Here is an 84,991-nt window from a genome sequence, read left to right as displayed (position 1 = left end):
CACGGCGCCCTCCCGACCCCCGTCGCCGCCGTCATGGCCGCCCTCGACGCCGCCGTCCACGCCTGGGACATCGCGATCGCCACCGGCCGGCCGTCCCCGCTCACCGATATCCTGGCCACCCATCTCCTCACTGCCGCAACCGATCTGATCGAACCGCTGCGCCAGTGGGGCGCCTACGCGGCGGTGCTGGATGCCGAGCCCGGCGACGCCCCCGCCGACACCCTCCTGCGCTACCTCGGCCGCAACCCGCGCGGCTGAGTCTGCTGGTTATCCTCCGCGAGAACGGGTTTCGTGCCGACACGCGATAGCCGGCACGCCCCGTTCGGGCACTCTGTAAGGAATGCGGAAGGCGGATTCAGAAGGCGAGGGCAGACCAGGGCTGGTCGTAACGGCGTCACACCGTCCGGCAGCCGCGCGTGACCGACTTCGAGCCCATAGGCGCGAACGACGTCGATCGAACTCACGTCGCGTTGAAGCGTCACTTCCCAGTACATCGATCCGGGCGCAGGCTCACGTCTTCCCGCGCACAGCGCTCGAATTCGTTCGTCAGCCGGCGGGTGAAGCGCTGATGCTCACGTGGGCCGCGGGGCAACCACACGATCCGCCCTTCCCAGAGCTCGATCTGATCCGCCACGTCACCCGGAAGCCGTTCCAGTTCCTCCCACGTCATGTATTCGGGGAGGTCGGGGCAGTCGATACCGCGCAGGACCATGGCGCAATGGTAACTCGCAGACAGTAGGGACTACCCGTGGTCGGCTGGCATGCTCGGCCGGTTCTGCTAGTCGTTCCCCTGCCGGTCCAGCACGCGAGTCAGCAGCCGGATCAGGCGGTCGCGCTCTGCCGTTGTCAGTCCGCCGAATATCTCGTCCTGGACGCTAGTCAATGCGGCGTCCAGTTCGTGCAGTCGTCGTTCGCCGGCTGTGGTGAGGGTGATCAGGTTGCGGCGGCGGTCGTTCGGATCCGGGTTTCGCGCAACGTATTTCTGCGCCTCGAGCTCGGTCAGCATGGCGTGCATATCGCTGCGGTCGATGCGGCACCGCTGGCCGATCGCCACCTGGCTGGCGGCCCCGAACTCGTCGAGCGCGGCCAGAATCGCGAAGTGGTAGCCGCGGGCGCCGACCGCCGACATGGCTTCTCCGATATGCCGCTGGGCGAGTGCTGCGGTCTTGCTGACCAGCCAGCTCGGTTTGCCGCGCAGGCGTGCGGGCGTGTCGTCCATACGTGAAGTCTAGTGGATTCGTTGGACAGGCCAACGAATGTGGCGTAGCGTCGCCTGGGTAAACCGTTGGTTGCCCCAACGATTATCGGAGGTGGAGAAGATGTTGCTCACGCTGGATGAGGCGCACGCCATCAGTGCTCGGATACGTTCTCGCGCTGCGGAATTGGATGCAAGGGTGACCGTGGCCGTCGTGGACGAGGGAGGGCACGTGCGAGTGCTGGATCGGATGGACGGTGCGCCACCGCTCTCGGCCCGGATCGCCCCCGCGAAGGCGGCCGGCGTCGCCCTGTTCCATCGCGACGGCGGTGAACTGCAGCAGCTTCAGAAGGCCTGGCCCGCCCTCTTCGATCGCGTCGATCAGCTGGCGCCCACACCGATCGTGGCGGGCGCGGGCTCGCGGCTGATTCGTCGCGACGGCGTCGTACTCGGCGCGGTCGCGGTCAGTGGCGGGCGGCCCGAACAGGACGACGAGTGCGCCGAGTTCGGGCTGGGTGTACCGACTCGACCGGCGCCCGGCCCGGTATAGCCGAGAGCGGTCTTTCGGTCGCATGGTCCGATCTCCATGCTTCCCCGGCTACGAGAGCATGGCCATGTGCCCGATCAGGCTGCGTGCGAACGGTTTTCGTGCCACCGCTGCACGGCGACCTGTACGGCCTCTTCGTCCTGTGTCGCGTGCGCCCCCGAGGCCCCGGCGGCCCCGAGAATCACACCGTTCTCGGTGACGAGCACCCCACCCGCGAAGGGGATGTAGTCGCCGTCGTAGAGATGCTGAATGCTGTCGACGATCTCGCCCGGCAACGGGAGTTGTCCCGAGGGATGCAGCGTCAGGAGTGCGGTGCGCGCCTTGGCCACCGCGAGGCGACTCGTCATCGGCATCCCACCGTCTGCCCGCCGCAGCGCAATCACCGCGCCGCTCACATCGGTCACCGCCACCGCCAGCGGCGGAAATCGGTGTTCGGAGGCGACCGTCAGGGCCGCGGTCACCAGCCAATCGGCATCGGCCAAGCCCAATCCGGGAAGTCGAGGGATCTGCGCCATGGGTCGACCTTAGCCGGGTGTCGTCACGGAGTGCGGGCGGCGGTGTGAGACGCCTAATCCTTTGCGGCAGTGTATGTTTGTGCGCCGCGTCGCAGGGCCGTCCCGCGTTGCCGCCACCTCCTGAGCGGCCGCCCGCGAGGCGCTCGGGTCCGCGGGTTGTGGCACTCCATGCACTGGTCGCGACCTGGGCAGATTCGGTCGCCGAAGGTGCGCCGCGTAGACTCTTGCACTCGTGAGTCTCACCCTCGGTATCGTCGGCCTGCCCAACGTCGGAAAGTCGACGCTGTTCAACGCGCTGACCCGCAACGACGTGCTCGCGGCGAACTACCCCTTCGCCACCATCGAGCCGAACGTCGGCGTGGTGCCGCTGCCCGACCCGAGGCTGGACAAGCTCGCCGAGATCTTCGGCTCCGAGCGCATCGTCCCCGCGACGGTCTCCTTCGTCGACATCGCCGGCATCGTCAAGGGCGCCTCCGAGGGTGCGGGCCTGGGCAACAAGTTCCTCGCCAACATCCGCGAAGCCGACGCCATCTGCCAGGTGGTCCGCGTCTTCGCCGACGACGACGTGGTCCACGTCGACGGCAAGGTCGACCCCCTCAGCGATATCGAGGTCATCGAAACCGAGCTCATCCTCGCCGACCTGCAGACCCTGGAGAAGGCGGTCGTCCGCCTGGACAAGGAAGCCAAGGTCAAGAAGGACCGCAAGCCGGTAGCCGACGCCGCCAAGCAGGCCCAGGAATTCCTCAACGAGGGCAAGACCCTCTACGCCGTCCGCGACAAACTCGACGCCGACCTCCTGCGCGAACTGTCGCTGCTCACCACCAAGCCGTTCCTCTACGTCTTCAACGCCGACGAGTCCGTCCTGACCGACGACGCCCGCGTCGCCGAACTGAAAGCCGCTGTCGCCCCGGCCGATGCGGTCTTCCTCGACGCCAAGGTGGAAGCCGAACTCCTGGAGCTGGACGCCGAATCCGCGCTGGAGCTCCTCGAATCCATCGGCCAAACCGAACCGGGCCTCCACGCCCTGGCCCGAGCCGGCTTCCACACCCTCGGCCTCCAGACCTACCTCACCGCCGGCCCCAAAGAAGCCCGCGCGTGGACCATCCACCAGGGCGACACCGCCCCCAAGGCGGCAGGCGTCATCCACACCGACTTCGAACGCGGCTTCATCAAGGCCGAAATCGTGGCGTACGACGATCTCGTCGAGGCCGGTTCCATGGCCGCCGCCAAATCCGCGGGCAAGGTGCGGATGGAAGGTAAGGACTACGTCATGCACGACGGGGATGTCGTCGAGTTCCGCTTCAACGTATAGCGGATCAGCGTCTGGGAAGAAGTAGGGGCGGCGCCTGTATCGCTCCTGGTAGAGACTTTGCTGAGGCCCCCTTCCGGTATTCGGGTGGGGGTGCAGTCGTTTCGCCGGCGCCGTGCGATGGCCGGTTCGGTGCGCGGGTCTCGTGAGCACGAAACCGGACACCGCTCGCGGGGTTACGCGGACACGATGGGCCGGCTCTACCGCTTGGGGCGGTCGGCTCCGGCGGACGGTCCCGGACAAGGAAGTGGAACACGTACTGCAGAGGGTTTCAGGATTGCGCTCAGGGCGCGGCGATGGCTTTTGCGCGGTGGTCGCGGATTTCGTCGTGATGGTCGGCGGCCCAGCCGATCAGTGAGGTGACGATCTCGTGGAGCCCGCGGCCGAGTGAGGTGAGGGCGTATTCCACTCGCGGCGGGACCTCGGCGTAGGCGGTGCGGGCGATCAGGCCGTCCTGCTGGAGCTGGCGCAGGGTGAGGGTGAGCATGCGCTGGGATATACCGGGGACTTGGTGTTGCAGGTCTTTGTAGCGCAGGGGACCGGCGTCGAGTACGGCGATGACGAGCAGGCTCCATTTGTCGCCGACGCGGTCGAGGACCTGGCGGATGAAGTCCATGTGTTCGGCGGGGATGTTCGCGCACGGGCCTGCTGTCGCTGCCGCTCCCGTGCTGTCGGTGACGTCCATGACGCACATTCCTCTCCGTCACGCACACCGGTGTGCCTTTTGTAGCGCCTCCGATACTGGTCCATTATGGCGTTACGAACAAAAGGTAGGAATTGGAGGTGCGTCATGAAGGTCGAGATCTGGTCCGAGGTGACCTGCCCGTGGTGCGGGCTGGGCAACTACCGCCTGGAGCGGGCCGTCGAGAGGTTCGAGCACCGCGACGAGGTGGAGGTGGTCCACCATTCGTTTCCGCTGAGCAGCAGCTTCCCCGAGGGGCGCACCTTCTCCGTCCGCGAGGCCCTGCTGCGTCAGCACGGTGTGAGCGGCAGCCAGGCCGAGGCCTCGACCCGGCGGATAGAGGCGTTGGCCGCCGGTGAGGGCCTGAGCCCGTACCAGGTTCTGGACAACGTGGCGGGCAACACCGACCTGACGCACGAGTTCCTCGCGCATGCCTCCGCGCAGGGCCGGAACCGCGAGGCCTGGGCGGCGATCTTCCGGACTTACTTCGGCAAGGCCGAACCGGTTTTCTCCCTGGGCGATCTCCTGGGGCTTTCCGACGAACTCGGGCTCGACCGCGAGCAGACTCGTCAGGCCCTCACCGATCACCGCTACCGCCGGCGGGTCGGCGATGACGCGGCCCGCGCCCGGCGCCTCGGTGCGCGCGGCGCTCCGTTCATCGTCATCGAAGGCCGTTACGGCGTCCCCGGCGCCCAGGATGGTGACAGCCTGCTCGAGGTGCTCCGCAAGGCTTGGGACGAGACCCATCCTCTCGCCCTCACCCCCGACGCCGGCGATGCCCCGGCCTGCGGCCCGGATGGCTGTGCGCTGCCCGAGCGCGGCTGACGCGGCCCCATGCCGTCCCCGCGCGGCACCCGAGCCTCTGTACCGCCCGACCACCCACCCGCAATCCGAACAATTCAGAGGAGACCATCCATGTCCAAGGTGATCGCCATCTTCGGCGCCGGCAAGGGCCTGGGCGCGTCGGTCGCGCGCCGCTTCGCCCGCGAGGGCTTCAGCGTGGCGCTTGTCGCCCGCGGCAAAGAGCGCCTCGACGCGCTCGTCGGGCAACTGAAGGCCGAGGGCATCGACGCGGCCGGTTTCACCGCCGACCTGTCCGAGCCCGAGCAGGTCCCCGCTACGGTCCAGGCCATCCGCGACCACTTCGGGCGCATCGATGTGATCGAGTACGGGCCGATCAGCGGCGAGCAAGCATTCAGCCCAGCGGCCCGAGTCGACGCGGCCACGCTGCGCAAGGACAGCCCACTGCTGCTGCTCACCCCGGTCGAGGTTCTCCGCGCCGTGCTGGCGGAGTGGACCGAACGCGGCGACGGCGCGTTCCTCATGACCACCGGCTACACCGCGGTCGAGCCGCGTCCGTACCTGAGCGGTGTGGGTCCGCTGATGGCAGCCGCCCGTAACTGGCTGTACTCGCTCAACGGTGAACTTTCCGCGATCGGCGCCTACGCCGGAACTCTCTCCATCGCTGCCTTCATCGCCGGCAGCGACATGGGCGAGATCGCCGCCGCGGCCATGCCCGACACGGCCGGGCCGCTCGTGGACCCCGATGACCTCGCCGACCACTACTGGGAGATGTACACCAAGCGCGACCGCATCGAGCAGATCCACCCCGAACCCCCGGTCCGATGACGCCCCGCTCGTTCAGCTCACCCGCGGTAGACAAGCCCCCGCACACCACGTTCGGCAGGACAGTGCGGGGAGCGGCTCTGCCCGGAGACACCGCGCACATCCGGTCCCGATGGCGCGGTGCAGATTCTTTCGACCGCGGCGATGAGTTTTCCGGACCGCCCCCGTCGGTACTGGTGAACGCGCCACCAACCCGGTGCGACCGACCCAGAAGGAACATGAAATGACCGCCGTCACCGCCACCGAGACCACCGCCGCCGTCCGCCCCGGCAAGATCCGCAACCGCGTCCTGTGGTCCCTGCAGATCGTGCTCGGTCTGTTCTTCATCATCGCCTCCGGCGGCCCGAAGCTTGTCATCCCGCAGACCCTGATGGAAAACAACGCCACCGCCTTCTCGATCCCGTTGGCGCTGCTGGTCTTCATCGGTCTCGCCGAGGTCGCGGGCGGGATCGGACTCATGGTGCCCCGCCTGACCGCGGCCGCCGCGATCGGCCTGGCGATCGTCACCTTCCTCGCCGCCGGCTTCAATGCCTTCCTGGCCGGCACCCCGGAGTTGGCTCCCTTCCCGCTGGCGCTCACGGCGATCTTCGCCTGGATCGCCTACGAACGCCGGGCCTCGATCACCGCCTTGGGCGCGCTGATCAAGCGATGACCCGCGCATAACGCCCGGCTACCGGCGGCACCCAGCCGCCGGTAGCCGCGTTGCGCGTTACGGGGGACGGTTCGCTCGGGTTGGTCGGGCTGTCTCATCGGAGTCGCGGGGCGGACGTCCCCGGATCGGGTCGCCCACCCGTGACCCTCCGAATCATGTAATGACAGTTTTGGTTTCGCGGCCGGCTAGTGACTTGCCGCGACAACGGGCGGCCAATCCTGCGGTTCGATATTGCTGGGCTTTCGACTGTGGTCTTGGCTCCAGTCGAATACAGGTGTCGGAGGTCCCCACTGCCTCGGTTCATCGAACGAGATGGTGTCGCTACCGAAGTCGGCCTCGTCGAACCGGGTGTCGCCGGCGAAAGTCACACGGTCGAACCGCGCCTTACCGGTGAAGGTCGCGCTGCCGAACCATGTATTGCCGGCGAAGGACGCACCGTCGAATCGGGCGTTGCCGGCGAAGGTGGCGCCGCCGAATCCTGTGTCGCCGGCGAAGGTGGTGCCGACGAATCCTGTTTTGCCGGCGAAGGTTGCGTCACCGAACTCGGCGTTGCCGGAGAAGCTCGCCTCGCCGAACTCCGCGTCGCCGGAAAAGGTCACGCTGTCGAATCCTGTTTTGCCGGCGAAGGTGGCGCCGCCGAATCCTGCGTCACCGGCGAAGGACGCGTCGCCGAACCGGGCATTGCCGGACAGGGTCGCGCCGTCGAACCGGGCGTCGCGGGCGAAGGTTGCATCGCCGAACCGCGCGTTGCCGGAAAATGTTGCGTCGTCGAAATGGCCGTTGCCGGAGAAGGTTACGCCGTCGAACCGGGCGTTGCCGGAGAAGGTCGTCCCACCGAAGTGGGCGTCGCAGGCGAAGGTGGCGCCGCCGAACCGGGCGTCGGCGGAGAAGCTCGCACCGGCGAACGAGGCGTTCTCGGCGAAGGTTGCCTTGTCGAACCGGGAGCTTCCGGACAGAGTCGCGCCCTCGAAATGGGCGCTGCCGGAGAATGTTGCGCCGTCGAAATGAACGTTGCCAGAGAAGGTTACGTCGTCGAACCATGCGTTGCCGGAGAACGTTGCGCCGTCGAACTCGGCATTGCCGGCGAAGGTCGCGCTACCGAGCCAGGCGTCGCCCGAAAAGGTCGCGCCGCCGAACCGAGCAGCACCCGAGAACTGTGCACGGCTGAAATCGACGTTCTCGAGATAGGCCGTGCGGAAGTCGAAATCGGCTGTTGACCAGCTGTATGCGGCCGTGGGCCGAAGGTGGTCGGTAATGACACGGACGATGGTTGCCCGGACTTCTCGGTCATTGTGTCGATATTCGTGGTGGTGTTCCCGGTCGTCGGCGTGGGTGTTGTCCGCCGTCGCGCGGTGCTGCTTGACGACCAGTTTGCTCTGGTGGTTGGCACCGAGTTCCGGGCTGTAGGGCAAGCGGAGGTATCCGCACAGCACGTCGATACATTGCTGGCGGCGCGGGCCGTCGGATCCATCGGCGACACCGGCCATCGCGTAGACCCCGGCGATTCGGACCGCGACGTCTGTCGCGCCGAGTTGGGCGGCTGCGGCGCCGAAGCGTTCGACGAACCGGCTCTGTTCCAGATCGCGTTGACGCCGGTAGGCGATGACCAGGGCGACCACGCCGCCGACACCGGCGACGACGGTCAATGCGACACGAGTGATATCGATTTCGGCGGCTTGCTTGGTCGCATCGACGGGGGTGATCCAGCGTAGGAATCCGTAGGCTGCGAAGGCGACAGCCAGTCCGGCGAGCAGCGCCGCGGTGACCGCGGGGAACAGCTGTATTCGTCCCGCCCGGCGGCTGAATGCCGCGCGCGATTCCTTGGTCAACGCTGCGCGCACCGCGGCCGGTCTCGTATGTGCCTGTGCGCGAAGCGCGCTCACCCTCCTGGTCACTGCACGATTCTGCTCGATACCGAAGGTAAGCGCCATCGACCGTAGGCAATCTGCCGGACCTGCTGCGCGTCAGTCCGGCAGCCAGTGCAGCTCGTGGGCAAGGGTTTTGGCGAGGGTACGGATGCGCCGGTGTAGTGGTGACTGCACGCGCGGGAGGACCAGGTGGATGGTCAAGGTGGGGGCGCCCCGCAGCGGTCGCCACGTGAGACCGGCCGGTTGTGTCGTGACCGCTACTTCACCGGCCGGGGCGAGGGTGAGCCCGTCGTGGAGGTCGCGCTGAGAGATATCGAAAGAGACTGCGGGTGTGTGGAATCGGGGGCTGGTGTCGCGGAACAGTGCGGACAGCTGATCGTGGATCACCGGGTTGGCCGCACGGTCGGGGAGTCGCAGCGGATATGCGGCCGCATCGGCGATCTCGATCTCCGGGTATTCGGCCAGCGGATGGTGCTGTGCCAGTTGGACCCCGACGCGCTCACGCCGCAGCGGGAACCGGCGCACGCCACGACCCGGCTGTTCACCACGGGTGATCCCCGCATCGATGCGGCCGTCGGCGACCGCGGGGGAGATCTCCGGTGTCGACATCGGTACCGCGCCGACCTCGAGTCCCGGGCTGCTGCGAATGAGCTTGTCCACCAAGGCCGGTGCCGTCTCGGCCCCCGTGCTGACGCTGTATCCGATGCGCAGCGTGCCCAGTTCACCGGCCCCTGCTTTCCGGGCGGTGTCCCACGCCCGGTCCAGCGCCGCCAGCGCAGGCGGCGCGGACTCCGCCAAAGCCGCACCGGCCGTGGTCAATACGACACTACGCGTGGTGCGAACCAGCAGGCTCGTACCGAGCTCCGCCTCCAATCGGCGCATCCGGGCACTGAGTGCGGGCTGCGCGATACCGATCCGTGCGGCCGCGCGGGTGAAGTTCAGTTCCTGCGCCAGCACCAGAAAGTACCGCAGGCTCACCGTATCCGGCGCCACATGCCCTCCCTGCCGATTGATAACGATTTGTTCTGAGTCTATCGCGTACCGGTCTTTCCCTCGACCACACATCAAGCCCTAACCTGCGCATATGACGTTTCAATCGACCGTGGTAGATGCAGGAGGCAGTCATGCATAAGTTGGTAGTCCTGTATCCCGAGCCCGCCGACCCTGACCACTTCCGCGACTACTACGTGACCAATCACCTTCCGCTGGTCACGAAGTGGCCCGGCCTTCTCGGGTGGCGCTACAGCTTCGACGTGGCGGCGACCAACGGAGAAGCGTCGTATTTCGCGGTCTTCGAAGCCGACTTCGCTGACGCCGCCGCCCTGGCCGCGATGCGGGCGTCACAGTACGGCCGGCGGGCGGCCGCCGATGTCGTCAATTACGCCACCGGCGGTGTGGTCGTCATCGACTATCCGGTGCATGAGGGCACCATCTGAGGGACGACCGCCGAGTGCGGCGCCGGCGCGCGGATGCCGTTGCGTGCCAAAGAGTTCGGTATCGTCAGCTCTCCTTGTACTCCAGGAGCGCGACGATCTCCCGGACCGCGTCGGCGACCGCGGGGGAGTCCTTACGCAGGATCTTGCCGTGGTCACTGGTGACTCTCGCGCTGACCTTCAGGTTCGGGTTCCGGTCCAGGTACGGGTCGAGGGTGCGGCGCATCTGCTCCAGCTCACCGCCCTTGTCGTAGACGGTCTCGGCCGAGGCGGCCACGTACCGGACCGGGCGGCTCATGCTGTCGAGGATGGGGCCGAGGGCGGCATGCAGCTCATGGGCCTCGATCTGGATCTCGGCATGCTGGTCGGCGCTCATACGCGCGGCCAGGCCCATCGGGGCGACCAGCGGTAGCAGTGTGGCTGTAGCCGAGCGCAACTGATTGCAAAATGAGAGCAGTATCGGTACCTTCAACTGGTTGCGCATTGCAATCGGAAAGGGTGTCGATGTCACAGGTGGTTCGTGTGCAGAACTTCAACCTCTCCAGCGACGGCTACGGGGCCGGGGAAGGGCAGAGTCTGGAACGGCCTTTCGGGCAGGCCGATCCGAGCGCGCTGTTCGCGTGGTGTGGCCCCACGGCGCACTGGCCCACCCGTACCGAGGCGGGTGGAACCTACGGCCTCGACGATTACTTCACTCGTGACTATCGCAACAACATCGGCGCGGAGATCATGGGGCGCAACAAATTCGGTCCGCAGCGCGGGCCGTGGGAGAACTACGAGTGGCAGGGGTGGTGGGGTGATGAACCGCCGTTTCGTACGCCGGTATTCGTTCTCACCCACTATCCGCGGCCCTCTATCGTGCTGGGGGACACCACGTTTCATTTCGTCGATGCGTCCCCGAAAGAGGCTCTGGAGAAGGCATTCGAAGCTGCCGACGGCTCGGATGTGCGTATCGGCGGTGGCGTCTCCACCATCCGCGATTTCCTCGACGCGGATCTCATCGATCAGATGCACATCGCCGTCGCGCCGGTCGAACTCGGCGGCGGCGAAAAATTGTGGACCAGCCCGGACGAACTGACGGACCGCTTTCACTTGGAACGGGTGCCGAGCCCGAGTGGCGTGACGCACCATCTGTTCTGGCGTCGCTGACGGCAGTGATCGAACGCCGGCACCGCGGACAGAGCAACTAGAAGTCCATGCCCCCGAGCCCGCGGGGCGAGGACTCGGGTTCGCCCTGCCCGGGCCCGCCGGTCGGGTCGCTCGTGGTCGAGTGGTGTTCGGCGGCGAGATCGGTGTTCGGTTCGCGGCGGGGATGGTGGACCATCGCCCAGGCCGAATGTGCCGCGGCCGATATTCGATGCCCCAGTTGGGTCGCAATTCCTGACATCGGACTACTCCTCATCGGACGACTGTTCTTGCCTCGCGCATACCCGGTGCCGGCCGGAGCATTCCCCACCTGCGCTTCCGCGAGGACCCGGCCGGGCCGAAGGCCATCTCTATCGCGGGACATCAAAGGACGTTCTGCCCTTGGTCCGGCCGAGCGAAGCGGCGACGCTGGACAGCGACAACCGGGATCCTGCCGAGGATCGCACCGCTTCGAGAGGGCATGAATATGAAACCGTTGTCGGAATCACTGATGGATCTCGCGGTCCGAGTGAAGGAGTTCGAAGACTCCTCCGCCGGGGCTCGGGACAAGAGCCGTGCCGCATTGCAGGCTCGGCGGGAAAAGCTGACCGCGACTCTCGAACATGAGGGGCACGAGTTCGAGAAGACCGCGGCTGAACTTCGGGATGCCGCGCAGCACTGGTGGTCGGAGACCCAGGAAGCGCTCGAACGTCAGATCTCTGTGATGCGCGCCGACTTCGACAAATGGCAGGCGAGCATCCGGGCGCAGCATGCGGGACGGCCCCCCGAGCTCGCGGAACCGGCGAACAAGGGCTGATCGATCCTCGGCGGTGACCCACATCACCATTCGTTCCTGTCAGGAATTCGCGCCCTGTCTCGTTCAGGGAGCACGTGAACCAGACAGGAGCGAACCATGAAGCACCGCATCGTCGTTCTCGGGGCCGGATATGCCGGAGCCTTCTCCGCCGGATACCTGGCCCGCCAACTGCACCCGGACGACTTCGAGATCACGGTCGTCAATGCCGAACCCGATTTCGTCGAGCGGTTGCGGCTGCATCAGCTCGCCGCCGGGCAGGAGCTGCGCCACCGGCCTCTGGCCGAGGTGTTCGCGGGTACGGGCGTCCGATTGCGAGTAGCACGGGTCACCGCGGTCGACGTCGAGGACCGGACAGTGACGGTTGCCGACGGTGACGGCATCGACCGACTCGGATACGACACCCTCGTCTACGCGCTCGGCAGCACCGCCGCCGATCAGGGGGTTCCCGGCGTCCACGAGCATGCCTTCCATGTGGCCGCGCGACCGTCCGCGCTGCGCCTGCGCACCCGCCTCGACGAGTTGGGCGGAGACGGGAAGGTGCTGGTCGTCGGCGGAAACCTGACCGCGATCGAGGCCGCCACCGAATTCGCCGAATCTCGCCCGGGACTTCGCGTCGGTCTCGTCACCAGCGGTGAGCTGGGCGGCTGGCTGGGCGCGAAAGCTCGCCGGCACCTGCTGCGCGCCTTCGAGCGATTCGATATCTCGGTGCACGAACACACCACGATCGGGTCCGTCCAGGAGGACGCCGCGGTCGCCACCGACGGCACAGTTTTCGCCTCCGACGCGACCGTGTGGGCCGCGGGCTTCGCCGTGCACCCGATTGCCGCCGCGAGCGGCCTCGAGGTGATCGCCAACGGTCAGATCACCGTCGACCGTCAGATGCGGTCGGTCTCGCATCCGGATGTCTATGTCGCCGGTGACAGTGTCTTCGTCATCGGCGAGAACGGCCGGCCGTTGCCGATGTCCTGCGCGTCGGCCGGATTCACCGCTATGCAGGCGACCGCGGCGATCATCGGGGACCGGACCGGGCGCAAGATATCGACGACCTCGCTGTCGTATGTCGGCAACCACATCAGCCTCGGCCGCAAGGACGGGATCTTCCAGTTGGTCGACGGCGATGCGCACGCGAAGTCGTGGGCCCTGTGCGGACGGACGGCCGCACGCGTCAAGTCGACGATTCTCGACACCGCCGCCTGGACCCTGAGCCATCCGACCTTCGGAAAGCCGAGTCACAAGTACCGCGCGGCCGCTGCCGTCGAGCCTTCTCCGCGCGTGGTCGCCGCATAGGGTCGTGCTCATGGATACCGCCACCGTGGCGCGTTTCGAGGCCAGCCGGCGTCGGCTGGCCTCGCTCGCCTACCGTCTACTCGGCTCGGCCGCCGACGCCGAGGACACGGTGCAGGAGGCGTTCCTGCGGTGGCAGGCCGCCGACCGGGAGTTCGTCGAGGTGCCCGAGGCGTGGCTGACCAAGGTCGTCACCAACCTGGCGCTCGACCGCCTCCGGTCGGCAACGGTGCGGCGCGAACGCGCGGTCGGCGCCTGGATGCCCGAACCGCTGCTCGACGGCGATCCGATGCTGGGCCCGGCCGAGACCGTCGAGCAGCGCGAATCGGTGACCTTGGCGGTACTCACGCTCATGGAGCGCCTGTCGCCGATCGAACGCGCCGTTTACGTACTGCGCGAAGCGTTTTCGTACAGCCACGCCGAGACGGCCGACATCCTCGACATCACCGAATCGGCGAGTCAGCAATATCTCCATCGGGCACGGCGCCGAATCGCCACCGCCGGCGCGACGACCGAGACCGACCGCGCATCCGCGCGCCGGATCGTCGAGGCGTTCGTCGCCGCCGCCTCCTCGGGCCGGACCGAACGGCTGGTGGCGTTGCTGACCGCCGACGCCACCGGCGTCTCCGACGGCGCCGGCCTGGGATGGGCCGCGAAACTCATCCGGTACACGACGCCGGAGCGGATCGCCGGCGCGGTGCGGGCCGGCTTCAAACCCTCTCCGGCCAAGCGCAAACTCGCCGGTGGCTCGCCGGCCATCCATGCCGCCGTGGTCAACGGCTGCCCGGCCATGCTCGCCACGCTCGACGATCGCGTCGTGGGTGTGCTGATCCTGGAGGTCCGCGACGACAAGATCGCGGGCGTGCGCGGCATCGCCGCCCGGCACCGGCTCGGCCGCCTCACCGAGGAGTGGCAGCGGCAGGACCACGATGCCCCGCTGATCGAATCGTGGTAGCCATGCCTATACCTGCTCGTCCAGAACGGCCAGGACCGCCGAGGTGTCGTGATAGTAGGGCCGGAATTCGGTGATCAGCCCGTCTCGGAAGCTGATCCATTGCAGCAGTGAGGTTTTCAGTTCACGACCGGTGTGGCGCGCCCGCAACCGGCCGCGGCTGTGGACGACCACCCGGTCGCCGTCGCTGAGGAACTGCTGATCGTCGAACCACAAACCGTCCCAGCTGTCGCCCATCGCGGCGATGAACTTCCGGAAGCCGTCGTGTCCGTGCCATTCACCGCCGTAGGGCAGGCTCGCTGCTTGATACATGACCACATCGGACGCCAGGTGCCGAGCCATCTCCCCGAACTCGGCGCCTTCCGTGAGGTAGGCCGCTTCGGCCGCATAGAACGCTCGTAACGTGGTCATCACATCCGCTGACATGCCCCCGATCTTGGTAGTCGACATGACGGTCTGCTGGCGAGAATTCGTCGTCACGCTCGGTCGTCAATCGTCGTAATGACCGCCCACACCGATGATGACGATCTCGGTCTCGGTCACGTAGTAGATCAACCGATGTTCCCGGGTTATTCGTCTCGACCAGTTTCCGGCGAGCTGATGTTTGAGTGGCCCGGGTTTCCCGATACCTCGGAAAGGGTCGGCGAGGACTGCGGTGATCAGTTTGTTCGCCGCCCGCAAAACCGTTCGATCGCGAGTAAGCCACGACGAGTACGTCTCCCAGCCGTAGGACGTGAAGACCAGCTTGCGGTCAGGCATCCGGGTCCAGCAGCTCTCGCGCTTCGATCTCGCCTCGTTGCGCTTCACGCGCGGACTCCAGCAAGCGAACCCCGCCATGGGTCGCGAGAACGTAGAGCGTCTCCTGGATCGAATTCCAATCGGATTCCGCGACCAGAACCGCGTTTTCGCCGCTCTTTGTCACCACGGTGACCGTGTCGTGGTCGTCGTTGACCTGCTGTACCAGCGAAAACAGCTGTTGGCGCACGGTGGAGATCGGTAATGCGGTCATAGTGGCCCCTTCATCGAACTTGTACAAGATATCGTACAAGAGATTCGCTGGCGTACCGCTACGTACGCCACCCAGAGGGTCTTCGGCGTCGCCGGCCCGGCCGGTGCTGGCGAGGAGATCGAGGCTGCGAGTCTCGAATGCTCACACGACGATGACTCGTCGCCCGCGAGTGTGCCCGGCCTGGCTGTCGATGTGCGCCGCAGCGGCGTCGGCGAGGGGGTACGACTTCTCGACCGGGATATGCAGTTTTCCCCGCGCGATGAGGTCGGCGGCCGCACCGAGCGCGTCCGGCATACTTCCCGCTACGCCGGAGAATCGGACGCCGAACTCCGGTGCGCCGAGGTCGGCGATGGTGATCACTCGCTGCGGATCTCCGGTCAGTTCGACGAGTTCGCGGATGATTCCCGAACCGGCCAGGTCGAGGGCCGCATCGATGCGGCCGAGTCGGCGTACTCGATCGACCCAGCCCTCGCCGTAGGTGGTGGCGATGGCGCCGAGGCTGCGCAGGTAGTCCTGATTCGCCGCCCCGGCCGTGCCGATCACCGTGATGCCGCGCTCGCGGGCGATCTGGAGCACGGCCGACCCGACTCCGCCGGACGCGCCGCTGACCAGCAGGGTGTGTCCGGGCCGCGCGCCCACCTGGTCGATGATGCGCAATGCCGTCTCCACCACGGACGGATAGCCGGCCGCTTCCTCGAACGCGAGCCCGTCGGGCATGCGGGCCCACGCCGACAGCACTGCGAACTCGGCACAGGTGCTCGAACCTTCGCCGAATACGGCGTCACCGATCGCGAAACCCGTTACGCCCTCGCCGATTTCGTCCACCACGCCGGCCGCGTCCTGTCCGACTCCGGCGGGCAACTCGAGCGGATGGGCCTGCTGGAACTGCCCTTCGCGAATCCGCCAGTCGACGGGGTTCACGCCCGCCGCGCGCACGGCGATGCGGATCTGCCCGGGGCCCGCGTGCGGCTCCTCGGCGTCTACGAGTTGCAGGACTTCCGGGCCGCCGAACTCGGCGAAACTCACCTTCTTCATGCGAACGACAATAACACTAACGGTTAGTGTTTTGTAGTTGTTAGTTTTTCATACTTGATAGCATCCAGAGGTGACTGCGCCGACCGGACGTCGTGAGCGGAAGAAGGCCGCGACCCGCCAGAAGATCGCCGATACCGCGCTGCGGCTCTTCCTCGAGCGCGGCTACGACGCGGTCGGTATCCGGGATGTGGCCGCCGAAGCCGACGTGGCGGTGACCACGCTGTTCTCCCACTTCGCCTCGAAGGAAGCGCTGGTTTTCGAGCGGGACGTCGACTTCGAACAGCGCCTCACCCGGGCGGTCACCGACCGGGCCGCGGGGGAGCCGCTCATGCCCGTGCTGCGGCGCGAGATTCTCGCGCTGGTCCGGCATTGCACGGCGGAAGGCGCCGATCCGATCTGGCGCATGATCGACGACTCGCCCGCTCTGCGGCAGTACGAGGAGTCGATGCGGCTGCGGCACGCCGAGTCGCTGGCGACGGCCATCGCGGCGGACCCCGATCTGTCTCGCACTCCGACGGCCTGCCGGACGATCGCGAGATTCGTGATCGACGCCTACTCACTGGCCCGCGAGTCGGCCGATCCGGATGCCGCGGTGGACGAGATCTTCGCGATGATCGATGGTGCGTGGGCGGTCGCGCCGAAAATCGATTCCGCTGCGGGATAAGCGATTTACCGCCTGCACCGGAATCGATCCCGGTCGGTCAGCCGGCGACCGAGCGGAAGAATGCGCGAATATCGGTGACGAGTTCCGCAGGCGCCTGGAGGGAAGCGAAGTGGCCGCCCACGGGGTACTCGTTCCAGCGCACGATCGTGTTGGCCGACTCCGCCAAGCCGCGAACGGCCCGGTCGCCTCGGAAGTTCGCGACCGCGGTGGGTACGCCCGACGGCGCGGGTTTGCTGCCCCACGACGCCCCGGACTCCCGGTAGATCCGGGCCGCGGAGCCGGCGGTGCCGGTGAGCCAATAGGTAGTGACGTCGGTCAGGATGATGTCGCGATCGACCGGCGCTTGGTCGGTGGCCGTCGGATCCCAGTCGACGAACCATTCGAGATTCCAGGCGAGTTGGCCGACCGGTGAGTCGTTGAGGGCGTAGGCGATGGTCTGCGGCCGCAACGCCATCTGGGTCGCATAGCCGTTGTGGCCGTACCACCACAGCTGGTTCGCGACGGCCTTCGCGCGGTCCGCTTCCGACAGTTCGTCGAGTTCCCGGCCGGACCCGGTCGCGGTCGCGGCATCGGCCAGCGCGTTGACGTGCACACCGATCACCTTGTCCGGTGCGACCCGGCCCAGAGCGGGGGAGATGAGACTGCCGTAGTCGCCCCCTTGGGCGCCGTAGCGTTCGTAGCCGAGCCGTTCCATCAGCGTTGCCCAGGTGCGCGCGATTCGCGGTACGTCCCAACCGGTTTCGTGAGTCGGGCCGGAGAATCCGAAGCCCGGTACCGACGGTGCCACCACGTGGAACGCGTCGGCCGGATCACCGCCGTGAGCGCGCGGATCGGTCAGCGGTCCGAGGATGTCGAGGAAGTCGGCGGGCGTGCTGGGCCAGCCGTGGGTGAGGATCAGTGGCGTCGCGTCGGGTTCGGGAGAGCGAGCATGCATGAAATGCACTGTCTGCCCGTCGATTTCGGTGAGAAACTGCGGGACCTTGTTCAATCTCGACTCGTGTTCGCGCCAGTCGTAGCCGGTGCGCCAGTACTCGGCCAGCTCGATCAGGTAGTCGCGATCGACCCCGTACGACCAGCCGACGCCCGGCAGGGCATCGGTCCATCGGGTGCGTGCGAGCCGAAAGTGCAGTTCGTCCAGGTCTTCCTGTGGAATGTCGATGCGGAACGGGGTGATCGGCGTATCGGTCATGAGAGGAGCATCCACCGCGTATAGGACGGAAACGGTCCTACTCGTGCGGGATGATCGATCCATGCCCGAAACCACGCCGGCGCGGCTGTTGCGATTGCTGTCGCTGTTGCAGACACATCGCGACTGGACCGGAACGGAGCTGGCCGAGCGACTCGACGTCACCACTCGCACCGTCCGGCGCGATGTGGAACGCCTGCGCGAATTGGGATATCCCGTGCACGGCGTGATGGGACCGGAGGGCGGCTACCGTCTCGGCGCCGGTGCGTCACTCCCGCCGCTGCTGCTGGACGACGACGAAGCGGTGGCCGTCACGATCGGACTGCAGACCAACACCACCGGCAATGTCGCCGGCATCGAGGAAACGTCGCTGCGCGCGCTGACCAAGGTGGAGCAGGTACTTCCGGCCCGGCTGCGCCACCGCGTCGACGCGCTGCGCGGCGCCGTGGTCGCCATGCCGCCCCGCTACGATCCGGGTCCCGCTGTCGACGCCGATCAGCTCACCGCCATCTCCGCCGCCATTCGCGCCGCCGAAACGCTGCGCTTCGACTATCGCAGTCATGCGGGCGAGGACACCCGGCGCACCGTGGAGCCGCATCGCATCGCGCATTGGAGTCATCGGTGGTATCTCGTCGGCTGGGACAGCGACCGGGCCGACTGGCGCACCTTCCGCGTCGACCGCATGTCGCTGCGGACCCCCAACGGGCCGCGCTTCACACACCGTCCGTCCCCCGACGGCGACGTCGTCGCCTATCTGCGTCGCACGATGGGTTTCGCGATGTGGCCGTACCGCTCGGTCATGCGCGTCCACGTCCCCGCCGAACAACTGGCCGGGCGCATCGAGGGTCTGGTCACCCCGATCGACGAGCACACCTGCCGACTCGAAATGGGTTCGGACTCCTACGCTTTGGTGGCACTGGTGGTCGGCATGCTCGATGTGGAATTCGAGGTCGAATCGCCGCCGGAACTGGTGGAACATCTGCGGGCCCTCGCGGGCCGGTTCACCCGGGCTGCAGGTGGACAGTGATCGCCGGTCGTGGCGATGAGTTTCCGGCCGTCGGCGCGTCGTTATTCGCGTACCCGCCTGCTGCGGTGGGCCTGCGATCGGAGGAGAGACTGTGGCGATCAAGCGGATGGACAACGTGCTCATCGTGGTCGAGGACATCGACGCGGTGATCGCGTTCTTCGTCGAACTCGGTATGGAGCTGGAGAACAAGGGGCCGGTCGAGGGGCGGTGGGTGGAACGCATCATCGGAGTCGACGATGTGCGGCAGGAGGTCGCGATGCTGCGAACTCCCGACGGTCACGGCCGGGTGGAACTCGCGATGTTCCATGAGCCGCAACCGATCCGGTCCGAGCCGCAGCACGCGCCCGCCAACACACTCGGCATTCGCCGCATCATGTTCGCCGTCGACGATATCGACGACGTCATCTCCCGCCTGCGTGCGCACGGCGCCGAACTCGTCGGCACGGTGGAGCAGTACGAACAGATCTTCCGGCTCTGCTACGTCCGTGGTCCCGAGGGGATCATCGTCGGCTTGGCCGAGGAAATCGGCTGACCAGGGAAAACTGGCGTATCAGCGGTCGTGTCAGGCCGGCATCAGGGGCGTATCAGCCGTCCGCCGCACAGTTGTCCCCATGAACAGCACAGCAATCGCCGCCTCCGGGTTGCGGAAGGCATACGGGGACAAGACGATCCTCGACGGGATCGATCTGAGCATCGAGGCCGGGACCATCTTCTCGCTGCTCGGTCCGAACGGGGCCGGGAAGACGACGACCGTGAACGTGTTGACCACGTTGGCGAAGGCCGACGGCGGGACGGCTCGAATCGCGGGGCACGATCTCGCCACCGAGGGCAAGGCCGTGCGCGCGGCGATCGGGGTGACCGGGCAGTTCGCGGCGGTGGACGATCTGCTGACGGGTGAGGAGAACCTGCGCCTGATGGCGGGGCTGCATCGCCTGCGCGGGGCCGCGGGCAAGCGGGTGGTGGCCGACCTGCTGGAGCGGTTCGATCTGGTGGAATCCGCGAGTAAGCGCGCGGCGACCTACTCCGGCGGGATGCGCAGGAAGCTGGATCTGGCGATGACGCTGGTCACCAAACCGCAGATCGTTTTTCTGGACGAGCCGACCACCGGACTGGACCCGCGCAGCCGGCGCACCATGTGGGACATCGTGCGGGAGTTGACATCCGAGGGCGTGACGATCTTCCTCACTACCCAGTACCTCGAGGAAGCCGATCAGCTGGCCGACCGGATCGCGGTACTCGACCAGGGGCGCATCGTCGCCGAAGGCACACCCGACGACCTCAAGCGCCTGGTGCCCGGCAGCCACATCCAGCTTCGTTTCACCCAACCCGAGGAACTGGATGCCGCCGCGCGCAGCCTGCCCGGCGCCACCCGTGACGACAGCGCGCTGACCCTGCGCGTCCCCGGCAACGGCGGCACGAAGTCTCTGCGCCACCTGCTGGATCGGCTCGCCGAGTCCTCGGTCGAGGCCGAGGAGGTCACCGTCCACACCCCCGATCTCGACGACGTCTTCCTTTCCCTGACCGGTCACGCGACCACGGAGGTTTCCCCGCGATGAGTACGATCACCATGCCCGCACCCCTGTCCGATGCGTCGATGATGTTGGGCCGCAACTTCACCCACATCGCCCGCAGCCCCGTCACCATCTTCAACGCGGCACTGATGCCGGTCGTGATGATGCTGATCTTCGTCTACGTCTTCGGCAACGCCTTCGATGTCGGCGGCCACTACATCGATTACGCCACACCGGGTTTGATCCTGCTGGCCATCAGCTACGGCCTGTCCGGCACCGCGGTGTCGGTGAGCTCCGATATGGCGAAGGGCATCATCAACCGGTTCAAGGTCATGGACGTCTCCCGCAGCGCCATCCTGATCGGTCACGTGGCGGCGACCATGCTGACCAACCTGGTCGCCATCGCGGCCGTCATCGGTGTGGCCTTCGCCCTGGGGTTCCGTCCGCCGGCGAGTGCGACGGACTGGCTCGCCGCCATCGGCATCATGGTCGCGACCTCGTTCGCGGCATCCTGGCTCACCGTCGCACTCGGAATGGCCGCGAAGACACCGGAATCCGCCGGTATGAGCGTGGTGCCGCTGATCATGCTGCCCTTCGTCAGCAGTGCGATCGTGCCGGCCGACAAGATGGGCCAGGGTATCCGGCAGTTCGCGCAGTACCAGCCGTTCACGCCGATCATCGAATCGCTGCGCGGATTTCTCGAAGGCCACCCGTCCGGCGGTTATACGGCCGCCGCGCTGGCCTGGTGCGCCGGATTCGCCGTGGTCGGATTCCTCTGGTCGCGTGCCACGTTCACCAAGCGAGCGTAGTCGCCACCAATTCCTCCCACTTTTCCTCCGCCCCTTCCTTCGTCGCCTCGGTGAACCGCTGGTCACCGAGGCGACGTCGTGCTGTCTGCTCGATCCGCTCCACATCCGGCTGGGACCGGTCGACCAGGCCGCGGATCGCGGCACTGGCCGCCAGCAACCGGACGGCCTGTTCGTCTTGTTCGGCCCGCGACGCCAGATCCGCGATCCCCACCAGTATCAGGGCGGTGAGAGGTGCGTAGCCGGCGCCGGTCGCGGCGCGGAACGCCGCGGCGTGCAGTGCCCGAGCAGCATCCAGATCCATTGTGAGGCAACCCATCTGGTGGTTACGCAATGCGTCGACGTAGCTCTGGCCGGCGTCGCCGCCCTGCACGGAAGACGCGATCTCGATCTGCCGGCGGGCCTGTTCCGTATCGCCCTGCCACCGCGCCAGCTCCGCCTTCGTGAACGCGAATTCGGCCAGTGCGTTCGGCCAGGCGGACCGGTCCGCGTAGCGCTGCGCCTCGGACATGGCCTCGGCGCTCGCCTCCGCATCGCCCTGCAGCCAATACAGTTGAGCCTGGCGCGCCCGGATCAGGAAAACGTCCTCGATGGCGCCGACCTCGGTGACCACCGCGATCGCCTCGTCCAGATAAGCACAGGCCGTGGCGAATTCGCCGCGCATGGCGATCCTGTTGGCCAGCTCGGTCAGCGCGAACGACATACCCCAGCGCTCGCCGAGCGCCCGGAATTCCGCCAGTGCCGCCTCGAGATGGTCGTCGGCCTCCCGGCCGGGGAAGCCGAGGGCGATGCGCGCCTTGCCCACCTGCAGCCGGGCCAGCGCCCGCACCCAGGGATCGTCGTGGGTGAGCAGCGGTTCGAATGCGGTCAGGAATTCGTCTCCGCCGCGCAACATGCGTTGCAGAGCGCCGATGAATGCCAGTAGCGGATAGTCGGATTCGCTGTTTCGGCCAAGCTGGTAGGCCTTGTGGACCCATTCCGCCACCTGGTGCTCGTCGTTCGGCCCGGAACTCATGAAATGCACGAGCAAGCCGTAGACCCTGGCCCGGAATTCGTCGCCACCCGAATTGTCTGCGGTGCGGGCACTCTCGCTGCCGCCTCCGTGCCCGCCGATTCGTGCTGGGTTGTCGGCGGCACTCGCGAGGGCACTGCGTGGTGATGCTTCGCTGCCGCCTCCGTGCCCGCCGATTCGTGCCGCGGCGGTGATCAGTTCCATACCTTCGGCTTTGTGCCCGCCGAGCCACCAGTACCAGCCGGCGGCCGCCGCGAGCCGCAACGCTCCCGCCGCGTCGTCGTCGGCGAGCGCGCCGCGCAGCGCGACCGCGATGTTGTCGTGTTCGGCCTCGAGTTTCGCGAGCCACTCCAACTGCTCGGCGCGGCGCAGATGCGGCTCGGCGGTCTCGGCGAGGGTCGTGAAGTACGAGAGGTGTTGCCGGCGTACATGTTCTGATTCACCCGCCTCGACCAGGCGATCGTAGGCGTACCGCCTGATCGTCTCGAGCATCCGGTAGCGCGGTTCGGTGTCCGGCGAGGTGAGCAGCAGCGACTTCTCGGTCAGCGCCGTCAGCAGTTCGAGCACCTCCCACTGCTCGACGTCACCCGCCGCGTCGGATGCGCCCGCGCAGATCCGCTCGGCCGCCTCGAGGCTCGCTCCGCCGGCGAAGACCGCCAGCCTGCGCAACACCGTCCGTTCCGCATCGGTGAGCAGTTCCCAGCTCCAATCCACCACCGCGCGCAGCGTCCGATGCTGCGCGATGGCGGTGCGGCTGCCGCCGGTGAGCAGCCGGAACCGATCGTCGAGGCGGTCGGCGAGCTGATCGAGGGACATGGTGCGTAACCGTGCCGCGGCCAGTTCGATGGCCAGCGGTATGCCGTCGAGCGCACGACATATTCGCGCGATGGTCGACAGAGTGACGGGATCGGTCGTCTCCAGATCGGCACGGACCGCGCCGGCCCGGTCGCGCAACAATTGCACGGCGGGGGAGGATTCGATCTCGGCCGGGCTCGCGTCCGCGGCAGGCAACGCCAACGGCGCCACCTGCCACAGCGCCTCGCCCGTGATGCCGAGTGGTTCCCGGCTCGTGGCAAGGATTCGCAGGCCCCGGCATTCGCCGAGCACCCGGTGGGCGAAGGTCGCCGCGGAGTCGATCACGTGCTCGCAGTTGTCCAGGATCAGCAGCGTTTCGCGGTCGCGGATCGCCGCGACGAGTCGGTCCACCGGTTCCGCGTCCGGTGTGCCGCCGAGCAGCGCGTCCCGCAGCCCGAAGGCGGCGAGGGCCGATTGCGCGACGTCACCGTCGGCGCCGACGGCTGCCAGTTCCACCAGCCACGCCCCGTCTGGTAGATCGTCGAGCAGGGTGCGTGCGGTTTCCAGCGCCAGCCTGGTCTTCCCGGAGCCGCCCGGCCCGGTCAAGGTGGTGAGCCGATGGTTCGCGAGGAGTTCGCGCACCGCGGCGATATCGGTGTATTTGCCCACGTACCTGGTCAATTCGGCCCGCAGGTTGGTCTTGCGTTCGTTGTCTCGCGGTCCCGCTTCGCCGCGCAGCAGGGCCACGTGCAGGTCGGATAGTTCCGGCGAGGGATCCACGCCCAGGGTGTCGGCGAGTGCTTCGCGGGCCCGCTGGTAGACGAGCAGTGCCTCGGCGCCGCGGCCCGCGGCGGCCAGGGCCCGCATCAAGGCGGCGACCAGTCGTTCCCGGACCGGATGCCGGGCGACCAGCTCGGTGAGTTCGGCGACCAGATCCGCTCCGCGGCCGAGGCGGATCTCCGCTTCGTACAGATCCTCCAGCGCGGCCAGATGCAACCCTTCGAAGCGGGTGACCACCGCCGCGACCGCCTCGCTGTCGCGCACATCGATGTCCTGCATCGGCGCCCCGCGCCACAACCCCAGCGCCTCACGGAGCAGATGCGTCTGCCGGACGACGTCGCCGCCACGAGCCTGGTCGAGGAGCCGTTCGAACCGCAACGCGTCGACCGCGCCCGGATCCACCGCCAGCCGGTAGCCGCCCGCATGCCCGTCGAGCGAACCGTCCGGCAGCACCCGCCGCAGCCGGGAAACCAACGCCTGCAACGCATTCGCCGCGTCCGCGGGCGGTTGCTCACCCCAGATCCAGTCGACCAGAGTCGTTCTGGGGACCGCGCGGCCCGGTTCGAGTGCGAGGGCGATCAACAGCGCCCGCAACCGCGCGCCCGGTACCTCGATCACTTCACCGTCATCTGCTCGGATGTCGAGCGTTCCAAGCATCCCGATTCGCACCCGCAACATTCTGCCGTGGCGGACCGACCGGTGTGAGATCACCCGTCCCACCAGCGGAAACAGCATGTCAGGGGAGATGTCAGCCCGGCGTCAGCCCGATATCAGCGCCCGTGGCGACAGTAGTTCTCGTGAACAGCACAGCGATCCGCACCGCGGACCGGTTCACCGGCCGGATCCCCCGATCCCGCCGCCCGATTCCCAGCAGAACCCAGGAGAACGCAATGCCTGCTTTCCAGACCCCGGAACCGATCGCCGTCGCCGTCGAGGTGCTGTCCGGCAACGTCACCGTCACCGCCTCCGATCGCACCGACACGGTCGTCGCGGTCCGCCCCGCCGATGCGGCCAAGAAGGCCGATGTGCGCGCCGCCGGGCAGACGCGGGTCGACTTCGCCGACGGCACCCTGACCGTCACGACGCCGAAGGACTGGCGGACCTACAGCCCCTTCGGCGGCAATCCGTCGATCGAGGTGACCATCGAGGTGCCGACCGGCTCCCGTTTCCAGGGCACCGCCGGTGTGGGCCGAATCCTCGGCGCCGGCGAACTCGGCGAATGCGTGCTGGAGGTGTCGGCCGGCGACATCGTCGTCGAACGCCCGCTCGGTTCGGTGACCGCGAAGACCGCCCAGGGCAATATCCGGATCGCGGAGGCCACGCGCGGTGTGCTCCGGCTGGAGACCTCGACGGGCGAGCTCGAGGTCGGCATCCGCCCGGGCAGCGCGGCGCGGCTGGAAACCACGGTCGCGAGCGGCGCCGTGCACAACCAGCTGGGACCGGTCGACGGTGCGCAGGACGACGAGCACACCGTGCGGGTGTACGCGCGCAACGCGTTCGGCAACGTCATCATCCGGCACGCGTCCGCCGCCTGAGGCCCCCTTCGTCTTTTTCGAGAGGAAAACGCCATGACCCGAACGGTTTCCGTCCCGCACGGCCTGCCCATGGAGCGCAATGCGGGGCCCTTCGATCCACCCCGCGAGATCACCCGGCTGCGCGATGCCCACCCTGTCAGTCCGATGATCTTTCCCGACGGCCACCAGGGCTGGCTGGTCACCGGCTACGACGAGGTGCGCAGTCTTCTGGCCGACTCCCGGTTCAGCTCGCGTCAGGACATCGGCGTTCTGCACGTGCCCTACGAGATTCCGGGCATGCCCGTGGCCACCGAGCCGTCGCCGCAGATCCCCGGCGTCTTCATCGCGATGGACGCGCCGGATCACACCCGGTTGCGGCGCAAACTCGTCGGCGCCTTCACCGTCCGACGGATGAAGCAGCTCGAGGACCACATCGTGGAAATCGTCGAGCGGCAACTGGAGGCGATGGCGCGGCTGACCCCGCCGATCGACCTGGTCGCGGAGTTCGCACTGCCGGTGCCCTCGCTGGTGATCTGCGAACTGCTCGGCGTTCCCTACGAGGATCGCGAGACCTTCCAGGTCAACTCGGCGAAGTTCCTCGTCAAGGACCAGGCGCTCGAGGAGAAGATGGCGGCCTACGGCGCGTTGACGACGTATCTGGCCGAACTTGTCGTCCGCAAGCGCGCCGAACCGGGTGAGGACATCCTCTCCGATCTGGCCCGCCACGACGATCTCACCATCGAGGAACTGACCGGCATCGCCTTCCTGCTCCTGCTGGCGGGACACGAGACCACCGCGAACATGCTGGGGCTCGGCACCTTCGCGCTGCTCGAGCATCCGGAACAGGCGGCCGAACTGCGTGCCGATCCGGCTCTGGTTCCCGAGGCGGTCGAGGAACTCATGCGCTACCTCTCGGTCGCCGACATCTTCTACCGCTACGCCACCGAGGACATCGAGCTCGGCGGCGAAACCATCGGCAAGGGTTCGACCGTCGTCGTCTCGCTGCTGGCCGCCAACCGCGACCCGCGCCGCTTCGACGATCCCGACACCCTCGACGTGCACCGCACGGCCCGTGGTCACCTGTCCTTCGGTCACGGCATGCACCTGTGCCTCGGTCAGCAACTGGCGCGGATCGAGATGCGCGCCGGATTCGCCGGACTGCTACGCCGCTTCCCGACCCTGGCCCTGGCCGTTCCGGCCGAGGCGGTGAGGTTGCGGACCGATATGAATATCTACGGGGTGCATGCACTTCCGGTCACGTGGACGGATGTCGCGGAGTAGTCGGGGGAGCGGTTCAGGCGGCCGGGGTGATGTGCTCGGCCGACCCGCCGATCACCGCGGCGCCGGGGCCGGCGAGGGTGCGGATGAACGACAGCTGCGCGGCCCGGCCTTCGGCTACGACGCGCTCGAACTGTCCGGGAATCAGCCGGGCCCGCGCCGACCGCGCGAGGTTGACCGGTATGCGCAGCACGGGATACCAGGGCAGGGTGCGACTGGGCAGTCCGAGTCGTTTCATCGCGGACGGGCCCAGATACATCATCGCGATCGACAGATGCTGGGATCGGGCGATCCGCCGCCGCAGCCCCTGTAGATGGTCGTAGTGCCAGCCGAGCGGTTCGTCGCGCATCGGGATCGCGAGCTGGCGGGAGGTGTCGTCGGGGTTCGTGATGGCGGTCATCGTGTGGTAGAGAATGCGGACGCTGTCGCGAAAGTCCGTGGGCAGGAAGCGTTCCTCGACACCCATCACCCAGCCGACGTAGCGGGCGAGATGGGCCATGGCATCCGCGTCGCGGGGGGTGATCACGACTCCCATGCCGATGGCTCCGATCATCGGAGCGATCAGCGCGCCGACCAGTGTGGCGGCCATATCGGTCTGATTGATCGGCAGCCCCCACTCCTCGGCTCGCCAGTCCGGCATCGCGGCCACGTGCCGGCGCACCAGCGAATGGATCAACCGGACGTGCACGGTCGAGCGAAAACCGCTGCCCCGCAGTGCCATTCCACCCGGCGCGGTGACGTCCATCGCCCACTGCGTGGTCTCGGCGAATCGTTTGGCCGGGCCCTTCTCCAGGGCGCCGGTGCGCAGCAGGGTCTTGTTGAAACCGGAGGCCAGGTATCCGCCGAGGAACGACATGTCGCGGGCGACGTAGATCCCGTCGCGACCGCCGAGGCAGGAGACACGCTCGGCATGGCGGATCTTTCGCCGATCGACCCACTCGGGCACCGCTTCGACGTATTCGAAGAATTCGCGCAGCGGCCCGGGGGCTTCCGGTACCGCGGCGATGCCGTCGCGCAGGGCGCGTTCGAACTGCGGCCGGGTGGTGGCCATCCCCTCGCGATACATCCACTCGACGAGCTCGTCCATCGGCCGGTCGCCGACGGTCAGCGCCTCGCCCAGCTCGCGAAATTCTTCCGGACCCGGGGTGCCGAGTCCGAGCATCCGGGCGAGGGTGCCGAGGCCGGGGCCCGGAACGGGGCGCGGTGAGTTCGGGTGCCGGAGCGGAACGGTAGGCGTCACGAGGTCCTCCTCATCGAAGATCTGGCAAGATCCTCTACCAGAAATTCTATTTTGGCAAGGTCCCCTGCCAAAAGTGAGGCTCAGTCCCGCCGCGAGTCGTAGTCGTTGTACGCCTTCCGATTCCGACGGATGATGCTGCTGCTTACTGTTCGTAACCTTGGAGGCTGCGGTGGAAATCGCGTACTGGATCGTCGGGGCGCTGCTGGCGGTGTTCTACCTCTACTCGGGCGGAATCAAGATTCTGCGGTCGAAGGATCAACTACGGCCGATGATGGGGTGGATCGATACCGTGCCACTGGGGCTGGTGCGGGGCATCGGTGTGAGCGAGGTGCTCGGCGCGGCCGGGCTGATCCTGCCGCCGCTGACCGGCATCGCCGTGGTTCTCGCGCTTCTGGCCGCCGTCGGATTGGCGCTGGTGCAGATCGGTGCGCTCGTGCTGCATCTGCGCCGCGGCGAGGTGAAGCTGATCGGCCTGAATGTCGTCCTGCTGGTGCTGGCCCTCGTCGCCGCGTGGTTGTCCACCGTGTGGTTGTGAGCGATACGCCGTCCGCGTCACCGCGACGCTGATGTCGCGCAACGGTGACCGACACTGCCTGGGGATCGCTGGCAATTCGAGCTGAGCGCCTCGAATATGGCTTATAGTCCCAGCTGGATTGCCGGAAATGGTCGAAGTTCCGAACCTGTGGCCACATGGCAGCGAGTCCTTGGCAAATATTCGCTCGGGCGGGCGGAAGGAACGGCGGATGGGCACCGTGATCGGCAGGACCCTGCCATTGGCCGCCGCGATCGCGGTGAGTCCGCTGCCGCTGATCGTCGCGGTGCTGATGCTGGTGTCGGGGCAGGCGCGAGCGAAGAGCAGCGGATACCTGCTCGGGCGGATCTGCGGATTCGCGGTGCTCGTCGCCGCGGTGGCGCTGCTGATCGGCGCGTCCACCGCCGAGCATCTGCATCCCCATCACGCCTCGACGGCGACCTCGATCATCCGGCTCTGCGGCGGGATCGGGCTGCTCGGTGTCGCGGTGTGGTTCGGGTACCAGCGCACCCGCGGCGTGGAGAAGCCGCGGAAACTGTGGGATCGAGTCGACCGCGTGACTCCCATGGGCGCCTTCGGGCTCGGCGTGGCGTTCGTGATCATCGATATCAGCACGCTCGTGCCCGCCGTCATGGGCGGCCTCGATATCGCGGAGGCGCGGTTTTCGGCGCCCAGAGCGCTCGGCGCCGGTGCGATCTTCCTCGTGATCGCGCTGGCCTCGTGCATCGCGCCGGTCGCCGCCTACCTGGTCGCGGGCGATCGGCTGGACCAACCCCTCGCCGCCACCAAGACCTGGTTGGTCGCCAATGATCGAACCGTGATGATGGTGCTGCTGTTCCTCGTGGGAACGATGCTGATCGGCCGGGCGATCGAAGCCCTGACGTCCGGATAGCTTGCGGTTCAGTCCCGTCCCGTATCCCACGCGGCCGTGCCGAGCAGCCCGGGATAGCTGGCGAGCAGTGCGAGAAGGCTCGTCACCAGCCGCGGATCCCAGTGGCCCTCGACGCGCAGCACGTCGTCGGAAAAGTCCAGCGGCACCGTGCCGTTCGCGTTGTCGCGCCAGCGGATCCGGCGGGGCATGCGGGCGAGGTCGCCGTCGCCGCCGCCGAGGAAGATCGACGCGACGATGAGTACGCCGAGGGCAAGCTGGACCGGGAAGAACAACCACCACACGACCCACCAACCGGACTGGCCTTTGTGGCCGACGACCGGTTCGCGTCCCACCGGGGTGACCGTCCAACGCGTGCGGAACCGCCCGTCACGGCATCCCGGCTCCCGGACCACGGTGCCGACGGGTTCGCCCGCGGCGCCCAGGATGTCGAAGTATGCGGATCCGCGGCGTTCGGCGCTCTTGGTGACGACGCGAGCGAACACGCGGCGCCGATCGGGGTCCGCCCAGAGGACGAAGGCCCGGCCACCCTGTTTGCGCAGGGCCTGATATTCCGCGAATCCGTCCGCGGGCATATCGCGCTCCACGTAGACGGGAGCGATTGCGGGCCCGGCGTTTCCGTATCCCTCCGGCTGCCCGGATGTGCCGGAGATCCGCCAGACAGATCCGCGCCTGTTCGTCCGGACATCGGCGGCCTTCCCTATCGACAGCCTCATCACAATCCCTCCCCGCCGACACGGCCCTTCGATCCGACAAGCGGTGAAGACCCTACCGTTTCCGCGCGCCACACCGCCGCGCCGCAATTGCTTTCACGGAGCGGTCGCTGACGACCGCCGGTGATGTAGATCACGGCCGCGGGTTGTTATGCGACGGGTTCGGCGGGCGTCTTGTGTGCGTCCACGCAACGAGGGTTCGGCGACTGCGGCGGCTCATCTCGCCGCCGCCGGTCCGTCTCCTCTGTCCGAAGGAAAGACCATGCGTATCACCATCTTCGGGGCCAACGGTCCCACCGGTCGCCAGCTCACCGCCCAGGCTCTGGCCGCCGGGCATCAGGTCGCGGCGGTGACGCGGCAGCCGGGCGGATTCCCGCTGCGCCATGATCGGCTCGAGGTGATCGGCGCCGATGTTTTCGATCCGGGGGCGGTCGACGCCGCGGTGAAGGGCCGGGACGCGGTGCTGTCCGCGCTCGGTGTGCCGCCGAGCAAGCAACCGATCACCACCTATTCCGACGGTGTGTCGAACATCGTGACGGCGATGCGGCGCCACGGCGTGGGCCGGGTCGTGGTGGTGAGTTCGGCCGGGGTCGATCCGCGCCCATACAGCGAGGGTGGCTTCCTCTTCAACCGGTTGCTGGTGCCGTATGTGACGCGGGTGGCGGGCAAAACGCTGTACGACGATATGCGGCGGATGGAATCGCTCCTGCGTGACAGTGATCGGGACTGGACCGTGGTACGCCCGAGTGGCCTCTACGACCGGCCCGACGTCACCGATTACACGATGGTCGAGGGACACGCCGACGGGATATTCACCGCCCGTAGCGATCTGGCCGCGAGCATGCTGGCCGCCGTCACCGAGGGGCGCTTCGTCCGCGCCGCGGCCGGGGTGATCACCACCGATTCCGGCAATCCCACCCTGCTGCGGTGGATCCGGCAGCAGGCGAGTGCCGGCCACTGAACGCACCGGGGCCAGGCATTTCGAACCGGTGGCGAAGTTCATGCACGTGCTGCCGGTCGGCTGGGTCGAGGCGTCCGATCCGCCGTGAACTCCGCTAGGCCCCGCCGAAACCGCGGTAGGGGCTCAGCGGGATCACTGTGAATTCGGAGACTCCGGCTGCGGCCATGGGCAGTTGCGCGACGATGGCGTTCGCCTGTTCGGCATCGGCCGCCTCGATGGTGAAGCAGGCGCCGGCGATATCGCCGCGCAGCCAGATCTGGCGGACGACGCCGTCGAGGTAGAGCTTGCGAACGTGGTCGGTTTCGGCCGGGAGTACCTCCTCGAAGTCCGCATCGGTGAACGTCTCGGTGCGGCGGCGGGAGAGAACCATGAATTGCATTGCGACTCCGGATCTTGTCGAGTTGAGGCGACCATTCTCCCGCGTCGATGTTCGGCGGAGCCCCCACCTGAGGTGAGAGAATGCGACGCCTTTTCGCTCACCGTTGACCGTGGGTGGTGACCTGCCTACAGTGATCGGAACCGGCTCGGTGCGGCTCGGCCTTCGGATGGAGGTCGCCGCGGGTCGAAACCTGCTGTCGTGCACGGAGGTTCGGATGAACGACGCTCGTCGGTTCGTGGTGATCGGTGGTGGTCTGGCCGGGCTCGCCTCGGCCGTCTGGCTGGCCGAGGCCGGGAAGCGGGTCACACTGCTGGAACGCCGGGCCCGGCTCGGTGGTCGCACCCAGGCGATGACGGTCGCCGAGGTCGGCGATACTCCCGACAACGGCCAGCATGTGATCGCCAGCGGATACCACCACCTCTTCCGCTACCTCGCGAGCGTCGGCACCGAGAAGTACGTGGAATTCCCCACCGGAGGCACGCTGCGCTGGCCGGGCGGACGCGCAACGGCGTTGCACACCAGAGGTATCCGGGCGTTCGGCACACTGCTGGGCGCCCATCCGGATGCCGGGCTGGTGGAGCGACTGGCCGCCGCGCGGGCGACGATGCGGCTGGGTCTGCAATGTCTGTTCCAGCCCGCGGATCTGGCCGACATCACCACCGAGCAGTGGTTCGAGCGCATCGGTATGCCCGCGAAAGCCCGTGAGGCGCTGTGGGATTGGCTCGCGCTGGGCATCGCCGCCGAACCGGTGCAGCGCGAATGCGCGAAGGTCTTCGCCGATGTGCTGGCCACCGGCATCCGGCTGGGCGTGCGGGATCGGCGCGCGGTCACCATCGGCTATCCGAGCGTCGACCTCGATACGCTCTACATCACCGGTGCGGAGGAGGTGTTCGGCCGCCACGGAGTGGAGGTCCGCTATCGCGCGGTGGCGGACCGAATCCGGATCGAGGACGGGGCGGTGACCGGTGTCGATCTGGTGGACGGCAGCACGGTCCCGGCCGATGCCGTGATCTGCGCCGTACCCAATTCCCGGATCCACGGCCTGCTCGACGATCTGCCCGAACACGCCGAGATCTACGCCGCCGCAGACAAATTGGGCGCCACCCCGATCGTCAGCACCAATCTGTATCTGGACCGCCCGCTCGGCACGCGCAGTGCGATGGAGGCGATCATCGGCGGGACCGGGGTGATCGACGAGGTGTTCGACCGGCAGCGCATGCACGGCCGCGAACCGGACGGCACCTGGCTGTACTGCCTGACCACCAGCGGCGCCTACGAGCAGATCCACAAGAGCAGCGACGACATCCTCGACGAGCAGATGGCGCTGCTGCGCCGTTATTACCCCGATGCGGCCGATGCGCGGGTGGTGCACGGTCATGTGGTCAAGATGCCGAAGGCGACCTTCTCCCAGGCCCTGGGCACCGACGGGCTGCGGCCGGATCAGCGCACCTCGGTGCCGACCCTGATGCTGGCGGGGGACTGGACCCGCACCGACTGGTCGGCCACGATGGAAAGCGCTGTTCAGAGCGCCTCGAAGGCGGTGGCGGCGCTGCTGCGACTGCCGCCGCTCTAGCGAGTTCGCGGCCCGCGAAGCGGCTCCAGGAACGCCCTGGCGACCTCGAGGTGGTCGGGGGTCAAACCGGTGTGGCGGTCGACCGGGACGAGCAGGGTGGGTGCGACGGTGTCGGTGCGGCATTCGGCCCAGCCCTGGTCGGCGGGCTGGAACTCGTCGTCGAACCAGCACAGCGGCCGGCGTCCGGCCCAGCGGTCGATGGTCGGAAGCTTTCCGTGGTGGTTCTCGCGATGCCGAATTCCGTTGTCCTCGAAGATGATCACCTCCAGCGGCGGCAATCCGAGGACGGGACCGAGGACCGTATTCGCCTCGTACTCCCACGCGGTCGCCCACACGAGTTCGGCATCGGTGATCTCGGCCAGTTCCAGCAGTCGCGAGCCGACCGCGGCATCGAGCAGCACCCGCTGGTCGATGGGCGGAATCGCGGGAATGATGCTGTGCTGCAACACATAAGGCAGATAGCCGTGCGGGGGCGGGTGCGTGGGCCGGGGGTAGGGATTGAGGGGGCCGTCGACGTCGAGCAGGATCGCCGCGCGTGATGTTTCGGTCATGACGCCCCCCGTTCGCTCTTATCAGGCTACGACGGCACATCCGGAGGAGTCCGGCACTCCGGCAACGGTTTCGTGTCGACCCGATAACCGGGGCGAACGCACCGAAAACAGACCCGAGAACCGCCCTGCCGGGCCGTCTACGACGCGCCGAGCGACACGCGAGCGATGCCGGTAAATTTACGGCGCACCTGCATTGACGACGGCACACGTTCGGTTATCGTTCATCTCACTGTCCGATGCTGCTGCCGGCGCGCCAGGACTGGTCGTCGATCCGGAGCGTTGTAGGCCGGTGTGACGATCGTTGGGCGTTACCGGAGTCCGTCCCGAAAGATCGAGGGAACGTGCCTGCACCCGTCATCCTGACCGGCCGCCACGTGCGGCTGGAACCTTTGGCACCGCACCATGTTCCGGGGCTCGCCGAGGCGGGCGCCGCGGATCGCGATGCGTTCGCGTTCACCCCTGTACCGCACGGCCGAGCCGAGGCCGCGGACTATGTCGCCCAGGCCGCGGCGGCGCACGCGGTCGGTTCGGCACTGGCCTTCGCGGTCGTCGCCACGGCCGACAATCGGGTACTGGGCTCGACGCGCTTCTGCCGCTTCGACTACTGGCAGGGCCCGATGGTGTGGCCGATCGTGCACGGTATGCCGACCGGAGATCCGCTGCTCGCGGTGCCCGACGCCGCCGAGATCGGCAATACCTGGCTCTGCTCACAGGCGCGCGGCGCCGGTATCAATCTGGAGTCGAAACTGTTGCTGCTCGAGCACGCCTTCGACGTGTGGCGGGTCCGCCGGATCGCGCTGCGCGTCGATGTGCGAAACGTTCGCTCGCGCACGGCGATCGAGCGCTTGGGCGCGACCAGCGACGGCGTCCGCCGGGCACATTCGCGCGGCTTGGACGGTACCGTGCGCAGCACCGCGTTCTATTCCATCCTGGACGAGGAATGGCCGGCGGTGCGCCGCCGCATCGACACGGAGCTCGGCGGGCTCCCGCGGTTGCTGAACGCCTGATCGCACCCCACCCCCGAAGCAACCGGATAGCGGATTCCGGATGTCGCGTCGTGTCCCCGGCTCCTATAATTCATGGCACAACGGTCGGACGTCGAGGAGATCGGTCCGAGTCGGGTAACTCGGCGGCCGGCGCAGCTTCGGACCTCGTACCAGCGCGTTCGCAGGAGGGTCGATCGCCCTCCCCTCCAGGAGACCGCATGTCCGACCCGATCACCACGCCCCCGTCCACGCCCGCCGCGCCGCGTTCGCCCGATCGATCACACACGCGGATATGCCTGACCGATGCCACCCATACCGGACCGATGGTGAGTCTGTTCCTGGTGCCCGAGCCGCGGGTCCGGGGCGCGTCCATGCTGCATCTGCTCGAACAGGTGCCGGTTCGTGATGCGCCGGCGCCGGATCCCGAGCTGACCGCCGCACTGGAAGCACCGACCCTGCCGGGCGCGGCAATTCGGTTGCTGCCCTGCTTCTCTCGACATGCCGACGCGTCGGAGCTGCGTCACATCTTCCATGATCACTACATCGCCGACGGGCCGATGGGCCTCGACGTCTGTGATCCGGAGGAGATGGCGCGGCTGGCCGTGCTGCCCGAACGTGCGATCGGCCCGCGCCGCATCGACGACTTCGCCGACTACTCGGTGCGGCAGGCGATGCTGGCCGTCTTCCGCTATTTCGGTGTGGACCAACGAATTCCGCTGATGTATCACGGTTATGCCGACCCGGGCGGTCGCTGGCTCGCGGTGCGGACGGCGCTCGCCTGATCCTCAGCCGGCGGTCACGAACCCCTGCCGGATCAGCCAATCGCGCGCGACGGTCGCCGGCTCGGCGCCGTCGACGTCGACCTTCCGGTTCAACTCGGTGATCGTCTCGTTGGTGAGCAGTGCGGAGATCGGCGCCATGACCTGCGCCACCTGTGGATGCGCGTCGGCGAAGGATTTCCGCATCACCAGTGCCGCATTGTATTTGGGGAAGAAGTTCAGATCGTCGGTGAGTTGCACCAGATTCAGCGCCTTGGTGCGGCCGTCGGTCGCGGTGACATCGCCGAATTGACAGGTGCCGTTCGCGGTGGCCGAATACACCAGCGAATCCTGCATGATCTGCTTGTGCACCTTGCCGAGGTCGATGCCGTATTTGCGAGCCAGGCCCGGAAATCCGTCCTGGCGGACGCTGAATTCGGTACCGAGGCAGGTCGGACCCGTACTCGGGTCGGTATTCACCAGACGGGCATAGTCGGAAATCGTCGTGGTTCCGGTGCGCGCGGCGGCGGCCGCATTGGTGACCATCGTGTAGGTGTTGTTCATCGGCGCCGGATCGGCCCAGACCATGCCGTGTTGTGCGAGATCCGCATCGCGCACCGCCTCGAATTGCCGCGTGGAGTCGGGAATCGGTGTCTCGTTACCCAGATAGTTGATCCATCCGGTTCCGGTGTAGTCGTACGCGATATCGACCTGTCCGTGCAATTGCGCATCGCGCAGGCTGTTCGATCCGGTGATATTGGTGAGATCACGGACCTGAGCTCCGGCGGCGGTGAGCGCGAATTCGATGAGGTAACCCAGGATGTTCTGTTCGGTGAAATCCTTGGAGCCCACGGTGATCTGCACGCCGTCGAGCGCGGGAATCGGCTCGATACTGCCCGGCCCGACCGGCAGCGGGACGGCACCGCCGGCTTCGAGACCGCAGGCGGCGACCACCACGGCGACCAGCAGCGTCGCCGCCGCGGTGACCGCGCGTCGCGTCGCGCCGCCCGGCCGCCGCGTCATCGCAGCCCCCGCGGTCCGAGAAATTGTTCGGCCAGCGCACCCAGCCAGTCGACGAGCAGGGCGAGTGCCACCGCGAGAATCGCTCCCACCCAGAGGGTTACGTTGTCGCGCAGTTTGTAGCCGGTGTCGATCAGAATCCCCAGGCCACCGGCGCTGACCAGGAACGACAGCGTGGCCGTGCCGACCGCCAGCACCAGGGAGGTGCGCAGGCCGGCCAGGATATAGGGCACCGCGAGCGGGAATTCGATGCGGCGCAGCACGGTCATCGCCGACATGCCCTGCCCTCGGCCGGCATCGACGAGAGCAGGATCGACCTGCTGATATCCCAGAATCGTATTGCGCAGCACGGGGAGTAGCGCATAGAACGCGATCGGCGCGACCCCCACCCAGAATCCGGTCTTCTCGGTCCACAGATAGGTGAGCACGATCAGGCCGATCGCCGGTGCCGCCGCACCGATATTGGCGACGCCGACGAACAGCGGAGTGAGACGCCGGTAGCGCGGCCGAGTCAGCAAGGTGCCCAACGGAACCGAGACCGCGACGACGATCAGCACCACGGTCGCGGTGATCGCCACGTGTTGACGGACCACGGTGCCGATGGTGGTGGGATTGATACTGGCCTGCTGCGTCGCGGTGAGGGTGCGGTCGAAGGCCCACACCAGCACGCCGGCCGCCAGGGCCACGGCCAGCACCGGCTGGATGAACAACCGGATCCGGTCGGCGCGCCGCTCGTGTCGGCCGGCGGGGCTCATGGCCGGTCACCCGAACCGGCTGTGGCCGAACGATATTCGGCGCGGGTGCGGGACAGGTGTGCGACCAGGGTGTCGATCGCGACCAGCCCGGCGTATTCACCCCGTGGCCCGGTCACGACGGCGTTGGCGGTACTTTCGGCGAGCAGTGTCTCGAGCGCCGCCTGCAGCGTCGAATCCGCCGTCACCGTGCCGGTCACCGGGACGCCGGCGTCGTGTAACGACTGTGCCTGCGCCAGTTGATGTTCGGATACCCAGCGCAGCGGCCGGCGGTCGGAGTCCAGGACCAGACCCCACTTCCAGTCCTGCGTGGCCAGCGCCGCGCGCAGTGTGTCGACCGGATCGTCCTGCGCGGCCGTGGCGCAGCTGCCCAGTTCCACATCGGCGACCTGTACCAGCGTCAGCTGTTTGAGGGCGGCGTCGGCGCCGACGAAACCGGCCACCGTCTCGTCGGCGGGGCCGGCGAGGATCGCGGCGGGGGTGTCGTACTGGAGGACACGGGAACTGTTGCCGAGCACCGCGATTCGGTCCCCGAGCTTGACGGCCTCGTTGAAATCGTGGGTGACGAACACGATCGTCTTGTGTAGTTCGGTCTGCAGCCGCAGCAGTTCGTCCTGCAGCAGCCCGCGGGTGATGGGGTCGACCGCGCCGAACGGCTCGTCCATCAGCAGCACCGGCGGATCGGCTGCCAGCGCACGGGCGACACCGACCCGCTGCTGCTGCCCGCCGGAGAGTTGGCGCGGATACCGGCCGCGGAAGGTCCCGGGGTCGAGGCCCACGAGATTCAGCATCTCGTCGACGCGGGCGCGCACCCGGGCGCGGTCCCAGCCGAGCAGCCCCGGCACCGTGGCGATGTTGCGGGCCACCGTCATATGCGGGAACAGACCCGCCTGCTGAATCGAATAACCGATCTGCCGCCGCAGCCGGTCCGGGTTCACCGCGGTCACGTCACGTCCGGCGATGGTGATGGTGCCCGAGGTCGGTTCGATCAGGCGGTTGATCATCCGCATCGTGGTCGTCTTACCGCAGCCCGAGGGGCCGACGAACACCACGATCTCACCCGCCGGAATCGTCAGCGAAATCCGGTCCACCGCCGGATCGCGTTGGCCCGGATAGTGTTTGGTCACCGCGTCGAGCACGATCTGCGCGGGCTCGTGGTCGGTGCGGTCGGCGGTCGCGGTATCAGTCACGGATTCCCCTCGAGGTGGTGAGCCGGCCGACGCCCACGAGAACGGCATCGAGCAGCAACGCCAGCACGATGATCAGCACCGTGCCGGACAGGGCCTGCGGGACGGCGGTCGGACTGCCCAGCCGGGCCAGGCCGGTGAAGATCAGATTGCCCAGCCCCGGACCCTTCGCATAGGCCGCCATCGCCAGAATGCCCATACTCATCTGGGTACTGATCCGCATTCCGGCCAGAATCGACGGCCAGGCCAGCGGCATTTCGATCCGGGCCAGGATGCGGACGCGGTTCATGCCGACCCCGCGCGCGGCATCCGAGACGGCCGGATCCACCGACGCCAGCCCGAGGATGGTGTTGCGCAGAATCGGCAGCAGCGCGTACAGCACCAGCGCGGTGACCGTCGGCCGCACGCCGAGGCCCAGCACGGGGATGAGCAGTCCCAGCAGCGCGAACGACGGCACGGTGAGGATGATGCTCGCCGCAGCGGTGGCCGCCGCCGAACCCCACGGGCTGCGATACACGACGATGCCCAGGCACACCGCCACCGCGGTCGCGATCAGCACGGACTGCACGACGGCCGAGACGTGCAGATAGGAATCGGTGAGCAGTTGTCTGCGATGGTCCACCAGAAAGGTCCACAGAGTATCCAGGGCGATGTCCTCCCAGAGCTCGGCGGCGTTCGAGCAGTCTATCGATCCCGCGGCGCGGGCGCAGGCAACGAGCGGAACCGGCGGGTGCGCATCGGCGGAACCATGGCGGTCCCTCGCACGTCCTACATCTCAGGAGGCCGATTTCCGGTCGGGGACGGAGGGATTCATGAGCACCACACAGGCCCGGGGGTTCGGGCGCACGCGCTGGACAGTGCTGTCGGCGCTGGTGGTGATCGGCGTGCTGGCATCGGGTGTCGTGGTGGCTCTGCCCTGGTGGCACGATCGCACGGCCGCCATCGCCGGGCAGCGGCTGGACGATTTCCCGGATGTCGATGTGACCGCGCTGGATTCGAATCGGAGTCGCATCGTCACGGTGCTGCGCACGGAATACTCGCATCCCGGGGACGGGCCCAAATACGCACAGGGCGTGGATGAGCCATGGTGTGCCGATTTCGTCAGCTGGACCATGCGTCAGGCCGGGCAGCCGCTGTCCAATCCGAATTCCGGATCGTGGCGGATTCCCGGTGTGGCGACCCTGCAGGAGTATTTCGAAGCGAACGGCCGATTTTCGGCGGTGGGTTCCGGATATTCGCCGCGCCCGGGCGATGTCGTGATCTATGCCCCCGGCAGTCCGTTCGGGCAGCACACGAATATCGTGCTGGCCGCCGGTGATCACACCCTGACCACGATCGGCGGTAACGAGCGTGGCTCGGTGCGCATTCACCGTTACGACCCGGCGGGAATTGCCGGTATCGTCGGGTTCGGCCATATGTGAAACGTCTTCGTCCAGTGGCGGGCGATCTCGATCGGTGGGGGTGGTGTCGCGACACCGGACCCTACGATGTACCCGGTGGCGCCCGGCAGCGCCGCCGTTGCGGTCCCGGTTCTGCCGGCCCCTCATCGGTAGGCGGGGATCTGCGTGTGTAGGTGATCGGTGGAGGAGTGGGAGCAGATGGCAGAGCCGGGCGCGCACGACGAGGCCGAATGGCTGGACTACTCCGAATTCGGCGAACGTTTCGTCGTCCACGCGGTCAACCGGGACCGGATCGAGGCCGCGGTGTCCGGGATGGCCGGAAGGGGAATGAGTATCGGGCCGTTCTCGATCGGCCCGGCGGGACTGGCCGGCCTGGTGGCGGAGGGCAAGGTCGGCAAGCCGGTGATCGCCCGCAGCGAACCGCACGTCACCTTCGAGGTCCGGGTGCCGGTGTCGATGCATCTCACGGTCACCCTCGGCGGGCAGCAGTTCCGGATCGAGGCCACCGTCGAGATCGACCTCACCCTGCACGCGCGGACCGCCGCTCCGCTGCTGATCGTCATCGATATTCCGCGGGTGCGTGCGCGCGATGTGAGTTTCGCCGTCCGGGCGGAGGCGGTCGGCGCCGCGGTCGACGTCCTGCTCGATCCGATCGCGACCCTGGTCCAGCGTGAGGTCGCGAGCCGGCTCAACGCCATGCTCGCCGATCCGGCGGCCCGGCGCGGGCGGGTGTTCGATATCGAGGCGATCATGAACGGCATCCGTTCGGAGCATGTGCTGCGCACGGACTTCGAATGGATCGAGTACGCGGAGTTCGGGCGACGTTTCTTCCCGTTGATCGTCACCCCCGATCGGGTGCGCGACGTGGTGGAGGGGCTCGCCGGCCGCGCGGTCGAGGTGGGCCCGCTGCGCACCGGGCCCGGTGACGCGGCGACGGTCGAGGTGCAGGGCGCCGTGCGGCTGCCGCGGCTGACTCGGCGGGAGGGCGACGATCCGGTGTCGTTCGATCTGACCATTCCGGTGGGGCTCGACATCACCGTCGACGTGCTCAAGGCGAATCGCTATCGCGCGGAGGTGGAGGTCGGGTTGCTGCTGGTCGGGCGGGCCGCCGAACCGCTGCTCATCGTGATCGATGTGACGCCGCCGCGCAGCGCCGACGTCGCCGTCGAACTACAGGCCGAAGGATGGCGGGCGAAGCTGCTGGGCTCGGTCGGCAAGATCCGCCGCCAGATCGCCGCGCAGGTCGCGCAGGTCATTCGCGCCGAACTGGCCGACCCCCGGGGCCGCACCATCGACGTCGCCGGCCGCATCGATGCGGCCACCTCCTGACACCTGTTACTTGTGGTGTTGATGTGACCGGATTGGCCTAGCGGTTCATATGTGCATGTGGTGAAATGAGTCCACGTTCGAGGCTTCCGGCGCGTGGATGACAGCACTGTTGTCGTCGGGGAAGGCGCGCCGGACACGCTTGCATTCCACCGGTCCGCGGGGTGGCCGGCATCTGGTGAGATCTCTATATCGCTGCAGCGCGAAGGAGTTTTCGATGCGTTCCGTTCCGATGACCCGCCGCACCCTCTTCGGATATGCCGGCGCCGCCGCGACCGCCGCCGGTCTGGCCGCGCTCACACCCGCTGTTCTCGCGCCGCCCGCCGCCGCCGGCAACGTCCTCGGCACCTTGCTCGACTATGCCGGTGGCGTGCCCGACGCGGCGGCCATCCGCGCCGCCGGGCATGCCGGTGCGATTCGCTACGTCTCCGACCGGCGCCCGGGCGCGGAGTGGATGACCGGAAAGCCGTTGCGCGCGAGCGAGGTCGACGCGCTGCACGCGGCGGGACTCACCGTGGTGTCGTGCTACCAATTCGGCAAGGGCGCCACCGCGGATTGGAAGGGCGGGCTCGAGGCCGGCAAACGCCACGCCGACCGCGGTCTGCAACTGCACCGCGAGGCGGGTGGGCCGGACGGGGTGCCGATCTACGCCTCCATCGACGACAATCCGACGCCGGTCGATTTCGCGACCCTCATCGCGCCCTACCTCGCGGGCTGGGAATCGGTGCTCGGCAACGAGAATGTCGGCGTCTACGCCAACGCGCCGACCATCGAACTGGCCAAGGTCGCCGGCCTCGGTTCCTGGTACTGGCAACACAATTGGGGCACGCCGAAGGGCTTCGTGCATCCGGCGGCGAACCTGCACCAGATCGAAATCGACGATCGCACGGTCGACGGCGTGGGGGTGGATGTGAACAACATCCTCACCGCTCAGTACGGGCAGTGGTGAATCCGTCCGGTGGTGAATCCGCAGTTACCTACGTCTGACAGTGGCAGGTGGGGTCGGCGACGAGATCGGGTTCGTCCGCGACGACCGTCAGCGTCGGCCGCGCCTCGGGTGCGTCGCGCACGCCCATCCACGACAGCAGCGACCATCGCGACAGGCCCGAGAACGCCGAGCCGAGGCTGAAGAACGAGCCGACGGAACCGACCGACAGCACCGATCCGACGCTGCCGATCGAGAGGACGGAATAGGCCGAGCCGATCGAGAGGATCGACCGTTCGGAGCGGAACGACAGGATCGAGCGATGCGATCGGGTGGACAACACCGATCGGTAGGACCGTCGCGACATCACCGAATGCCCGGCTTTACCGCGCCGGACGCGGGGCGCCGCGCCGGTGTCCGAGGTGGTGGGTGCAGACCGTTCGAGCTGATCGACAGTCGACATACCTAGCGGTCTACCACAGTCCGCGGCATCCCATGGCGCATTGACAGCAAACGGCCCGGAGTGTCGTCTCAGCGACATCTCCGGGCCGTCGGGCGCCTGAAATTCAGTGCTGCGGGCGTACCGCGTCGGGCTGCTGCACCACGTGTGCGGCGGGCACCGTGCCGGCCGGGTTCACCGGAGCCGCGGCCTGGGCGGGGCCCGAGGCGACGGTGAACAGACCCAGCGTGGGCAGGAACGAGCAGGTGATCGGCGCCTGATCGGCAGCCGGCTGGGTGGTCAGGGAACCCGCGACCACGGAGATCACGCGACCCGGGCCGGTGTCCACGATGGCCGACAGGGTGGCCGGACCGTCCGGGTTGATATGCGCCTCGTCGGTCAGCGCCACGGTGCCGCCGCGGTGGTTGTCCAGGTTGTACCACTGGACGGTCATCGGCGGATTCTGCTGCGGCGTCAGGCCTTTGGTGCCCAGCGCGGTGAAGACGAAGCCGGCCTGCCCGGCAGCCGGTCCGGGCGGGGGCAGTTCGGCCGGGCCCGGAACCGCGAGTGCGGTGCCGACCGAGTCGGAGCCGGGGCCGATGCAGTCCTTGCCGATGGTCGGGTACAGGAACTGCGCGATGGCCGGACCGTTCTTCGGGATCTCGGGACCGCCGCCACCGCTGCCGTTGAGGAAGGCGACGATGGCCTGCAACGTCTGCTTGACCTGCGGCGGCAGATTGGACTGCTCGAGCAGCTGGATCGCCTGATCGAGAATGGTCTGAGCGCCCGGCGAGGCGATGTTGCCCGCCTGGGCGGCAGCGCCGACGATGGCCGGAGCCAGCGATGCGATCGCGTCGACCGGAACGCCCTCCGGGACCAGCGGAACATCAACGGCCTGGGCCTTCGGTGCCGGTTCGGCAACCGCGATCGTCGACGCGGCGAGTGTCGCGCCGGCTGTCAGGGCCAGCACGGACAATGCGAACCGCGTTCCTCTGGTGCGAAGCACTGGTGTTGCCGTCCTTAACCTCGGGGTTACCTCGTCATGCGATGCGAGAACATCGCGCGATGGGGGCATCGCTTCGCGACACTCTAAAGACAGTGCCGCCGTGTTGTACAGCCGTGGGTGTGATCTTGCCTGCACCGCTCGGCAATTTCGATCACCCGCCCCGGCGCGTTGTCCGAACATAACCCCAAAGCAGTGTTACGCAAGTGAACAGTGATGCCTTTGTTACATGGGTCATTCGAGTCGGCACGGAACGTCAGTTCACGGCACAGATATACATCTGCAACCCGTACACCTCGGAGGGTTTCGGCCCGCCTCGATTTTGGAGCGACGGAGCGAGGGAGCGCAGCGACTGAGCGGAGGAGTGAAAAATCGAGGCCCAGGGGGCCGAAACCCCGCCGGAGCGAAGCGGAGGCAGAATTGCAGCCCGTGACCCGACACCTCCGTTTGGCCGACATCCGCGTGGCCGGGGCTGTTCTGGCCGTTTCGGTCGTGGCCCGTCTGGTGCTGATGTTCGTGCTCCCGCACGGTCTCGACGTGGTCGACCTGCGCGTATACGTCGAGGGCGCGGCCAATTTGGGCAGTGGGCATCTCTACGACTTCGTCTATGCCGACAAGACTCCCGACTTCCCACTGCCGTTCACCTACCCGCCGTTCGCCGCGGTGGTGTTCTATCCGCTGCACTTCCTGCCGTTCGGGCTGGTGACGCTGCTGTGGTTCGGGTTGATCGTGGTCGCGCTCTACGCCTCGGTGCGAATCGCCTTCGCGCTGTTGCCGGGGGCGGTGCCGGAGCCGAATCGGCGGGCGGCGGCGATGCTGTGGACCGCGCTGGGCCTGTGGTTGGAGCCGACGCGGACGACGCTCGATTACGGGCAGGTGAATGTATTCCTGCTGCTGGCGGGGCTGGCGGCGGCGTATTCCACGCGCTGGTGGCTGTCGGGGCTGCTGGTGGGTGTGGGGGCGGGGGTCAAACTGACCCCGGGGGTGACCGGCCTGTATTTCCTGGCGCAGCGGCGGTGGGCGGCCGCGGTGTGGTCGGCGGTGGTGTTCGCGGCGACGATCGGGCTGAGTTTTCTGATTTCGTCGTCGGAGACCCGTACCTATTTCGGGCCGCTGATCGGTGACGCGAATCGCATCGGCCCCGTGGGTTCGGTGGTCAACCAGTCGCTGCGCGGGGCGTTGAGCCGCATTCTCGGCCACGACGCGGGGGCGCCCTGGTATCTGGCGGGGCATCGCGTCCCGTTCGGGCCGTGGTGGCTGGGCGCGGTGCTGCTGACCGTCGTACTGGCCTGGTTCGCTTGGCGCGCGGTCGCTTTCGACGACCGGCTCGGCGTGCTACTGGTGGTGCAGCTGTTCGGTTTGATGGTGTCGCCGATCTCGTGGTCGCACCACTGGGTGTGGCTGCTGCCGCTGATGATGTGGCTGGTGCACGGTCCGCTGCGTTCGATCGCGGGGGCGCGGGTGGTGGCCGGGTTCTGGTTGGTGACCACGCTGGTCGGGATTCCGTGGATCCTGACCTTCTTCCAGCCGACGATCTGGGAGATCTCCCGCCCGGCCGTTCTCGCCTGGCTGGGGGCGATCTACGTCTTCGGCGTGGTGGCGACCTACCTCTGGATCATCTGGGCCGGTGCACAGCGCGGCCGGCCGGGCACACCGGTGTCAGCGCCCGCGGTCGCGGCGGGTTCGGTCCGGGCAGGTTAGGCCGTTCAGCTCTGGTCGGCGAGACGGTCGATCTGGCCGGCCAGCGCGAGGTCCTTGCGGGTGATGCCGCCCTCGGAATGGGTGGAGAGGGTGAAGGTGACTCGCCGCCACCGGATATCGATGTCGGGGTGGTGGTTGACCTTCTCGGCGGAGTCGGCCACCCGCCGCACCAGTTCGATCCCGGCCAGGAACGACGGAGCCTCGACGGTTCGGGAGATGCTGCTGCCGGTGTGGGTCCAGGCGGGTAGTTCGCGCAACCCAGTGGCGATCTCGCTGTCGGAGAGCAATGGGGTACTCATACCCTCGGTTCTACCCCAGCGGTCGCGGCTCAGGCCGCACGCGCGAGTTTGAGAGCCTTTTTGAGATCTTTGCCCTTGACCCCCGCGGCCTGACACTTCTTCATTTTCGAGACCACGACAGGGCATTTCAGACAGCGCTTCTTCTTACGACAGCACTTCTTCTTCGCTTTGAGGTGTGCGACCTCCTTGGCCTTCACCTTGCCCATGCGGCCCAGGGTAACCAACCATGATGCCGGAAACGGCGGCCGAGGCGTGTTTCGGTACTGTGTACCTGGCCGCATGTCCGGTGAGTTCAGTCCACCTGCCTTGTACGGATCCGCTACAGCGCGGGTCGGCCGCAACCCATTCATTCAGCAGGAGGATTCAACGTGTCGTCTGTCGAGTTCCGCAATGTCGCCATTGTGGCTCATGTCGACCACGGCAAGACGACGCTGGTCGATGCCATGTTGCGGCAGTCCGGTGCCTTCGCCGAGCGTGCCGAGCCGGTCGACCGGGTGATGGACTCCGGTGATCTGGAGCGCGAGAAGGGCATCACCATTCTCGCCAAGAACACCGCGGTGCATCGTCATCACGGCGACGGCAGCGTCACTGTGATCAACGTCATCGACACCCCCGGCCACGCCGATTTCGGTGGTGAGGTCGAGCGCGGTCTGTCCATGGTCGACGGTGTCGTGCTGCTGGTCGACGCCTCCGAGGGCCCGCTGCCGCAGACCCGGTTCGTGCTGCGCAAGGCGCTGGCGGCCTCGCTGCCGGTGATCCTGGTCGTGAACAAGACCGACCGCCCCGACGCCCGGATCGAGGAGGTCGTCGAGGAGAGCCACGACCTGCTCCTGGATCTGGCCTCCGACCTCGACGACGAAGCGTCCGAGGCGGCCGAGCTGGCGCTGGACCTGCCGGTGCTCTACGCCTCCGGCCGCGAGGGCAAGGCGTCCACCCAGCGTCCCGAGAACGGCAGCGCGCCCGATGCGGAGAACCTCGACGAGCTGTTCGAGGTGCTGCTGAAGTACGTGCCCGCGCCGAAGGGTGACCCGTCCGCGCCGCTGCAGGCGCACGTCACCAACCTGGACGCGTCCCCGTTCCTCGGCCGGATCGGCCTGGTCCGCATTCACAACGGCACCCTGCGCAAGGGCCAGAACGTCGCGTGGATGCACGGCGACGGCGTCAAGACCGTGAAGATCACCGAGCTGCTGCAGACGATCGGCGTCGAGCGCAAGCCGGGTGAGGAGGCCGTGGCCGGCGATATCGTCGCCGTGGCCGGCATTCCGGAGATCATGATCGGCGACACGCTCGCCGATGTGGAGAACCCGGTGGCGTTGCCGCGGATCACCGTCGACGAGCCGGCCATCTCGGTGACGATCGGCACCAACACCTCGCCGCTGGTCGGCCGGGTGCAGGGCCACAAGCTGACCGCCCGCATGGTGAAGTCGCGCCTGGATCAGGAACTGGTCGGCAACGTGTCGCTGCGGGTGCTCGACATCGGCCGCCCGGATGCCTGGGAGGTGCAGGGCCGTGGTGAGCTGGCGCTGGCGATCCTGGTCGAGCAGATGCGCCGCGAAGGTTTCGAGCTGACCGTCGGCAAGCCGCAGGTGGTCACCAAGCAGGTCGACGGCAAGGTGCACGAGCCGTTCGAAGAGCTGACCATCGACTGCCCGGACGAGTACCTGGGTGCGGTGACGCAGCTGCTGGCCGCCCGCAAGGGCAAGATGGTCCAGATGAGCAACCACTCCGCCGGGTGGGTGCGCATGGAGTTCATCGTCCCCTCGCGCGGTCTGATCGGTTTCCGCACCGACTTCCTCACCGAGACGCGAGGCACGGGTATCGCCAACGCGGTCTTCGACGGTTACGCGCCGTGGGCCGGTGAGATTCGCGCCCGCCACACCGGTTCGCTGGTGTCCGACCGTGCCGGCACGGTGACCCCGTTCGCGATGATTCAGCTCGCCGACCGCGGTCAGTTCTTCGTGGAGCCGGGCGCCGACACCTACGAGGGCCACGTGGTGGGCATCAATCCGCGCGCCGAGGACCTCGACATCAACGTCACCCGCGAGAAGAAGCTGACCAATATGCGTTCGGCCACCGGCGACGTGCTGGAAACGCTGGCCAAGCCGCTGCAGCTGGATCTCGAAGGTGCCATGGAGTTCTGTGCCGCCGACGAGTGCGTCGAGGTGACCCCCGAGATCGTGCGCGTGCGCAAGGTGATTCTCGGTGCCACCGAACGCGGCCGCGAGGCGTCCCGCCGCAAGGCCCGCGACCGCGCCGCCCAGAACGCGTAGGGCATACAACCGAAACACAGAGGCGCACGTCCACAAGACGTGCGCCTCGGTCGTTCCAGGAATCGGTGGACAAAGGCGTACATCTTACGAGCCGTTCACCATGATGGGTTTCGGCCCGCCTCGATTTTGGACTGACGGAGCGGGGGAGCGAAGCGGAGGAGCGGAGGAGGGAAAAATCGATGCCCAAGGGGCCGAAACCCCGCCGAAGCGAAGCGAAGGCCAAAAACACTAGAGTACGAGCCGTGATGTCGGGAGTTCGAATGCGTGCAGGGCGGCGCGTGGTCTTGGTGCTGATGCTGGCGCTCGGGGTGCTCACCGCGTGCACCGCCAATCCGCCGCCGCCGATCGAGAGCACCGACAGTCCGAAGACGACTCCGGCGACGCCGACGAAGTCCACGGTGGTCGTGGCGGTGGACGATATCGGGATCGGATTCAATCCGCATCTGCGGTCGAATCAGTCGCCGGCGACGAATGCCGTTGCCTCGCTGGTGTTTCCGAGTCCGTTTCGTCCGGTCCCGTCGCCGACGGTGCCGGGGGGTACGGATTGGGTTCCGGATGCGGCGTTGATGGTGTCGGCGGATGTGACGCCGTCGGATCCGTCGCAGCCGGATCTGTTCACGCTGACCTACAAGATTCAGAATCAGGCGTCGTGGTCGGACGGTGCGCCGATCGCGGCCGAGGATTTCCGGTATCTGTGGCAGCAGATGATCAGCCAGCCCGGGGTGGTGGATCCGGCGGGCTACCGGTTGATCAACGATGTGAAGTCCTCGGAGGGCGGCAAGACGGTCACGGTGACGATGAGTCAGCCGTATCCGGCTTGGCGGCAATTGTTTTCGGATCTGCTGCCGTCGCATCTGCTGAAGGACGCGCCCGGTGGATTTCAGCGGGCGCTCGCCGTGGAGCGTGGCCTGATCGATCAGAATCCGATTTCCGGCGGGCAGTTCCGGGTGAAGCAGGCCGATGCGGGCCGCGAGGAGATCCTGCTCGAACGCAACGACCGCTACTGGGGTACTCCGGCGGTGCCGGATCAGATTCTGTTGCGGCGTGGCGGCACTCCGGCGCAGCTGGCCGAATCGCTGCGCGCGGGTGACGCGCAGATGGCGCTGGTGCACGGCGGTGTCGCGACGCAGGCGCAGCTGGCGGCGATTCCGCAGGTGCGGACCGCGATCATGCCGCAGGCGCGGGAAATGCAGATGGTGCTGAACGGGCGGACCGGGGATCTGTCCGATCCGCGCGTGCGCCACGCGGTGCTGGGTCTGCTCGATCCGGCGTTGCTGGCCTCGGTGGGCGCCGAGACGGGCGCGTGGGTGGATCCGGTGCGGGCGCAGATCCTGGCGCCCTCGGATCCGGGGTATGCGCCGACGGCGCCGCCGCGGCCGTCTCCCGATCAGGCGTTCGGGCTGCTGGCCGAGGCCGGATTCGGCCGTGCGCCCGAGACTCCCGCAGCGGGCAATCCGACGACGTCGCCGGCGCCGCAGCCGCGCCCGGTCGCCAAGAACGGCCGGACCCTGACGATCCGGATCGGCGCGGTGGACAAGGATCCGACCACGCTGGCGGTCGCGAATACCGCCGCCGACCAACTGCGCAGCGCCGGAATCGATGCGTCGGTGCGCAGCCTGCCCGCCGACGAGCTCTACGGCAAGGATCTGGCGGACGGGACCGTCGACGCGGTGGTCGGCTGGGAGCGGGCCGGGGAGGATCCGGCGACGATCCTGTCCTCGCGCTACGGCTGCCCGCCGGTGGCCGCGCCCGGTCAGCAGGACACGTCGCAGATCGATGCCATCCGCAAGGCGCCGAGCAATGTGTCGGGGATCTGCGATCCGTCGCTGCAACCGCAGATCGATGCGGCGCTGCGCGGTGTGGATGTGCCCAAGGCGATCGGTGACGCGGAGCCGAGGCTGTGGGATCTGGCCACGGTGTTGCCGATCGTGCAGGACACCGGTGTCGCCGCGGCGAGTTCGCGGATGGACGGGGTCTCGCTGAGCGGTTCGATCCAGGTCGGGATCTTCGGCGGTGCGAGTACCTGGCGGCGGCTGTCGTGACCGGAACCGGCGGTCTGGTTCTGGTCCACGCCCATCCCGACGACGAGTCGATCACCACCGGCGGCACCATCGCGCACTACCGGGCTCGCGGGGTTCCGGTGACCGTGGTGACCTGCACGCTCGGCGAGGAGGGCGAGGTCATCGGGGAGCAGTGGCAGCAGCTGACCAGCGCCCACGCCGATCAGCTGGGCGGGTTCCGCATCCACGAGCTGACCGCCGCACTGGCCGCCCTCGGTGTCGACGCGCCGCATTTCCTCGGCGGGGCGGGCCGCTGGCGCGATTCCGGGATGAGCGGGACGACTGCGGATCCCCAGCCCATGGTGCCGACGCATCCGCGTGCCTTCGTCGATTCCGGCTCCGCCGCGGTGGCGGAGTTGAGCGAGGTGCTGCTGCGGCTGCGCCCGCGCGTGGTGGTCGGCTACGACCCGCGCGGCGGCTACGGCCATCCGGACCATGTGCGCGCCCATCGGATCACCATGGACGCGGTGACCGCGGCGGCCGAAAAGGGTTGGGACACACCGAAGGTGTACTGGACGGTGACCGATGCCGACGTACTGCGCCGGCATACCGAGGCCTTGGCCCGCCGCACGGTCGACCGCCTGCCCGGGGCGCTGCCGAGCGGTTGGCGGCTGCCGGCGGTCGGCGAGCTGGCGTGTGTGTCGAGTGAGACGGCGGTGACCACCACGATCGACGTCTCGGACGTGCTGGCGGCCAAACGCGCCGCCCTGCGCGCACATGCCACCCAGATCACCGTCGCGCCGTCGGGCCGCGAATTCGCGCTGTCGAACAACATCGCCCAGCCGGTGCTGCCGGAGGAGCATTACGTGCTGGTGCGTGGGCGTACCGGGCCGGTGGGCCCGGACGGACACGAGGACGATCTGTTCGCCGGACTGGATTGACCGCGGCAGCCGGCACTCGGGCTGGTCGAATCATGGGTGGGTCGGCTTAGACTGCTGGGCATGTACAACTGGAGCCTGCAGGACGCCATCGTCGCGTTCGTCGAGAGCCAGAAGCCGAACTGGCAGGCGCAGCACGATCTGTACCTGTCGGTGCTCTACGGATTCGTCGATATGCAGAGTCATCTGTTGACCCTGCTCGGCTTCCCGCCGGTACCGTGACGGCCGCGACGACCAGCCGGACCGCCTATGTGCCCGGCGGGTCGAAGTATGCCTGGCCGGTGCTCGGCGGCGTGCTGGCCGCGGTCCTGGTGTTCGACGGGCTGCTCTCGGTGGTGCTCGAGGTGCTGTATCTGCCGCTCCACATCGGCGCCACGCCGTTCCCGATCGCGGCCCTCGTCGCCGCGGTGGTGAACGTGCTGCTGGTGCGCGGGATGGGTGTGGTCGTGTCGCGCCCGGCCGCGATGGGCCTGCCGGTGATCGCGTGGCTGTTCGGATTCCTGATCTGCTCCACCACCGGGCCCGGCGGCGATGTGCTGCTGACCGACTCCTGGACCTCGCCGCTGCTGCTGGCCTGCGGCATCGTGCCGGTGGGTTTGTATCTGTTCCGGCGGGCGTTCCTGCGTCCGAAGGTCACCCCCGCCACACTCTGAACCGGTGCCGGTCGTCCGGAAGGTCTTGCCGGAAAAAGATATCGGCGAACGGCTGTAGCGGGCCGGAGGGTCGGTTAGTCTCTCAGGCGTTATCTGTGGTTCTGCCGCCCGGCGGGTGGTGTGGTTAGGAAGTGGGGGCCGGTTGCTCAGCTGGCCGGTTGGCTCGGGTGCGCCGAGATCCGAATGCGCGCGGACGTCGCCCGACAACAGGAAGATCACCCGTGGTTGAGTGGTCGAAGCTTCCTGGATTGCCTGTGAACACGAAGGATTCGCGCTGGCTCGGCCTGATGAGCCGGGGTGTGCGCGGGCGGGTCAGCGTGCGCGTGCGCCTGCTCGCCATCGTGCTGATCTCCAGCGTCACGCTGCTCGCCATCGGCGTGGGCGCGGCGTCGTATCTGGTGCGGTCGGGCCGCGATGCCCGGCAGTGGGCCGAATTGGCCAGCAGCACCGCCGCTCCCGCGGTCGCCATCATGGAGACCTTCGGTGAGGAGCGCCGGCTCTCGATGCTGCACCTGGCGGGCGATCCCGGCGCCACCGCACAATTGACGGCGGCGCGGCAGCGCTCGGATGCGGCGCTGGCCGCCCTCACCGCCAAGGGCGACGAGGCGCAGAAGATGAATCCGGACAACTCCGGAGCCGATATCGCCGCCTACGGTCAGCTGCTCGCGCAGTTGCCGCTGGTGCGGCGCGGCATCGATTCCGGCCAGGCGCCGGCCGATCAGGTCTTCGGGCTGTTCAGCCGTTTCACCGCGGCGATCATCGATGCCTCGATGCTGGCTGCCCGGGTCGCGCCGGATGCCGGCATCGCCGTCCAGCTCGGCTATGCCGTTCAGGTGATGCGCGCCGCGGAGGCGCTGTCCGAAGCCACCGCACTCGGTGAATTATTCCTGGTGACAGGCACTTCGACGCCCGCGCAGTGGACCCAGTACACCAACTTCCTGGGTGAATTCCGCGGCCAGATCGCCTATTCGAGGTCGGTGCTGAAGGGTGAACGCGCGGATCAGCTCCAGGCGATCGTGGACAGCCCGGCGTGGGCCCAGATCAACGAGATGGCCGACGCGGTCGCCGCGCGCGGTCCGATGGCGGCCACCGACGATTCCGACCCGAGCACGCGGACCGGCGATACCGCGCGGTCGCGCTCGAGCAGGCAATCCGCGAAACCGCTGCCGATGACCGTGCAGGCCTGGCAGGACAGCTCGGACCAGCTCGGCTCCGGACTGCTGACGCTGTGGCAGGACAAGAGCCGGGACGCGCACGCCGAGGCGCGGGATCAGGGTGATCGCACCGCCATCGGATCGCTCGCCGGCGGTGGTGCGGTGTTGCTGGTGTCGATTCTGGCCTTCCTCGCCTCGCTGGTGCTGGCGAACCGGTTCATCGGCCGGATGCGCCGATTGCGCCGCGACACACTGGAATTGGCCGATGAGCGGCTGCCCGACATCATGCGCCGGGTGTCGGCTGGTGAGACGGTGGACGCCCCGACGGAGGTGTCGCGGCTGGACTTCGGTTCCGACGAGCTCGGCCAGGTCGCGCAGGCCTTCAACCGAGCGCAGGTGGCGGCGGTGTCGGCCGCGGTCGCGGAATCGAATACCCGCGCCGGTATCAATACGATCTTCCTGGATATCGCCCATCGCAGCCAGGCGCTGGTACATCGCCAGCTGGCGCTGCTGGACCAGGCCGAGCGGCGCGAGGAGAACGCCGACCAGCTCGAATTGCTGTTCCAGCTCGACCATTTGGCCACCCGTGCCCGCCGCAACGCCGAGAACCTGATCATCCTCGGCGGCAAACAGCCGGGCCGGCGCTGGCGCAATCCGGTTCCGCTGATCGAGGTGATTCGGGGTGCGGTCGCGGAAAGTCTGGACTACACCAGGATTCGCATCGGCCGTATTCCGCGCACCCGGGTGATGGGCACCGCGGTCGCCGACCTGATCCACCTGCTGGCCGAGCTGATGGACAATGCCACCTCGTATTCGCCGCCGCAGGCTCGGGTGGAGGTGCACGCCGCCGTAGTGGGACGCGGTGTGGCGGTGGAGATCGTCGACCAGGGTCTGGGTATGACCGCCGACGAACTCGACCGACGCAACGAAATGCTGTCGCACCCACCGGAATTCAGTGTGGCGGCCCTGTCTACCGACACCCGGCTCGGGCTGTTCGTGGTCGCGAAACTGGCCAACCGGCACGGTATTTCGGTGAAGTTGCGCGAATCGGTGTACGGCGGCGTGCGCGCGGTGGTGCTGATCGGCACGCCGGTGCTGGAAGCCGGTGAGGTGAACGGTACGGACTTCGAGGATCCGGGACCCGCCACCGGGGAGTTCGCCGTGCTGGGGCCGGTGACCAACGCGTCCGCCGCCCGTGCGGAAGTGATTGTCGCCGAGGATGTTCCGCCGGCGACCGACGTCGCGACGCCGCCCGCCGCGGATCCGGACCTGAGCTCACGCCGCTCGGCCTGGTTCACCTCGGCCTCGGAGCGTATCGAGTCCGCACCCGCGACCGGAGTGTTCGGCGCGCCGGTGACCAGCCCGGGCGTGGTTCGGGCCGGGGAGGGCCGTCCGCCGCTGCCGCGCCGGGTGCGCTCGGCCGATCGCGACGAGACGCCCGCGGCCGGCACGAATACCGTTCGGCGACGCACCGCCGACCAAGCTCGCAACCTGATCAGCGCCGTCGAGCAGGGCACCCGGCAGGGCCGCCGACCCGCTGCCGAAACCGGCTCCACGGCATCCCATTTCGACACAGACGAGGGTGAAGATGGCTAATCCCAACCGAAGTGACGTCGGCTGGCTGCTCGACGATCTGGTGAAGGGTCTCACCGGTGTCCGCTACGCGGTATTGCTGTCCACCGACGGACTGCTGCTGGGCAACTCCTCGGAGCTGGAGAACTCCGATGCCGAGCGGTTCTGCGCGATGGCTTCCGCGTTGCACAGTCTGGCCCGCAGCGCCGGACATCATTTCGACGCCGGCGGTGTCTGCCAGACCATGGTGGAACTCGACCGGGCGGTGCTGTTCATCACCGCCGCGGGTGACAACGCGTGCTTGGGCCTGCTGGCCGCGGACAACGCCGACCTGGGCATGGTCGCGTACGCGATGAACCAGACCGTGCAGCGGGTCGGTTCACATCTCGCCGTCGACCGACGATGAGTCACCGTGAACGACGGTGACGCCTGGTTCGACGACGAGGCCGGACCACTGGTCCGGTTGTACGCGGTCACGCAGGGACGTGGCCGCAGCAACCGGCCGGAACTGGATATGCTGACCCTGATCGTCGATATCGGCCGGGGCGCGGCGCTGCGCCGCCACGAACCCGAATACGCCGCCATCGTGGAGTTGTGCCGCACACCGCAGTCGGTCGCGGAAGTCGCCGCGCGGCTGGAACTTCCGCTGACCATGACGAAGGTGCTCGTCGGCGATCTGATCGACGACGGCCGCCTCGAATACCGCCAGCCCCGTCAGGACGAGGCATCCGACGTCGGCCTGCTGCAGGCGCTGCTGGACGGCATTCGAGGGCTCTGACCACGCTCAGTGCAGCCGCGCCGCAAGGCGTTTCGCGTTCATGTAGGCGATCGCCTCGATCGAGACCATCGGATTCACTCCGGAGGCGGTGGGGAAGCAGGACGCGTCGGCGACGACGATGTTGTTCACATCCCAGGTGGCGCCGTCGGGGTCGACCGCCGACATGTCCGGTGCACCGCCCATCCGCGCCGAACCCATGATGTGCAGCGCGCCCATCGCGCACTGTCCGGGCTCGTAACCGGCGGCGGCGCAGGCGGCGGCGAATTCGGCGTGCGATCCGGTGCGGCCGGGCTCGTAGGCGGGGCCGGCCTGCTGTCCGGAATAGATGCGGCGTGCCCCGGCGGCCTCGAGAATCTGTGCGGCGCCGGTGATTCCGGTGTGCAGATGGCCACGATCGTGCTTCGAGAGCCGGTAGGAGACCACCGGTTCGCCGTTCTTGTCGACGCCGACACTGCCGTGGTCGCGGTCGCGGGTGATCACTCCCAGCGCCACCGACTTGTTCAACTCCAGCAGATTCGCCCGGTAGGCCGCGGCGCCGCGCCAGTTCATGAAGCCCACGCCCATGCCGGGATGGATCGGGCCGGTCTCGTAGATGACGCCGTAACCGTTGCCGTCCAGATCGCGGTGCTGACGGCTGATCCGCGCCTGCATACCGCCCTCCCACGGCCGGATCGGCTCGTCGAAGACGCCGAAGACCGCCGCGGCCGGATGCAGTCGCAGATAGTTGCCGATGTTCTTGTTGCGCAGGCCCGATCGCTTCAGCAGCGCCGGGGTCTGCACCGCGCCCGCGGCCACGACCACCGCGCGGGCCCGCACCTCGATCGGGGCGCCGTTCGAGCCCACGGCCGAAACGCCTTCGGCGCGACCGTTGTTCACGAGGATGCGCCGCACGTTCGCCTCGACCACGAACCGCGCGCCGTGTGCCGCGGCATCGGCGAGCCAGGTCTTGGTGACCGACTGTTTGGCGCCGACGCGGCAGCCGTAGGGGCAGCGGCCGCATTCGACGCCGGCATCGCAGGCGTCGCCGACATTGCGGGGCAGGGTGTCGATATGCCAGCCCAGGGCGGTGGCGCCGCGTTCCAGCACGCCGTCGCGTGCCGAGAGCGGGGAGTGGCGATCGTTGACGCCGAGGCGCCCGGTCACCGCGTCGAGGGCGGTGGTGTATTCGTCCTGCGCGAACTGGGTCGCACCGAGTCCGGCCCATTCGGCGCGCACCTCGTCCGGCGTGCGCAGCGATGTGCTCCAGTTGACCACCGTGCCACCGCCCAGGCAGGTGCCCGCGACGAGGGTGATCTGACCTTCACTGGTGGCGGGCGGGCCGGGCGCGTAGAGGTTGAGCAGGGCGTCGAGTTCGCCGGCGCCGAAATCCCGGTCGTCGTAATAGTTTCCGCGTTCGAGCACGATCACGTCGAGACCCGCCTCGGCGAGTACGGCGGCGGCGGTGCCACCGCCCGCCCCGGAGCCGACGATGACGACATCGCAGGTCAACGTGGTCGGGTCGGTCGGACGCAGCACGGACAGGGCGGGGGCCGGAGCCGAGGCGAGGGTGCCGGGCGGGCCCGGATAGTCGATGGCCTTCCACAGCGGGTGGCTGCCGGTGGGGCCGGGTGTGACGTTGTAGGACAGCAGAGCGGCCTGCTTGAGTGCCTGGAACAGGGTGCGCTTCACCGCGATTCGGGAATCGCCGAGGCGCAGGAGGGTGCGCTCGCGCTCGTCGGCGGTCAGCGACGAGAAGCGCCGGCCACGGTTGCCGAGCAGCAACCCCGCCGATCGGGAATCCCACAGATCGAGCAGGGTGGCGAGCTGTTTGCTCTCGGCGGGGCGAGGGTTGCGGCTCAGGATGTCGAAGACCGTCGCCACGGAGCCGAGCTCTGTCGCCGACGGCAGACTCAGCCCGTCGCCCGGGGTGAACGTATCGCAGATCAGGCCCAGGGCGGCGCGCTGCTTCACTGTCGGATCCATAAAAGCTCACCTTTCACACCACTGGGTGAGTTGTATCACGGTGAGCGAATCTGCGCTCACTTATGCGAAACATACTTGCAGATATAGGCCAGATTCCGGGGTTAGATCAGCGTTTGCGTAGGAGAACTGTCGGTTACATGCAGGATCCCGGGCGTCACCTGGTCGATCAGCGCCCATGCCCGTTCGATGGGCAGATCCACGATGCTGTACTTCTTCTTCCCCGCCGCACTGGCCGCGATCACTGTCGCCAGCCCCGCCCGCCGCTGGAAAAAGGTCTGCCGGACGGTCCACCCGATCACGCCCGGCGCCTCCAGGCAGTCACGGTCACGATCGAGCGCCCCGCGCCGCGTGATCAGCCAGACCGGACGCTCACCGTCCGACGGGATCACCGCATGCCCCAGCCCTCGATAGCGATCGTGTGCCAGGGCCGCCGCCACGAACGCCACTATCACTGGAAGGACCCATGCCCACGGTGGAACAGGCCGTCCGGCAAGGACTATCGCGGCGAAGGCGGCGAGAAGAATCCACACCGGAATGAAGGCGCGGGTGTAGCGCCGGTGTCGCGCGCGTGGGCCGTGCTGTTCGAGTGCCACCGACGCGGGAGCGGCGGCGGTTGCCGGGTCGTCCCAGAGTTGTTGTGGCGCAGCGTGTTCGCTCGCAGCGGTTCTGCGGCGAGAACGGCTGGTGAGAAGCTGGGCCAGGGTGCGGTCGACGGCGGCGCGCGGGGCCTGGGGGAGCAACTTCTGGCGCGGGCTGGTGCCGGTCATGATCGCTTCGAGTTCGGCGCCGCCGGCCAGCCGGAGGAGCAGAGGTTCCTTGACGGTCGCACCGCGCAGTCGCGAGAGGTCGAGCGTGGTCTGGCGGGTGGTGAACAGGCCGCTGCGGATATGCAGCGCTGTGCCGTCGTCGAGCACGCGCAGACCGAAATACGTTGTGAGATACCGGATGCACGCCGCAATGGCCGCGATCACCAGCAGCACCACGACGGCACCCGTCACGGCGAGGGCGATGAACACCGCACTGTGTTCGGTCAGGTCCTGCACGGCTTCGGAATGCACCAGCACATCGGCGACGCCGACTTTCGCGGCCAGGCCGATCACGGGTCCGACGATGGCCAGGCCGGTCAGCGACAGCGGAGCGTAGCGGACCCAGCGCGGCCGCCAATGCCCCATCTCGATCGCGTCGTCCGCGAGCGCGCCGGATTCGCCACCGTTCAAGGCTCGCTGCAGTGCGGCCCGTCCGGCACCGATCCCGTTGTGGACCTGGTCGGTTCGCGTCGAATGGCCTGGGTCCGGCTGCGTGTTCTCGGCCGGCCGCAACAGTAATGCCCGCAGCTCGGGCACCTGCCGCGCATCCACCCCGTCGAGATGAAACCGTTTCTCCCGATCGGCATGCTGTCCGGTACCGATGACCAGCACCACCAACCCGAGCAGCCGATGCATCAGGTCCGCATGCACGTCCACCGACCGAATCCGCGACCGCGGCACCGTCAAGGTCCGCCGCTGCAGCAGGCCCCGGCGCAGCTCCACGGTATCGGCGCCGATCCGGTAGCTGGTGGTGAACCACCGCGTCAACGCGAACGCCACGATCACCGTCGCCACCGCCACCGGACTCCATGCCGGCCCGCCGCTCTGGGTTCCCACGATCACCGCGCCCAGGAGCACCGGGATGTATTTGAACAATTCCCGCACCGGATGCACGAGCAGCATCCGCATATCCAGCCGTCGCCAATCGTCGGCCGCCACCCCCACCGGCGAATCGCTCACGTCGCATCCTCCCGATGAATCGCCGCGATATCGGTCAGCCGATTCACCGTCCGCTCGGCCACCTCCAGATCCAGCGCCGCGATCCGCACCGCGCCCGCCGACGACGCCGTGGTCACCGTGACCGTCGCCAACCCGAACATCCGCTCCAACGGCCCGCGATGCGTATCCACCGTCTGCACCCGCGTAATCGGCGCGACCCGGCTCTCCTGGTTGAACCACCCCGTCCGCGTATACACCGCGCTCTCGGTCACCTCCCACCGATGCACGGCATACCGCCACATCGGCACGACCACCACGCTGAACCCCGCCGCAACCACCGTCGCCGTCACCAGAGCGAGCGCCCACCCCCGATGCGAACCGTCCAGCACCACCCACACGAGCCCGCCCACCAGCACGAACGCCCAGAAAATCGCCGGCCCGGCCGCCCACAACAGCGGAGCCCGCCGACTGGCCCGCCACGCCGGCGCCGCCAAGATCGTGCGCGCGGGCGAATCTTCCGGCGACCGGGTCATACCAGCCATCGTGACATGGAACCGGGCGCGGCCGGTGAAGCCGTTTGCCGGGTGCGGTGATCCGGCGCGATCAGGTGATCCAGCGGTCCGCGAGCCCGTCCACCCAATCGATGCACTCGTCGGGGCTCTCCGGCGGGGTATCCACCAGGACGAGTTCGGTGACGCCGAGGTCGCTCAGTTCGGCGACGTTCGCGCGGGCCGGGGCGCGTAGTGCCACGGCCAGGTGCAGGTCGGCGATGTCGCGCCCGGCGTCCGTGCAGAACCGGGCCAGGAGGTGTAGGCGGTCGCGGACTGTCGACACGGTGTCGAGGTTGAAGCCGTACCAGCCGTCTCCCCAGGCGGCCACTCGCCGCAGTGCGCGGTCGCTGTTGCCGCCGACGAGGATCGGCAGGTGGCTTTGCGTGGGTTTCGGGTTGACGCGGATGGTGCGGAAGGAGACGTGTTCGGAGGCGTAGGTCGCCGGGTCGTCGCGCCACAGGGTTCGGATGGCGTGGACGTAGTCGGCGGTGCGTGCGGCTCGCCCCGCGAAGGGGATGCCCAACGCGTCGAACTCGTCCGCGGACCAGCCGATTCCGATGCCGAGGCGGAATCGGCCCGCGCTGAGCCGGTCCAGCGACGCGGCCTGTTTGGCCATGATCACCGGGTTGTGCTCGGGGAGGAGGACGACGCCGGTGGCCAGGTGGATGGTCGAGGTGACCGCGGCGGCGTAGGTCAGGCAGGTGAACGGATCGAGCCAGTCGGCGGTGGCCGGGACGGCGATGCGGCCGTCGTCGGAGTAGGGGTAGGTGGACGACGAATCGTCGACCATCACGACGTGCTCGCCGCACCACAGCGTGTCGAAGCCGCGGCGTTCGGCCTGCCGGGCGGTCGCGTCGATGATCTCCGGCCGGGATCCGGAGCCGATTCCCAGACCGTGCAACCCGAATCGCATGGCATCGCCGCCTCGTCTGTTTCCGGTGGGACCGGAATTTTAGCCGCTAGCGCTCTCACCAGCACAGTCGTGGACGCGGTATTCCCGGAGGCAAACTGGTCGCCGGAAGCAGGAATAACCTGCGAAGGCCGCCGGGTTGTCTCACGTCACAGGGCACCGAAGGGAGAACACTCGGATGGTTGGCGCATGATCGACGGCGTGAACGAACAACCGCACACTGGGCTACCGACTCCTGGTGTACCGCCCGTTCCGCCGAGTTCTTCGGCCATGCGCAGAGCCTTGCGGCGCGCGCGCGACGGGGCGACGCTCAATCTCGACGAGGCCGTGGTGCTCTTGCACGCGCGCGGTGCGGATCTCGAGGATCTGTCCGCGTCCGCGGCCCGGGTGCGGGACGCGGGGCTGCGGGAGACGTATTCCGGGGACACCCTGCCCATCACCTATTCGCGCAAGGTGTTCATTCCGCTCACCCGCCTGTGTCGCGACAAATGTCATTACTGCACGTTCGTGACGGTGCCCGGCAAGCTGCGCGCCGAAGGTCACGGCATGTATCTGGAACCCGACGAGGTGCTCGAGATCGCCCGCAAGGGTGCCGAATTGGGTTGTAAGGAAGCGCTTTTCACGCTGGGTGACCGTCCGGAGGATCGCTGGCCGGAGGCGCGGCAGTGGCTGGACGAGCGTGGCTACGATTCCACCCTCGACTATGTGCGCGCCATGTCGATCCGGGTGCTCGAGGAAACCGGTCTGCTGCCGCATCTGAATCCGGGGGTGATGAGCTGGGCGGAGATGTCGCGGCTCAAGCCGGTCGCCCCGTCGATGGGCATGATGCTGGAAACCACCTCCGAGCGCCTGTTCACCGAGCGTGGTCAGGCGCATTACGGCAGCCCGGACAAGGATCCGCAGGTCCGGCTGCGTGCCCTCACCGATGCTGGGCGGCTGAGCATTCCGTTCACCACCGGCATCCTCGTCGGCATCGGTGAGACCTATGCCGAGCGCGTCGACTCGATCCTCGCGATCCGCAAGTCGCACAAGGCATTCGGACATGTGCAGGAGGTGATCGTGCAGAACTTCCTGGCCAAGTCCGATACCGCCATGCGCGACACCCCCGACGCCGATCTGGCGGAGTTCCGCGCCACGATCGCGGTGACCCGGCTGCTGCTGGGGCCCAAGATGCGGATTCAGGCCCCGCCGAATCTGGTGTCGCTCGACGAGTGCCGGGCCCTGATCGACGCCGGTATCGACGACTGGGGCGGGGTATCGCCACTGACCCCGGATCATGTGAATCCAGAGCGGCCGTGGCCGAACCTCGAGGTGCTCGCCGAGGTGACGGCACAGGCCGGTTACACGCTGACCGAGCGGCTGACGGCGCATCCGAAATATGTGCTCGCCGGCAATCCCTGGATCGACCCGCGCGTGCTGGGACATGTTGCCGCACTGGCCGATCCGCGTACCGGGCTGGCTCGCGATGTGAATCCGTCCGGTCACCCGTGGCAGGAACCCGACCAGTCCTGGGAGTCGCTGGGCCGGGTGGATCTCAACACCGCCATCGACACCGAGGGTCGCAACACCGAGTCCCGCAGCGATTCCGGCCTGGACAGCGACGGCCTCGGCGCCTTCGGTGACTGGGAAACCGTTCGGGAACAAGTACTTTCGCTCAGCGCACCGGTGAAGCTCGATACCGACGTGCTGAGCGCGCTGCGTGCCGCGGAGAAGGATCCGGCCGGGCTCACCGACGATCAGTACCTGGCGCTGGCCACCGCCGACGGCGCGGAACTCGACGCCATCGCCGCCCTGGCCGATCAGCTGCGCCGCGACACCGTCGGCGACGACGTCACCTACGTGGTGAACCGGAATATCAACTTCACCAACATCTGCTACACCGGGTGCCGATTCTGCGCGTTCGCGCAGCGCAAGGGCGATGCCGACGCGTTCACCCTGTCCGCCGACGAGGTGGCCGAACGAGCCTGGGAAGCGTATGTGGAGGGCGCGACCGAGGTGTGTATGCAGGGCGGCATCGACCCCGACCTGCCGGTCACCGGGTACGCCGATCTGGTGCGGGCGGTCAAGAAGCGGGTGCCGTCGATGCATGTGCACGCGTTCAGTCCGATGGAGATCGTCAACGGCGCCTCGCGCGGCGGGCAGAGCGTGCACGATTGGCTCTCGGCGCTGAAAGAGGCCGGGCTGGATACGATTCCGGGCACCGCCGCGGAAATCCTCGACGACGAGGTGCGCTGGGTGCTCACCAAGGGCAAGCTGCCCACCTCGGCATGGATCGACGTCATCACCACCGCGCACAAACTCGGCATTCGGTCGAGTTCGACGATGATGTACGGCCACGTCGACAATCCGAAGCACTGGGTCGGCCACCTGCGGGTGCTGCGCGGCATTCAGGACGAGACCGGTGGTTTCACCGAATTCGTGTTGCTGCCGTTCGTGCATCAGAGCGCACCGCTCTATCTGGCGGGTGCGTCGCGGCCGGGGCCGACGATCCGGGACAACCGCGCGGCGCACGCGCTGGCGCGCATCATGCTGCACGGGCGTATCGCCAATATTCAGACCAGCTGGGTGAAACTGGGCATCACCGGCACCCAGGTGATGCTCAACGGCGGCGCCAACGATCTGGGCGGTACGTTGATGGAGGAGACCATTTCCCGGATGGCCGGATCGGAGCACGGCTCGGCGAAGTCGGTGGCCGAACTGGTCGAGATCGGCGCCGGGATCGGTCGCCCCGTGCGGGAGCGCACCACCACCTACGGGATACCGGAACACCAGGTGTCGGCCCTGCCGCTGACGGTCGGCTGATTGCGGCGCGGCGCCGCTTCCGGTACCGGAGTCGCGGAACTCCGGAAGCGGCGTCGCGCACCCAGTGGCCCCGGTGAACCGGACGCGGCGAACACAGCGAATCGGACGCCGCCGAGCCGGCGCGGAGAACACCGCCGGACCGGTCTGGAGAACACCGACGGACACGGTGTGTCGCATCCCGTCGGGATCGACAAGTTAGGCAAGGCTGACCAGTTGTAATGTGAGTCGCCGGGATACTGTTGCGCGGGCGGAAGTGTCCCGCAGGCAAGGACAGACTAGGAGAACGGCAGTGCCGTACATCATCGCTGAACCGTGCGTTGACGTGAAGGACAAGGCGTGCATCGAGGAATGCCCCGTGGACTGCATCTACGAGGGCAATCGCATGCTGTACATCCAACCCGACGAGTGCGTGGACTGTGGTGCATGTGAGCCGGTGTGCCCGGTGGAAGCGATCTTCTACGAGGACGACACCCCGGACCAGTGGAGCGGGTACATCAACGCCAACGTCGACTTCTTCGATGACCTCGGCTCGCCCGGCGGCGCGACCAAGGTCGGCAAGACCGACTACGACGTGCCGTTCATCGCCGCGCTGCCGCCGATGGCGAACGAGTAGGTAGCGTTTCGGTGATCCGCGATCGTGTGCGGGTCAGCAGTCTGCTGCCCGATTTTCCCTGGGACACCATCGCCGGGGCCAAGGCTCGCGCCGCGGCGCATCCCGACGGCATCGTCGACCTTTCGGTGGGTACGCCGGTCGACCCGGTCGACCCGCTGATCCGCGCGGCGCTGGACTCGGCCGCCGACGTACCCGGATATCCCGCCACCTACGGCACCCCCGAACTGCGGGAGGCCGCGGTGGCGGCGGTGGCGCGCCGCTTCGGCATGTCCGGTATCGGCTCCGATGCGGTGCTGCCGGTGATCGGCACCAAGGAACTGATCGCCGGATTGCCGCGACTGCTCGGCCTCGGCCCCGCGGATCTGGTGGTGATTCCCGAGGTGGCGTATCCGACCTACGAGGTGGGTGCCCTGCTGTCGGGTTCGCGAATTCTGCGCGCGGACGGCATGACCCGGCTGGGCCCGGAATCGCCGGCGCTGATCTATCTGAACTCGCCGTCCAATCCCACCGGCCGGGTGCTCGGTATCGACCATCTGCGCAAGGTGGTGGCCTTCGCGCGCGAACGCGGCGCGATCGTCGCCTCCGACGAGTGCTACCTGGGTCTGACCTGGGACGCCGAGGCGGTGTCCATCCTCGACCCGCGCGTCAGCGACGGCGACCACACCGGTCTGCTGGCCATCCACTCGCTGTCGAAGACGTCGAATCTGGCCAGCTACCGGGCCGGTTTCGTGACCGGCGACCTCGAGCTGATCCGGGAGCTGCTGGAGGTGCGCAAGCATTCCGGCATGATGGTCCCGTATCCGATCCAGGCCGCGATGACCGCGGCACTGGCCGACGACCGGCACGAGGCGCAGCAGCGCGAACGTTACCGCGCCCGCCGTGAGGTGCTGCGAAAGGCATTGGTGGAGGCGGGTTTCCGCATCGACCATTCCGAGGCCGGCCTGTACCTGTGGTCCACGCGCGGCGAGAACTGCCGCACCACCCTGGACTGGCTTGCCGAACGCGGCATCCTCGCCGCACCCGGTGACTTCTACGGTCCGACCGGCACCGAGCACGTGCGCATCGCCCTGACCGCGACCGACGAGCGCATCGCGGCCGCGGCGGTCCGGCTGTCCGCCTGACCGGTTCCTCACCGAGCGGGCGCGTACCTCAGATGCAGGAGGGGGTACGGGCGTCCGTCGCCATCGGTCTCGGATCTGCCCGTGACGACGAATCCGTGGTGGCGGTAGAAGCCCAGCGCTTGCGGATTCTGCTCGTTCACGTCCACGGTGAGTGCGGGGTAGCGCGCGAGCGCCGCCCGCAGCAGCGCCGAGCCGATTCCGCGACCGCGATGGCCGGCATCGATGAACAGCATTTCCAGTTGCCCGTCCGCGGTACCGGAGAATCCGGTAACCGTCCCCTCGGCGACGGCCACGGTCAACTCGACCGCGGGAAAGTAGTCTGCCGCGAGCCTGCTCTCGATGTCGGCCGCGTGCTCAGCGGCGAGGAAGTCGTGCGTGGCCTGGACCGCACTGCGCCAGACCGCCACGAGCCGCGGGTATTCTGCGGCGCCTACCGAAGGACGTAACTGGACGCCGGATATCTCGTTCACCCTCGGATGATACGAAAGTCGGTGCTCGTACTGCTCCGGCAATCGCTCGGCAGCTCCGGCGACGCGACGCGCGTCGTACTCGTCGGTTTACCGCAGCATCGCCCTGTCGCGGGACTAGCCTGGCGTTATGGACGCTGTCACGGTTGTCCCGACTCCGGCGAACGAGCCGGTTCACTCGTATGCGCCGGGGAGCCGGGAACGAGAACTATTGATCGGCAAACTTGCCGAAATTTCCGGGCAAACGGTCGATGTGCCGCTGGTGATCGGCGGTAAGCATCGGCCGGGGACCGGGCCCCGCTCCGAGATCGTGATGCCGCATCGGCACGCGCACGCGCTGGGCACCTACGCCGATGTGACTCAGGAGGAAGGCCGGGCCGCGATCGAGGCCGCGACGGCCGCGGCGCCGCAGTGGCGGGCGCTGCCGTTCACCGAGCGCGCCGCGGTGCTGCTGCGGGCCGCCGATCTGCTGGCCGGGCCGTGGCGGGAGACGGTGGCCGCCGCGACCATGCTGGGCCAGTCGAAATCGGTGTATCAGGCCGAAATCGACGCGCCCTGCGAGCTGGTGGACTTCTGGCGGTTCAACGTCGCCTTCGCCAGCCACATCCTGGCGCAGCAGCCGGAATCGTCTGCGGGCGTGTGGAATCGGATGGATTACCGTCCGCTCGAGGGGTTCGTCTACGCGATCACCCCGTTCAACTTCAGCGCGATCGCCGGGAATCTGCCGACCGCGCCGGCCCTGATGGGCAATACCGTGGTGTGGAAGCCCTCGCCCACCCAGACGCTGGCGGCCTATTACACGATGCGGGTGCTCGAGGAGGCCGGGCTGCCGCCGGGGGTGATCAATCTGGTCACCGGTGACGGCATCGAGCTGTCGGAGGCCGCGCTGACCGATCCGCGCCTGGCCGGTATCCATTTCACCGGGTCGACCCGCACCTTCCAGCACCTGTGGCAGCGGGTGAGTTCGAATATCGGTCGCTACCACGGATATCCGCGGCTGGTGGGGGAGACCGGCGGTAAGGATTTCGTGCTCGCGCACCGCTCGGCCGATCCGGATGCCTTGCGTACCGCGCTGATTCGCGGCGCCTACGAATATCAGGGGCAGAAATGTTCGGCCGCCTCCCGTGCCTATATTCCGCGCTCGCTGTGGCGGGAGATGGGCGACGATTTCCTCACCCAGGTCGACGAACTGAGCTACGGCGACGTGGCCGATCTGACGAATTTCGGTGGGGCCGTGATCGATCGGCGCGCCTACGACAAGAACGTCGCCGCGATCGAGCGGGCCCGCTCGGCAGGTCTGGGCATACCCGCCGGCGGCACCTACGACGACAGCGAGGGCTTCTTCGTCCAGCCCACCGTGCTCCTCGCCGATACCCCGCGTGACGAGGCGTTCACCACCGAATACTTCGGCCCGATTCTCTCGGTGTACGTCTACGACGACGATCACCCCGAGGCCTTCGATGCGATACTCGCGGAAGTGGATTCGGCGGCGCCCTATGCGCTGACCGGCGCGGTCTTCGCCCGCGATCGGGTCGCGATCGACCGGGCCGCCACCACGCTGCGCTTCACCGCGGGCAATTTCTACGTCAACGACAAGCCGACCGGCGCGGTGGTCGGTCAGCAGCCCTTCGGCGGTGCGCGCGCATCGGGCACCGACGACAAGGCCGGGTCGTATCTGAATCTGCTGCGCTGGGTCGCGCCCCGCACACTGAAGGAAACCTTCGTGCCACCGACCGATTACCGGTATCCGCACATGGAGTCGGAATGAACGGCGAACCGGTGGCCGCATCCGGCCGGGCGCGACGATGAACCCGCTGCGTCCTGCCATCCTCGCCGCCGCCGGTTCGGTGCGAATGAAGCGGGCGATCACCGGGTTTCCGGTCACCGCGGAGGTCGTGCATCGATTCGTCGCCGGTGAGACGCGCACCGATCTCGCTCCGGTCGTCACCGCGCTACTGGACAGCGGCCGGATGGTGAGCGTCGACTTTCTCGGTGAGTACACGACCGAGCGGTCGATGGCCGACGACGCGGTCGCCGAATATCTGGCATTGATCGACGACCTGGCCCGATGGAATCTCCAAGCCCGATGGAACCGATCGTGGTCGGTGCAATCGGTTGCACCGGTGGAGGTTTCGGTGAAACTGTCCGCGCTGGGGCAGTCACTGGGCCTCGACGGCCCCGAGATCGCCACCGCGAATCTGCACACGCTGTGCGAGCGGGCACAGCAGGCGGGGGTGTGGATCACCGTCGACGCGGAGGACCACACCACCACCGAAACCACCGAGTCGACCGTGCGCATGGTGCGTGCCGACTATCCCTGGCTGGGGGTCGCCACCCAGACCTATCTGCGCCGTGCCGAGGATCGCTGCCGCGTCGCCGCGGCCGAGGGCGCGCGAATCCGGTTGTGCAAGGGCGCGTATCGCGAGCCGGAGTCCGTCGCCTATCAGCGCACCGCCGACGTGGACGAGTCGTATCTGCGCTGCCTGGAACTGCTCATGGCCGGGTCGGGATATCCGATGGTCGCCACCCACGATCCGGTCATGATCGCCGCCGCCCACGACATGGCCGCTCGGAACGGGCGCGCGCCGGGCGATTTCGAATTCCAGATGCTCTACGGCATTCGCTCGATCGAACAGCAGCGCCTCGCCGAGGCCGGTCACGCGGTGCGGGTCTACGTGCCCTACGGCAACCAGTGGTACGGCTACCTGATGCGGCGGCTGGCCGAACGCCCGGCCAACCTCGGCTTCTTCCTCCGCGCCCTCGCCGAGCGCTGAATCAGACCAGCGGCCGGCCGAAGCGCCGGCGCAGCCGCATATCCGCGAGATAGAAGTTGAACGGGAAGACCCGGATCACCGTGGGCATCCGCGTCCACACCGCCGAGATCGAGCGCAGGATGAACCGGAACCGGCGTTCGTCGCGTGCGGTCCAGCGCATCCCCATCTCGTCGCGCAGGTGCTGTGGAAGCAGGGCGGTGACGGTGAACCGGTGGAAACGCCCGGCCAGCAACTGAATCGGGCGCGGCTGCATCTTCAGATCGATCAGATCGTTGAAGTAGCGGCGCACCGGCTCGTCGATGGTCTTCGTCGCGAGGTTCTCCTCCCAGAACGCGTAGAACGCGTCCCGGTCGGCCGGCCACATCTCCGGACGCATCTGCAGACCGGTGCCGAGCCGGACGCTGTAGCGGTAGAAACGTTCGGCGAGTTCGGGATCCATCGGTCCGCGCATGCGCTGGTACAGATCATCGACGCCCCAGTACAAGCAGGCCGCCACCCACAACTGCAACTTCGGATCGAAGGCGTTGTACTTGACCGGGCTGTCCGGACCCGAATGCACGGGACGGTGCGAGGCATTGACCGCCTCCCGGTAGCTCTGCACGTCCTCGTCGTTGCCCAGCCACGCCACGGCCAGATAGGTCAGCGTGGTGCGTAGGCGCTTGATCGGATGCAGCGTCACCTTGCCGCTGTCGACCGTGCTCTCCAGGACGCCGTAGCCGACCGGCGGGTGGCTGAGCTGCATGATCACGTTCGCGGCGCCGCCGAGGAAGGCGGCCACGCCGTCGATGTGTGCGCGCACCGTCTCCGGGGTGAGTTCGTCACCCGGAACCTCGGGCTCGTAGTCGGTCGCGCGCAGGGGGGCGGTCATCGTCGACTCGTCTCCTGTTCCTCCCCGCCGGATCGGCGAGAGAATATGAGAAGCTTTCGTGTAAACCTTCTCATCGGTGTGGCATCATGTCAATCAGGGCCGCTGACCATATGGGATGATGAGAGCGCCACCGTGTCCGCGACCCGGGTGAAGGAGAGGAACGACCATGACCGGATCGACCAAACTGTCGACTCGGCTCCTGCCGCTGGTGCGCGGCGCGGGTCCGGAGGACCGCAATCAGACCACGGTACTCGACGCGGCGCTGCTGGCTTTCCTGGATTTCGGCATCAAACGCACCAGCATGGTCGAGGTCGCGCGGCGCGGACGGCTGTCGCTGGCGACGCTGTACCGGCGCTTCGCGGGTAAATCCGATCTGATCCAGGCCGTCGGGCTGTGGCAGGCGCGCCAGTTCGTGGAACAGGTCGACGCCGCGGTACAGCGTCAGATCGATCGCGACGCCAGCGCCGAGGATCAGATCGTCGAACTGTTCGTCGCCTTCCTGGACGGGTTGCGCGGCAACAAACTGCTCGACCGGCTGCTGACCACCGAACCCGAGGTCGTACTGCCCTATCTCACCGTGCAGGGCGCGCCGGTGATCGAGCTGGGGCGCGACTACGTCGCCGAATTCATCACCCGCCTGCAGACGGAAGGTAAACTGCCGCAGTACGATCCGCTGCCGCTGGCCGAGCTGGTCGCGCGCAACGCGCTCTCGCTCGCGCTGACTCCGCAGACGCTGATCCCGGTGGACGACGAGGCGGCCTGCCGTCAGTTCGCCCGCGACCACGTGGTTCCCGGTTTCCGGATTTCCTAGTCGCCGATCCTGGCATCGGCTGGCGTGTGCCCGGCGATGTCGAGTTGTGGCCGAATCTCACCGCGTCCGGAATGTCACATGAGCTCCCCCGGACTGTATTTCGCACCGCAAGTCCGGCGCCGGACATATTCGTGGTCACCGGCACTGACCGAGCATCGCTGTTACCCTTACCGAAACGGCGAGGAGATGTGGGTGAGCGAGGGACGACCAGCGCCGGAGGGCGTCGATCCGACCAAACCGAATGCGGCCCGGATCTATAACTACCTGCTGGGCGGCAAGGACAACTACGAAGCCGATCGGATTGTGGCGCACCGGATGCTGTCCCTGGCACCGGACAATCGTACGGTTGCCTCGTTCAGCCGCGAATTCCTCACGGGCGCTGCGCGACTGGCCGCGGAGGCGGGTATCCGCCAATTCGTCGACATCGGTTCGGGCATTCCGACCTCACCGAGTGTGTACGAGGTGATCACGCAGGTCGATCCCGATATACGGTTGGCCTACATCGACTACGACCCGGTCGTCTTCGCGCACACGAACGCGATGTACGACGGAACCCCCGGTGTCACAACGATGCTCGGCGATTTCCGCGATCCCGACGACATCATCGCGCGACTGCCCACGGAGGCGGGCATCGATCTCGCCGAGCCGATCGCGATGCTGCTCGTCGGTGTGCTGCACTTCGTGCTCGAGGACGAGGCCCCGGGTGTGGTGATGTCCCGATTCCACGAGGTGATGGCGCCCGGTAGCTATGTGGCATTCACCCACGGCGCCACCGAGAGCGACGAGACATGGGTCACTCAGACCGTGACCGATACGGTCGGCAGCACAGCCCAGTTCGTCTTCCGTTCCAGGGCCGACGTCGCCACCATCTTCAAGGAGTTCGACCTGCTCGATCCGGGGGTCGCCCCGATCCAGCACTGGCTCGGCGACGATCTTCCCGAAACCCGGATGGTCGTCATAGGCGGCATTGCCCGCAAGTACTAGTCCGCCGGTACTAGCTCGTGGCCTCGGCCCGCGCCACTGCCGCCGTCCGGGCGATGAGCGTCTCAGCCGTGGCGCGCGGATAGCGTCCCAGGCCGCAGGCATGTGAGACCCCTTCGACGGGGCGGCCGCGCGCCGTTTCGATCAGGCGTAGTGTTCGCATCGAGGCCGCCTCGGTGGCCGCCGGGTCGACGAATCCGGCGTGGAAGGCGGTCCCGTCCCCCAGATCCAGATCTGCCAGCGGGGCATAGAATTCCGGACGGTTCGACGCTGGTATGCCGGTGCCCGACAGCGGGCCGTGCACGTACTCCAAGGTTCTTCCCGACGGCCAGTACCGCGCAACGGCATTGGCGAGATCGACCAGGGGTCGAGCGTCCCGCAGGACCGCCCCCGCCCGGTTGCGTTTACCTCCGAGGCACAGGTGGAGGCCGAAGCGGGTGCCCTCCGGTGCCCGCGCGGCCAATGCCGCGATGCCTCTGCTCAGCCCCAGCGCTGAGTCCGCGGCGCGGTGCAGCGGTTGTGCCTTGGCCATCAACACCAGCTCGGCCGGCGCCTCCAACTGGATCACCACGTCTGTGGCTGCTTTCCGCACGGCCGCCATCTCCGCGACGGTCGCGGCGGTGAACACCCGGCGGTTCGCGATCACTCCGGGCAAGCCCAGGGCGATGAATCCGAGCGTGAAATCGGTCGCCATCCCGACTTGTAGCGCGGGGCCGTCCGGTTCGCACAGTTCGGTGTGGATCGGGAATGCTTCGCGGGCTTCGGCCGAGTAGCCGAGCGACATTGCGGCGGAGTCCGGTTGGACGCCGGAACGCAACCGATACAGCTTTCTGCGTCCACGCACCCGCCGCACTTCCAGAATCCCCTGTTCGGCCAGGTCGGCGATTATCGGGAGGACATAGGTCTGGTGGCGGCGCGTCTCCCCGGTGGGCAGGGTGCGCAGCAACGGGCCCGCACCGCGCATCATCGCTCGCATCGCGTCATCGGCGCTCTCGGCCGGGAAACTTCCGACGAGATGCACCGCTCGATCGACCATACCGAAATAGTAGTGATCAACGCACATTCGCGCATACGGCCGGAAACGAAATCGAAATATCCTCGTTCCGAACCGAATTCGGCACATCGTTGCCTGTTTCGCGGCGAATATGTTGCGTCCGAAGGTGTCTGCATATAGCCTGCGCCGAATAAAGACGAATGCCGTGGTCGTCGGCGCCTCTCCGCCGGACGTCCTCACAGGGAGCGGGTCAGTGCGAATCTCGATGTGGGTACGAGTGATTATCTCCGCGATCATGATGTGCTGCTTCGCATCCGGTGTGTCGGCCGCTGCCCCTACGGGGGCCACCTGCAAATCCTTCCCGTTCCCGGTACCGGAGGGCTACCTGGGCGCGACACTGTGCACGCCGCCGGGTGCGCACACCGTGATGGTGCTGATGTCGGGATCCAACTTCAACGGCAGCTACTGGGACTTCGCCTATCAGCCGCAGACCTACAATTTCCGGCGAGCGATGAACGCGGCCGGATACGCCACCCTCGTGGTGGACCGACTGGGCAACGGTGACAGCACCCGCCCGCCGAGTATGTCGCTGACCGCCAATGCCACCGCGCAGCATCTGCACAGTATCGTCCAGGCCGCGCGCACAGGACTTCCTGGTACCGCGCCGTTCGCCAAGGTGGTCACCGCCGGGCATTCGCTGACCTCCGGCACCGCCATCATGGAAGCCACGAGTTATCACGATGTCGACGGCATTCTCCTGACCGGCTACTCGCACGCGGTCAATGTTCCCGAGACCCTGAGTGTCATCGCGACCTATCACCCCGCGGTCGATGAGCCCCGATTCGCCGGGCACGGAATCGATTCCGGATATCTGGCGAGCCGGCCGGGCACCCGAATGCATGATTTCTTCGATCCGGCCGATGTCGATCCGGGTGTACTCGCTCAGGACGAGGAGACCAAGGAGGTTTTCTCGCTCACCGAGTATCCGGACGGAATGCTCTCCACGCTGCCGGGCATGTCCAATTTCGTCGACGCGCCGGTCCTCGTGGTCGTCGGCAGCCGCGATCGTATGCTCTGCGGACCCGACTACGCCGCTTGCGCCAACACTTCGACATTGCAGGCAGAGGAGTCACCGTTCTTCGCGCCCGCCGCGAAACTGCGCACCTTCGTGCTCCCCGGCAGTGGTCACGCGGTGAACCTGGCCCGCAATACCGTCGACTACCAGCGTACTGTCATCGACTGGGCGAATTCCACGGTCGGGAAATAACCGTCATCGAGCCGCAGCGGGTCGGCCGGGATCAGTGCCACCGTGAGATCTCGCGGAAATCCCTCCCGCAGCGCGGCTTTGACGAGCTCGTTGACGTCGTGGTGATCGCCTCTCCAGGATCGCCGACTCCTGACAACCAGCACGAGGCATGTTGCCTCATACCAGCCGCAGCCCCAGGCGCCGCCGGACCCTCATGTCGAACATATACGCGTTGACCGGAAACATTTTGAGCTGCTTGGGAACTCGCTCCTCCACCGCGCCGACCGCGTGCAAGAGCCGGGCCAAACGGCGGTCGTCGGCCGCCGTCCACGGCATCTCCATCTGCGCGCGCAGATTCGGCGGCAGCAACCCGGCGACCACCCAGCGGTGAAATCGCTTGAATGGCAGGCGAACCGGGGGCGGGAACATCTTCAGATCCACCAGATCGTCGAAGTACGCGCGGATCGTCGGATCGATGCGGGCCTCGGCGAGCTGCCGGTTCCAGTAGGCGTCGAAGGCGGCGCGGTCGGCCGGCCACATCGCCTGCGGCATCTGCAGTGTGGTCCCGAACCGGGCGGCGTGGCGGTAGAAGGCCTCGGCCTCCTGCTCGGGCATCGGGCCGTGCATCCGCTCGTAGAGGTCGCGTGAACCCCAGTACAGGCAGGCTGCCACCCACAGCTGCAGCTTCGGATCGAAGGCGTTGTACTTGACCGGGCTCTGCGCGGTCGAGCGGACCTGGCGATGCTGCCAGTTCACCGCCGCGCGGTAGGCGGCGCGCTCGTCGTCGCTGCCCAGCATGGCCACGGCGAGGTAGGTCAGCGTGGTGCGGGTGCGTTTGACCGGATGCAACATCACCTTGCCGCTGTCGACGGTGCTCTCCACCACGCCGTAGCCGACGGGCGGGAGCGACAGCTGCATGATGACGTTGACCGCGGCACCGAAGAAGGCGGCCGAACCGTCCAGGTGCGCCGCGACATCGTATTCGGCGACCGGTTGCCCGGGCGACGTGCGAATGGACGTGGTCATCGTCGACCCCCATCTCCGCGTGAGAAGGCTGTATCTCGACAGTCTCACCACCTCACTGCGCTGTCAACGGCCGCGCGACGACGAGACGAATTCGCAACGGGCCGCCCGGCAGGGAGAGTGCCGGCGGTGCCGGATTACCGAGCAGGGTTGATAGGTTGGCCCGATGTCCTACGGTTCGCTGCCGCTGTTGCCCTCGCTGAATCCGGCCGCCGTGGCCGCCGGCTACGACATTCCCGATGCGGTCACCATCGACGGTGAGACGCTCTCGCGCAGCGATCTGGTCGGCGCCGCGACCTCGGTGGCCGAACGGATCGCCGGGGCCGGCCGCGTCGCGATCCTGGCCCGCCCCACCGCCACCACCGTGCTGGGCATCCTCGGCTGCCTGATCGCCGGGGTCGCCGCCGTGCCGGTGCCGCCGGACGCGGGATCGGCCGAACTGGACCACATCCTCGCCGATTCCGGGGCGCGGGCCTGGCTCGGTGCGGCGCCGGAAAACTCCACGCTGCCGGTGATCCCGGTGCGCAAACACGCCCGCTCCTGGCACAGCCATCCCGAACCCGCCGCGAACACAACGGCTTTCATCCTCTACACCTCGGGGACCACGGGGGCGCCCAAGGGGGTGATGCTCAGTCGTGGCGCCATCGCGGCCGGTCTCGACGCCCTGTTCGAGGCGTGGTCGTGGACCTCGAAAGATGTTCTGGTACATGGGCTTCCGCTGTTCCATGTGCACGGTTTGATCCTCGGTGTGCTGGGGCCGCTGCGGATCGGCAGCCCGCTCGTGCACACCGGTAAACCGACTCCGGCCGCCTATGCCGCGGCAGGCGGAACCATGTACTTCGGTGTGCCGACGGTCTGGTCGCGCATCGCCGAAGATCCCGACGCCGCAAAGGAATTGGCGAATGCCCGGCTCCTGGTCTCCGGCAGTGCGCCGCTGCCGGTTCCGGTCTTCGAACGGCTGCGTGAGCTGACCGGGCAGGCGCCGGTGGAGCGTTACGGCATGAGCGAAACCATGATCACCCTGTCCACCCGGGCCGACGGCGAACGCCGGCCGGGCTGGGTCGGCCTGCCGGTGGCGGGTGTGCAGACCCGGTTGCGCGACGAGGCGGGGGCGCCGGTTCCGCACGACGGCGAGAGTATCGGAGGACTGCAGGTGCGCGGGCCCATGCTGTTCGACGGCTATCTCGGCCGGCCGGAGGCTACCGCCGAGAGCTGGACCGAGGACGGCTGGTTCGTCACCGGCGATGTGGCGGCGATCGACGCCGAGGGATTCCATCGCATCGTCGGGCGGGAATCGGTGGATCTGATCAAATCCGGTGGGTATCGCGTCGGGGCCGGCGAGGTCGAAACCTGTCTGCTCGGCCACCCGAGTGTGGCCGAGGTTGCCGTGGTCGGGATCGAGGACGCGGATCTGGGGCAGCGCATCCGGGCCTACGTGGTGCCGCGACCCGACACCGCGATCTCCGAGCGTGAACTCGTCGACTTCGTCGCCCAGCAGCTCTCGGCGCACAAACGCCCGCGTGAGGTGCTGATGGTGACCGAATTGCCGCGCAACGCGATGGGCAAGGTCCAGAAGAAGCTGCTGCGCTGAGGTATCGATCCGGTGCCGGGAACGTGCCGGGTTGACCTGTACCGCACTCGAGGTTCTAAGGTCGGCGCATGATCGCAACGCTGTCTGCAGCCCAGATCGAGTATCTGGCGGGCCAACGCCTGGGTCGGCTGGCCACCATCCGCCCGGACGGATCGCCGCAGAACAATCCGGTGGGTTTCCGCTACAACGAAGCCCTCGGCACCATCGATATCGCGGGCCACAACATGGGCGCCTCGCAGAAGTTCCGCAACCTCGGCAAGGAGGAGCGGGTCGCCTTCGTCGTGGACGACATCGCCTCGGTGAATCCGTGGCAGGTGCGCTGCCTCGAAATCCGGGGCGTGGCACAGGCTTTGCGAGATGTGGACACCTACCTCGACGGCGGGTCGCGCGAACTGATCCGCATCACCCCGCAGCGCGTGCTGGCCTTCGGAATCGACTAGGTCCGCACCACACGAAACGCCCCTTCCGTTCCGAGACGGAAGGGGCGTTCGTGCGTTCTCAGTTGGCGTGCAGGGCGGCGTTGAGTTCGATGCCGGTGCCCTTGCGGGCGACGACCTCGACGCTGCCGGTCAGCGAGTTGCGGCGGAACAGCAGGTTCGATTGCCCGGACAGTTCGGCGGCCTTGATCGTGCGGCCGTCCGGCAGGGCGACCTTGGTGCCCGCCGTGACGTAGAGGCCGGCCTCGACGACGCAATCGTCGCCCAGCGAGATGCCCAGGCCGGCGTTGGCGCCGAGCAGGCAGCGCTCGCCGATCGAGATGACCTGCTTACCGCCACCGGACAGGGTGCCCATGATGGATGCGCCGCCGCCGACATCGGAACCGTCGCCGACCACCACACCGGCCGAGATGCGGCCCTCGACCATGGAGGCGCCGAGGGTGCCGGCGTTGAAGTTCACGAAACCCTCGTGCATGACCGTGGTGCCCTCGGCCAGATGCGCGCCCAGCCGCACCCGGTCCGCGTCGGCGATGCGGACGCCGGCGGGCAGCACGTAGTCGACCATGCGGGGGAATTTGTCGACGCCGTAGACGGTGACCGGACCGCGGGCGCGCAACTTCGCGCGCACCAGCTCGAAGTCCTCGACCGCGCACGGGCCGTGATTGGTCCACACGACGTTGGCCAGCAGCCCGAACTGCCCCTCCAGGCTGAGCCCGTGCGGGCGGACCAGACGGTGGGAGAGCAGGTGCAGGCGCAGATATTCGTCGTGGGTGTCGATCGGCGGCGCCGACAGATCCGCGATCGTGGTGCGCACCGCGACGACCTCGACCCGGCGGGCCTCGTCGGGGCCGACCAGATCGGCGAAGCGTGCGTACTCGGCGTCGGCCGGGCTCAGCCGCGTGGTCTCCGACGTCTCGAACGTGCCCAGTTCCGGATACGGGTACCAGGTGTCGAGGACCGTCCCGTTCGCGGTCACCGTCGCCAAGCCGACTGCGGATGCTCCCTGTGTGCTCACGGCACTTCAGCCTACTGGGTGCAGATCGCGAGGTGGTGGGCTACCTGTGCCGCCCGCCCCGACCGAGCCGCTCGGCCCGGTCGTGAGACGGGCGAAGACTTAGGCTGGTCCGGTGACCATCGATCTGCGCGCCGACCCGATCTCGATCACCGCGACCCTCGTCGACATTCCGAGCGTCTCCCGCGACGAGGCGGCGATCACCGACACCGTCGCCTGGGCGCTGCGCGAGCAGACCGACGGTTTCGAGGTGCTGCGGCACGGCAACACCGTGCTGGCTCGCACCAACCGCGGGCTGCCGCACCGGGTGATCATGGCCGGTCACCTGGACACCGTGCCGATCGCCGACAACGTGCCGGGCCGGTTCGAGACGATCGACGGTGAGGAAGTGCTGTTCGGCTGCGGCAGCGTCGACATGAAGTCCGGTGACGCGGTGTTCCTGCATCTGGCCGCCACCGTCGCCGACCCGGTCTGCGATCTGACCCTGATCTTCTACGACTGCGAGGAGATCGCCGCCGAATACAACGGTCTCGGCCGCATCGAACGCGAACTGCCGGAATGGCTGGACGGTGATCTGGCCATCCTCGGCGAACCGTCGGGCGCGTGGATCGAGGCGGGCTGTCAGGGCACGCTGCGGGTCCGCCTCGGTCTCGGCGGCACCCGCGCCCACACCGCGCGAGCGTGGCTGGGCGACAACGCCATTCACAAACTCGCGCCCGTCCTGCAGCGGCTGCGCGACTATGTGCCGCGCGAGGTGGACATCGACGGCTGCGTGTATCGCGAGGGGCTTTCCGCGGTGAAGGTCGACGGCGGCGTGGCCGGCAATGTGGTGCCCGACGAGGCCGAGGTGCTGGTGAACTTCCGATTCGCCCCCGATCGCACCCTCGACGAGGCGACCGAGCATGTGCGGAAGGTGTTCGACGGGCTGGATGTGAGCTTCGAGCGCACCGACGGTGCGCCCGGCGCGCTGCCGGGCCTGTCGGCTCCGGCCGCGAAGAACCTGGTGGAGCGTGTCCATTCGCACGGCGGCGGCGGGGTGCGCGCGAAATACGGCTGGACCGATGTGTCGCGATTCGCCGCGCGGGGGGTTCCGGCGGTCAATTTCGGGCCCGGCGACCCCAATCTGGCGCACAAGGTGGACGAGCGCGTACCCACCCGCCAGATCACCGTCGTCACCGAGATCCTGCGCAACTACCTGACCGGTCACCGAGGCTGAACCGGTAGGTTCGGTCCCATGTCCACCGCGCCCGAGCCCGCATCGACCAGATCACCGAAGTCCACTCCCAAGTTCCGCGGCCCGATCATGTTGCGCCGGGCGCGCAAACAGGGCACCGGAACCACCGACCAGCATCTGCTCGACGGCCGCGGACCCACCGACTGGGTGCACACCGACCCCTGGCGGGTGCTCCGGATTCAGAGCGAATTCGTGGAGGGATTCGGCGCACTCGCCGAAATCCCCAGGGCCGTCGCCGTTTTCGGCTCCGCGCGCACGCCGGTGGACACGCCCGAATACGATGCGGCGCGGGCCATCGGCGCCGCCCTAGCCGAGGCCGGTTTCGCGGTGATCACCGGTGGTGGTCCCGGAGTGATGGAGGCGGCCAACCGCGGCGCCTGTGAGGCAGGCGGCTACTCCGTGGGCCTCGGCATCGAACTGCCGATGGAACAGGGACTCAACGAGTGGGTCGACCTCGGCATCAACTTCCGCTACTTCTTCGCCCGCAAGACGATGTTCGTCAAGTACTCCCAGGCGTTCATCTGCCTGCCCGGCGGCTTCGGCACCCTGGACGAGCTGTTCGAGGCGCTCACACTGGTCCAGACCCACAAGATCACCCGCTTCCCGGTCATCCTTTTCGGCAGCCGGTACTGGGCGGGACTGGTCGACTGGCTGCGCGATTCGCCGAGCGGCTCGGGCAAGATCTCGCCCGGTGATCTGGAACTGCTGCACGTCACCGACAGTGTGGAGGAACTGGTCGACATCGTGCTGCAGGCCGCCGCTCGTCGCGGCGACGAATCCAACGGGACGGAGGATCAGTGGTGAGCGGGCAGTTCGCGGTGTGTGTCTACTGTTCGGCCAGTGCCGCGGATCCGGACGCGCTGCAGCTGGCCGCCGACGTGGGTAGCGAAATCGCCCGGCGCGGTTGGCAACTGGTGTCCGGCGGCGGGCATGTGTCGATGATGGGGGCGGTGGCGGTGGCCGCGCGCGCCGGAGGCGCCCGCACCACGGGCGTGATCCCGAAACGCCTGGTGCATCAGGAAGTCGCCGATGTAGACAGCGACGAGCTGATCGTCACCGACACCATGCGCGAACGCAAACAGATCATGGAGGATCGCGCCGACGCCTTCCTGACGCTGCCGGGCGGAATCGGCACGCTGGAGGAATTCTTCGAGGCGTGGACCGGCGGATATCTGGGACTGCACGGCAAACCGCTGGTGGTGCTCGATCCGAACGGCCACTACCGCGGACTGTTCGCATGGCTGGACGAACTGAGCGCGGCCGGGTTCATCGGGCGCCCCGCACTGGATCGGATTACCGTGACCGCGGATGTGGCATCCGCATTCCGAGCCCTGACGGCGCCGCGCATCGACACCGCCTGAGCGCATCGACACCGCCTGACCGGAAATCGTTGGAGGAGAATGTGACCGCCGAGGCCCGAAACACGATCAGTCTCTGGGATCTGGCACGCAGGCTGCCCGCCATGGCGATGGAGACGCCGGGCATGCTGCGCGGCGCCACCGGCATGCTGGTGCGCGCGGACGACAAATCCTCGGTGGGGCTGTACTTCCAGAAGGCGGCACGGCGGTATCCGAATCGGCCGTTCCTGCGCTTCGAGGGCCGCGAATACACTTACGGCGAGGCCAATACCGAGGTGAACTGCTTCGCCGAGGTGCTGGCACAGCGCGGTGTGCGCCGCGGCGATGTGGTGGGCGTGCTGATGACCAACCGCCCCGAGACGCTGTTCGTGGTGCTGGCGACGGTGAAGCTGGGTGCGACGGTCGGGCTGCTCAATCACAATCAGCGCGAACAGGTACTCGCCCACAGCTTCGGCCTGCTGAACAGCACGGTCAACGTGATCGGCGAGGAATGTGAGGAGGCACTGCGCTCACTGCCCGAGCCGCCGCCGAATCTGCTGTATACGCAGGAATTGCAGGAGCTGGCCCGCGCCGCCGATCCGGCGGATCCGGCGGTGTGCGCGGACGTCCGCGCCCGAGAGCGCGCCTTCCTGATCTTCACCTCCGGCACGACCGGACTGCCCAAGGCCAGCGTGATGACCCATCTACGCTGGACGAAGAGTATGGCCGGGCTGGGTGGTCTGGGTATCCGTCTGCGCGGCGGCGACACTATGTACTGCTGTCTGCCGCTGTATCACAACAACGCGCTGACGGTCGCGCTCGGCGCGGTGCTCGGCTCGCGGGCGACGCTGGCGCTGGGCCGCAAATTCTCGGTGTCGAATTTCTGGAACGAGGTCGTCGCGACCAGGTCGACGGCGTTCATCTACATCGGCGAGCTGTGCCGGTACCTGCTCAATCAGCCGGAATCGCCTCGCGAACACGAACATTCGGTGCGGCTGGCGGTCGGCAACGGCCTGCGCCCGGAGCTGTGGGACGAATTCCGGCGGCGCTTCGGCATCGGCCGGGTGGTGGAGTTCTACGGCGCCAGTGAGGGGAATATCGCCTTCATCAACGCCTTCGGCGTGGACCGCACCGCCGGATTCGGGCCGCTGCCCTACGCGGTGGTGGAATTCGACGAGGCGACCGGTAAGGCGCGGCGATACCCCGACGGGCGACTGCGCAAGGTCGCCTCCGGCGGTGTGGGCCTGCTGCTGGCGAAGGTCACCGACCGTTCCCCGTTCGACGGCTACACCGACAAATCCGCGACCGAATCGAAATTGGTGCGCAACGCATTCGACGAGGGCGACTGCTGGTTCGACACCGGAGATCTTGTGCGCGACCAGCATTGGCGCCACATCGCCTTCGTCGACCGCCTCGGCGACACCTTCCGCTGGAAGGGCGAGAACGTGGCGACCACCGAGGTCGAGGGCGCCTTCGACGGCGCGCCCGGTATCACCGAGGCGGTGGTGTACGGCGTGGACGTGCCCGGAGCCGACGGTAAGGCGGGGATGGCCGCGGTAACCCTCGACGCCGATGCCGCCTTCGACGGCTCCGCGCTGGCCGCCCGGCTCTACGACCGCCTGCCCGGGTACGCGGTGCCGCTGTTCGTCCGCGTGGTGCCCGAACTGGAGACCACCTCGACCTTCAAGAGTCGCAAGGTGGATCTGCGCAAACAGGGCTTCGCGTCCGACGACTCGTCCGCGGTCTATGTGCTGAAAGGCCGCGACCAGGGATATGTGCCGTTCTACCCGAGCTATCCGGACGAGGTGGCCGCCGGTACCGCACCCCGGGGCTAGGTCGTGCCGGAGGGCGCCGATACCCCGGCAATTAGACTCACCACCATGAGTTCTGCGTCACCGCTGTCCACCCTGTGCGGTAAGCCGGTGGCGACGGATCGGGCGCTGGTGATGGCGATCGTCAACCGAACCCCCGATTCCTTCTACGACCGGGGCGCCACCTTCTCCGACGACGCCGCGATGGCCGCGGTGGCTCGCGCCGTCTCCGAGGGGGCGGATCTGGTCGACATCGGCGGGGTGAAGGCCGGTCCGGGGGACGAGGTCGACGCCACGGAGGAAGCGCGGCGGGTGGTGCCGTTCGTGGCGGCCATCCGCGCGCGTTATCCCGGCCTGTTGATCAGTGTGGACACCTGGCGCAGCGAGGTCGCGCGAGCCGCGGTGGCCGAGGGCGCGGATCTGATCAACGACACCTGGGCCGGTGCGGATCCGCAGCTCGCGGACGTGGCCGCCGAACTGGGTGTCGGGATCGTATGCAGCCACACCGGCGGCGCTCAACCGCGTACCCGGCCGCATCGGGTCCGGTACGCCGATGTGGTGTCCGAGGTCACCGATACCCTGGTCCGGGCTGCCGAGGCGGCGCACGCGGCGGGGGTCGCCGCGGATGCGATCCTCATCGATCCGACCCACGATTTCGGGAAAAACACCTATCACGGGCTCGAACTGTTGCGGGCCGTGGACATTCTTGTAAATACCGGATGGCCTGTCTTGATGGCGCTGAGCAATAAGGATTTCATCGGAGAGACTCTTGGTGTCGGACTTTCCGAGCGATTGGAGGGGACATTGGCGGCAACCGCGTGGGCGGCCGCGGCCGGCGCCAGGGTCTTCCGAGTTCACGAGGTCGCCGCAACCCGGCGAGTAGTGGACATGATCGCGGCGATTCAGGGCATCCGGCCCCCCGCACGAACCTTGCGAGGTCTGGTATGACGTTCGATTGGACTGCCACGCATACGTGGGATCGACCACAGTGGGCGATCGACGAGTTGGTCGACGCGAAGGACGGGCGCACCGTCTCGGTGGTGCTGCCGGCATTGAACGAGGAACGCACGGTCGCCGATGTGGTGGCCAGTATCCGGCCGCTGCTCGGCACGCTGGTCGACGAATTGGTGGTGCTGGATTCCGGCTCCGTGGACGCGACGGCCGAGCGGGCCCGCGCAGCGGGGGCGCAGGTGGTCACCCGTGAGCAGGCCGTGCCCGAACTGGAGCCGGTTCCCGGTAAGGGGGAGGTGCTGTGGCGCTCACTGGCCGCGACCTCCGGCGATCTGGTGGCCTTCGTCGATTCGGATCTGATCGATCCCGATCCGATGTTCGTGCCGAAACTGCTGGGTCCGCTGCTGACCGTGGACGGTATGCATCTGGTGAAGGCCTACTACCGGCGTCCGCTGCGCCAGGGTGCGGCGGTGGAGCAGCACGGTGGCGGCCGGGTGACCGAACTGGTGGCGCGACCGCTGCTCGCGGCGCTGCGGCCGGATCTGTCGAAGGTGTTGCAGCCCTTGGGTGGTGAGTACGCGGGGACGCGGGAACTGCTGACCGCGGTGCCGTTCGCGCCGGGTTACGGTGTGGAGATCGGCCTGCTGCTGGACACTTTCGACATGCTCGGCCTGTCGGCGATCGGCCAGGTGAATCTGGGCGTGCGCACGCATCGCAATCGTCCGCTGTCGGACCTTGGTGTGATGAGCCGGCAGATTCTCGGAACCGTGCTGGGGCGCAGCGGAATTCGCGACTCCGGTGCGGCATTGACGCAATTCCCGCTCATCGGTGAGGAATTCACCGCGCTGAGCACGGATGTGCACCTGGCGGATCGGCCGCCGATGAACACCCTGCGTCCCACCGAAGTCGCCGCCTGATCACCGTTCGTGGCGGTAGATCGGCGTGAGGAGATCCACCTCGATCGGTTCGCCGGTGTGGCGGTCGTAGCGGACGCCGATCACCGCCGAGAAGGCCCGGGTGTCGGCGCGCTCGTGCAGGGTCGCCAGCCGGGTGCCGAGAAGCCGTATCGCGCCGAGTGATCCGGGCGGATGTAGTCCGTCGATGACGAGAATGGTCCCGCGCCCGTCCGGGCGGGGCAGGCGCGCCAGATAGGCGATGTCGAAGGGTTCGGTGCCGCCCGGCCGGTAGATCCGCCGGGCGGCCCGGTCCTCGATCGCGCGGCGCACTCGCCCGGCCCGCGCGAGGGTCCGGCGCAGCCGCGGGTCGGCCGAGACCAGATAGCGCAGACTGGGCGACAGTTCGGGCCCGCCGAGCACGATCAGGCCCTCACGGTCGAGATCCACCGGGCGCCCGGGGAGGAAGCGTTCGACCGAGACGGTGAATCCGAGCTGTCGCAACAGTTCCGCCAGCCGGTGCGGTGCGGCGGCATCCGGCGCGCCGATCAGCGGCGTGGCGCGAGTGACCGCGCGCAGATCGGGCGTCAGCACGGTGAGCGGTCCGTGCCCGAAGAACAGACCTTCCGGTACCGGGCCCTGGGTGCTGACCTGGTGGATCCGGGCGCGTGAAAGTCCCGCTGCCGCACCGATCCTGGCGAAGGTCCAGCCCTCGGCATGCAGCTCTCTGATCACCGCTCGGCGGATGCGGGTGAGCTCGTTGATGGTCTGCTGGGCCGCCGCGACCCCTTCGGTGGCAGCCTTGAGACGTTCGACCTTGTCTTCGATCGCGAACACCCGTGCCACCTCGTCGGCTGACATGTGCGAAGTCTAGATAGCTCGACAGCCGGATGTGTCTAGACCGGTTGACGAATCCGCCGCATGCGGCGAATCAATCGAGCACACCGGGCATTTGGGCCGGACCGGGCGGTCCGCAAGGGGACTATCAGTGCTTTCCGATCAGGTGGCGTCGAAATCGATCGGCGGTTTCTCGTTGCGGTCGAGCGGTTTCGGCGGTTCGGGCACCGAATAATTGGGTGGGGTCACAGAATTCGGCGCACCGGCCTGTGAGGTCGTTGAATTGCCGGACGAGCCGTTACCCGGATTCGCACCGCCGAAGGTACCGGTGAACAGCGAATCGTCACCGTCGAAGAGGTGTTTGGTGACCATCGACCGCGGCGTCATCCCGCGCAGACCTTCGAGTGGTTTGCGCAGTTCGTTGAGCTCTTCCAGGGGTTTGCGCAGTTCGTCGAGCTCGGGTCCGAGATCGTTGCGCAGCTGGCTGGTGGCGCCGGAGGCGTAGTCGCGGACCTGACGCAGACTCTGCGCGGTCCAGCGTATCGCCCCCGGAAGCCGCTCCGGGCCGAGAATCATCAGCGCGGCGACCACCAGGATCACCATCTCGGGCCAGCCGATATTGAACATAAGACCAGGCTACTGGGGTGCTTGCGGGGCGTTCTTATCGGATTCCAGCGTCACCGGCACATCGACCTGGCGGCCGTCGCGGATCAGTTGGAAATTCACCGTCTCCCCGATCTGATGGGACTGCACGGCGACGGTGAGTTCGGCCGGTTCGGTGACCTGCCGATCGCCCACCTTGACGATCACGTCGCCCTCGGCGATACCCGCCTTGGCCGCCGGGCTGTTGCCGACCACATCCGCCACCGCGGCGCCGCTCATGACGTCGTTCTCGACCTGCTTGGTCTTCGCGCTGACCCCGAGCCACGGGTGATACATCACACCGTCGCGAATCAGGGTCTGCGACACCCGCTGCACCAGATCCACCGGAATCGCGAAGCCGAGGCCGACCGATCCGCCGCTCTCGCTGCGGATGGCGGTGTTGATGCCGATCAACCGGCCCTCGCCGTCGACCAGAGCGCCGCCGGAGTTGCCGTGGTTGATCGCGGCGTCGGTCTGCACGGCGTCGAAGGCGCCCGCGGTGTCGTCGCCGGCCTCGGGGCTCTCCTGGATCGCGCGGTGCAGCGCGCTGACGATGCCGGAGGTGACGGTCTTGCTCAGGCCCAGCGGCGAGCCGATGGCCAGCACATCGTCACCGACCTGCACATCGCTCGACTTCCCGAGCCGGGCGACGGTGAGGTTCTTGACGTCGACCTTCAGCACCGCGAGGTCGGTCTTGGGGTCGCGGCCGACCAGCTGGGCCGGGGCCCTGGTGCCGTCGGAGAAGGTGGCCTGAATC

Annotated in this window: 88 protein-coding genes and 2 pseudogenes (1 of these 90 running past the window's edge); 52 read left to right on the top strand and 38 right to left on the bottom strand. The window is 67.6% G+C overall.

All coding sequences use genetic code 11. The features are described 5' to 3' along the window. Window positions 1–258, top strand: a pseudogene (locus C8258_RS23970) (TIGR03086 family protein); the annotation flags it as partial. 220 nt (window positions 259–478) lie between these two features. On the opposite strand, the gene C8258_RS23965 reads toward C8258_RS23970, so the two are convergent. Continuing rightward, entirely contained in the window at window positions 479–712 is a 234-nt protein-coding gene (locus C8258_RS23965; protein WP_106957084.1) for a hypothetical protein, read from the bottom strand. Between the two features lie 66 nt (window positions 713–778). Continuing rightward, window positions 779–1,219 (bottom strand): MarR family winged helix-turn-helix transcriptional regulator, encoded by a 441-nt coding sequence (locus C8258_RS23960; protein ID WP_106957083.1) that lies wholly within the window; start codon window positions 1,217–1,219, stop codon window positions 779–781. Between the two features lie 37 nt (window positions 1,220–1,256). On the opposite strand from C8258_RS23960, the gene C8258_RS23955 reads away from it, so the two are divergent. After that, window positions 1,257–1,745 carry a heme-binding protein gene (locus C8258_RS23955; RefSeq protein WP_106957082.1) on the top strand — a complete coding sequence of 163 codons (489 nt, stop codon included), beginning with the start codon at window positions 1,257–1,259 and terminating at the stop codon, window positions 1,743–1,745. 74 nt (window positions 1,746–1,819) lie between these two features. Here C8258_RS23955 and C8258_RS23950 read toward each other — a convergent pair whose 3' ends face one another. Next, window positions 1,820–2,257, bottom strand: coding sequence for a heme-binding protein (locus tag C8258_RS23950; protein ID WP_199195827.1), 438 nt, complete (start codon window positions 2,255–2,257; stop codon window positions 1,820–1,822). A gap of 232 nt (window positions 2,258–2,489) precedes the next feature. Here C8258_RS23950 and ychF point away from each other — a divergent pair, with 232 nt between their 5' ends. Continuing rightward, complete coding sequence (gene ychF, locus C8258_RS23945) at window positions 2,490–3,569, top strand: redox-regulated ATPase YchF (RefSeq protein WP_106957081.1); 1,080 nt, start codon at window positions 2,490–2,492, stop codon at window positions 3,567–3,569. Window positions 3,570–3,849: 280 nt separating this feature from the next. Here ychF and C8258_RS23940 read toward each other — a convergent pair whose 3' ends face one another. Continuing rightward, entirely contained in the window at window positions 3,850–4,182 is a 333-nt protein-coding gene (locus C8258_RS23940) for a helix-turn-helix domain-containing protein (protein ID WP_233225296.1), read from the bottom strand. 174 nt (window positions 4,183–4,356) lie between these two features. Here C8258_RS23940 and C8258_RS23935 point away from each other — a divergent pair, with 174 nt between their 5' ends. The 3 genes from C8258_RS23935 (at window position 4,357) to C8258_RS23925 (ending at window position 6,526) form a co-directional block, all read left to right on the top strand. Next, complete coding sequence (locus C8258_RS23935; protein ID WP_106957080.1) at window positions 4,357–5,073, top strand: DsbA family protein; 717 nt, start codon at window positions 4,357–4,359, stop codon at window positions 5,071–5,073. A 90-nt stretch (window positions 5,074–5,163) separates the two neighbouring features. Then, the gene (locus C8258_RS23930; RefSeq protein WP_106957079.1) at window positions 5,164–5,877 is read left to right on the top strand and encodes an SDR family oxidoreductase; all 714 of its coding nucleotides are present in this window, start codon (window positions 5,164–5,166) and stop codon (window positions 5,875–5,877) included. A 220-nt stretch (window positions 5,878–6,097) separates the two neighbouring features. Continuing rightward, the gene (locus tag C8258_RS23925) at window positions 6,098–6,526 is read left to right on the top strand and encodes a DoxX family protein (protein WP_106957078.1); all 429 of its coding nucleotides are present in this window, start codon (window positions 6,098–6,100) and stop codon (window positions 6,524–6,526) included. A 185-nt stretch (window positions 6,527–6,711) separates the two neighbouring features. Here the strand turns inward: C8258_RS23925 and C8258_RS23920 are convergent, their stop codons facing one another. Then, on the bottom strand, window positions 6,712–8,421 hold the full coding sequence (locus tag C8258_RS23920; RefSeq protein ID WP_158271303.1) for a pentapeptide repeat-containing protein: 1,710 nt from the start codon (window positions 8,419–8,421) through the stop codon (window positions 6,712–6,714). Window positions 8,422–8,490: 69 nt separating this feature from the next. Then, entirely contained in the window at window positions 8,491–9,387 is an 897-nt protein-coding gene (locus tag C8258_RS23915) for a LysR family transcriptional regulator (RefSeq protein ID WP_106957076.1), read from the bottom strand. Window positions 9,388–9,518: 131 nt separating this feature from the next. Between C8258_RS23915 and C8258_RS23910 the strand changes: the two genes are divergently transcribed. Beyond that, window positions 9,519–9,830, top strand: coding sequence for an EthD family reductase (locus C8258_RS23910; RefSeq protein WP_106957113.1), 312 nt, complete (start codon window positions 9,519–9,521; stop codon window positions 9,828–9,830). 64 nt (window positions 9,831–9,894) lie between these two features. Here C8258_RS23910 and C8258_RS23905 read toward each other — a convergent pair whose 3' ends face one another. Then, on the bottom strand, window positions 9,895–10,263 hold the full coding sequence (locus C8258_RS23905) for a hypothetical protein (RefSeq protein WP_146161318.1): 369 nt from the start codon (window positions 10,261–10,263) through the stop codon (window positions 9,895–9,897). A 68-nt stretch (window positions 10,264–10,331) separates the two neighbouring features. Between C8258_RS23905 and C8258_RS23900 the strand changes: the two genes are divergently transcribed. Continuing rightward, entirely contained in the window at window positions 10,332–10,976 is a 645-nt protein-coding gene (locus C8258_RS23900) for a dihydrofolate reductase family protein (protein ID WP_106957112.1), read from the top strand. Between the two features lie 37 nt (window positions 10,977–11,013). Here the strand turns inward: C8258_RS23900 and C8258_RS32365 are convergent, their stop codons facing one another. Continuing rightward, window positions 11,014–11,214 (bottom strand): hypothetical protein, encoded by a 201-nt coding sequence (locus C8258_RS32365; RefSeq protein ID WP_146161317.1) that lies wholly within the window; start codon window positions 11,212–11,214, stop codon window positions 11,014–11,016. A gap of 249 nt (window positions 11,215–11,463) precedes the next feature. Here C8258_RS32365 and C8258_RS23895 point away from each other — a divergent pair, with 249 nt between their 5' ends. The 3 genes from C8258_RS23895 (at window position 11,464) to C8258_RS23885 (ending at window position 14,008) form a co-directional block, all read left to right on the top strand. Beyond that, on the top strand, window positions 11,464–11,769 hold the full coding sequence (locus tag C8258_RS23895; protein WP_146161316.1) for a hypothetical protein: 306 nt from the start codon (window positions 11,464–11,466) through the stop codon (window positions 11,767–11,769). Between the two features lie 96 nt (window positions 11,770–11,865). Next, window positions 11,866–13,056, top strand: coding sequence for an NAD(P)/FAD-dependent oxidoreductase (locus tag C8258_RS23890; protein WP_106957073.1), 1,191 nt, complete (start codon window positions 11,866–11,868; stop codon window positions 13,054–13,056). A 10-nt stretch (window positions 13,057–13,066) separates the two neighbouring features. Next, a complete protein-coding gene (locus tag C8258_RS23885) occupies window positions 13,067–14,008 on the top strand; it encodes a sigma-70 family RNA polymerase sigma factor (protein ID WP_106957111.1) in 942 nt (313 codons plus the stop codon). Between the two features lie 6 nt (window positions 14,009–14,014). Here C8258_RS23885 and C8258_RS23880 read toward each other — a convergent pair whose 3' ends face one another. The 4 genes from C8258_RS23880 to C8258_RS23865 all read right to left on the bottom strand — a co-directional run bounded on the left by C8258_RS23880 (window position 14,015) and on the right by C8258_RS23865 (window position 16,049). Then, a complete protein-coding gene (locus tag C8258_RS23880; RefSeq protein ID WP_233225292.1) occupies window positions 14,015–14,485 on the bottom strand; it encodes a nuclear transport factor 2 family protein in 471 nt (156 codons plus the stop codon). A gap of 9 nt (window positions 14,486–14,494) precedes the next feature. Further along, window positions 14,495–14,764, bottom strand: coding sequence for a Txe/YoeB family addiction module toxin (locus C8258_RS23875; protein WP_106957071.1), 270 nt, complete (start codon window positions 14,762–14,764; stop codon window positions 14,495–14,497). Then, window positions 14,757–15,014: a type II toxin-antitoxin system Phd/YefM family antitoxin gene (locus tag C8258_RS23870; protein ID WP_063012442.1), complete on the bottom strand. Its 258-nt coding sequence runs from the start codon at window positions 15,012–15,014 to the stop codon at window positions 14,757–14,759. Before C8258_RS23870 ends, C8258_RS23875 begins: the two co-directional genes overlap by 8 nt. Before the next feature lie 141 nt (window positions 15,015–15,155). Next, window positions 15,156–16,049 (bottom strand): NADP-dependent oxidoreductase, encoded by an 894-nt coding sequence (locus C8258_RS23865; RefSeq protein ID WP_106957070.1) that lies wholly within the window; start codon window positions 16,047–16,049, stop codon window positions 15,156–15,158. A 70-nt stretch (window positions 16,050–16,119) separates the two neighbouring features. On the opposite strand from C8258_RS23865, the gene C8258_RS23860 reads away from it, so the two are divergent. Then, window positions 16,120–16,713 carry a TetR/AcrR family transcriptional regulator gene (locus C8258_RS23860; RefSeq protein ID WP_106957069.1) on the top strand — a complete coding sequence of 198 codons (594 nt, stop codon included), beginning with the start codon at window positions 16,120–16,122 and terminating at the stop codon, window positions 16,711–16,713. A 37-nt stretch (window positions 16,714–16,750) separates the two neighbouring features. On the opposite strand, the gene C8258_RS23855 is transcribed toward C8258_RS23860, so the two are convergent. Next, on the bottom strand, window positions 16,751–17,902 hold the full coding sequence (locus C8258_RS23855; RefSeq protein ID WP_106957068.1) for an epoxide hydrolase family protein: 1,152 nt from the start codon (window positions 17,900–17,902) through the stop codon (window positions 16,751–16,753). A gap of 61 nt (window positions 17,903–17,963) precedes the next feature. Here C8258_RS23855 and C8258_RS23850 point away from each other — a divergent pair, with 61 nt between their 5' ends. The 4 genes from C8258_RS23850 to C8258_RS23835 all read left to right on the top strand — a co-directional run bounded on the left by C8258_RS23850 (window position 17,964) and on the right by C8258_RS23835 (window position 21,246). Beyond that, window positions 17,964–18,926 carry a YafY family protein gene (locus tag C8258_RS23850; RefSeq protein ID WP_106957067.1) on the top strand — a complete coding sequence of 321 codons (963 nt, stop codon included), beginning with the start codon at window positions 17,964–17,966 and terminating at the stop codon, window positions 18,924–18,926. A gap of 91 nt (window positions 18,927–19,017) precedes the next feature. Further along, window positions 19,018–19,458, top strand: a complete 441-nt coding sequence (locus C8258_RS23845) for a VOC family protein (RefSeq protein WP_233225291.1) — start codon at window positions 19,018–19,020, stop codon at window positions 19,456–19,458. Between the two features lie 79 nt (window positions 19,459–19,537). After that, window positions 19,538–20,482, top strand: coding sequence for an ATP-binding cassette domain-containing protein (locus C8258_RS23840; protein WP_106957066.1), 945 nt, complete (start codon window positions 19,538–19,540; stop codon window positions 20,480–20,482). Beyond that, complete coding sequence (locus C8258_RS23835; RefSeq protein WP_106957065.1) at window positions 20,479–21,246, top strand: ABC transporter permease; 768 nt, start codon at window positions 20,479–20,481, stop codon at window positions 21,244–21,246. The genes C8258_RS23840 and C8258_RS23835 overlap by 4 nt, the downstream gene beginning before the upstream one ends. On the opposite strand, the gene C8258_RS23830 is transcribed toward C8258_RS23835, so the two are convergent. Then, window positions 21,230–24,508, bottom strand: a complete 3,279-nt coding sequence (locus C8258_RS23830; RefSeq protein ID WP_199195834.1) for a BTAD domain-containing putative transcriptional regulator — start codon at window positions 24,506–24,508, stop codon at window positions 21,230–21,232. The two genes, C8258_RS23835 and C8258_RS23830, sit on opposite strands and share 17 nt — an antisense overlap. A gap of 212 nt (window positions 24,509–24,720) precedes the next feature. On the opposite strand from C8258_RS23830, the gene C8258_RS23825 reads away from it, so the two are divergent. Beyond that, window positions 24,721–25,365 (top strand): DUF4097 family beta strand repeat-containing protein, encoded by a 645-nt coding sequence (locus C8258_RS23825; RefSeq protein WP_106957108.1) that lies wholly within the window; start codon window positions 24,721–24,723, stop codon window positions 25,363–25,365. 33 nt (window positions 25,366–25,398) lie between these two features. Next, a complete protein-coding gene (locus C8258_RS23820; RefSeq protein ID WP_106957064.1) occupies window positions 25,399–26,625 on the top strand; it encodes a cytochrome P450 in 1,227 nt (408 codons plus the stop codon). Between the two features lie 13 nt (window positions 26,626–26,638). On the opposite strand, the gene C8258_RS23815 is transcribed toward C8258_RS23820, so the two are convergent. Continuing rightward, complete coding sequence (locus C8258_RS23815; RefSeq protein ID WP_106957063.1) at window positions 26,639–27,862, bottom strand: oxygenase MpaB family protein; 1,224 nt, start codon at window positions 27,860–27,862, stop codon at window positions 26,639–26,641. A gap of 169 nt (window positions 27,863–28,031) precedes the next feature. Here C8258_RS23815 and C8258_RS23810 point away from each other — a divergent pair, with 169 nt between their 5' ends. After that, complete coding sequence (locus tag C8258_RS23810) at window positions 28,032–28,397, top strand: DoxX family protein (protein WP_036504918.1); 366 nt, start codon at window positions 28,032–28,034, stop codon at window positions 28,395–28,397. A gap of 208 nt (window positions 28,398–28,605) precedes the next feature. Beyond that, on the top strand, window positions 28,606–29,286 hold the full coding sequence (locus C8258_RS23805) for a GAP family protein (RefSeq protein ID WP_158271302.1): 681 nt from the start codon (window positions 28,606–28,608) through the stop codon (window positions 29,284–29,286). A gap of 8 nt (window positions 29,287–29,294) precedes the next feature. On the opposite strand, the gene C8258_RS23800 is transcribed toward C8258_RS23805, so the two are convergent. Then, entirely contained in the window at window positions 29,295–29,858 is a 564-nt protein-coding gene (locus C8258_RS23800) for a hypothetical protein (protein WP_146161315.1), read from the bottom strand. Between the two features lie 400 nt (window positions 29,859–30,258). Here C8258_RS23800 and C8258_RS23795 point away from each other — a divergent pair, with 400 nt between their 5' ends. Beyond that, window positions 30,259–30,957 (top strand): NAD(P)-dependent oxidoreductase, encoded by a 699-nt coding sequence (locus C8258_RS23795; protein ID WP_106957060.1) that lies wholly within the window; start codon window positions 30,259–30,261, stop codon window positions 30,955–30,957. 94 nt (window positions 30,958–31,051) lie between these two features. Here C8258_RS23795 and C8258_RS23790 read toward each other — a convergent pair whose 3' ends face one another. Beyond that, window positions 31,052–31,336 carry a hypothetical protein gene (locus tag C8258_RS23790; protein WP_062995382.1) on the bottom strand — a complete coding sequence of 95 codons (285 nt, stop codon included), beginning with the start codon at window positions 31,334–31,336 and terminating at the stop codon, window positions 31,052–31,054. A gap of 166 nt (window positions 31,337–31,502) precedes the next feature. Between C8258_RS23790 and hpnE the strand changes: the two genes are divergently transcribed. Then, window positions 31,503–32,909 carry a hydroxysqualene dehydroxylase HpnE gene (gene hpnE / locus C8258_RS23785; protein ID WP_106957107.1) on the top strand — a complete coding sequence of 469 codons (1,407 nt, stop codon included), beginning with the start codon at window positions 31,503–31,505 and terminating at the stop codon, window positions 32,907–32,909. Here hpnE and C8258_RS23780 read toward each other — a convergent pair. Beyond that, complete coding sequence (locus tag C8258_RS23780; RefSeq protein WP_106957059.1) at window positions 32,906–33,460, bottom strand: HAD domain-containing protein; 555 nt, start codon at window positions 33,458–33,460, stop codon at window positions 32,906–32,908. The genes hpnE and C8258_RS23780 overlap by 4 nt on opposite strands. A gap of 341 nt (window positions 33,461–33,801) precedes the next feature. On the opposite strand from C8258_RS23780, the gene C8258_RS23775 reads away from it, so the two are divergent. Next, window positions 33,802–34,467 carry a GNAT family N-acetyltransferase gene (locus C8258_RS23775; RefSeq protein WP_233225288.1) on the top strand — a complete coding sequence of 222 codons (666 nt, stop codon included), beginning with the start codon at window positions 33,802–33,804 and terminating at the stop codon, window positions 34,465–34,467. Window positions 34,468–34,664: 197 nt separating this feature from the next. Continuing rightward, window positions 34,665–35,228, top strand: a complete 564-nt coding sequence (locus C8258_RS23770; protein WP_233225287.1) for a hypothetical protein — start codon at window positions 34,665–34,667, stop codon at window positions 35,226–35,228. Window positions 35,229–35,231: 3 nt separating this feature from the next. Here the strand turns inward: C8258_RS23770 and C8258_RS23765 are convergent, their stop codons facing one another. Genes C8258_RS23765 through C8258_RS23750 form a run of 4 tightly spaced genes read right to left on the bottom strand, consistent with a single transcriptional unit; the run spans window position 35,232 to window position 38,809 of the window. After that, on the bottom strand, window positions 35,232–36,227 hold the full coding sequence (locus C8258_RS23765) for a glycine betaine ABC transporter substrate-binding protein (RefSeq protein ID WP_106957057.1): 996 nt from the start codon (window positions 36,225–36,227) through the stop codon (window positions 35,232–35,234). Further along, on the bottom strand, window positions 36,224–36,979 hold the full coding sequence (locus tag C8258_RS23760) for an ABC transporter permease (protein ID WP_106957056.1): 756 nt from the start codon (window positions 36,977–36,979) through the stop codon (window positions 36,224–36,226). Before C8258_RS23760 ends, C8258_RS23765 begins: the two co-directional genes overlap by 4 nt. Continuing rightward, on the bottom strand, window positions 36,976–38,166 hold the full coding sequence (locus tag C8258_RS23755) for an ABC transporter ATP-binding protein (RefSeq protein WP_233225286.1): 1,191 nt from the start codon (window positions 38,164–38,166) through the stop codon (window positions 36,976–36,978). The genes C8258_RS23760 and C8258_RS23755 overlap by 4 nt, the downstream gene beginning before the upstream one ends. Continuing rightward, window positions 38,159–38,809, bottom strand: coding sequence for an ABC transporter permease (locus C8258_RS23750; RefSeq protein ID WP_199195833.1), 651 nt, complete (start codon window positions 38,807–38,809; stop codon window positions 38,159–38,161). Before C8258_RS23750 ends, C8258_RS23755 begins: the two co-directional genes overlap by 8 nt. A gap of 166 nt (window positions 38,810–38,975) precedes the next feature. Here C8258_RS23750 and C8258_RS23745 point away from each other — a divergent pair, with 166 nt between their 5' ends. The 3 genes from C8258_RS23745 to C8258_RS23735 all read left to right on the top strand — a co-directional run bounded on the left by C8258_RS23745 (window position 38,976) and on the right by C8258_RS23735 (window position 41,838). Beyond that, window positions 38,976–39,584 (top strand): CHAP domain-containing protein, encoded by a 609-nt coding sequence (locus C8258_RS23745; RefSeq protein ID WP_106957054.1) that lies wholly within the window; start codon window positions 38,976–38,978, stop codon window positions 39,582–39,584. Between the two features lie 177 nt (window positions 39,585–39,761). Further along, window positions 39,762–40,892, top strand: a complete 1,131-nt coding sequence (locus tag C8258_RS23740; RefSeq protein ID WP_106957104.1) for a hypothetical protein — start codon at window positions 39,762–39,764, stop codon at window positions 40,890–40,892. A gap of 214 nt (window positions 40,893–41,106) precedes the next feature. Next, on the top strand, window positions 41,107–41,838 hold the full coding sequence (locus tag C8258_RS23735) for a DUF1906 domain-containing protein (RefSeq protein WP_036504886.1): 732 nt from the start codon (window positions 41,107–41,109) through the stop codon (window positions 41,836–41,838). A 28-nt stretch (window positions 41,839–41,866) separates the two neighbouring features. Here C8258_RS23735 and C8258_RS23730 read toward each other — a convergent pair whose 3' ends face one another. Both C8258_RS23730 and C8258_RS23725 read right to left on the bottom strand, forming a co-directional pair. Continuing rightward, window positions 41,867–42,181: a hypothetical protein gene (locus tag C8258_RS23730; protein WP_036504900.1), complete on the bottom strand. Its 315-nt coding sequence runs from the start codon at window positions 42,179–42,181 to the stop codon at window positions 41,867–41,869. Window positions 42,182–42,380: 199 nt separating this feature from the next. Then, a complete protein-coding gene (locus C8258_RS23725) occupies window positions 42,381–43,259 on the bottom strand; it encodes a hypothetical protein (protein ID WP_233225285.1) in 879 nt (292 codons plus the stop codon). A 315-nt stretch (window positions 43,260–43,574) separates the two neighbouring features. On the opposite strand from C8258_RS23725, the pseudogene C8258_RS23720 reads away from it, so the two are divergent. After that, window positions 43,575–44,957: pseudogene (locus tag C8258_RS23720) on the top strand (mannosyltransferase); the annotation flags it as partial. Between the two features lie 5 nt (window positions 44,958–44,962). On the opposite strand, the gene C8258_RS23715 reads toward C8258_RS23720, so the two are convergent. Continuing rightward, window positions 44,963–45,256 (bottom strand): 4a-hydroxytetrahydrobiopterin dehydratase, encoded by a 294-nt coding sequence (locus tag C8258_RS23715; RefSeq protein ID WP_036504880.1) that lies wholly within the window; start codon window positions 45,254–45,256, stop codon window positions 44,963–44,965. A gap of 29 nt (window positions 45,257–45,285) precedes the next feature. Continuing rightward, on the bottom strand, window positions 45,286–45,462 hold the full coding sequence (locus C8258_RS32960; RefSeq protein ID WP_086007288.1) for a hypothetical protein: 177 nt from the start codon (window positions 45,460–45,462) through the stop codon (window positions 45,286–45,288). A gap of 162 nt (window positions 45,463–45,624) precedes the next feature. Between C8258_RS32960 and typA the strand changes: the two genes are divergently transcribed. From typA to C8258_RS23680, 8 genes are all read left to right on the top strand, one after another. Then, window positions 45,625–47,526, top strand: coding sequence for a translational GTPase TypA (typA, locus tag C8258_RS23710; RefSeq protein ID WP_039780534.1), 1,902 nt, complete (start codon window positions 45,625–45,627; stop codon window positions 47,524–47,526). 260 nt (window positions 47,527–47,786) lie between these two features. Then, window positions 47,787–49,568 carry an ABC transporter family substrate-binding protein gene (locus tag C8258_RS23705; RefSeq protein WP_233225283.1) on the top strand — a complete coding sequence of 594 codons (1,782 nt, stop codon included), beginning with the start codon at window positions 47,787–47,789 and terminating at the stop codon, window positions 49,566–49,568. Further along, window positions 49,565–50,467, top strand: a complete 903-nt coding sequence (gene mshB / locus C8258_RS23700) for an N-acetyl-1-D-myo-inositol-2-amino-2-deoxy-alpha-D-glucopyranoside deacetylase (RefSeq protein WP_233225282.1) — start codon at window positions 49,565–49,567, stop codon at window positions 50,465–50,467. The genes C8258_RS23705 and mshB overlap by 4 nt, the downstream gene beginning before the upstream one ends. A gap of 60 nt (window positions 50,468–50,527) precedes the next feature. After that, window positions 50,528–50,686 (top strand): hypothetical protein, encoded by a 159-nt coding sequence (locus C8258_RS32955; RefSeq protein ID WP_167331885.1) that lies wholly within the window; start codon window positions 50,528–50,530, stop codon window positions 50,684–50,686. Continuing rightward, window positions 50,683–51,117 carry a hypothetical protein gene (locus C8258_RS23695; protein ID WP_233225281.1) on the top strand — a complete coding sequence of 145 codons (435 nt, stop codon included), beginning with the start codon at window positions 50,683–50,685 and terminating at the stop codon, window positions 51,115–51,117. Before C8258_RS32955 ends, C8258_RS23695 begins: the two co-directional genes overlap by 4 nt. 254 nt (window positions 51,118–51,371) lie before the next feature. Next, the gene (locus C8258_RS23690) at window positions 51,372–53,867 is read left to right on the top strand and encodes a nitrate- and nitrite sensing domain-containing protein (protein WP_233225280.1); all 2,496 of its coding nucleotides are present in this window, start codon (window positions 51,372–51,374) and stop codon (window positions 53,865–53,867) included. Beyond that, window positions 53,860–54,249, top strand: coding sequence for a roadblock/LC7 domain-containing protein (locus tag C8258_RS23685; protein WP_030514865.1), 390 nt, complete (start codon window positions 53,860–53,862; stop codon window positions 54,247–54,249). Before C8258_RS23690 ends, C8258_RS23685 begins: the two co-directional genes overlap by 8 nt. A gap of 6 nt (window positions 54,250–54,255) precedes the next feature. Continuing rightward, window positions 54,256–54,621: a DUF742 domain-containing protein gene (locus C8258_RS23680; protein WP_036504873.1), complete on the top strand. Its 366-nt coding sequence runs from the start codon at window positions 54,256–54,258 to the stop codon at window positions 54,619–54,621. Between the two features lie 6 nt (window positions 54,622–54,627). Here C8258_RS23680 and C8258_RS23675 read toward each other — a convergent pair whose 3' ends face one another. The 4 genes from C8258_RS23675 to C8258_RS23660 all read right to left on the bottom strand — a co-directional run bounded on the left by C8258_RS23675 (window position 54,628) and on the right by C8258_RS23660 (window position 59,792). Continuing rightward, window positions 54,628–56,583 (bottom strand): GMC family oxidoreductase, encoded by a 1,956-nt coding sequence (locus tag C8258_RS23675; protein ID WP_106957052.1) that lies wholly within the window; start codon window positions 56,581–56,583, stop codon window positions 54,628–54,630. A gap of 101 nt (window positions 56,584–56,684) precedes the next feature. Continuing rightward, on the bottom strand, window positions 56,685–58,298 hold the full coding sequence (locus tag C8258_RS23670) for a PH domain-containing protein (RefSeq protein WP_106957099.1): 1,614 nt from the start codon (window positions 58,296–58,298) through the stop codon (window positions 56,685–56,687). A 47-nt stretch (window positions 58,299–58,345) separates the two neighbouring features. After that, on the bottom strand, window positions 58,346–58,861 hold the full coding sequence (locus C8258_RS23665) for a PH domain-containing protein (RefSeq protein WP_106957051.1): 516 nt from the start codon (window positions 58,859–58,861) through the stop codon (window positions 58,346–58,348). Window positions 58,862–58,931: 70 nt separating this feature from the next. Then, on the bottom strand, window positions 58,932–59,792 hold the full coding sequence (locus tag C8258_RS23660) for an LLM class F420-dependent oxidoreductase (protein ID WP_106957050.1): 861 nt from the start codon (window positions 59,790–59,792) through the stop codon (window positions 58,932–58,934). A 186-nt stretch (window positions 59,793–59,978) separates the two neighbouring features. Between C8258_RS23660 and C8258_RS23655 the strand changes: the two genes are divergently transcribed. The 3 genes from C8258_RS23655 (at window position 59,979) to dapC (ending at window position 64,325) form a co-directional block, all read left to right on the top strand. After that, window positions 59,979–62,591 (top strand): bifunctional FO biosynthesis protein CofGH, encoded by a 2,613-nt coding sequence (locus tag C8258_RS23655; protein WP_106957049.1) that lies wholly within the window; start codon window positions 59,979–59,981, stop codon window positions 62,589–62,591. A gap of 289 nt (window positions 62,592–62,880) precedes the next feature. Then, a complete protein-coding gene (gene fdxA / locus C8258_RS23645; RefSeq protein WP_030514872.1) occupies window positions 62,881–63,204 on the top strand; it encodes a ferredoxin in 324 nt (107 codons plus the stop codon). A gap of 14 nt (window positions 63,205–63,218) precedes the next feature. Continuing rightward, window positions 63,219–64,325: a succinyldiaminopimelate transaminase gene (gene dapC / locus C8258_RS23640; RefSeq protein WP_106957098.1), complete on the top strand. Its 1,107-nt coding sequence runs from the start codon at window positions 63,219–63,221 to the stop codon at window positions 64,323–64,325. An 8-nt stretch (window positions 64,326–64,333) separates the two neighbouring features. Here dapC and C8258_RS23635 read toward each other — a convergent pair whose 3' ends face one another. Then, entirely contained in the window at window positions 64,334–64,795 is a 462-nt protein-coding gene (locus tag C8258_RS23635) for an acetyltransferase (RefSeq protein WP_106957047.1), read from the bottom strand. Between the two features lie 127 nt (window positions 64,796–64,922). Between C8258_RS23635 and pruA the strand changes: the two genes are divergently transcribed. Both pruA and C8258_RS23625 read left to right on the top strand, forming a co-directional pair. Beyond that, window positions 64,923–66,560 (top strand): L-glutamate gamma-semialdehyde dehydrogenase, encoded by a 1,638-nt coding sequence (gene pruA, locus C8258_RS23630; RefSeq protein WP_106957046.1) that lies wholly within the window; start codon window positions 64,923–64,925, stop codon window positions 66,558–66,560. 37 nt (window positions 66,561–66,597) lie between these two features. Continuing rightward, entirely contained in the window at window positions 66,598–67,566 is a 969-nt protein-coding gene (locus tag C8258_RS23625) for a proline dehydrogenase family protein (protein WP_106957045.1), read from the top strand. A 1-nt stretch (window position 67,567) separates the two neighbouring features. Here the strand turns inward: C8258_RS23625 and C8258_RS23620 are convergent, their stop codons facing one another. Next, complete coding sequence (locus tag C8258_RS23620; protein WP_106957044.1) at window positions 67,568–68,434, bottom strand: oxygenase MpaB family protein; 867 nt, start codon at window positions 68,432–68,434, stop codon at window positions 67,568–67,570. 166 nt (window positions 68,435–68,600) lie between these two features. On the opposite strand from C8258_RS23620, the gene C8258_RS23615 reads away from it, so the two are divergent. Continuing rightward, complete coding sequence (locus C8258_RS23615) at window positions 68,601–69,245, top strand: TetR/AcrR family transcriptional regulator (RefSeq protein WP_106957043.1); 645 nt, start codon at window positions 68,601–68,603, stop codon at window positions 69,243–69,245. 192 nt (window positions 69,246–69,437) lie between these two features. Next, window positions 69,438–70,229 (top strand): SAM-dependent methyltransferase, encoded by a 792-nt coding sequence (locus C8258_RS23610; protein WP_106957097.1) that lies wholly within the window; start codon window positions 69,438–69,440, stop codon window positions 70,227–70,229. 10 nt (window positions 70,230–70,239) lie between these two features. Here C8258_RS23610 and C8258_RS23605 read toward each other — a convergent pair whose 3' ends face one another. Continuing rightward, complete coding sequence (locus C8258_RS23605) at window positions 70,240–71,262, bottom strand: hypothetical protein (RefSeq protein WP_199195825.1); 1,023 nt, start codon at window positions 71,260–71,262, stop codon at window positions 70,240–70,242. 235 nt (window positions 71,263–71,497) lie between these two features. Between C8258_RS23605 and C8258_RS23600 the strand changes: the two genes are divergently transcribed. After that, window positions 71,498–72,487 (top strand): alpha/beta hydrolase, encoded by a 990-nt coding sequence (locus C8258_RS23600; protein ID WP_233225279.1) that lies wholly within the window; start codon window positions 71,498–71,500, stop codon window positions 72,485–72,487. A gap of 156 nt (window positions 72,488–72,643) precedes the next feature. Here C8258_RS23600 and C8258_RS23595 read toward each other — a convergent pair whose 3' ends face one another. Continuing rightward, complete coding sequence (locus C8258_RS23595; RefSeq protein WP_106957042.1) at window positions 72,644–73,492, bottom strand: oxygenase MpaB family protein; 849 nt, start codon at window positions 73,490–73,492, stop codon at window positions 72,644–72,646. Between the two features lie 163 nt (window positions 73,493–73,655). On the opposite strand from C8258_RS23595, the gene C8258_RS23590 reads away from it, so the two are divergent. Together C8258_RS23590 and C8258_RS23585 are read left to right on the top strand one after the other, a co-directional pair. Beyond that, window positions 73,656–75,080, top strand: coding sequence for an acyl-CoA synthetase (locus tag C8258_RS23590; protein WP_106957041.1), 1,425 nt, complete (start codon window positions 73,656–73,658; stop codon window positions 75,078–75,080). A gap of 68 nt (window positions 75,081–75,148) precedes the next feature. After that, complete coding sequence (locus C8258_RS23585) at window positions 75,149–75,520, top strand: PPOX class F420-dependent oxidoreductase (RefSeq protein ID WP_106957040.1); 372 nt, start codon at window positions 75,149–75,151, stop codon at window positions 75,518–75,520. A gap of 58 nt (window positions 75,521–75,578) precedes the next feature. On the opposite strand, the gene dapD is transcribed toward C8258_RS23585, so the two are convergent. Beyond that, on the bottom strand, window positions 75,579–76,532 hold the full coding sequence (dapD, locus tag C8258_RS23580; protein ID WP_036504809.1) for a 2,3,4,5-tetrahydropyridine-2,6-dicarboxylate N-succinyltransferase: 954 nt from the start codon (window positions 76,530–76,532) through the stop codon (window positions 75,579–75,581). Between the two features lie 112 nt (window positions 76,533–76,644). Between dapD and dapE the strand changes: the two genes are divergently transcribed. From dapE to C8258_RS23550, 6 genes are read left to right on the top strand one after another with little or no spacing between them, the layout of a single operon-like run. Further along, window positions 76,645–77,745 (top strand): succinyl-diaminopimelate desuccinylase, encoded by a 1,101-nt coding sequence (dapE, locus tag C8258_RS23575; RefSeq protein ID WP_106957039.1) that lies wholly within the window; start codon window positions 76,645–76,647, stop codon window positions 77,743–77,745. Between the two features lie 18 nt (window positions 77,746–77,763). Next, window positions 77,764–78,567, top strand: a complete 804-nt coding sequence (locus C8258_RS23570) for a TIGR00730 family Rossman fold protein (RefSeq protein ID WP_106957038.1) — start codon at window positions 77,764–77,766, stop codon at window positions 78,565–78,567. Further along, a complete protein-coding gene (locus tag C8258_RS23565; protein ID WP_106957037.1) occupies window positions 78,561–79,124 on the top strand; it encodes a TIGR00730 family Rossman fold protein in 564 nt (187 codons plus the stop codon). Before C8258_RS23570 ends, C8258_RS23565 begins: the two co-directional genes overlap by 7 nt. Window positions 79,125–79,165: 41 nt before the next feature. Further along, on the top strand, window positions 79,166–80,935 hold the full coding sequence (locus C8258_RS23560) for a long-chain-acyl-CoA synthetase (protein ID WP_106957094.1): 1,770 nt from the start codon (window positions 79,166–79,168) through the stop codon (window positions 80,933–80,935). Window positions 80,936–80,980: 45 nt separating this feature from the next. After that, complete coding sequence (gene folP / locus C8258_RS23555; protein WP_106957036.1) at window positions 80,981–81,859, top strand: dihydropteroate synthase; 879 nt, start codon at window positions 80,981–80,983, stop codon at window positions 81,857–81,859. Then, on the top strand, window positions 81,856–82,779 hold the full coding sequence (locus tag C8258_RS23550; protein ID WP_083871204.1) for a glucosyl-3-phosphoglycerate synthase: 924 nt from the start codon (window positions 81,856–81,858) through the stop codon (window positions 82,777–82,779). Before folP ends, C8258_RS23550 begins: the two co-directional genes overlap by 4 nt. Here C8258_RS23550 and C8258_RS23545 read toward each other — a convergent pair whose 3' ends face one another. The 3 genes from C8258_RS23545 to C8258_RS23535 form a co-directional block, all read right to left on the bottom strand. After that, the gene (locus C8258_RS23545) at window positions 82,780–83,616 is read right to left on the bottom strand and encodes a hypothetical protein (protein ID WP_063009109.1); all 837 of its coding nucleotides are present in this window, start codon (window positions 83,614–83,616) and stop codon (window positions 82,780–82,782) included. A 138-nt stretch (window positions 83,617–83,754) separates the two neighbouring features. After that, entirely contained in the window at window positions 83,755–84,219 is a 465-nt protein-coding gene (tatB, locus tag C8258_RS23540; RefSeq protein ID WP_106957034.1) for a Sec-independent protein translocase protein TatB, read from the bottom strand. 9 nt (window positions 84,220–84,228) lie between these two features. After that, window positions 84,229–84,991 carry the final stretch of a S1C family serine protease gene (locus C8258_RS23535; protein WP_106957093.1) on the bottom strand. Its footprint extends 812 nt past the window's final position, so only the last 763 of its 1,575 coding nucleotides appear in the window; the start codon falls outside the window, past its right edge; its stop codon occupies window positions 84,229–84,231.

The organism is Nocardia sp. MDA0666 (genome assembly GCF_003023875.1).
GTDB classification, from domain to species: Bacteria; Actinomycetota; Actinomycetes; order Mycobacteriales; family Mycobacteriaceae; genus Nocardia; species Nocardia aobensis.
This window is presented reverse-complemented; position numbering and strand designations above follow the sequence as displayed.

What these genes read in the sequence shown, in the direction of transcription:
- C8258_RS23965 (WP_106957084.1), bottom strand. Translation starts at nt 712, where the DNA reads ATGGTCCTGCGCGGTATCGACTGCCCCGACCTCCCCGAATACATGACG.
- C8258_RS23840 (WP_106957066.1), top strand. Translation starts at nt 19,538, where the DNA reads ATGAACAGCACAGCAATCGCCGCCTCCGGGTTGCGGAAGGCATACGGG.
- C8258_RS23885 (WP_106957111.1), top strand. Translation starts at nt 13,067, where the DNA reads ATGGATACCGCCACCGTGGCGCGTTTCGAGGCCAGCCGGCGTCGGCTG.
- C8258_RS23855 (WP_106957068.1), bottom strand. Translation starts at nt 17,902, where the DNA reads ATGACCGATACGCCGATCACCCCGTTCCGCATCGACATTCCACAGGAA.
- C8258_RS23805 (WP_158271302.1), top strand. Translation starts at nt 28,606, where the DNA reads ATGGGCACCGTGATCGGCAGGACCCTGCCATTGGCCGCCGCGATCGCG.
- C8258_RS23835 (WP_106957065.1), top strand. Translation starts at nt 20,479, where the DNA reads ATGAGTACGATCACCATGCCCGCACCCCTGTCCGATGCGTCGATGATG.
- C8258_RS23670 (WP_106957099.1), bottom strand. Translation starts at nt 58,298, where the DNA reads ATGCGGATGCTGCTCGTGCATCCGGTGCGGGAATTGTTCAAATACATC.
- C8258_RS23735 (WP_036504886.1), top strand. Translation starts at nt 41,107, where the DNA reads ATGCGTTCCGTTCCGATGACCCGCCGCACCCTCTTCGGATATGCCGGC.
- C8258_RS23770 (WP_233225287.1), top strand. Translation starts at nt 34,665, where the DNA reads ATGTCCGACCCGATCACCACGCCCCCGTCCACGCCCGCCGCGCCGCGT.
- C8258_RS23615 (WP_106957043.1), top strand. Translation starts at nt 68,601, where the DNA reads ATGACCGGATCGACCAAACTGTCGACTCGGCTCCTGCCGCTGGTGCGC.
- C8258_RS23890 (WP_106957073.1), top strand. Translation starts at nt 11,866, where the DNA reads ATGAAGCACCGCATCGTCGTTCTCGGGGCCGGATATGCCGGAGCCTTC.
- C8258_RS23950 (WP_199195827.1), bottom strand. Translation starts at nt 2,257, where the DNA reads ATGGCGCAGATCCCTCGACTTCCCGGATTGGGCTTGGCCGATGCCGAT.
- C8258_RS23595 (WP_106957042.1), bottom strand. Translation starts at nt 73,492, where the DNA reads ATGACCACGTCCATTCGCACGTCGCCCGGGCAACCGGTCGCCGAATAC.
- C8258_RS23825 (WP_106957108.1), top strand. Translation starts at nt 24,721, where the DNA reads ATGCCTGCTTTCCAGACCCCGGAACCGATCGCCGTCGCCGTCGAGGTG.
- C8258_RS23765 (WP_106957057.1), bottom strand. Translation starts at nt 36,227, where the DNA reads ATGACGCGGCGGCCGGGCGGCGCGACGCGACGCGCGGTCACCGCGGCG.
- C8258_RS23895 (WP_146161316.1), top strand. Translation starts at nt 11,464, where the DNA reads ATGGATCTCGCGGTCCGAGTGAAGGAGTTCGAAGACTCCTCCGCCGGG.
- C8258_RS23620 (WP_106957044.1), bottom strand. Translation starts at nt 68,434, where the DNA reads ATGACCGCCCCCCTGCGCGCGACCGACTACGAGCCCGAGGTTCCGGGT.
- C8258_RS23930 (WP_106957079.1), top strand. Translation starts at nt 5,164, where the DNA reads ATGTCCAAGGTGATCGCCATCTTCGGCGCCGGCAAGGGCCTGGGCGCG.
- C8258_RS23850 (WP_106957067.1), top strand. Translation starts at nt 17,964, where the DNA reads ATGCCCGAAACCACGCCGGCGCGGCTGTTGCGATTGCTGTCGCTGTTG.
- C8258_RS23960 (WP_106957083.1), bottom strand. Translation starts at nt 1,219, where the DNA reads ATGGACGACACGCCCGCACGCCTGCGCGGCAAACCGAGCTGGCTGGTC.
- C8258_RS23685 (WP_030514865.1), top strand. Translation starts at nt 53,860, where the DNA reads ATGGCTAATCCCAACCGAAGTGACGTCGGCTGGCTGCTCGACGATCTG.
- C8258_RS23940 (WP_233225296.1), bottom strand. Translation starts at nt 4,182, where the DNA reads ATGGACTTCATCCGCCAGGTCCTCGACCGCGTCGGCGACAAATGGAGC.
- C8258_RS23760 (WP_106957056.1), bottom strand. Translation starts at nt 36,979, where the DNA reads ATGAGCCCCGCCGGCCGACACGAGCGGCGCGCCGACCGGATCCGGTTG.
- C8258_RS23590 (WP_106957041.1), top strand. Translation starts at nt 73,656, where the DNA reads ATGTCCTACGGTTCGCTGCCGCTGTTGCCCTCGCTGAATCCGGCCGCC.
- hpnE (WP_106957107.1), top strand. Translation starts at nt 31,503, where the DNA reads ATGGAGGTCGCCGCGGGTCGAAACCTGCTGTCGTGCACGGAGGTTCGG.
- C8258_RS23830 (WP_199195834.1), bottom strand. Translation starts at nt 24,508, where the DNA reads ATGTTGCGGGTGCGAATCGGGATGCTTGGAACGCTCGACATCCGAGCA.
- C8258_RS23820 (WP_106957064.1), top strand. Translation starts at nt 25,399, where the DNA reads ATGACCCGAACGGTTTCCGTCCCGCACGGCCTGCCCATGGAGCGCAAT.
- C8258_RS23675 (WP_106957052.1), bottom strand. Translation starts at nt 56,583, where the DNA reads ATGGATCCGACAGTGAAGCAGCGCGCCGCCCTGGGCCTGATCTGCGAT.
- C8258_RS23795 (WP_106957060.1), top strand. Translation starts at nt 30,259, where the DNA reads ATGCGTATCACCATCTTCGGGGCCAACGGTCCCACCGGTCGCCAGCTC.
- C8258_RS23665 (WP_106957051.1), bottom strand. Translation starts at nt 58,861, where the DNA reads ATGACCCGGTCGCCGGAAGATTCGCCCGCGCGCACGATCTTGGCGGCG.
- C8258_RS23790 (WP_062995382.1), bottom strand. Translation starts at nt 31,336, where the DNA reads ATGCAATTCATGGTTCTCTCCCGCCGCCGCACCGAGACGTTCACCGAT.
- C8258_RS23570 (WP_106957038.1), top strand. Translation starts at nt 77,764, where the DNA reads ATGTCCACCGCGCCCGAGCCCGCATCGACCAGATCACCGAAGTCCACT.
- C8258_RS23780 (WP_106957059.1), bottom strand. Translation starts at nt 33,460, where the DNA reads ATGACCGAAACATCACGCGCGGCGATCCTGCTCGACGTCGACGGCCCC.
- C8258_RS23740 (WP_106957104.1), top strand. Translation starts at nt 39,762, where the DNA reads ATGGCAGAGCCGGGCGCGCACGACGAGGCCGAATGGCTGGACTACTCC.
- C8258_RS23655 (WP_106957049.1), top strand. Translation starts at nt 59,979, where the DNA reads ATGATCGACGGCGTGAACGAACAACCGCACACTGGGCTACCGACTCCT.
- C8258_RS32365 (WP_146161317.1), bottom strand. Translation starts at nt 11,214, where the DNA reads ATGTCAGGAATTGCGACCCAACTGGGGCATCGAATATCGGCCGCGGCA.
- C8258_RS23870 (WP_063012442.1), bottom strand. Translation starts at nt 15,014, where the DNA reads ATGACCGCATTACCGATCTCCACCGTGCGCCAACAGCTGTTTTCGCTG.
- C8258_RS23955 (WP_106957082.1), top strand. Translation starts at nt 1,257, where the DNA reads ATGTGGCGTAGCGTCGCCTGGGTAAACCGTTGGTTGCCCCAACGATTA.
- C8258_RS23705 (WP_233225283.1), top strand. Translation starts at nt 47,787, where the DNA reads ATGCGTGCAGGGCGGCGCGTGGTCTTGGTGCTGATGCTGGCGCTCGGG.
- C8258_RS23550 (WP_083871204.1), top strand. Translation starts at nt 81,856, where the DNA reads ATGACGTTCGATTGGACTGCCACGCATACGTGGGATCGACCACAGTGG.
- C8258_RS23715 (WP_036504880.1), bottom strand. Translation starts at nt 45,256, where the DNA reads ATGAGTACCCCATTGCTCTCCGACAGCGAGATCGCCACTGGGTTGCGC.
- C8258_RS23660 (WP_106957050.1), bottom strand. Translation starts at nt 59,792, where the DNA reads ATGCGATTCGGGTTGCACGGTCTGGGAATCGGCTCCGGATCCCGGCCG.
- C8258_RS32960 (WP_086007288.1), bottom strand. Translation starts at nt 45,462, where the DNA reads ATGGGCAAGGTGAAGGCCAAGGAGGTCGCACACCTCAAAGCGAAGAAG.
- folP (WP_106957036.1), top strand. Translation starts at nt 80,981, where the DNA reads ATGAGTTCTGCGTCACCGCTGTCCACCCTGTGCGGTAAGCCGGTGGCG.
- C8258_RS23910 (WP_106957113.1), top strand. Translation starts at nt 9,519, where the DNA reads ATGCATAAGTTGGTAGTCCTGTATCCCGAGCCCGCCGACCCTGACCAC.
- C8258_RS23745 (WP_106957054.1), top strand. Translation starts at nt 38,976, where the DNA reads ATGAGCACCACACAGGCCCGGGGGTTCGGGCGCACGCGCTGGACAGTG.
- C8258_RS23875 (WP_106957071.1), bottom strand. Translation starts at nt 14,764, where the DNA reads ATGCCTGACCGCAAGCTGGTCTTCACGTCCTACGGCTGGGAGACGTAC.
- C8258_RS23625 (WP_106957045.1), top strand. Translation starts at nt 66,598, where the DNA reads ATGAACCCGCTGCGTCCTGCCATCCTCGCCGCCGCCGGTTCGGTGCGA.
- C8258_RS23865 (WP_106957070.1), bottom strand. Translation starts at nt 16,049, where the DNA reads ATGAAGAAGGTGAGTTTCGCCGAGTTCGGCGGCCCGGAAGTCCTGCAA.
- C8258_RS23585 (WP_106957040.1), top strand. Translation starts at nt 75,149, where the DNA reads ATGATCGCAACGCTGTCTGCAGCCCAGATCGAGTATCTGGCGGGCCAA.
- C8258_RS32955 (WP_167331885.1), top strand. Translation starts at nt 50,528, where the DNA reads ATGTACAACTGGAGCCTGCAGGACGCCATCGTCGCGTTCGTCGAGAGC.
- C8258_RS23730 (WP_036504900.1), bottom strand. Translation starts at nt 42,181, where the DNA reads ATGTCGCGACGGTCCTACCGATCGGTGTTGTCCACCCGATCGCATCGC.
- pruA (WP_106957046.1), top strand. Translation starts at nt 64,923, where the DNA reads ATGGACGCTGTCACGGTTGTCCCGACTCCGGCGAACGAGCCGGTTCAC.
- tatB (WP_106957034.1), bottom strand. Translation starts at nt 84,219, where the DNA reads ATGTTCAATATCGGCTGGCCCGAGATGGTGATCCTGGTGGTCGCCGCG.
- C8258_RS23605 (WP_199195825.1), bottom strand. Translation starts at nt 71,262, where the DNA reads ATGGTCGATCGAGCGGTGCATCTCGTCGGAAGTTTCCCGGCCGAGAGC.
- C8258_RS23935 (WP_106957080.1), top strand. Translation starts at nt 4,357, where the DNA reads ATGAAGGTCGAGATCTGGTCCGAGGTGACCTGCCCGTGGTGCGGGCTG.
- C8258_RS23545 (WP_063009109.1), bottom strand. Translation starts at nt 83,616, where the DNA reads ATGTCAGCCGACGAGGTGGCACGGGTGTTCGCGATCGAAGACAAGGTC.
- C8258_RS23900 (WP_106957112.1), top strand. Translation starts at nt 10,332, where the DNA reads ATGTCACAGGTGGTTCGTGTGCAGAACTTCAACCTCTCCAGCGACGGC.
- C8258_RS23925 (WP_106957078.1), top strand. Translation starts at nt 6,098, where the DNA reads ATGACCGCCGTCACCGCCACCGAGACCACCGCCGCCGTCCGCCCCGGC.
- C8258_RS23800 (WP_146161315.1), bottom strand. Translation starts at nt 29,858, where the DNA reads ATGCCCGCGGACGGATTCGCGGAATATCAGGCCCTGCGCAAACAGGGT.